General features: G+C 73.3%; 111 protein-coding genes, 3 tRNA genes and 1 riboswitch (1 of these 115 running past the window's edge). Of the genes, 45 read left to right on the plus strand and 69 right to left on the minus strand.

The genetic code is table 11. The features are described 5' to 3' along the window. Positions 1-69: 69 nt before the first annotated feature. From Q6350_RS01355 to Q6350_RS01385, 7 genes are all read right to left on the minus strand, one after another. The gene (locus Q6350_RS01355) at positions 70-1,482 is read right to left on the minus strand and encodes a Tat pathway signal sequence domain protein (protein ID WP_305064796.1); all 1,413 of its coding nucleotides are present in this window, start codon (positions 1,480-1,482) and stop codon (positions 70-72) included. A gap of 118 nt (positions 1,483-1,600) precedes the next feature. Next, on the minus strand, positions 1,601-2,026 hold the full coding sequence (locus Q6350_RS01360; protein ID WP_171247886.1) for a MaoC family dehydratase: 426 nt from the start codon (positions 2,024-2,026) through the stop codon (positions 1,601-1,603). Then, complete coding sequence (locus Q6350_RS01365; protein ID WP_304606761.1) at positions 2,026-2,487, minus strand: MaoC family dehydratase N-terminal domain-containing protein; 462 nt, start codon at positions 2,485-2,487, stop codon at positions 2,026-2,028. The genes Q6350_RS01360 and Q6350_RS01365 overlap by 1 nt, the downstream gene beginning before the upstream one ends. A 26-nt stretch (positions 2,488-2,513) precedes the next feature. Then, positions 2,514-2,684: a 50S ribosomal protein L33 gene (rpmG, locus tag Q6350_RS01370; RefSeq protein WP_171247884.1), complete on the minus strand. Its 171-nt coding sequence runs from the start codon at positions 2,682-2,684 to the stop codon at positions 2,514-2,516. An 86-nt stretch (positions 2,685-2,770) separates the two neighbouring features. Next, a tRNA-Met gene (locus Q6350_RS01375) sits at positions 2,771-2,847 on the minus strand. 64 nt (positions 2,848-2,911) lie between these two features. Beyond that, a tRNA-Thr gene (locus Q6350_RS01380) sits at positions 2,912-2,984 on the minus strand. Positions 2,985-3,101: 117 nt separating this feature from the next. Beyond that, positions 3,102-3,183 (minus strand) — tRNA-Tyr (locus tag Q6350_RS01385). A gap of 125 nt (positions 3,184-3,308) precedes the next feature. Here Q6350_RS01385 and rarD point away from each other — a divergent pair. Genes rarD through Q6350_RS01400 form a run of 3 tightly spaced genes read left to right on the plus strand, consistent with a single transcriptional unit; the run spans position 3,309 to position 5,653 of the window. Further along, complete coding sequence (gene rarD / locus Q6350_RS01390) at positions 3,309-4,247, plus strand: EamA family transporter RarD (protein WP_370375352.1); 939 nt, start codon at positions 3,309-3,311, stop codon at positions 4,245-4,247. A 24-nt stretch (positions 4,248-4,271) separates the two neighbouring features. Then, positions 4,272-4,766 (plus strand): YajQ family cyclic di-GMP-binding protein, encoded by a 495-nt coding sequence (locus tag Q6350_RS01395; RefSeq protein ID WP_171247882.1) that lies wholly within the window; start codon positions 4,272-4,274, stop codon positions 4,764-4,766. Next, entirely contained in the window at positions 4,763-5,653 is an 891-nt protein-coding gene (locus tag Q6350_RS01400; protein WP_304606760.1) for an HAD family hydrolase, read from the plus strand. Before Q6350_RS01395 ends, Q6350_RS01400 begins: the two co-directional genes overlap by 4 nt. 2 nt (positions 5,654-5,655) lie before the next feature. On the opposite strand, the gene Q6350_RS01405 is transcribed toward Q6350_RS01400, so the two are convergent. From Q6350_RS01405 to Q6350_RS01415, 3 genes are all read right to left on the minus strand, one after another. Then, positions 5,656-6,483, minus strand: a complete 828-nt coding sequence (locus tag Q6350_RS01405) for a potassium channel family protein (protein ID WP_304602537.1) — start codon at positions 6,481-6,483, stop codon at positions 5,656-5,658. A 57-nt stretch (positions 6,484-6,540) separates the two neighbouring features. Then, complete coding sequence (htpX, locus tag Q6350_RS01410; RefSeq protein WP_304602538.1) at positions 6,541-7,431, minus strand: zinc metalloprotease HtpX; 891 nt, start codon at positions 7,429-7,431, stop codon at positions 6,541-6,543. 121 nt (positions 7,432-7,552) lie between these two features. Continuing rightward, the gene (locus tag Q6350_RS01415; protein ID WP_304602539.1) at positions 7,553-8,962 is read right to left on the minus strand and encodes an FAD-dependent oxidoreductase; all 1,410 of its coding nucleotides are present in this window, start codon (positions 8,960-8,962) and stop codon (positions 7,553-7,555) included. Positions 8,963-9,156: 194 nt separating this feature from the next. On the opposite strand from Q6350_RS01415, the gene Q6350_RS01420 reads away from it, so the two are divergent. Beyond that, positions 9,157-9,735 (plus strand): A24 family peptidase, encoded by a 579-nt coding sequence (locus Q6350_RS01420; RefSeq protein WP_304606759.1) that lies wholly within the window; start codon positions 9,157-9,159, stop codon positions 9,733-9,735. Between the two features lie 48 nt (positions 9,736-9,783). Here Q6350_RS01420 and Q6350_RS01425 read toward each other — a convergent pair whose 3' ends face one another. From Q6350_RS01425 to Q6350_RS01500, 16 genes are all read right to left on the minus strand, one after another. Beyond that, positions 9,784-10,827, minus strand: a complete 1,044-nt coding sequence (locus tag Q6350_RS01425) for a polyprenyl synthetase family protein (RefSeq protein ID WP_304606758.1) — start codon at positions 10,825-10,827, stop codon at positions 9,784-9,786. Positions 10,828-10,870: 43 nt separating this feature from the next. Continuing rightward, a complete protein-coding gene (gene nuoN, locus Q6350_RS01430) occupies positions 10,871-12,622 on the minus strand; it encodes an NADH-quinone oxidoreductase subunit NuoN (RefSeq protein ID WP_305064805.1) in 1,752 nt (583 codons plus the stop codon). Then, a complete protein-coding gene (locus Q6350_RS01435; RefSeq protein WP_304602543.1) occupies positions 12,619-14,226 on the minus strand; it encodes an NADH-quinone oxidoreductase subunit M in 1,608 nt (535 codons plus the stop codon). Before Q6350_RS01435 ends, nuoN begins: the two co-directional genes overlap by 4 nt. Positions 14,227-14,244: 18 nt before the next feature. After that, complete coding sequence (gene nuoL / locus Q6350_RS01440) at positions 14,245-16,167, minus strand: NADH-quinone oxidoreductase subunit L (protein WP_305064808.1); 1,923 nt, start codon at positions 16,165-16,167, stop codon at positions 14,245-14,247. A 16-nt stretch (positions 16,168-16,183) separates the two neighbouring features. After that, complete coding sequence (nuoK, locus tag Q6350_RS01445; RefSeq protein WP_171245992.1) at positions 16,184-16,483, minus strand: NADH-quinone oxidoreductase subunit NuoK; 300 nt, start codon at positions 16,481-16,483, stop codon at positions 16,184-16,186. Continuing rightward, positions 16,483-17,307, minus strand: a complete 825-nt coding sequence (locus tag Q6350_RS01450; protein WP_171245993.1) for an NADH-quinone oxidoreductase subunit J — start codon at positions 17,305-17,307, stop codon at positions 16,483-16,485. Before Q6350_RS01450 ends, nuoK begins: the two co-directional genes overlap by 1 nt. After that, positions 17,304-18,086, minus strand: a complete 783-nt coding sequence (gene nuoI / locus Q6350_RS01455; RefSeq protein WP_304602544.1) for an NADH-quinone oxidoreductase subunit NuoI — start codon at positions 18,084-18,086, stop codon at positions 17,304-17,306. Before nuoI ends, Q6350_RS01450 begins: the two co-directional genes overlap by 4 nt. After that, a complete protein-coding gene (gene nuoH / locus Q6350_RS01460; RefSeq protein WP_171245995.1) occupies positions 18,083-19,411 on the minus strand; it encodes an NADH-quinone oxidoreductase subunit NuoH in 1,329 nt (442 codons plus the stop codon). Before nuoH ends, nuoI begins: the two co-directional genes overlap by 4 nt. Then, positions 19,408-21,993, minus strand: a complete 2,586-nt coding sequence (locus Q6350_RS01465; protein ID WP_305064811.1) for an NADH-quinone oxidoreductase subunit G — start codon at positions 21,991-21,993, stop codon at positions 19,408-19,410. Before Q6350_RS01465 ends, nuoH begins: the two co-directional genes overlap by 4 nt. Next, complete coding sequence (gene nuoF, locus Q6350_RS01470; protein WP_305064813.1) at positions 21,993-23,330, minus strand: NADH-quinone oxidoreductase subunit NuoF; 1,338 nt, start codon at positions 23,328-23,330, stop codon at positions 21,993-21,995. The genes Q6350_RS01465 and nuoF overlap by 1 nt, the downstream gene beginning before the upstream one ends. Further along, complete coding sequence (gene nuoE / locus Q6350_RS01475; RefSeq protein WP_304602548.1) at positions 23,323-24,159, minus strand: NADH-quinone oxidoreductase subunit NuoE; 837 nt, start codon at positions 24,157-24,159, stop codon at positions 23,323-23,325. The genes nuoF and nuoE overlap by 8 nt, the downstream gene beginning before the upstream one ends. After that, the gene (locus Q6350_RS01480) at positions 24,156-25,517 is read right to left on the minus strand and encodes an NADH-quinone oxidoreductase subunit D (RefSeq protein WP_304602549.1); all 1,362 of its coding nucleotides are present in this window, start codon (positions 25,515-25,517) and stop codon (positions 24,156-24,158) included. The genes nuoE and Q6350_RS01480 overlap by 4 nt, the downstream gene beginning before the upstream one ends. Further along, positions 25,514-26,260 (minus strand): NADH-quinone oxidoreductase subunit C, encoded by a 747-nt coding sequence (locus tag Q6350_RS01485; protein WP_304606755.1) that lies wholly within the window; start codon positions 26,258-26,260, stop codon positions 25,514-25,516. Before Q6350_RS01485 ends, Q6350_RS01480 begins: the two co-directional genes overlap by 4 nt. Next, positions 26,257-26,808, minus strand: coding sequence for an NADH-quinone oxidoreductase subunit B family protein (locus Q6350_RS01490; protein ID WP_171246001.1), 552 nt, complete (start codon positions 26,806-26,808; stop codon positions 26,257-26,259). Before Q6350_RS01490 ends, Q6350_RS01485 begins: the two co-directional genes overlap by 4 nt. A gap of 61 nt (positions 26,809-26,869) precedes the next feature. Then, positions 26,870-27,232: an NADH-quinone oxidoreductase subunit A gene (locus Q6350_RS01495; protein WP_171246002.1), complete on the minus strand. Its 363-nt coding sequence runs from the start codon at positions 27,230-27,232 to the stop codon at positions 26,870-26,872. Between the two features lie 138 nt (positions 27,233-27,370). Further along, the gene (locus Q6350_RS01500) at positions 27,371-28,684 is read right to left on the minus strand and encodes a geranylgeranyl reductase family protein (protein ID WP_171246003.1); all 1,314 of its coding nucleotides are present in this window, start codon (positions 28,682-28,684) and stop codon (positions 27,371-27,373) included. Positions 28,685-28,948: 264 nt separating this feature from the next. On the opposite strand from Q6350_RS01500, the gene Q6350_RS01505 reads away from it, so the two are divergent. Beyond that, positions 28,949-29,110 (plus strand): hypothetical protein, encoded by a 162-nt coding sequence (locus Q6350_RS01505; protein WP_171246004.1) that lies wholly within the window; start codon positions 28,949-28,951, stop codon positions 29,108-29,110. A gap of 29 nt (positions 29,111-29,139) precedes the next feature. On the opposite strand, the gene Q6350_RS01510 is transcribed toward Q6350_RS01505, so the two are convergent. After that, a complete protein-coding gene (locus tag Q6350_RS01510; RefSeq protein ID WP_305064819.1) occupies positions 29,140-29,838 on the minus strand; it encodes a demethylmenaquinone methyltransferase in 699 nt (232 codons plus the stop codon). Between the two features lie 59 nt (positions 29,839-29,897). Between Q6350_RS01510 and Q6350_RS01515 the strand changes: the two genes are divergently transcribed. Further along, positions 29,898-31,268 (plus strand): isochorismate synthase MenF, encoded by a 1,371-nt coding sequence (locus Q6350_RS01515; RefSeq protein ID WP_304602552.1) that lies wholly within the window; start codon positions 29,898-29,900, stop codon positions 31,266-31,268. Between the two features lie 95 nt (positions 31,269-31,363). Here Q6350_RS01515 and Q6350_RS01520 read toward each other — a convergent pair whose 3' ends face one another. The 4 genes from Q6350_RS01520 to Q6350_RS01535 all read right to left on the minus strand — a co-directional run bounded on the left by Q6350_RS01520 (position 31,364) and on the right by Q6350_RS01535 (position 36,084). Then, positions 31,364-32,890 carry a S1C family serine protease gene (locus tag Q6350_RS01520; RefSeq protein ID WP_305064821.1) on the minus strand — a complete coding sequence of 509 codons (1,527 nt, stop codon included), beginning with the start codon at positions 32,888-32,890 and terminating at the stop codon, positions 31,364-31,366. Between the two features lie 120 nt (positions 32,891-33,010). Beyond that, a complete protein-coding gene (gene menD / locus Q6350_RS01525) occupies positions 33,011-34,831 on the minus strand; it encodes a 2-succinyl-5-enolpyruvyl-6-hydroxy-3-cyclohexene-1-carboxylic-acid synthase (RefSeq protein WP_304606752.1) in 1,821 nt (606 codons plus the stop codon). Then, the gene (locus tag Q6350_RS01530; protein ID WP_304606751.1) at positions 34,828-35,844 is read right to left on the minus strand and encodes an o-succinylbenzoate synthase; all 1,017 of its coding nucleotides are present in this window, start codon (positions 35,842-35,844) and stop codon (positions 34,828-34,830) included. The genes menD and Q6350_RS01530 overlap by 4 nt, the downstream gene beginning before the upstream one ends. A 57-nt stretch (positions 35,845-35,901) precedes the next feature. Continuing rightward, positions 35,902-36,084, minus strand: a complete 183-nt coding sequence (locus tag Q6350_RS01535; protein ID WP_171246009.1) for a hypothetical protein — start codon at positions 36,082-36,084, stop codon at positions 35,902-35,904. A 92-nt stretch (positions 36,085-36,176) separates the two neighbouring features. Between Q6350_RS01535 and Q6350_RS01540 the strand changes: the two genes are divergently transcribed. Further along, entirely contained in the window at positions 36,177-37,175 is a 999-nt protein-coding gene (locus Q6350_RS01540) for a 1,4-dihydroxy-2-naphthoyl-CoA synthase (protein WP_304602556.1), read from the plus strand. Positions 37,176-37,196: 21 nt separating this feature from the next. On the opposite strand, the gene Q6350_RS01545 is transcribed toward Q6350_RS01540, so the two are convergent. After that, entirely contained in the window at positions 37,197-38,270 is a 1,074-nt protein-coding gene (locus Q6350_RS01545; RefSeq protein ID WP_304602557.1) for a DUF3048 domain-containing protein, read from the minus strand. 72 nt (positions 38,271-38,342) lie between these two features. On the opposite strand from Q6350_RS01545, the gene Q6350_RS01550 reads away from it, so the two are divergent. Next, a complete protein-coding gene (locus tag Q6350_RS01550) occupies positions 38,343-39,500 on the plus strand; it encodes an AMP-binding protein (protein WP_305064824.1) in 1,158 nt (385 codons plus the stop codon). A gap of 11 nt (positions 39,501-39,511) precedes the next feature. Then, positions 39,512-40,381: a 1,4-dihydroxy-2-naphthoate polyprenyltransferase gene (locus Q6350_RS01555; RefSeq protein WP_305064826.1), complete on the plus strand. Its 870-nt coding sequence runs from the start codon at positions 39,512-39,514 to the stop codon at positions 40,379-40,381. 19 nt (positions 40,382-40,400) lie between these two features. On the opposite strand, the gene Q6350_RS01560 is transcribed toward Q6350_RS01555, so the two are convergent. Next, positions 40,401-40,721, minus strand: coding sequence for a DUF4229 domain-containing protein (locus Q6350_RS01560; RefSeq protein ID WP_171246012.1), 321 nt, complete (start codon positions 40,719-40,721; stop codon positions 40,401-40,403). 70 nt (positions 40,722-40,791) lie between these two features. Here Q6350_RS01560 and Q6350_RS01565 point away from each other — a divergent pair, with 70 nt between their 5' ends. Then, positions 40,792-41,145: a PLDc N-terminal domain-containing protein gene (locus Q6350_RS01565; protein ID WP_304602560.1), complete on the plus strand. Its 354-nt coding sequence runs from the start codon at positions 40,792-40,794 to the stop codon at positions 41,143-41,145. Between the two features lie 463 nt (positions 41,146-41,608). On the opposite strand, the gene ccsB is transcribed toward Q6350_RS01565, so the two are convergent. The 5 genes from ccsB to Q6350_RS01590 are packed head-to-tail and all read right to left on the minus strand — an operon-like array spanning position 41,609 to position 46,402. Continuing rightward, the gene (gene ccsB, locus Q6350_RS01570) at positions 41,609-42,589 is read right to left on the minus strand and encodes a c-type cytochrome biogenesis protein CcsB (RefSeq protein ID WP_304606748.1); all 981 of its coding nucleotides are present in this window, start codon (positions 42,587-42,589) and stop codon (positions 41,609-41,611) included. 1 nt (position 42,590) lies between these two features. Continuing rightward, positions 42,591-44,381 (minus strand): cytochrome c biogenesis protein ResB, encoded by a 1,791-nt coding sequence (locus tag Q6350_RS01575; protein WP_304602562.1) that lies wholly within the window; start codon positions 44,379-44,381, stop codon positions 42,591-42,593. Continuing rightward, positions 44,381-45,175: a cytochrome c biogenesis CcdA family protein gene (locus Q6350_RS01580; protein ID WP_305065739.1), complete on the minus strand. Its 795-nt coding sequence runs from the start codon at positions 45,173-45,175 to the stop codon at positions 44,381-44,383. The genes Q6350_RS01575 and Q6350_RS01580 overlap by 1 nt, the downstream gene beginning before the upstream one ends. 1 nt (position 45,176) lies before the next feature. After that, complete coding sequence (locus Q6350_RS01585) at positions 45,177-45,758, minus strand: TlpA disulfide reductase family protein (protein WP_304602563.1); 582 nt, start codon at positions 45,756-45,758, stop codon at positions 45,177-45,179. Then, on the minus strand, positions 45,758-46,402 hold the full coding sequence (locus Q6350_RS01590) for a histidine phosphatase family protein (protein ID WP_304602564.1): 645 nt from the start codon (positions 46,400-46,402) through the stop codon (positions 45,758-45,760). The genes Q6350_RS01585 and Q6350_RS01590 overlap by 1 nt, the downstream gene beginning before the upstream one ends. 207 nt (positions 46,403-46,609) lie before the next feature. Between Q6350_RS01590 and Q6350_RS01595 the strand changes: the two genes are divergently transcribed. After that, entirely contained in the window at positions 46,610-47,161 is a 552-nt protein-coding gene (locus Q6350_RS01595) for a YceI family protein (protein ID WP_171246017.1), read from the plus strand. A gap of 206 nt (positions 47,162-47,367) precedes the next feature. Here Q6350_RS01595 and Q6350_RS01600 read toward each other — a convergent pair whose 3' ends face one another. Together Q6350_RS01600 and Q6350_RS01605 are read right to left on the minus strand one after the other, a co-directional pair. Beyond that, positions 47,368-48,072 (minus strand): redox-sensing transcriptional repressor Rex, encoded by a 705-nt coding sequence (locus Q6350_RS01600; RefSeq protein ID WP_171246018.1) that lies wholly within the window; start codon positions 48,070-48,072, stop codon positions 47,368-47,370. Continuing rightward, positions 48,069-48,311 (minus strand): glutaredoxin family protein, encoded by a 243-nt coding sequence (locus Q6350_RS01605; RefSeq protein WP_171246070.1) that lies wholly within the window; start codon positions 48,309-48,311, stop codon positions 48,069-48,071. Before Q6350_RS01605 ends, Q6350_RS01600 begins: the two co-directional genes overlap by 4 nt. An 80-nt stretch (positions 48,312-48,391) precedes the next feature. Here Q6350_RS01605 and Q6350_RS01610 point away from each other — a divergent pair, with 80 nt between their 5' ends. Further along, a complete protein-coding gene (locus Q6350_RS01610; protein ID WP_304602566.1) occupies positions 48,392-49,207 on the plus strand; it encodes an HAD family phosphatase in 816 nt (271 codons plus the stop codon). 93 nt (positions 49,208-49,300) lie between these two features. On the opposite strand, the gene Q6350_RS01615 is transcribed toward Q6350_RS01610, so the two are convergent. Beyond that, entirely contained in the window at positions 49,301-49,399 is a 99-nt protein-coding gene (locus Q6350_RS01615; RefSeq protein WP_012085056.1) for a 30S ribosomal protein bS22, read from the minus strand. Between the two features lie 172 nt (positions 49,400-49,571). Further along, positions 49,572-50,747 carry an acetoin utilization protein AcuC gene (locus tag Q6350_RS01620; protein ID WP_304602567.1) on the minus strand — a complete coding sequence of 392 codons (1,176 nt, stop codon included), beginning with the start codon at positions 50,745-50,747 and terminating at the stop codon, positions 49,572-49,574. A gap of 101 nt (positions 50,748-50,848) precedes the next feature. Here Q6350_RS01620 and Q6350_RS01625 point away from each other — a divergent pair, with 101 nt between their 5' ends. The 6 genes from Q6350_RS01625 to Q6350_RS01650 all read left to right on the plus strand — a co-directional run bounded on the left by Q6350_RS01625 (position 50,849) and on the right by Q6350_RS01650 (position 56,269). Further along, entirely contained in the window at positions 50,849-52,213 is a 1,365-nt protein-coding gene (locus tag Q6350_RS01625; protein ID WP_171246071.1) for a TrkH family potassium uptake protein, read from the plus strand. A 62-nt stretch (positions 52,214-52,275) separates the two neighbouring features. Beyond that, positions 52,276-52,944, plus strand: coding sequence for a TrkA family potassium uptake protein (locus tag Q6350_RS01630; protein ID WP_304602568.1), 669 nt, complete (start codon positions 52,276-52,278; stop codon positions 52,942-52,944). After that, entirely contained in the window at positions 52,941-53,465 is a 525-nt protein-coding gene (locus Q6350_RS01635) for an ATP-binding protein (RefSeq protein ID WP_304602569.1), read from the plus strand. Before Q6350_RS01630 ends, Q6350_RS01635 begins: the two co-directional genes overlap by 4 nt. Before the next feature lie 64 nt (positions 53,466-53,529). After that, positions 53,530-54,579 carry an ABC transporter permease gene (locus tag Q6350_RS01640; RefSeq protein ID WP_305065740.1) on the plus strand — a complete coding sequence of 350 codons (1,050 nt, stop codon included), beginning with the start codon at positions 53,530-53,532 and terminating at the stop codon, positions 54,577-54,579. After that, complete coding sequence (locus Q6350_RS01645) at positions 54,579-55,394, plus strand: ABC transporter ATP-binding protein (RefSeq protein ID WP_304606743.1); 816 nt, start codon at positions 54,579-54,581, stop codon at positions 55,392-55,394. Before Q6350_RS01640 ends, Q6350_RS01645 begins: the two co-directional genes overlap by 1 nt. After that, positions 55,391-56,269, plus strand: a complete 879-nt coding sequence (locus Q6350_RS01650; RefSeq protein WP_304602571.1) for an ABC transporter ATP-binding protein — start codon at positions 55,391-55,393, stop codon at positions 56,267-56,269. The genes Q6350_RS01645 and Q6350_RS01650 overlap by 4 nt, the downstream gene beginning before the upstream one ends. Here Q6350_RS01650 and Q6350_RS01655 read toward each other — a convergent pair. From Q6350_RS01655 to Q6350_RS01665, 3 genes are read right to left on the minus strand one after another with little or no spacing between them, the layout of a single operon-like run. Further along, entirely contained in the window at positions 56,232-56,846 is a 615-nt protein-coding gene (locus Q6350_RS01655; RefSeq protein ID WP_304602572.1) for a TetR family transcriptional regulator, read from the minus strand. The two genes, Q6350_RS01650 and Q6350_RS01655, sit on opposite strands and share 38 nt — an antisense overlap. Positions 56,847-56,852: 6 nt before the next feature. Then, positions 56,853-57,680 carry a pyrroline-5-carboxylate reductase gene (proC, locus tag Q6350_RS01660; protein ID WP_304602573.1) on the minus strand — a complete coding sequence of 276 codons (828 nt, stop codon included), beginning with the start codon at positions 57,678-57,680 and terminating at the stop codon, positions 56,853-56,855. Between the two features lie 11 nt (positions 57,681-57,691). Next, positions 57,692-58,354, minus strand: coding sequence for a hypothetical protein (locus Q6350_RS01665; RefSeq protein ID WP_304606740.1), 663 nt, complete (start codon positions 58,352-58,354; stop codon positions 57,692-57,694). 104 nt (positions 58,355-58,458) lie between these two features. On the opposite strand from Q6350_RS01665, the gene radA reads away from it, so the two are divergent. Both radA and disA read left to right on the plus strand, forming a co-directional pair. Further along, on the plus strand, positions 58,459-59,886 hold the full coding sequence (gene radA / locus Q6350_RS01670; RefSeq protein ID WP_171246026.1) for a DNA repair protein RadA: 1,428 nt from the start codon (positions 58,459-58,461) through the stop codon (positions 59,884-59,886). A 31-nt stretch (positions 59,887-59,917) separates the two neighbouring features. Further along, positions 59,918-61,003, plus strand: coding sequence for a DNA integrity scanning diadenylate cyclase DisA (gene disA, locus Q6350_RS01675; protein ID WP_171246027.1), 1,086 nt, complete (start codon positions 59,918-59,920; stop codon positions 61,001-61,003). Positions 61,004-61,008: 5 nt separating this feature from the next. Here disA and Q6350_RS01680 read toward each other — a convergent pair whose 3' ends face one another. Then, positions 61,009-61,857, minus strand: a complete 849-nt coding sequence (locus tag Q6350_RS01680) for a hypothetical protein (RefSeq protein WP_304602576.1) — start codon at positions 61,855-61,857, stop codon at positions 61,009-61,011. Between the two features lie 582 nt (positions 61,858-62,439). Between Q6350_RS01680 and Q6350_RS01685 the strand changes: the two genes are divergently transcribed. Next, a complete protein-coding gene (locus Q6350_RS01685) occupies positions 62,440-63,309 on the plus strand; it encodes an A/G-specific adenine glycosylase (RefSeq protein ID WP_304606739.1) in 870 nt (289 codons plus the stop codon). 21 nt (positions 63,310-63,330) lie between these two features. Here the strand turns inward: Q6350_RS01685 and Q6350_RS01690 are convergent, their stop codons facing one another. Together Q6350_RS01690 and Q6350_RS01695 are read right to left on the minus strand one after the other, a co-directional pair. Next, positions 63,331-63,843: an amino-acid N-acetyltransferase gene (locus tag Q6350_RS01690; RefSeq protein ID WP_171246076.1), complete on the minus strand. Its 513-nt coding sequence runs from the start codon at positions 63,841-63,843 to the stop codon at positions 63,331-63,333. A gap of 64 nt (positions 63,844-63,907) precedes the next feature. Then, positions 63,908-64,861 (minus strand): sugar-binding transcriptional regulator, encoded by a 954-nt coding sequence (locus Q6350_RS01695; RefSeq protein WP_171246029.1) that lies wholly within the window; start codon positions 64,859-64,861, stop codon positions 63,908-63,910. 111 nt (positions 64,862-64,972) lie between these two features. Here Q6350_RS01695 and Q6350_RS01700 point away from each other — a divergent pair, with 111 nt between their 5' ends. The 5 genes from Q6350_RS01700 (at position 64,973) to Q6350_RS01720 (ending at position 72,024) form a co-directional block, all read left to right on the plus strand. Then, positions 64,973-66,715: a glycerol-3-phosphate dehydrogenase/oxidase gene (locus Q6350_RS01700; RefSeq protein WP_304602578.1), complete on the plus strand. Its 1,743-nt coding sequence runs from the start codon at positions 64,973-64,975 to the stop codon at positions 66,713-66,715. A gap of 118 nt (positions 66,716-66,833) precedes the next feature. Then, positions 66,834-67,568, plus strand: a complete 735-nt coding sequence (locus Q6350_RS01705) for an MIP/aquaporin family protein (protein WP_304602579.1) — start codon at positions 66,834-66,836, stop codon at positions 67,566-67,568. Between the two features lie 60 nt (positions 67,569-67,628). Beyond that, a complete protein-coding gene (gene glpK / locus Q6350_RS01710) occupies positions 67,629-69,143 on the plus strand; it encodes a glycerol kinase GlpK (RefSeq protein ID WP_304602580.1) in 1,515 nt (504 codons plus the stop codon). Between the two features lie 154 nt (positions 69,144-69,297). Next, entirely contained in the window at positions 69,298-70,614 is a 1,317-nt protein-coding gene (locus Q6350_RS01715; protein WP_304606738.1) for an alpha/beta fold hydrolase, read from the plus strand. Positions 70,615-70,719: 105 nt separating this feature from the next. Then, positions 70,720-72,024, plus strand: a complete 1,305-nt coding sequence (locus tag Q6350_RS01720; protein ID WP_171246033.1) for a hemolysin family protein — start codon at positions 70,720-70,722, stop codon at positions 72,022-72,024. 25 nt (positions 72,025-72,049) lie between these two features. Here the strand turns inward: Q6350_RS01720 and Q6350_RS01725 are convergent, their stop codons facing one another. Beyond that, positions 72,050-73,534 (minus strand): XRE family transcriptional regulator, encoded by a 1,485-nt coding sequence (locus Q6350_RS01725; protein ID WP_305064839.1) that lies wholly within the window; start codon positions 73,532-73,534, stop codon positions 72,050-72,052. A gap of 128 nt (positions 73,535-73,662) precedes the next feature. Here Q6350_RS01725 and Q6350_RS01730 point away from each other — a divergent pair, with 128 nt between their 5' ends. Next, positions 73,663-75,579: a phosphoenolpyruvate carboxykinase (GTP) gene (locus Q6350_RS01730; RefSeq protein WP_304606736.1), complete on the plus strand. Its 1,917-nt coding sequence runs from the start codon at positions 73,663-73,665 to the stop codon at positions 75,577-75,579. A gap of 124 nt (positions 75,580-75,703) precedes the next feature. Continuing rightward, positions 75,704-76,978 (plus strand): cation:proton antiporter, encoded by a 1,275-nt coding sequence (locus tag Q6350_RS01735; RefSeq protein ID WP_304606735.1) that lies wholly within the window; start codon positions 75,704-75,706, stop codon positions 76,976-76,978. Positions 76,979-76,996: 18 nt separating this feature from the next. On the opposite strand, the gene Q6350_RS01740 is transcribed toward Q6350_RS01735, so the two are convergent. Genes Q6350_RS01740 through Q6350_RS01750 form a run of 3 tightly spaced genes read right to left on the minus strand, consistent with a single transcriptional unit; the run spans position 76,997 to position 80,182 of the window. Continuing rightward, positions 76,997-78,055, minus strand: a complete 1,059-nt coding sequence (locus tag Q6350_RS01740) for a proline racemase family protein (RefSeq protein ID WP_305064840.1) — start codon at positions 78,053-78,055, stop codon at positions 76,997-76,999. Continuing rightward, on the minus strand, positions 78,045-79,154 hold the full coding sequence (locus Q6350_RS01745; protein WP_305064842.1) for an alcohol dehydrogenase family protein: 1,110 nt from the start codon (positions 79,152-79,154) through the stop codon (positions 78,045-78,047). The genes Q6350_RS01740 and Q6350_RS01745 overlap by 11 nt, the downstream gene beginning before the upstream one ends. A gap of 47 nt (positions 79,155-79,201) precedes the next feature. Then, the gene (locus Q6350_RS01750) at positions 79,202-80,182 is read right to left on the minus strand and encodes an oxidoreductase (RefSeq protein ID WP_305064844.1); all 981 of its coding nucleotides are present in this window, start codon (positions 80,180-80,182) and stop codon (positions 79,202-79,204) included. A 53-nt stretch (positions 80,183-80,235) separates the two neighbouring features. Between Q6350_RS01750 and Q6350_RS01755 the strand changes: the two genes are divergently transcribed. The 3 genes from Q6350_RS01755 to Q6350_RS01765 all read left to right on the plus strand — a co-directional run bounded on the left by Q6350_RS01755 (position 80,236) and on the right by Q6350_RS01765 (position 81,921). After that, complete coding sequence (locus Q6350_RS01755) at positions 80,236-80,640, plus strand: MerR family transcriptional regulator (RefSeq protein WP_304603083.1); 405 nt, start codon at positions 80,236-80,238, stop codon at positions 80,638-80,640. A gap of 53 nt (positions 80,641-80,693) precedes the next feature. Next, positions 80,694-81,179 (plus strand): tRNA (cytidine(34)-2'-O)-methyltransferase, encoded by a 486-nt coding sequence (locus Q6350_RS01760; RefSeq protein ID WP_304602589.1) that lies wholly within the window; start codon positions 80,694-80,696, stop codon positions 81,177-81,179. Between the two features lie 67 nt (positions 81,180-81,246). Next, on the plus strand, positions 81,247-81,921 hold the full coding sequence (locus tag Q6350_RS01765; RefSeq protein ID WP_304602590.1) for an AIM24 family protein: 675 nt from the start codon (positions 81,247-81,249) through the stop codon (positions 81,919-81,921). Between the two features lie 13 nt (positions 81,922-81,934). Here the strand turns inward: Q6350_RS01765 and Q6350_RS01770 are convergent, their stop codons facing one another. The 10 genes from Q6350_RS01770 to pdhA are packed head-to-tail and all read right to left on the minus strand — an operon-like array spanning position 81,935 to position 93,200. Further along, positions 81,935-82,651 (minus strand): ThuA domain-containing protein, encoded by a 717-nt coding sequence (locus Q6350_RS01770; protein ID WP_304602591.1) that lies wholly within the window; start codon positions 82,649-82,651, stop codon positions 81,935-81,937. 13 nt (positions 82,652-82,664) lie between these two features. Then, entirely contained in the window at positions 82,665-83,264 is a 600-nt protein-coding gene (locus Q6350_RS01775) for a thymidine kinase (protein WP_304602592.1), read from the minus strand. Between the two features lie 51 nt (positions 83,265-83,315). Further along, a complete protein-coding gene (locus tag Q6350_RS01780) occupies positions 83,316-84,173 on the minus strand; it encodes a CoA ester lyase (protein ID WP_305064848.1) in 858 nt (285 codons plus the stop codon). After that, the gene (locus tag Q6350_RS01785; RefSeq protein WP_304606728.1) at positions 84,170-84,664 is read right to left on the minus strand and encodes a MaoC family dehydratase; all 495 of its coding nucleotides are present in this window, start codon (positions 84,662-84,664) and stop codon (positions 84,170-84,172) included. Before Q6350_RS01785 ends, Q6350_RS01780 begins: the two co-directional genes overlap by 4 nt. A gap of 27 nt (positions 84,665-84,691) precedes the next feature. Then, positions 84,692-85,861 carry an acyl-CoA dehydrogenase family protein gene (locus Q6350_RS01790; RefSeq protein WP_304606727.1) on the minus strand — a complete coding sequence of 390 codons (1,170 nt, stop codon included), beginning with the start codon at positions 85,859-85,861 and terminating at the stop codon, positions 84,692-84,694. Beyond that, on the minus strand, positions 85,858-87,930 hold the full coding sequence (locus Q6350_RS01795) for a biotin carboxylase N-terminal domain-containing protein (protein ID WP_305064852.1): 2,073 nt from the start codon (positions 87,928-87,930) through the stop codon (positions 85,858-85,860). The genes Q6350_RS01790 and Q6350_RS01795 overlap by 4 nt, the downstream gene beginning before the upstream one ends. Before the next feature lie 5 nt (positions 87,931-87,935). Further along, positions 87,936-89,543 (minus strand): carboxyl transferase domain-containing protein, encoded by a 1,608-nt coding sequence (locus Q6350_RS01800; RefSeq protein ID WP_305064854.1) that lies wholly within the window; start codon positions 89,541-89,543, stop codon positions 87,936-87,938. Next, positions 89,540-90,934 (minus strand): dihydrolipoamide acetyltransferase family protein, encoded by a 1,395-nt coding sequence (locus Q6350_RS01805; RefSeq protein WP_305064855.1) that lies wholly within the window; start codon positions 90,932-90,934, stop codon positions 89,540-89,542. Before Q6350_RS01805 ends, Q6350_RS01800 begins: the two co-directional genes overlap by 4 nt. Further along, positions 90,931-91,959 (minus strand): alpha-ketoacid dehydrogenase subunit beta, encoded by a 1,029-nt coding sequence (locus Q6350_RS01810; RefSeq protein WP_305064857.1) that lies wholly within the window; start codon positions 91,957-91,959, stop codon positions 90,931-90,933. The genes Q6350_RS01805 and Q6350_RS01810 overlap by 4 nt, the downstream gene beginning before the upstream one ends. Next, positions 91,956-93,200, minus strand: coding sequence for a pyruvate dehydrogenase (acetyl-transferring) E1 component subunit alpha (gene pdhA, locus Q6350_RS01815; RefSeq protein ID WP_305064859.1), 1,245 nt, complete (start codon positions 93,198-93,200; stop codon positions 91,956-91,958). Before pdhA ends, Q6350_RS01810 begins: the two co-directional genes overlap by 4 nt. 361 nt (positions 93,201-93,561) lie before the next feature. On the opposite strand from pdhA, the gene Q6350_RS01820 reads away from it, so the two are divergent. Further along, the gene (locus Q6350_RS01820; protein ID WP_171246050.1) at positions 93,562-94,035 is read left to right on the plus strand and encodes an Lrp/AsnC family transcriptional regulator; all 474 of its coding nucleotides are present in this window, start codon (positions 93,562-93,564) and stop codon (positions 94,033-94,035) included. A gap of 44 nt (positions 94,036-94,079) precedes the next feature. Further along, positions 94,080-95,684 (plus strand): MFS transporter, encoded by a 1,605-nt coding sequence (locus Q6350_RS01825; RefSeq protein WP_369810800.1) that lies wholly within the window; start codon positions 94,080-94,082, stop codon positions 95,682-95,684. 7 nt (positions 95,685-95,691) lie between these two features. On the opposite strand, the gene Q6350_RS01830 is transcribed toward Q6350_RS01825, so the two are convergent. Continuing rightward, on the minus strand, positions 95,692-96,321 hold the full coding sequence (locus Q6350_RS01830; RefSeq protein WP_305064862.1) for a nucleoside/nucleotide kinase family protein: 630 nt from the start codon (positions 96,319-96,321) through the stop codon (positions 95,692-95,694). Then, entirely contained in the window at positions 96,318-97,199 is an 882-nt protein-coding gene (locus Q6350_RS01835) for a PfkB family carbohydrate kinase (RefSeq protein WP_304606723.1), read from the minus strand. The genes Q6350_RS01830 and Q6350_RS01835 overlap by 4 nt, the downstream gene beginning before the upstream one ends. Before the next feature lie 132 nt (positions 97,200-97,331). Here Q6350_RS01835 and Q6350_RS01840 point away from each other — a divergent pair, with 132 nt between their 5' ends. Beyond that, positions 97,332-97,616, plus strand: a complete 285-nt coding sequence (locus Q6350_RS01840) for a hypothetical protein (protein WP_304602604.1) — start codon at positions 97,332-97,334, stop codon at positions 97,614-97,616. Between the two features lie 36 nt (positions 97,617-97,652). Here the strand turns inward: Q6350_RS01840 and Q6350_RS01845 are convergent, their stop codons facing one another. The 3 genes from Q6350_RS01845 to Q6350_RS01855 all read right to left on the minus strand — a co-directional run bounded on the left by Q6350_RS01845 (position 97,653) and on the right by Q6350_RS01855 (position 100,339). Then, positions 97,653-98,555, minus strand: coding sequence for an LLM class flavin-dependent oxidoreductase (locus Q6350_RS01845; RefSeq protein WP_370375353.1), 903 nt, complete (start codon positions 98,553-98,555; stop codon positions 97,653-97,655). Between the two features lie 37 nt (positions 98,556-98,592). Further along, positions 98,593-99,618, minus strand: a complete 1,026-nt coding sequence (locus tag Q6350_RS01850; protein WP_304602605.1) for a beta-ketoacyl-ACP synthase III — start codon at positions 99,616-99,618, stop codon at positions 98,593-98,595. Positions 99,619-99,682: 64 nt separating this feature from the next. After that, on the minus strand, positions 99,683-100,339 hold the full coding sequence (locus tag Q6350_RS01855) for a GAP family protein (RefSeq protein WP_305064864.1): 657 nt from the start codon (positions 100,337-100,339) through the stop codon (positions 99,683-99,685). A gap of 172 nt (positions 100,340-100,511) precedes the next feature. On the opposite strand from Q6350_RS01855, the gene Q6350_RS01860 reads away from it, so the two are divergent. Further along, entirely contained in the window at positions 100,512-101,732 is a 1,221-nt protein-coding gene (locus Q6350_RS01860) for an AGE family epimerase/isomerase (RefSeq protein WP_305064866.1), read from the plus strand. Here the strand turns inward: Q6350_RS01860 and Q6350_RS01865 are convergent. Continuing rightward, positions 101,729-102,445, minus strand: a complete 717-nt coding sequence (locus tag Q6350_RS01865; protein ID WP_304602608.1) for a FadR/GntR family transcriptional regulator — start codon at positions 102,443-102,445, stop codon at positions 101,729-101,731. The genes Q6350_RS01860 and Q6350_RS01865 overlap by 4 nt on opposite strands. Before the next feature lie 77 nt (positions 102,446-102,522). Between Q6350_RS01865 and Q6350_RS01870 the strand changes: the two genes are divergently transcribed. From Q6350_RS01870 to Q6350_RS01880, 3 genes are read left to right on the plus strand one after another with little or no spacing between them, the layout of a single operon-like run. Then, entirely contained in the window at positions 102,523-103,320 is a 798-nt protein-coding gene (locus tag Q6350_RS01870; protein WP_305064869.1) for a (Fe-S)-binding protein, read from the plus strand. Then, positions 103,317-104,867, plus strand: a complete 1,551-nt coding sequence (locus Q6350_RS01875; protein ID WP_305064872.1) for a LutB/LldF family L-lactate oxidation iron-sulfur protein — start codon at positions 103,317-103,319, stop codon at positions 104,865-104,867. The genes Q6350_RS01870 and Q6350_RS01875 overlap by 4 nt, the downstream gene beginning before the upstream one ends. Beyond that, positions 104,864-105,559, plus strand: coding sequence for a lactate utilization protein C (locus tag Q6350_RS01880; RefSeq protein ID WP_305064874.1), 696 nt, complete (start codon positions 104,864-104,866; stop codon positions 105,557-105,559). Before Q6350_RS01875 ends, Q6350_RS01880 begins: the two co-directional genes overlap by 4 nt. A gap of 64 nt (positions 105,560-105,623) precedes the next feature. On the opposite strand, the gene Q6350_RS01885 is transcribed toward Q6350_RS01880, so the two are convergent. Continuing rightward, positions 105,624-106,781 carry an endo-1,4-beta-xylanase gene (locus tag Q6350_RS01885; protein WP_305064876.1) on the minus strand — a complete coding sequence of 386 codons (1,158 nt, stop codon included), beginning with the start codon at positions 106,779-106,781 and terminating at the stop codon, positions 105,624-105,626. A 144-nt stretch (positions 106,782-106,925) separates the two neighbouring features. On the opposite strand from Q6350_RS01885, the gene Q6350_RS01890 reads away from it, so the two are divergent. From Q6350_RS01890 to Q6350_RS01920, 7 genes are all read left to right on the plus strand, one after another. Beyond that, entirely contained in the window at positions 106,926-107,579 is a 654-nt protein-coding gene (locus Q6350_RS01890) for a uridine kinase (protein ID WP_304602613.1), read from the plus strand. A 176-nt stretch (positions 107,580-107,755) separates the two neighbouring features. Beyond that, on the plus strand, positions 107,756-108,991 hold the full coding sequence (locus Q6350_RS01895) for a glycosyltransferase (RefSeq protein WP_305064878.1): 1,236 nt from the start codon (positions 107,756-107,758) through the stop codon (positions 108,989-108,991). Positions 108,992-109,102: 111 nt separating this feature from the next. Continuing rightward, positions 109,103-109,714, plus strand: coding sequence for a GNAT family N-acetyltransferase (locus tag Q6350_RS01900; RefSeq protein ID WP_305064880.1), 612 nt, complete (start codon positions 109,103-109,105; stop codon positions 109,712-109,714). A 101-nt stretch (positions 109,715-109,815) separates the two neighbouring features. Further along, a riboswitch (guanidine-III (ykkC-III) riboswitch) is annotated at positions 109,816-109,881 on the plus strand. Positions 109,882-109,897: 16 nt separating this feature from the next. Further along, the gene (locus Q6350_RS01905; RefSeq protein ID WP_305064881.1) at positions 109,898-110,212 is read left to right on the plus strand and encodes a multidrug efflux SMR transporter; all 315 of its coding nucleotides are present in this window, start codon (positions 109,898-109,900) and stop codon (positions 110,210-110,212) included. A 2-nt stretch (positions 110,213-110,214) separates the two neighbouring features. Next, positions 110,215-110,571, plus strand: coding sequence for a multidrug efflux SMR transporter (locus tag Q6350_RS01910; RefSeq protein WP_305064883.1), 357 nt, complete (start codon positions 110,215-110,217; stop codon positions 110,569-110,571). A gap of 185 nt (positions 110,572-110,756) precedes the next feature. Beyond that, entirely contained in the window at positions 110,757-111,278 is a 522-nt protein-coding gene (locus tag Q6350_RS01915; protein WP_305064885.1) for a hypothetical protein, read from the plus strand. A 162-nt stretch (positions 111,279-111,440) separates the two neighbouring features. Further along, positions 111,441-111,735, plus strand: partial view of an ABC transporter ATP-binding protein gene (locus Q6350_RS01920; protein ID WP_304606714.1) — the beginning only. Its footprint extends 485 nt past the window's final position; 295 of the gene's 780 nt are visible here — the first part of the coding sequence; its start codon is at positions 111,441-111,443; its stop codon lies off the right edge, out of view.

The raw sequence follows: 111,735 nt of genomic DNA on the forward strand, positions 1-111,735 counted from the left end.
CGGCCCTCCATCGATGGAGGGCCGCCGATTCCATGCCCACAGCGGAAGGGGCGGGGTGCGGGGGTGCGGTCAGACCCCCAGGCCGCCCACCTGCAGCGGGTTCACGCCCTCCGCCGCCATGACGTACCAGGAGGTCGCGCCGGTGTGCTGGATCTGGAAGTAGCCGAACCCGAAGCCGGTGTCGATGAGGCTCGAGGCCGCCACGACGCCACCGCGGTCGGGCAGCGGGTCGCCGCCGACGGTCTGGCCGGCGCCGACCAGGTTCTGCGCGACCCGGATCTCGTCCAGCAGGTCGTCCGCCCGCCCCGAGTCCCGGGTCCCGCGGCCACGGTCGGCCATGGCGCAGGCGAGCTGGCCCGTGCCCTCGAGCCACACACCCTGCTGGTGCACGGGGAGCCCGTTGTACGACGCCGTGGACACCAGGCTCGCGCTGGAGAACGTCACACCGGAGATCGTGACGTCGCCCGGCAGCTGGGAGTTGCCCTCGCCCGCGACGTCGCGGGTGGCGAGGTCGTCGGCGGCCCAGTCCACGGAGCGGGCGTACCGCTCGGCCTGCAGCGCCAGCCATCCCCAGGTCGCCGGGTCGAGCGGCAGCGGGTCGCGGTTGATCTCCACGCCGTCGTTCGTGCCCGTGTAGAAGAAGCCGCCCTGGCGGTCCCACATGATGTCGACGAACGCGCGGGCGTGCTCCTGCGCACGGCGCCAGCGGTCGCCGCCCTCGAGGGCCTCGAGCTGGCGGAAGAACGCGACGCAGTCGATGTTGTGCTCCGTCGACCCGTTGGGGATCGGGTTGTTGCCGCCGTCGACGCCGAAGGAGAAGCCGCCGAGCGGACGCTCGGACCACGTGTTGTCGAGGATCCACTCACCGATGCGGACCGCACCGTCGAGGTACCGGCCGTCACCGGTGGCGCTGTAGGTGTGCAGCAGGGCGATGCCCGGCCAGGCCATGTCGCCCACGGCGGTGCCGAGGAACCCGAACTGCCAGCCGATGTTGGCGGTGCCGTCGGGGAGCTCGAGCCCGTAGGGCTGCGGCGTGCCGTCGTAGAAGGTGTACGGGCCGGTGTTGTAGCCCTGGCGCAGGCGGCCGTCGTCGTAGGTGGGGTCGTTCTGCTGGGCGAAGAGCAGGCCGTCGGCCAGGGTGGTGGCACGGCCCACGTGGCCGCCGGCCAGCGAGGCGCAGATCGTCAGCGCGACGTCGTACACGAACGCCGTGGAGAACAGACCGAGCTGGTCGGCGTAGGACTGGGCCATGCGCGGCCCGCTGTTGACCTCGGGGTAGGCGTCGGTCATCGCGCCGAGGAACGCGTGCGCCCGCTCGAGGGAGTCGGCGCTCGACATCGAGCCCGCGACCCCGCCGCGAGTCGCGGGGGACGCCCAGGCCTGCATCCCGGCGGCCAGGGTTGCCGCACCGGCCGCACCGGCGATGAGGACGCCGCGGCGGGACACCGCCGCGGTGAGGGGTGACGTGCTGGGACCAGGCATGAGCATCTCCTTCGACGAAAGCCCCCGACGTTGGGAGCGCTACCAAGCGTAGATTACTCGTGTCACTTTCGGCTGGGAAGGGTTGTGATCACGCCGTGATCTGCCGACCCGGGTCGGCTCAGGAGAGGCGGACGACGACCTGCGTGCGACCGAGGACCTTGACGCCCTCGTGCGTGACCGTCAGGTCGATCCGGGCGGTGCCGGCGTCCGCGTCGGTCGCGCCGACCGTGGCGACGACCTCCACGGCGGCTGCCCCGCGGGCCGGCACCGGGACGGGCTTGGTGAAGCGGGTGCCGTAGCGCACGATCGCGCCGGGGTCGCCGGCCCAGTCGGTCACCACGTCGACCACGGTGCCCATCGTGCACATGCCGTGCGCGATGACGCCGGGCAGCCCCACCTCGGTGGCGAACTGCTCGTCCCAGTGGATCGGGTTGAAGTCCCCGCTGGCACCGGCGTAGCGGACCAGGGCGGCGCGGTCGATCTCGACCGTGCGGGTGGCGACGACGTCGCCGACCGTGAGGTCCGCGAGCTGCGGGCGGGTCATCAGGAGTCCTCCCCGCGCACGACGAGGCTGGAGGTGACGGTCGCGACGTGCTCGCCGGGTGCGCCCTCGTCGGCGGCGGCGAACAGCTCGCACCGCGTGGTCACCATGGAGATGCCGGCGCGCTGCGTGACGGAGTCGACGTGCAGGACGGCCGCGATCTCGTCCCCCGCCACGATCGGGCGGTCGTAGGTGAAGGTCTCGTCCGCGTGCACGACGCGGGAGAAGTCGATGCCGGCCTCGGGGTCGGCGACGTACTGCTGCTCGGCCCGCTGGGCGACCACGACGGCGAACGTCGGGGGCGCGACCAGGTCCGGATAGCCGAGACCCCGCGCCGCCACGAGGTCGTGGTGCGCGGGGTGGGAGGCTCCGACGGCGACGGCGAACTCGCGGATCTTCTCGCGGCCGACCGAGTACGGCTCGGTGGCCGGGTACTCACGGCCTGCGAAGTCCGGGTTCGCCACGTCGGGACGTCTCTCTCGAGACGGGTTCAGCGGGTCTCGCGGTGCGCGGTGTGCTTGCCGCAGCGCGGGCAGAACTTCGCCATCTCGAGGCGGTCCGGGTTGTTCCGGCGGTTCTTCTTCGTGATGTAGTTCCGCTCCTTGCAGTCCACGCAGGCCAGCGTGATCTTCGGGCGGACGTCAGCGCTCTTGGCAGCCATGGGTCTTCACCTCTCGCGCCCCCGGAAGGCGCTACGTGCGTCAAGGATGTGGTCCGACGCCGGCCGTCGGACCGCGTGTTGTGTGTTGGTAGCGAGGGCGGGGCTCGAACCCGCGACCTCACGATTATGAGTCGTGCGCTCTGACCAGCTGAGCTACCCCGCCGCGCGTGACCACGCGGGACCGTCGGACCGATGGTTCGGACGACGATCCCGCGCTCGTCACACAGAGCCCCGAAAGGGAATCGAACCCTTGACCTTCTCCTTACCATGGAGATGCTCTACCGACTGAGCTATCGGGGCGCGGGGAAGACTCTACACGGCTCCGTGGGCCCGGACGAAATCCGGTCCGCGGTACCGCACGGGCGTCTCCCCCGAGCGATGGAAGAACCTCACCAGGGGTGAGGTCGATCCTCGCGGTGGCAGGTGAGGGATTCGAACCCCCGAAGTCGATGACGGCTGATTTACAGTCAGCTCCCTTTGGCCGCTCGGGCAACCTGCCGGGCGAGTTCGCGGACGAACTCGCGGAGACAACCATAGCGGTCCGACGGCCCGGGTGGAAATCCGCTCGACGTGGCCCTGGTCACCCTGCGGGCCAGGCCCGTCACGGCGGTCTACTCTCGGGTGGTGACACCTCCTGCCGCGCAGGATCGCTGGGGGCTCCCGCTCGGGTTCTCCGCCTTCCTGATCTGGGGCGCGATGCCCCTGTTCTTCCCCCTGCTCGAGCCGGCCGGCCCGCTCGAGATCATCGCGCACCGGATCGTCTGGTCGCTCGTCTTCTGCATCGTGCTGCTCGCCGCGACCCGGTCCCTGCACTCGTTCGTCGACGTCCTGCACCGGCCTCGCACGATGGCCCTCCTCGCCCTCGCGTCGGTGCTGATCATCGTCAACTGGACCACCTACGTCTACGCGGTCCTGACCCAGCACGTCCTGGACGCGGCACTCGGCTACTTCATCAACCCCCTGCTCACGGTCGCGCTCGGCGTCGTCGTCCTGCGCGAGCGGCTGCGCGTCGCGCAGTGGGTCGCGCTCGGGCTCGGCGCGGTCGCGGTGGTCGTGCTGTCGACCGGCGTCGGCGGCATCCCCTGGATCTCGCTGGTCCTGGCCGGCGCCTTCGGCCTGTACTCGCTGGTGAAGAACCGTGTGGGCCGCGGGGTCGGAGCCCTGCCGGGACTGGCCGCGGAGACCGCCGTCGCCACGCCGTTCGCCCTCGCGTACCTGTTCTGGCTGGCGGCGATCGGCGCCGGGACCTTCAGCACCCAGGGCGTCGGCCACGCGCTGCTGCTCGCCTCGTGCGGCGTGGTGACGGGCCTGCCCCTGCTGCTCTTCTCCGCGGCCGCCCGGCGGCTGCCCCTGTCCGTGGTCGGGATGCTGCAGTACCTGACGCCGTTCCTGCAGTTCCTGCTGGGCCTGCTGCTCTTCGGCGAGCAGATGCCGCCCACGCGCTGGGCGGGCTTCGTGCTCGTCTGGGTGGCCCTGGTGGTGCTCACCGTGGACGGCCTGCGGCAGTCCCGTGCGACCCGCCTGGCCGCCGCCGCACCGGCTACCGTGGACACCGAACCCTGACCCACGCACGCAAGGAGCACACCCGTGGCCGACTCGTCCTTCGACATCGTCTCCAAGGTGGACCGCCAGGAGGTCGACAACGCCCTCAACCAGGCGGCCAAGGAGATCAACCAGCGCTACGACTTCCGCGGGGTCGGCGCCTCCATCGCCTGGAGCGGTGAGTCGATCGTCATCACGGCCAACAGCGCCGAGCGGGTCAACGCGGCCCTGGACGTGTTCCAGACCAAGCTCATCAAGCGCGGCGTCTCGCTGAAGGCGATCGACACCGGCGAGGGCGAGCCGCAGGCCTCCGGCAAGGAGTACCGCCTCGTCGCCTCCCTCAAGGAGGGGCTGAGCAGCGAGAACGCGAAGAAGATCACGAAGCTGATCCGGGACGAGGGCCCCAAGGGCGTCAAGACGCAGATCACCGGCGACGAGGTGCGCGTGACCTCCAAGAAGCGCGACGACCTGCAGGACGTCATCGCGATGCTCAAGTCCGCCGACCTCGACGTCGCGCTGCAGTTCACGAACTACCGGTGACCACCACGGCGCCGCTCCCCCGCCTGGTCGCCACCGACCTGGACGGCACCCTCCTGCGCCCGGACGGCACCGTCTCGGAGCGCACGCGGGCGGCCCTGCGGGCCGTCGAGGACGCCGGTGTCGAGGTGCTCTTCGTCACCGCACGTCCGCCGCGCTGGCTGGACGGGCTCGCCGACTGCGTGGGCGGGCACGGCCGGGTCGTGTGCCTGGGCGGGGCCGCCGTGTGGGACCTGGCCACGGGGACGGCGGAGGAGGTCCACGGGTTCGAGGACGACACGCTGCGCACGATCGTCGGCGACCTGCGCGACGCCGTCCAGGACGTCGCGCTCGCCCTCGAACGCCACGACGGACCGACGTTCGACCCCTGGTTCCCCCGCGGCGAGCCCGGGCTGCCCGACGCCGTGCGCGCCGTCCCCGTCGAGCGAACGCTGGACCCCGCCGCGGTGCGGACCGGTCGTCCGGCACCGGTGGGCAAGCTGCTCGCCGTCCGGCCCGGTCCGGGGCGTTCCACCCGACCTGGCGACGTGCAGCGTGGTGACGTGGGCGACGCGGACCAGGAGGAGTTCTTCGCCACGGTCCGGTCCGTCGTCGGGCAGCGCGCGCACCTCGCCTTCTCCGGCGCGGCCGGGCTCGCCGAGCTGCTGGCCCCGGAGGTGACCAAGGACGGCGCGCTGGCGCGCTGGTGCGCCCGGCTCGGCATCGACGCCGAGGACGTGTGGGCCTTCGGCGACATGCCGAACGACCTGGCGATGCTGCGCTGGGCGGGGCGCGGGCACGCCGTCGCCGACGCGCACCCGGACCTGCTGGCGGGCGCGGACGTCGTCGTGGGCAGCGCCGAGGACGACGGCGTCGCCGCCACGCTCGAGGCGGCCCTCCGCTCCGTGTGACGTCAGCCCGATCGCGTCCCCACCCCGGCGCCGTCGGCCCGGAGCCGGGAGACCTCCTCGCGCAGTGCCCGGACCTCGGTGACCAGGCTCTCGACGTCCCCGCGGCGCGCCCAGAGGTCGTCGGTGGCGTCCCGGGGCTCGGTCCGGCTCTCCTCGGTGTCCGCCTCGACGTTCTGCACGAGCCACGAGGAGAGGGTCGCCGTGACCACGCCGAGCACCGCGATCCCGCCGAGCATCATGCCCACCGCCACGAAACGGCCCGTGACCGTGACCGGGTAGGTGTCGCCGTACCCCACGGTGGCCATCGTCACCAGGGCCCACCAGAACCCGTCCCCGACGTTCTGGATCGTGCTGCCCTCGGCGCCGCGCTCGGCCTCCGTCACAGCCAGGGACCCGGCCAGGACCAGCAGCGCGGATCCGGCGGCCGCGTAGAGCACCACGCGACCGCGCATCGCGCTGGCGCCGGCCCGGTTGAGCCGTTTGATCGCCTTGACGAGCAGCAGCAGCCGTAGGGGGCGCAGCACGGGGACGGCGACGATCGCCAGGTCGAGCAGGTTACGCCGGACGAACCGCCACCGCCGACGCGCGAGCAGCAGGCGACCGACGTAGTCGACGACGAACACGAACCAGGCCCCGAAGACCACGACGGAGCAGAGCTCGTGGACCGCGGCCGGCACGCCGGGCCAGACGATCGGGATGGCGTAGGCGACGAGGAACAGGCCGGCAGCCGCGATCAGCGGCCACTCCGTGCGCTGCTCCCAGGCAACGACACGGGGGTCCTCGTCGTGCTCGGGGGCCAGGGGGCGGGGCGGTGGGACGTCGGCGCTCATCGTCCGCCAGCGTAGCGAAGGCACCCAGGAGTCTCCTGGAGGCCAGGACCGCCCGGGTCAGTACCGCGTGATGCCGCCCGGGCCGAAGCCGTCGCCGGCCATCTTCTCCAGCCGGGCGATGCGCTCGTCCATCGGGGGGTGGGTGGCGAAGAGCTTCGCCATGCCGCCGCCGCGGAACGGGTTCGCGAGCATCAGGTGCGAGACGTTCTCCAGGGACTGCGTCTGCGGCAGCGGGGCTGCCTTGGTGCCCTGCTCGAGCTTGCGCAGCGCCGAGGCGAGCGCGAGCGGGTCACCGGTGAGCTTGGCACCGTCCTCGTCGGCGTCGTACTCGCGGGTGCGCGAGATCGCCATCTGGATCAGCATCGCGGCGAACGGGGCGAGGATGGCCAGCGCCAGCGCGGCCAGCGGGTTGCCGCCCTCGCGCCGGTCTCCCCCGCCGAAGATCAGCAGGAACTGCGCCAGGGAGGTGATGACACCGGCCAGCGCCGAGGCGACCGAGGAGGTGAGGATGTCGCGGTTGTAGACGTGCATGAGCTCGTGGCCGAGCACGCCGCGCAGCTCGCGCTCGTCGAGGATGCGCAGGATCCCCTCGGTGCAGCACACGGCGGCGTTCTTCGGGTTGCGCCCGGTGGCGAACGCGTTGGGCGCCTGGGTGGGCGAGATGTACAGCCGGGGCATCGGCTGGCGGGCCACCGTGGACAGCTCGCGCACGATCCGGTACATCTCGGGGGCCTCGAGCTCGGTGACCGGGTAGGCGTGCATCGCCTTGATGGCGATCTTGTCCGAGTTCCAGTACCCGATGAACGTGCCGATGAGGCCGAACGCCATGAACAGGAACAGCATCCCCTGGCTGCCACGGAAGAACACCGCCCACAGGCCGAGCAGCACCGCCCACAGCACACCGAAGAGCAGCACGGTCTTCAGACCGTTGAAGTGGCGATGGCCCACCAGGTGACTCCTTCCTCCGACCGGCCGCACGGGTGCTGCGGCAGGATCCCACCGGGGCAACGCGCGAGGCCCGGCAGCGGTTCCCACCGCTGCCGGGCCTCGTGCGTCGATCAGGTGCCGCTCAGGAGTGGCGGCCCTTCGCGATGTCGATCATCTCCTCGCGGGGCACGACCTTGACGCGCTCCCGGCCGGCCGTCTCCCCGAGGGACAGCTCGTGGGCGTCCAGCAGGGAGAACTCGTCCCAGGTGATGACGTCCACGCCGCGCTCGGCCAGGAAGTCGACGATCTGCTGCGGCTCGCCGTGCGGTGCGGTGCGACCACCCTCCGGCGATCCCTCGGTCACGTCGCCGCCGTCGCCGACGCCGGTGACGTCCTCGACCAGGTGGCGGATCGTCTCCGAGGCGTCGGACTTGGTGTGGCCGATGAGGCCGACCGGTCCGCGCTTGATCCAACCGGTTGTGTACACGCCGGGCAGGTGCTCGCCGTCGAGGTCGACGACGCGCCCCTCGCGGTTGGAGATGACGCCCTTGAGGTCGTCGAAGGGGATCTCCGGCAGCGGGGACCCGAAGTAGCCGACGGCCCGGTAGACGGCCTGCACGGGCCAGTCGTGGAACTCGCCGGTCCCCTTGACCGTGCCGTCGCCCTGCAGCGCGGTGCGCTCGGTGCGCAGCCCGGTGACCTTGCCGTCCTCGCCGAGGACCTCGGCCGGGGAGTGCAGGAAGTGCAGGTGGATGCGCCGCGAGGCGGTCTGCTGGGACGGCTCGACCAGGGTCCAGTCGGTGAGCGTCTTGACGACCTGCTTGGTCTGGTTCGTCGCCTCGATGGCCTGCATCGAGCCCTCGTCGAAATCGAAGTCCTCCGGGTAGACGACGATGTCGACGTCCGGCACGTGGCCGAGCTCGCGCAGCTCCAGCGGCGAGAACTTCACCTGGGCGGGTCCACGCCGGGCGAAGACGTGCACGTCCGTGACCGGCGAGGCCTCCAGACCGGCCTGCACGTTCGCCGGGATCTCGGTGGACATCAGGTCCTTCGGGTGCTTGGCCAGGATCCGCGAGACATCCAGGGCCACGTTGCCGGCGCCGAGGACCGCCACGTGCTGGGCCTCCAGCGGCCAGGTGCGCGGCACGTCGGGGTGGCCGTCGAACCAGGAGACGAAGTCGGCGGCGCCGTAGGAGCCGTCGAGGTCGATCCCGGGGATCGGCAGGGCGGCGTCCTTGATGGCGCCGGTGGAGAACACGACGGCGTCGTAGTACTGACGCAGGTCCTCCAGCTTGAGGTCGACGCCGTAGTTCACGTTGGCGAGCAGGCGCACGTCACCCTTGCTCAGCACCTTGTGCAGGGCGTTGATGATGCCCTTGATCCGCGGGTGGTCGGGGGCGACGCCGTAGCGCACGAGTCCGAACGGGGCGGGCAGCCGCTCGAAGAGGTCGATGCTGACGTCGAGGTCGGTCTTGGACAGGATGTCCGCGGCGTAGATGCCGGCGGGGCCTGCACCGACGATCGCGACGCGCAGAGGTCGGGTGCTGCTCACTGCGAGGTACGCCTTCCGGATCGGGGCTTGCGTGGAGTTCGATTCTAGGAGGTTCTGCCTCGGCAGAGATGAGGTCTACCTCACTGCCAGGGTCTCAACGGGATCCCAGGATGCCACACCCGTCTCGGGGGATGAACAGGCCGTCTTGCTTGGCGGACAAACCGTCTCGCGACGCCGTGGCCTAGCATCCGGCCATGCCGACGATGATGCAGCGCACGCGCAGCGAGGTCGCCCCCGTGCGGCGGACCGTCGTGTCGGGCGCCCTGCCCGTGATCGCCTGGGCCGTGTGGGTCAGCGGGCCGGGCTGGGCGACCCCGGCCGTCGCGGTCGCCGCCGTCGCCGGCCTCGCCCTGTTCGCCGTCGACGTCCGCACCCACCGGCTCCCTGACGCCCTCACCTACCCCACGACGGCCCTCGTGACCGGCCTGCTGGCCGTCGCCGGTGCCGTCACGGGGGCCTGGGCCGTGGTGGCGAGGGGCCTGCTCGGCGCGGCCGTCCTCGGTGGCGGGTACCTGGTGCTGCACCTGCTGCACCGGAGCGGCCTGGGGCTGGGGGACGTGAAGCTCGCCGTGCCGCTCGGGCTCGTCACCGCCTGGTTCGGCTGGCCGGTCCTCGCGGCCACCGCCGTGCTGCCGTTCCTGCTCGGCGGCACGGCCGCCCTGGTGCTGCTCGCGACCCGGCGGGCCACGCGGTCCACCGCCATCGCCTTCGGGCCGTTCATGCTCGGCGGAGCCGCGGTCGCCCTGACGGCGCACCGCCTGCTCGCGGGCTGACGGCGACCGGCGTCGGCTCCGGCGCACGTCCGGAACGGGCAGCGGATCTCAGACGGTGCGGTCCGCCAGCGCGGTGGCGAGGTCGGTCAGGGCCGCCTTGACCGGCCCCTCCGGCAGCGGCTCGAGCTCGGCGGCCGCCTCGCGGGCCCGGCCCACGGCCCGCCGCCGCGTCTCGGCGAGCACGTCGTGCTCCCGCAGGTCCGCGACGACGGCCGCCAGCACGGCGTCGTCCGACAGGTCCCCGTCCAGGCGCGCCAGCAGCTCGGCGTCCGCCGCGGTGCCCTCCCCGCGCGCGACGCGCTGGCGCAGCAGCAGGACCGGCATCGTCGGCACGTGCTCGCGCAGGTCCGTCCCGGGGGTCTTGCCGGACTCCGCGCCGGAGGAGGCGACGTCCAGCACGTCGTCGGCGAGCTGGAAGGCCAGGCCGACCTTCTCGCCGTAGGCCGCCACGGCCTCGACGACATCGTCCGGGCAGCCGCCGAACATCGCGCCCAGCCGGGCCGCGGTGGACAGCAGGGAGGCCGTCTTGTCGCTGAGCACCTGCAGGTAGTGCTCGACCGGGTCGTCCCCCTCGCCGGGACCGGTGGTCTCGTGGAGCTGGCCCAGGCACATCCGCTCGAACGTGTTCGCCTGCAGCACCACGGCCTCGGGCCCGAGACCCGCCACGAGGGCGGACGCGCGGGCGAACAGCAGATCGCCGACGAGGATCGCCACCGTGTTGCCCCACACGGTGTGCGCGGCCGGGGCCCCGCGGCGCACGGGCGCGGAGTCCATGACGTCGTCGTGGTAGAGCGAGGCGACCTGCGTCAGCTCGACGACGACCGCGGCCTCGACGAGCTCCGGCGCGGACCCGTCGCCGAGCTCGCCGGCGAGCAGGGTCAGCAGCGGCCGGAACCGCTTGCCGCCGGCCGCCACCAGGTGGCGACCGGCGTCGTCGGCGAGTGCGTCGGTCGAGGCCACCGCGTCGTCGAGCATCGTGTCGACCTGCGCCAGCCGCTGCGCGATCCGGTCGGCCAACGCGGAGTCCGTCAGCGGGATGCCGGTCGGCAGGGTCGAAGCAGCGCCCGCAGGCGCGTCAGAAGCACGGGTCACGATCCGAACCTATCTTCCCGACGCGCCCGGAGCCGAACGGAGCTCACGGGCCGAAGGGTCGGAACGCCGCCGCCTGCGTCGTCCAGTCCAGCACCGCTGCCGGGACGATGCCGAGCAGCACCACGCCGACGGCGCAGACCGTGATCGCCACGGCGGTCGGCCCCTGGGAGGCGACCACGACCACGGCGGCGCGCCCGGCGAGGGCCCGCGCCGCCGTGAGCGTCCCGGTGCGGGCCGGCTCCGGCCCGTCCTCGACGCCCTCGCCGTCCCGGAACCCGTCGTCCGGGGTCCCGTCGCCCGCGACGGCACCGGCGGGGGCGACGCCGTCGTCGGCGGTCTCCTCCACCGGCGGCGTGAGCACCATCAGGACGATGAGCCGGACGTAGAAGAACACCGCGACGATCGAGGCGAGCACACCGATGACGGCCAGCGGCCAGGCGCCGGCCTCGACCGCTGCCGAGAACGCACCGAACTTCGCGAGGAACCCGGCCGTCAGCGGGATCCCCGCCATCGACAGCAGGAACAGCGAGAACGCCGTCGCCAGCAGCGGCGAACGCCGCCCGAGGCCCGCCCACTGGGACAGGTGCGTCGCCTCGCCGAGCACGACGCCGTCGGCGTCCTGCTCGCGCACGAGCGTCACGACGGCGAAGGCGCCGAGCGTGGCCAGCCCGTAGGCCAGGACGTAGAACAGCACGGCCTGCGCGCCGACCTCGTCGAGTCCCACCATCGCCACCAGCAGGAACCCGGCGTGGGCGATGGAGGAGTAGGCCAGCATCCGCTTGACGTCGGTCTGCACGGCTCCGGCGGCCGTGCCGACGAGCATCGTCAGGATCGCGACGACCCACAGGCCCGTCTCCAGGTCCCGACGCAGGGGCTCGTCCAGACCTGCGGCCAGCGTGAACAGCACCCGCACCATCGCGCCGATGGCGGCCGCCTTGACGCAGGCGGCCATGAACGCGGTGATCGGGGTCGGCGCACCCTGGTACACGTCCGGGGTCCAGGTGTGGAACGGCGCCGCACCGATCTTGAACAGCAGGCCGACGGAGATCAGCAGCACGGCGGCGATCACGAGGTCCGGCATCATCGTCAGGACCGGGCTGTCCGGGTTCGCCAACCTGGACACGGCCAGCTCGAGGCTGACCGTCGCGGTGGCGCCGTACACCAGGGCGATGCCGAACAGCATCAGCGCGCTGGCGAACGACCCCAGCAGGAAGTACTTGAACGCGGCCTCCTGGCTGAGCAGCCGGCGGCGGCGGGCCGTCGCGCAGAGCACGTACAGCGGCAGGGACAGCACCTCGAGGGCGATGAACAGCACGATGAGGTTGTCCGTGGCCGGGAACAGCAGCATGCCGCCCGTGGCGAACAGCATGAGCGGGTAGATCTCCGTCTGCTGCAGCCCGGCCTGGCGAGCGGCGTCCTCGTAGGCGGTGCCCGGCACCGCCGCGGCCGTCGGGGCGAAGGCGTCCTGCCCGGTGCTGGTGCGGTCGGCGACGACCAGCACCCCGAGCAGGGCCAGCAGCGCCACCACGGCCTGGATACCCAGCGTGAACGGGGTGAGGAGCACCGTGCCGTCCACGACGAAGGCGAGACCGTCGGTGAGCACCCGGTCCCAGAGCAGCGCCACGGCCACCAGGGACCCCGCCAGGGCGCCGAGCGTCAGCACGAGCTGGACCACGCGGCGGGCCCGCGCGGGCACGAAGGCCTCGACCAGCACACCGACCACCCCGGCGGCCAGGACCACCAGGACCGGCGACAGGACCGCCCAGTCGATCTCCGGTGCGACGAACTCGTTCACTGCTCGCTCCCCTCTGCAGCACCGAGCACGGGCTGCGGATCGGTGGCGCCGACGAGCTCGACGGAGACCTCCGCCGGCTCACGGACGTAGTCGAGCGCCGGCCCGGGCACCAGGCCCAGCACGACCAGCGCGGCCACCAGCACCCCGGCGACGGTCTTCTCCCGGCCGCCCAGGTCCTTGGCCCCGGCGACCTCCGCGCCGACCGGGCCGGTGAACATGCGCTGGTAGGTCAGCAGCACGTAGGTCGCGGCCAGCACGACGGCGGGGACGGCGACCAGCACCGCCGCGGGCCACCGGCCGTAGGCACCCAGGAAGACCATGATCTCCGAGACGAACGTCGCCAGACCCGGCAGCGCGAGGGCCGACAGCCCCGCGACGAGGAAGGTGCCGCCCAGGACCGGGGCGACCGTGCGCATCCCGCCGTAGTCCGACACCAGCTGGCTGTGCCGGGGGTGCCGGGCGATCGCGAAGCCCGCGAGGAGAAACAGCGCCCCGGTGGAGATGCCGTGGTTGAGCATCATGAAGCTCGACCCGGAGACCCCCACCGAGGTGAAGGTGAAGATGCCCAGGATGATGAACCCGAAGTGCGACACCGAGGTGTAGCCGATCAGGCGCAGCACGTCCGACTGGCCGATCGCCAGGATCGCGCCGTACAGGATCGAGATCACGGCCAGCACCACCACGAAGGGCGCGGCCCACCGGCTCGCCTCCGGGAACAGCGGCAGGCAGAGGGTCAGCATCCCGAAGGTGCCGACCTTGTCCAGCACGCAGATGAGCAGCGTCGAGGTGCCCGGCGTGGCGTTCTGGGTGACGTCCGGCAGCCAGGTGTGCACCGGGAACATCGGTGCCTTGATCGCGAAGGCCAGGAAGAACGCGGCGAACATCAGCCGCTCGGCCATCGGGTCGAGGGCGAGCCCGGTGAGGTTGTCGGTGAGGAACGCGTCCTGCGGCCGCAGCCCGGTGGCGGCGTCGACCGGCACCTGCAGGTACAGGGCGACGACGGCGGCCAGCATGATGAGCCCGCCGCCGAGGGAGAACATCAGGAACTTCACCGCGGCGTACCGGCGCTGCGCACCCTGCCCGAACCCGCCGATGAGGAAGTACGCGGGGATCAGCATGGCCTCGAAGACCACGTAGAACAGGAACACGTCCCGCGCGGTGAAGACCAGGACCATGAAGCTCAGCAGCACCAGCACCGTGGCCAGGTAGCGGCGCAGCCGGACGGCGTCACCGCCCTGCTCGTGCCACGCGGCGAGGATCACCAGCGGCACCAGACCTGCGGACAGGGCGACCAGCAGCAGCGCCACCCCGTCGACGCCGACCGCGTAGCTGGCGCCGAACGCCGGGATCCACGGGTAGGTCTCGGTGAGCTGGTGGGTACCAGCCGCACCCGTGTCGAAGGCGAGGAACGCCCCCACCACCAGGGCGACCTCCACCAGCGCACCGACGAGGGCCACCGTCCGGGCGGTGCCTGCGCTGAACGCGCCGCCGCCCGAGGCCGCGCCGGCAGCAGGCCGCCCGCGGCCCACACCGGTCAGTGCGGTGGCCAGCGCAGCCACCAGCGGCCAGGCGACGAGCACCGTCAGCCAGGGAAATGTCGACATCGTCATCCCTTCCACGCCTCAGCCCGCCGTCGTCGCCACGAGCCAGATCACGAGCACGATCACACCGAGGCCGCCCAGGGTGATCGCGGCGTACTGCCGCGCGTACCCCGACTGCCAGCCCCGCAACCAGCTCCCGAGCCGGCCGACACCTCCGGCCAGCCCCAGCCAGCCGGCGTCCACCGCGGTCCGGTCGGCGAAGACCATCGACCGCGTCAGGTACTGCCCCGGACGCATCACGAGGGTCTCGTTCACGTCGTCCTGGTGGAGGTCCACCCGGGCCGCCCGGACCAGGGCCGGCGCGGGCGGCGCCGTCGTCGGCACCGCGCGGGTGGCGTACTGCACCCAGGCCAGGGCCGCACCCACCACGACCAGGGTGAGCGTCAGCCCGATGATGACCGGCACCGCGAGCACGGGTTCGTCGTGCTCGGCGTGCCCCGTGACCGGTTCGAGCCAGTGGACGAACCCGTCACCGGCGGCGAGCACCCAGCCGAGCCCCACCGAACCGAGCGCCAGGACGACCATGGGCACCGTCATCAGCAGCGGCGACTCGTGCGGGTGCCGCTCGACCGTGCCGTCCGCACCGTCCGCGCTCCAGCGCCGACGTCCCGCGAACGTCATGAAGAACAGCCGCGACATGTAGTAGGCCGTGATGCCGGCGCCGACGAGCGCCACCGTGCCGAACACCCAGGGACGCCAGCCCTCGCCGACGAACGCGGCCTCGATGATCTTGTCCTTGGACCAGAACCCCGAGAACGGCGGGACGCCGAGGATCGCCAGCCAGCCGAAGCCCATCGTGATCCACGTGACCGGCAGCAGGCGCCAGAGCCCGCCGAAGCGGCGCATGTCGACGTCGTCGTCCATGCCGTGCATCACCGAGCCCGCGCCCAGGAACAGCCCGGCCTTGAAGAAGCCGTGGGTGACCAGGTGGAAGATCGCGAACGCGTACCCGATCGGGCCGAGCCCGGCCGCCAGCATCATGTAGCCGATCTGGGACATCGTCGACGCGGCGAGCGCCTTCTTGATGTCGTCCTTGGCGCAACCGACGACCGCACCGAACAGCAGCGTCAGCGCACCGACGATCGCGATGACGAGCTGGGCGTCGGGCGCCGCCTCGAGCAGCGGGCCGGAGCGCACCAGCAGGTAGACGCCGGCGGTGACCATCGTGGCCGCGTGGATGAGTGCCGAGACCGGGGTCGGACCGGCCATCGCGTCCCCGAGCCAGGCCTGCAGCGGCAGCTGTGCCGACTTGCCGCAGGCCGCCAGCAGCAGCATCAGCCCGATCGCGGTGTTCAGCGCCTGGTCGGCGGCGTCGGCCGAACCCAGCACCGTGCCGAAGTCGAGGGCACCGAACGTGGCCAGCATGAGCATCATCGCCACGATGAGGCCCATGTCGCCGACCCGGTTCATGAGGAACGCCTTCTTGCCGGCCACCGCGTTGGGCAGGTGGTGGTCCCAGAACCCGATGAGCAGGTACGAGGCCAGGCCCACGCCCTCCCAGCCGACGAACAGCAGCAGGTAGTTGTCCGCGAGCACCAGCAGCAGCATCGCCGCGACGAACAGGTTGAGGTAGGCGAAGAACCGCCGCCGGTCGTGGTCGTGCGACATGTAGGCCACGGAGTAGACGTGGATCAGCGTGCCCACGAACGTCACCAGCATCACGAACGTCATGGACAGCGGGTCGAGCTGGAACCCGAGGTCGACCGTCAGGGGCCCGGCGTCGATCCAGGTACCGACCGAGGAGGTCGCCACCCGCTGCTCGGCGTCGACGCCGAGCATGTCGAGCAGGATGACCAGGCCGATCACGAACGTCGCCGTCGAGGCCAGCACACCGAGCCAGTGACCCCACCGGTCGCCGCGGCGCCCGATCAGGAGCAGCAGCGCCGCGCCGATCAAGGGGGTCGCGACCAGCCACGGGGCGAGGGAGAGCGTCTGCGTCGTCATCGAAGTCGTGGCCTTCCTAGCTCTTGAGCAGGTTGACGTCGTCGACCGAGGCCGACCGGCGGGCACGGAAGATCGTCACGATGATCGCCAGCCCGACCACGACCTCGGCGGCGGCGACGACCATGACGAAGAAGGCCAGGACCTGGCCGGTGACGTCGCCGTGCATCCGCGCGAAGGTGACCAGCGCGAGGTTCGTGGCGTTGAGCATGAGCTCGATCCCCATGAACACCACGATCGTGTTGCGGCGCAGCAGCACCGTCGTCGCGCCGAGCGCGAAGAGCACGACCGACAGGTAGAGGTAGTTCGTCAGCTCCATCAGCGGGTCTCCCCCTCGCTGCTGTCCGGTCCGACGCTCGGCACCGGGTCGTCGGGGACGTCCAGCTCGCGGTGCACCAGCGTCTCCTCGGCGGTGAGGAGCTCGGCGGCCTCGCGCTGCTGACCGCGGATGCGCAGCACCCGCGGCACCGAGTGCTCCAGCGGCCGGCCGGTGTGGTCGAGAGCCGGGGTGTCCATCGCGTTGTTCTGCGCGTACACGCCGGGCGCCGGCAGCGGGCTCAGGTGGCGGCCGGTGGGCAGCGCCGCGATCTTGGCCTCGGCCAGCGCGCGCTGCGTCGGCTTCGCTCCCAGGCGGCGGCGGTGGGTCAGCACCAGTCCGGCGACGGCCGCGGTGACGAGCAGGATGCCGACGACCTCCATGGCCACGACGTAGTGCTCCATCACGACGCGGGCGAGCGCGACCGGGTTGGTCACCCCGCCGGTCTCCGCCAGGCCCCGCGGCGGCGGGAACGTCGACCGGGCGATGACGCCGCCGAGCACGGACGCCAGCCCCAGTCCGAGCAGCAGGCCGACCCAGCGCTGACCCCGGATGGTCTCGGTCAGCGAGTCGGCCGCGTCCACCCCGACGAGCATCAGCACGAAGAGGAACAGCATCATCACCGCGCCGGTGTACACCACGACCTGGACGACGCCGAGGAACGGCGCCTCCTGGGCCACGTAGAGCACGGCCAGGGAGATCATGACGAACACGACGCACACGGCCGCGTGCACGGCCCGCCGCACGACCAGCAGCCCGGAGGCCGCGAGCACCATGAGCGGGGCCAGCACCCAGAACAGGACGGTCTCGCCGCCGGACACGGTCATGGCCGGGCCTCCTCGGTCTGCACGGGGCGGTGGTCCAGGCTGGACTGCGTCGCCGCGGCACGGGTCGCCTCGGCACGGTCCTGGTCGGGCCGCAGGTGGTGGGTGTCCGGGACCGGGGGCGGGGCGTCGCCGGCCACGACGGCGGACGCGGCGTCCAGCGTCGGGTCGTCCGGGCGGTGCTCGCGCACCCAGTCCACCTGCTCCGCGGTCGGTGCGGTGACCTCGCCGCGGTAGTACTCGGTGTCCGTGGTGCCCTCCGCCATCGGGTGCGGGGCGGCGAGCATCCCCTCGGCCAGCGGTGCCAGCAGGTCCTGCTTCTCGTAGATCAGGCCCTCCCGCGTCGGCCCGGCGAGCTCGTAGTCGGGGCCCATCGTCAGCGCCCGCGTCGGGCACGCCTCGATGCACAACCCGCAGAAGATGCAGCGCAGGTAGTTGATCTGGTAGACGCGGCCGTACCGCTCACCCGGGCTCATGTGCGCCTCGGGGGCACCGTCCACCGCGTCGGCGTTGTCCGCGCCCTCGACGTAGATCGCGTCGGCGGGGCACGCCCAGGCGCACAGCTCGCAGCCGATGCACTTCTCGAGCCCGTCCGCGTACCGGTTGAGCTGGTGGCGCCCGTGGTACCGCGTCTGCGGCGGCGTCTTCTTGCGGGGGTACTGCTCGGTGACGGTCGGCTTGAACATCGACGAGAACGTCACGCCGAAGCCGGCCACGGGAGCGAACAGCTCACCGAGGGGTCCCTTCTTCGGGCGCAACGGCTCGTAGGGCTGGTCGCTCATCGCGTCTCCTCGTCGTCGACAGCGGTCGCGGTGCGGGTCTCGGCGTCCTCGGCGGGCGGCACCGTGCGCCGCGCCCGCGGTGAGGGCGGCAGGGTCTGGCCGGGGACGGGCGGGACGGGGTAGCCGCCGGCGAAGGCGTCGAACCCGCCCTCGCCGTCGGTCGTCGCCTCGGCGCCGGTCGGCTTCTTCTCGGGCCACAGCCACAGCACCGCCATCACGACGGCGAGGGCCACGAGGATCCCGACGATCATCTGGGTCTGCGTCACACCGGCCAGGCCCGCCCACTGGAAGACCCCGAGGATCACGACCCAGGCCAGCGCGAACGGGATGAGGACCTTCCAGCCGAAGACCATGAACTGGTCGTAGCGCAGCCGCAGCAGCGTGCCGCGCACCCAGACGAAGAGGAACATCAGCAGCCACACCTTGGCCAGGAACCACAACAGGGGCCACCAGCCGGTGTTGAGCACCCCGTCACCCACCAGCGATAGCGGCCACGGGGCGCGCCACCCGCCGAGGAACAGCGTCGTGGCGACCGCGGAGACGTTGAGCATCGCGATGTACTCCGCGAGGAAGAACCACGCGAACTTCATCGAGGAGTACTCGGTCATGTACCCGCCGACGAGCTCGCCCTCGGCCTCCGGCAGGTCGAACGGCAGCCGGTTGGTCTCGCCCACCATCGAGATGAGGAAGATGACGAACGCGGGGGCCAGCGGGATGAACCACCACAGGCTCGTCTGGGACTCCACGATGGACGACGTCGACATCGAGCCGGCCATGATGAACACGCTGACCAGGCTCAGCCCCATCGCCAGCTCGTAGCTGATCACCTGGGCGGTGGAGCGCACCGACCCCAGCAGCGGGTACGTCGAGCCCGACGACCAGCCGCCCAGCACGATGCCGTACACGCCGATCGAGGCACAGGCCAGGATGTACAGCACGGCCACCGGGAAGTCGGTGAGCTGGGCGGGGGTGGTGAAGTCCGTGAACGGGATGGTCACCGACGGGCCGAACGGGATCACGGCGAAGACGAGCAGCGAGCAGAACACCGAGATCATCGGGGCCAGCAGGTAGACGCGGCGGTCGGCGTTGGTGACCGTCACGTCCTCCTTGAGCAGCAGCTTCATCGCGTCCGCGAGCGACTGCAGCAGACCGAACGGACCGTGCCAGTTCGGGCCCGGCCGCAGCTGCATCCGGGCCACGAGCTTGCGCTCGAACCAGATCGCGAACAGCACGCTGGTCAGCAGGAAGACGACGATGAGCACGGCCTTGACGACCGAGACCCAGATCGTGTCGGCACTGAAGTCGGCGGCGACGCCGGGGATCATGCCTGGACTCCCTTCTCGGCCGGGGCGACCCGGACCTGGCGGCCCGGGGAGACCCCGAGGGTGTCGTGCACACGGCAGCCGCGGGACGCCAGGGGCAGCCACACCACGTGGTCGACCATGTCGGTGATCGCCACCGGCACGGTGATCGCCCCGCGTTCCGTGGAGACCGTGACCTGGTCGCCGTCGAAGACGTCGACCCCGGCCGCGGTCGCGGCGCTCATCCGGGCCACCGGCGTCTTGGCGGTGCCGGCCAGGAACTCCTCGCCGTCCTGCATCGAGCCGTCGTCCAGGAGCAGCCGCCAGCTCGCGAGCACCGCGGACCCCGGCGGGACGCCGGGCGGGTCGTCGGTGGCGTGCTGCGGCGGGTGCGCCCGCGGTCCGTCCCAGGAGCGCAGCGCGGCGATCGAACGGTGGGCCCGCACCGGCTCGGCCGACTGCAGGTCGTGGTCGAGCAGCGTCGCGAGCTCGTGCAGCACCCGGTGGTCCGGCATCGCCGTGGACTCCAGGGCCTGGCCGAAGGACCGGACGCGGCCCTCCCAGTTCCAGTAGGACCCGCCGCGTTCGACCGGCGGGGCCACCGGCAGCACGACGTCGGCCAGCTCGGTGGCCTCGCTGCGGCGCACCTCGAGGGAGACCACGAACCCGGCGGTGGCCAGGGCACGGCGGGCGTGCTCCGGGTCGGGCAGGTCGGCGATCTCGACACCGCCGACCAGGGCCCCGGCGAGCTGCCCCACGCTCAGGGCGTCGAGGATCCCGGCGGTGTCCAGACCGCGGGTGGCGGGCAGGTCGTCCACGGAGACGCCCCAGGTGGCGGCGACCTCGGCGCGGGCCGTGCGGTCCTCCAGCGGCCGTCCGCCGGGCAGCAGGCCCGGCAGCAGACCGGCCTCCACGCCACCGCGCTCCCCGGCGCGGCGCGGGATCCAGGCCAGCCGTGCACCCGTGGTCTCCGCCAGCTCCAGGGCGGCGGCGTAGGCACCGGGCGACCCGGCCAGGCGCTCGCCGACCAGGAGCACCGCGCCCGGTCGGGCCAGCGCCTCGGCGGCCTCCAGGACGCGCGTGTCGTCGGAGTCGGCCCGGCTGGTGCTCCCGGAGGCCTGCCGGGCGACGGCGCCGAGCCACTCGGCCTCCGTGCCCGGGGCGGCCGGCAGCAGCGTGCCGTCGAGCCGGGACAGGCCCCGGCTCGTGAAGGGCGCGACCGAGAACACGCGGGTCCCCTTCCTGACGCCCTTGCGCAGCCGCAGGAACGTGACGCCGGCCTCCTCCTCGGCCTCCAGCCCGGCGAGCAGCACCGCCGGTGCCGCCTCCAGGTCACCGAAGGTCACGCCGACGCCGGTGCCGGCCACGGCGTGGGCGAGGAAGTCCGCCTCCTCCACCGAGTGCACGCGGACGCGCTGGTCGACGTCGTCCGTGCGCAGCACCGTGCGCGCGAAACGGGACCAGGCGAAGGCGTCCTCCACGGTGAGACGGCCGCCCGGCAGCACGCCGACCCCGCCGTCGTCGCGGGCCGCGGCCAGTCCCCGGGCGGCGACCTCGAGGGCCTCCACCCACGAGGCGGGGCGCAGCGCGCCGTCCTCGCGGACCAGCGGGGTGGTCAGACGGTCCGGCGCGTCCTGCCAGGTGAACGCGAACCGGTCCTTGTCCGTGATCCACTCCTCGTTGACCGCCGGGTCGTCGCCGGCCAGCCGGCGCATCACCGAGCCGCGGCGGTGGTCGACGCGGATCGCCGAGCCGCAGGCGTCGTGCTCGGCGATGCCGGGGGTGGACACGAGGTCGAAGGGACGCGACCGGAACCGGTACCGCGCCCCCGTGAGGGCACCCACCGGGCAGATCTGTACCGTGTTGCCGGAGAAGTAGGAGGCGAACGGCTGCCCCGAGGCGTCGGGCAGGGCGACACCCTGCGGGACGTCCACGGCGGTCTCGGCCCGGTGCTGGCCGCACGGCGGGGCGAAGTCGAGCACGTCCTCGTCGAAGCGCCCGATCTGCTGGTGGGCGCCGCGCTCCTGCAGGTCGATGAAGACGTCGCCGGCGATCTCCTCGCTGAACCGCGTGCACCGCTGGCAGAGCACGCAGCGCTCCCGGTCGAGCAAGATCTGCGTGGACACCTGGATCGGCTTGGGGAAGGTCCGCTTGACGTCGGTGAAGCGCGAGTCCGCCCGGCCGTGGCTCATCGCCTGGTTCTGCAGCGGGCACTCACCGCCCTTGTCGCACACGGGGCAGTCCAGCGGGTGGTTCATGAGCAGCAGCTCCATGACCCCCTGCTGGGCCTTGTCCGCGACCGCGGACGTGCGCTGGGTGCGCACCACCATGCCCGGCACGACCGTCATCGTGCACGAGGCCTGCGGCTTGGGCATCGGCCGCAGGTTGCCCTCGCGGTCGGGCATCTCCACCTCGACCAGGCACTGCCGGCAGGCCCCCGCGGGCTCCAGCAGCGGATGGTCGCAGAACCGGGGGATCTCGATGCCGACCTGCTCGGCGGCGCGGATCACCAGCGTGCCCTTGGGCACGGTGACCTCGACCTCGTCGATCGTGCAGGTCACCGTCTCCACCGGCTGGTCGGTGTGCCGGTCCGTGGTCGCGGTCATCAGTGGCCTCCTGCACCCGCGAGCGCCGGCGGCGCCTGGGGCGTGTCGTCGAACAGCGTGGAGCGGGCGGGGTCGAACGGGCACCCGCGCCCGTCGAGGTGCGCCTCGTACTCGTCGCGGAAGTACTCGATGGACGAGGTGATCGGCGAGGTCGCTCCGTCGCCCAGGGCGCAGAACGCCCGGCCGAGGATGTTGTCGCACAGGTCCAGCAGCACCTCGATGTCCCCGGCCTCCCCCGCGCCGGCCTCGATGCGGTGCAGGATCTGCTTGAGCCAGTACGTGCCCTCGCGGCACGGGGTGCACTTGCCGCAGGACTCGTGGGCGTAGAAGTCGGTCCAGCGGCTCACCGCCCGCACCACGCAGGTCGTCTCGTCGAAGATCTGCAGCGCGCGGGTGCCGAGCATCGACCCGGCGGCCCCCACGGACTCGTAGTCCAGCGGGACGTCCAGGTGCTCGGCGGTGAACAGCGGCGTCGAGGACCCGCCCGGCGTCCAGAACTTCAGCTCGTGGCCCTCGCGGACCCCGCCGGCCAGGTCGAGCAGCTCGCGCAGGGTGATGCCCAGCGGTGCCTCGAACTGCCCGGGCCGGGTCACGTGGCCCGACAGGGAGAACAGCCCGTGCCCGGTCGACTTCTCGGTGCCCATCGACGAGAACCAGTCGGCTCCGTGGGCGACGATGCCCGGGACGGAGGCGATGGACTCGACGTTGTTCACCACGGTGGGCCGGGCGTACAGCCCCGCGACGGCGGGGAACGGCGGCTTGAGCCGCGGCTGACCGCGACGGCCCTCGAGCGAGTCCAGCAGCGCCGTCTCCTCGCCGCAGATGTAGGCCCCGGCCCCGGCGTGCACGGTCACCTCGAGGTCGAAGCCGGACCCGTGGATGTTCTTCCCCAGGTGGCCGGCGTCGTAGGCCTCGCGCACGGCAGCGAGCAGCCGGCGGTACACGTGCAGCACCTCGCCGCGCACGTAGATGAAGGCGTGGTGGCAGCCGATCGCGTAGCTGGTGATCGCCACCCCCTCGACCAGGTGCTGCGGGCTGGCCAGCATGAGCGGGATGTCCTTGCAGGTGCCCGGCTCCGACTCGTCGGCGTTGACCACCAGGTAGCGGGGGCCGCCGTCGGGCGGGGGCAGGAACCCCCACTTCATCCCGGCGGGGAACCCGGCGCCGCCACGACCGCGCAGCCCGGAGTCCTTGACGAGCTGGACGAGGTCCGCGGGGTCCCGGGCCAGCGCCGTGCGCAGCCCCGTGTAGCCGCCCGCCGCCTCGTAGGTGGCGAGCTTCCACGAGCCCTCCGCGTCCCAGGTGTCGGTCAGGACCGGCGTCAACGTGTCAGTCATCGTCACCCTCCTTCGCGTCGGCCGGCCCGGCGGGACCCGTGTCGTCCGACGGCGTCGTCGGCTTGCGCTCGGCGCTGGACTGTCCGGTGCCGGTCTCCGGCGGCACCTCGGCACGCGGCGTGCCGGAGATCTCGCGCTGGTCGGTGCCCGGTGCGGTCCAGCCGCGCTCGCGGGCGATCCGCAGGCCCTCGAGGGTCGGGCCGCCGGCGCCGACGCCCTCGTCGGCGCGGCCGTCGTCGAAGCCGGCCAGGACCCGGCTCATCTTCTTGAAGGAGCAGACCGAGTCCGCCCCGCGCGTCGGGGTGACCTGCTCGCCGGCGCGCAGCCGGTCGGTCAGCTCGGCGGCCGACTCCGGGGTCTGGTTGTCGAAGAACTCCCAGTTGACCATCACCACGGGGGCGTAGTCGCAGGCGGCGTTGCACTCGACGCGCTCCAGCGTGACGGAGCCGTCCGGCGTCGTCTCGTCGTGCCCGACGTCCAGGTGCTGGCTGAGCCGGTCGAAGATCGCGTCCCCGCCCATCACGGCGCACAGCGTGTTCGTGCACACCCCGACGGTGTACTCGCCGTTGGGGCGGCGCTTGTACTGGGTGTAGAAGGTCGCCACCGCCGAGACCTCGGCCGCGGTCATGCCGAGCTGCTCGGCGCAGAAGACGATGCCGTCGCGGCTGACGTAGCCGTCGACGGACTGCACCAGGTGCAGCAGCGGCAACAGTCCGGACCGCGGGTCCGGGTAGCGGGCCTTGATCGTCTCCGCGTCGGCCTCGAGCGCGGCCAGCGTCTCGGCGTCGTACCCCGTGCGCGAGCGTGCGCCCACCGGTTCGGCCGTCATCGGTCCACCCCTCCCAGCACCGGGTCCAGGGACGCGACGGCGACGACGACGTCGGCCACCTGGCCGCCCTCGCACATCACCGACACGGCCTGGAGGTTGTTGAACGACGGGTCGCGGAAGTGCGCCCGGTAGGGGCGCGTGCCGCCGTCGGACACCACGTGGACGCCGAGCTCGCCGCGCGGGTGCTCGACCGTCTGCCACGCCTGCCCGGCCGGCACCCCGAAGCCCTCGGTCACCAGCTTGAAGTGGTGGATGAGGGCCTCCATGGAGGTGCCCATGATCTTGCGGATGTGGTCCAGGGAGTTGCCCTGGCCGTCGGAGCCGACGGCCAGCTGGGCGGGCCAGGCGATCTTCTTGTCCGCCACCATCACCGGTGCCCCGGCGGTGTCGTCGAGCCGTGCCAGGCACTGCTCGACGATCTTCAGCGACTGGTAGCACTCCTCGATCCGCAGCACGACGCGGGCGTAGCAGTCGGCGGCCGTGTCCGTGGGGACGTCGAAGTCGTAGTCCTCGTACCCGCTGTACGGGAACGCCTTGCGCACGTCGTACGGGTGCCCGGCCGACCGCAGGACCGGGCCGGTGACGCCGAGGGCGAAGGCACCGGACAGGTTCAGCACGCCCACGCCCTGCAGCCGGGACTTGAAGATCGGGTTCGCGAGCATCAGGTCGCCCAGCATCCCGATGTACTTGCGCAGGCTCGGCAGCAGGGAGCGGACGTTCTCGGTGAAGTCCTCGGGCACGTCCTGGGCGACGCCGCCGGGCCGGATGTACGCGTGGTTCATCCGCAGGCCGGTGACCGCCTCGAACAGGCGCAGGATCTCCTCCCGGGCGGTGAACCCGAGGGTCATGATCGTCGTGGCGCCCATCTCGTTGCCGCCCGTGCCCAGGCAGACCAGGTGGGAGGCGACCCGGTTGAGCTCCATCATCAGCACGCGGATCACGCTGGCCCGCTCGGGCACGTCGTCGGTGATGCCGAGCAGCCGTTCGGTCCCCAGGCAGTAGGCCGCCTCCTGGAAGAGCGGCGCCAGGTAGTCCATCCGGGTGCAGAACGTGGTGCCCTGCGTCCAGGTGCGGTACTCCATGTTCTTCTCGATGCCGGTGTGCAGGTAGCCGATCCCGCACCGGGCCTCGGTCACCGTCTCGCCGTCGATCTCCAGCATCAGGCGCAGCACGCCGTGCGTGGAGGGGTGCTGGGGACCCATGTTGACGACGATGCGTTCCTCGCCGATCGCCTCGCGGGCGATCTCGTCCCAGTCGCCGCCCGAGGCCTCGAAACCGGCGACACCGGGTCCGTAGTCCTCGGCCGCGGGTCCGGTCGAGTGCACCGAGTGCGGCACGTCGTGCGCCGGGGCCGTCATGAGTACTCCCTCCGGACGTTCGGCGGTGGCACCGTGGCGCCCTTGTACTCCACGGGGATGCCGCCGAGCGGGTAGTCCTTGCGCTGCGGGTGACCCGGCCAGTCGTCGGGCATCTCGATCCGGGCCAGCGCGGGGTGGCCCTCGAAGACGATCCCGAAGAAGTCCCACGTCTCGCGCTCGTGCCAGTCGTTGGCCGGGTAGACCGTCGTCGTCGACGGCAGGTGCGGGTCGTCGTCGGGGCAGGTGACCTCCAGCCGCAGGCGCCGGCCGTGCGTCACGGAGGTGAGGTGGTAGACGGCGTGCAGCTCGCGGCCGACGTCATCCGGGTAGTGGACGCCCGAGACGCCCAGGGACAGCTCGAAGCGCAGGTCCTGGTCGTCGCGCAGCGCCCGGCAGACCGCCATCAGGTGCTCGCGGGCGACGTACAGCGTCATCTCGGCGTCCCGGCTCGGGCCCTCTCCCTCGGCGGTCCGCCGCGGGTCGGTGATCACCACCCGTTCGACCGCGTCGGCGAAGGGCACGTCCGCCTCGCCGAGCACCTCGGCCAGCACGTCCACGACCTCGTCGAACCACCCGCCGTACGGGCGCGACGCCGCGGCCGGCATCGTCACCGTGCGGGTCAGCCCGCCGTAGCCGGACGTGTCCCCGGTGCCCTGCACCCCGAACATGCCGGTGGTCTCGCGGACGACCTCGGCCGTCGGTCCCTGCTGCCGGCGCTCGACCTCGCCGGAGTGCTCGCTCATCGCAGCAGTCCCGGCATCTGGGAGGTCGGCGTCGCCTCGAGGGCCGCGGCCTCGGCGGCCTTCGCCGCCTCGACGCGGTTGACGCCCATCGGGGAGTCCTGGATCTGCTGGTGCAGCGCGAGGATCGCGTTGATGAGCATCTCCGGGCGGGGCGGGCAGCCGGGCAGGTAGATGTCCACGGGGAGCACGTGGTCGACGCCCTGCACGATCGCGTAGTTGTTGAACATGCCGCCGCTGGAGGCGCACACGCCCATGGAGAGCACCCACTTGGGCTCGCTCATCTGGTCGTAGACCTGCCGCACGACGGGCGCCATCTTCTGGCTGACACGGCCCGCCACGATCATCAGGTCCGCCTGGCGCGGCGAGGCCCGGAAGACCTCCATGCCGAACCGCGACAGGTCGAACCGCGAGGCGCCGGCCGCCATCATCTCGATGGCGCAGCACGCCAGGCCGAACGTCACCGGCCACACCGACGCCTTGCGCAGGTAGCCGGCGAGATCCTCGATCGTCGTCAGCAGGAACCCCGAGGGGGACTCCTCCAGACCCATGACTCCTCCTTCGCGGAGATCTCGGTGCCGGCGACCGCCGGCACCCTTGCCGAACTGCCCGTCAGACCCAGTCGAACCCGCCGCGCCGCCACTCGTAGACGAACGGCACGGTGATCAGGGCCAGGAACACGAGCATCGCCGCCAGCCCGAAGCCGGCCAGCACCGTGAAGTCGACCGCCCACGGGTAGAGGAAGACGACCTCGATGTCGAAGACGATGAACGTCATCGCCACCAGGTAGTACTTGATCGGGAGCCGACCGCCCCCGGTGGCGTGCGGGGTGGGCTCGATCCCGCACTCGTAGGCGTCGAGCTTGGCCCGGTTGTACTTGCGGGGTCCGATCACCGCGCTCGCACCGACCCCGCCGAGGGCCAGCACGGCGGCGATCCCCATGAGGACCAGCACCGGGACGTACGGGTTGCTCATCGGTTCTCCTCACCCATGCCTGTGTCACTTCCTCGTGCCACGACGCGCCTCATGCCAGGTCGCTCCCGCACGAACGGTGCGGTGCCCCGCTCCGGCACGTCTCGTTCCTCGCCGTCCCTGCGCGAGGGCTCCTCGCGCTCATGACGCCGGGACCACCCTGGTCAGTCCGGCGATGACCCGGTCGATCCAGTCGCCGCCGCGGGGCTCGTAGCAGTCCGAGAGCAGCTTGAGCACGAACTGCATGACCACCGGTCGCGGCAGCCCGTACTTCACGCACGCCCGCATCACCGCGGGGTGCTCGATGAGCTGCACGAACCAGCGGCCCAGCGTGTAGTAGCCGCCCAGGTCGTCGCGCATGCGGTCGGTGTAGGTGGCCAGGGTGCGCTCGCGGGCGTCGTCGGTCAGCCGCGTGCGGGCCTGCGCGATCGCGTCGGCGGCGACGCGGCCGGCCTGCAGGGCGTAGGCGATGCCCTCGCCGTTGAACGGGCTGACCATCCCGGCGGCGTCGCCGACCAGGACGGTGCCGTCGCGGTACATCGGGCTGCGGTTGAACCCCATCGGCAGCGCGGCGCCCCGGACGGGCCCGATCTGGTTCTCGGGGGTGAACCCCCACTCCGGCGGGGTGTTGGCGGTCCAGGCCTTCATCATGGCCCGGTAGTCGTGCCCCTGGGCGGACTGGCGCGCCGGGGTGGAGCTCACGGAACCCAGCCCGACGTTCGCGGTGCCGTCGCCGAGGGCGAAGATCCAGCCGTAGCCGGGCAGCAGGTTCGACGCGCCCGGGGTGCCGTCCCACAGCTCGAGGTGCGACTCCATGAAGCGGTCCGCGTGCCGGGGCGTGCCCTCGGTGCGGTAGTAGGTCCGCACCGCCGTCCCCATCGGCCGGTCGTCCCGCCGGGTCAGCCCGAGCGCGGTCGCGAACCGGGAGGAGACGCCGTCGGCCGCCACCACGACCGGCGCCCGGTAGGTGCGGGGGGCGCCGTCGGCGCGTCCGCGGGCGTCCAGCGGCTGCGCCTGCACCCCGACCACGCGGCCCGTGCGCTCGTCGGTCTCCGGGCCGGTGACCTTGGTGCGCTCGAGGAGCTTGGCGCCCGAGGCCTGCGCGTGCTGGACGAGTCCGTGGTCGAGCGTCATGCGGGAGCGGGCGAGCCCGTACCCCGGGTAGGTGGTCAGCTCCGGCCAGGCCAGCTCCCAGGAGCGGCCGCCCGCGACGACGCGCAGCCCCTCGTTGCGGATCCAGCCGTCCTCGGCGCGGGTGTCGACGCCCATGCGGGCGAGCTCGGCCACGGCGCGCGGCGTCAGGCCGTCACCGCAGATCTTGTCGCGCGGGAAGGCGGACTTCTCCAGGAGCAGCACGTCCAGGCCGGCGACGGCGCACCAGTGCGCGGCCGCGGCCCCGGCGGGACCTGCACCGACGACGATCACGTCCGCGTCGTCACGATCTACCGCTCGCACTGCTCACCTCCCGCCGCAGGAGACCTCGGCACCCTCGCCGAGGCCACTTGTGAACCCGCTCACAACGTTCTGCGTGCACTCTAACCACGTTCAGCGACCGATGTGTAGGAAGGCAACCCTTCGTTGACGCCGGGGCGGTCACGGGGTGGCCCGGGAGGGCGCCACGACGAGCAGGAACGGTGGCGGCACGACGGGTCACGGCATACGGTCGTGAGCGCATCGCCCCGATCGTCCAGCCACAGGAGGCACCTGAAGATGAAGGCCGTGACCGCACTCGCCGTCGGCGTCGCCGTGGGGTACTACCTCGGCACCGAGCAGGGCAGGGAGAAGCTCGAGCAGGCCAGGAAGCTGGCCGTCGACACCTGGAACGACCCCCGGGTGCAGGAGAAGGTCGCCGGAGCCCAGACGCGGGCCTCCGGCAACTGAGCGACCCCGGCCCGACCTCCCGGCGATCGTCAGTCGGCGGGTCGGGTCGCCCGGTGCAGGGCCACGATGCCGCCGGTGAGGTTCCGGTAGGCCACGCGGCTCCACCTGGCCCCCAGCATCAGCCGGCCGAGCCCGTCCTGGTCCGGCCAGGCGCGGATCGACTCGGCCAGGTACTCGTACGACCCCTTGTCCCGCGTGACCGCCCCGGCCACCGCCGGCAGCGCACGCATCAGGTACTCCAGGTAGACCTGACGGAACGGCGCCCACACGGGGTGCGAGAACTCGCAGATCACCACCCGCCCGCCCGGGCGCGTCACCCGCAGCATCTCGCGCAGCGCGGCCGAGGTGTCCACGACGTTGCGCAGACCGAAGCTGATCGTCACGGCGTCGAAGGTCGCGTCCGCGAACGGCAGCCGCGTCGCGTCGCCGGCCACGAAGGGCAGGTCCGCCCGACGCTGCTTGCCGACCTGGAGCATCCCCATCGAGAAGTCGGACGGGACGACGACGGCACCGGCGTCCGCGAACGGCTCGCTCGAGGTCCCCGTCCCGGCGGCGAGATCGAGCACCCGCTCCCCCGGGCCGGCCCCGACCGCGGCCACCGTCGCCCGCCGCCAGGAGCGGTCCTGGCCCAGGGAGACGATGTCGTTGGTGAGGTCATAGCGCTCGGCGATCCCGTCGAACATCGAGGCGACCTCGACGGGCTTCTTCTCCAGGCTGGCGCGCGACATGGCCACATCGTCCCACGGCCGACGGTCGACGGTCCCCACGCGGCGTACCCTGGACCCTGATGTCCGCCACGCCCCACCCGGCGCCGGTCCCGCCGTCGGGCGCGTCCGCCGGCACCCCCGTCCCCGCACCCGAGCCGCCGCGGCTCGTGGTCCGCACCACACGGCTGGACCCCCTGCCGGGCGAGCTCACCGCGCTGGTCGACCTGCTCCCGGACGAACGCCCGCTGACCTGGGTCCGCCGCGGTGACGGCATCGTCGGCTGGGGCGAGGCCCTGCGCCTGGACACCTACGGCCCGGGGCGATTCGCCGACGCCGACGCCGCCTGGCGCGCCGCCCTCGCCCGCGCCGTCGTGCGCGACGAGGTCCGTCTGCCCGGCAGCGGCCCGGTGGCCTTCGGCACGTTCGCGTTCGACGACGGCGGGACCGGCGAGGCCTTCGACGGGTCCTCGCCGCAGGGGTCGCTCGTCGTGCCGCGGGTCGTCGTCGGGCGCCGGGGCGACGTGACGTGGATGACCACGATCGCCGTCGACGGGACGCTCGAGGCCCCCGGGGACGCCGGCCTGGCCGCCACGGCACGCACCCCGGTCCACGACCCCGGCCGGGTGACGCTCACCGACGGGGCGGTCGGCGCCCGCGACTGGCCTGCGGTCGTGGCCGAGGGGGTCGCCCGCATCCAGGCCGGCGAGCTGGAGAAGGTCGTGCTGGCCCGCGACGTCGTCGCCACCACCGAACGTCCCGTGGACCCGCGCTGGCTGCTGCGCCGGCTGGCGGCGCGCTACGAGTCCTGCTGGACGTTCTCCGTGGCCGGGATGATCGGCGCCACCCCCGAGCTGCTGCTGCGCAGCGAGAAGGGTCTGGTCACCTCCCGCGTCCTGGCGGGCACCATCCGCCGTGAACCCGGGATGAGCGACGACGACGCGCTGCTGCACGCCGCGCACCTGGCTCGTTCGTCGAAGGACCTGGAGGAGCACGAGTTCGCCGTGGCCTCGGTCGCGCGCTCCCTGGCGCCGTTCTGCTCGTCGATGAACGTCCCGGACACGCCGTTCGTGCTGCACCTGCCGAACGTCATGCACCTGGCCTCCGACGTCACCGCGGTGCTGGACCCCGGCACGCCGTCGAGCTCCCTGTCGCTCGCCGCGGCGCTGCACCCCTCGGCGGCCGTGTGCGGCACACCGACGGTGGCCGCGCGCGACCTCATCCGCGAGATCGAGGGGATGGACCGGTCGCGGTACGCCGGGCCGGTGGGCTGGGTCGGCGCCGACGGCGACGGCGAGTGGGGCATCGCGCTGCGGTCCGCGGAGCTCGCCGACGACCCGCACCACCTCCGCCTGTTCGCCGGCTGCGGGATCGTCGCGGCCTCCGACCCGGAGGCGGAGCTCGCCGAGTCGGAGGCGAAGCTCGTGCCCATGCGCTGGGCCCTCGGCGTCTGAGCGACGTCCCGTCCGCACGGACGGAGCGGGTCCGGTCGACAGCTCGACCGGACCCGCTCCGCGCGACCGCACCGGTGTGACCGGGAGGGGACCGGTCAGTCGCCGAACAGCTCGCGCAGCCAGTTCGGGACGTTGTCCGGCGCCGTCGGGTCGGACGACCCGTCCTGACCCTCCTGCTGCTGGTCCTGGTCCCGCTGCTGGTCCTGGTCCTGCTGCTGGTCGCGCTGCTGGTCCTGTCCGCCCTGGCCGGACCCGACGGTCTCCTCGCGGACCGCGAAGGAGACGTCGACCGAGGCCGCCCGGCCGTCACGCACGTAGGTGACGGACGCCGACTCGCCCGCGGTGCGCTCGCGCACGTAGGCGGTCAGCGACTCGGCACCGCTGACCGAGTCGTCGTCGATGGCGACGACGACGTCACCGGCCTGCAGGCCGGCCTCCGCGGCGGGTGAACCGCCGACGACCTCGACGACCTCGGCACCCCGGCGCGTGACGCCGTCGGCGGTCGCCGTCGCGTCCCGCAGGGACACGCCCAGGAACGCGTGCTCGGCGGTGCCGTCCTCGACGAGCTGGTCGGAGACGTTCGTGGCCAGGTTCACCGGGATCGCGAACCCGAGACCGATCGACCCGGAGGCGCCGCCCGCCCCGCCGGACATCGTCGCGATGGACGAGGTGATCCCGACGACCCGGCCCTGCGCGTCGAACAGCGGTCCCCCGGAGTTGCCCGGGTTGACGGCCGCGTCGATCTGGATCGCGTTGGTCACCACGACGTCGCCACCGCCCCTGCCGGACGCCGCCACGGGGCGGTCCAGCGCCGAGACGATGCCGGTGGTCGCCGTGTTGGCCAGGCCGAGCGGGTTGCCGACGGCCAGGACGGAGTCACCGACCTGGACGGCGTCCGAGTCGCCGAACGTCGCGGGCTGCAGGTCGTCCGGGGGGTCGACCAGCTGGACCACGGCGAGGTCGGTCGTGGGGTCGGTGCCCACGATCGTGGCCTCGTACAGGCGCCCGTCCGACAGGGTGACCTGGACGGTGCCGTCCGCGGCGCCGGCGACCACGTGGTTGTTGGTCAGGACGTGCCCGGCCTCGTCGACGACGACACCCGACCCCTCGGACCCGCCGGACTGGCTGCTCACCTGGATCGCCACGACGGACGGCGCGACGGCCGAGGTGACGGCCTGCCAGTCCGGGTTCTCGCTGGTCGAGCTGGCCACGGGGGCCGCCTGCGAGGTCGTGGACGCGCCCACCTCGGCGAGCGAGGACTCGCTCGTGCCGTCGTCGAGCAGGGACACCGCGCCGACCGTCGCCACGCTCGCGAGCACGGCGGCGCCGGCGGCCGCGGCGACGACCGGCACCCACGGGGTGCGACGCCGCTCGGCGCCCGCCGCCGGCGGGTACGTCGGCGCGCCCCCGGACCATCCGGTCTGGTAGGACGGGCCGTAGGCCGGGCCGGGCTGGTGCGACGGCGCCGCGCCGACGGGCTGCGGCGCGGCCTGCCGGTCGGGTGCCGGAGCCTGCGTCGCGGCGCCCTCGTGGCGTGCGGCCGGCAGCGGGTGCGTCGGCTGCTCGACGGGGTGCTCCTGGCCCGACGGCTGCTGCGGTGCGGGGGTGTGCTCGGTGCTCATGTGCCCTCCTCGATGTCTGCCCCTACACCACACCATCAGCCTTGGCCGAGCCTTGGGCGGACCTGAGAGTTTCCTGTCAACCGCCGTCCCCTCGTGCCGAGGACACCCGTCGTCCCCTGGTCAGCGCGTGGCGGACCGGACGGCCGTGGCGATCCGGGCGGCGAGGTCCCGGGACTCCGCGAGCCGGTCGGCCCGCGGCACGCGCACCTCCACCACGCTCACCCCGGCCGGTGGCCGCGCGAGCGCGCCGGTCAGGGAGGTCAGGTCGTCGACCCGCCGGTGGGCCACGCCGTACCCGGCGCACAGCGCGGCCAGGTCCGCACCGTGCGACGTGCCGAAGACCCGCTCGAAGGTCGCGGCAGCCTCCGGACCCTCCTGGGCCAGGGTCCCGTGCTCGAGCGTGGCGAAGATCGACCCGCCGTCGTCGTTCACGACGACGACCTGCAGGTCGGCACGGTCCTCCGCGGGGCCGCGCAGCAGGCCGTTGAGGTCGTGCAGGAAGGTCAGGTCGCCCACGAGGGCCCGGGTGCGCACCCCCTGGCGGCCGGCGGCCAGGGCCACTCCCGAGGCCGTCGCGACGGTCCCGTCGATACCGGCCAGCCCGCGGTTCGCCAGGATCCGGGCCGGCGGGGCGTCCGGCGCCGCGTCGAGACCGAGGACGAGGTCGACGTCCCGCACCGGGTTGGAGGCGCCCACGACCAGCACGTCACCGGCCCCGGTCGCGGCGACCACGGCCCGCGCCACGACCAGGGCCGCGTGCGGGGCCGTCACGAGGTCGGCGTCGACGGCGTCGGTCCGGGTGACGGCGTCGACCTCGGCGGCGGCCGCGCGGCTCGCCGCCTGCCACCGCGCGGCGAACGCCCCGCCGTCGGCGGGCTCGCCGGGTGCGAACCAGCGGTCGGCGAGGCGGTCGACGACCCGTGCGGCGTGCCGGGCCGGGTCCGGCCACGGCCCGCCCCCCGGCGCGACCACGGTGACGTGCACGTCGGGGCGGGCGAGCAGGCGCTGCACGGGGCGCGACAGCGTGGGCCGGCCCAGGACGACGACGTGCTCCACGTCGTCGGCGAGCCCGTCGGCGCCGAGCACCGAACGGTACGCGGCCACGGCCCGCGGGCCGCCGCCGGCGCCGGAGGTCGGCTCGGCGAGCAGGGGCCAGCCGCGGGCCTCGGCGAGCCGGCGCGCGTCCGGACCGGCACCGTCCCCCGCCACGACGAGGGTGCGGGTCGGGTCCCCCGGCAGCGCCGGGTCGGCCCCCGGCCCCGCCGCCGGCGGCACGACCTCGACACCCCGGCCGGGCTGCGCGGGCGCGGTGGCCGCGTCGTCGTCCGCGCCACCGACGGGGTGCAGCGGGTCCCGGAAGGCGAGGTTGAGCTGGACCGGGCCGGGATGCCGGTCGCGCAGACCCCGGGCGGCGGCCACCGCCCGCCGGGCGGCGGACAGCAGGTCGCGCACCTCGCCGTCCCGTCCGTCGGGCGCGGGCACGTCGAGGGTGTAGCGGACGGCGGCGCCGAAGAGCCCGACCTGGTCGGTGGTCTGGGAGGCGCCGGTGCCACGCAGCTCGTGCGGCCGGTCGGCCGTCAGGACGACGAGCGGCACACGACTGTGCGAGGCCTCCAGGACGGCGGGGTGCAGGTTCGCCACCGCGGTGCCCGAGGTGGTCACCACGGCGACCGGGGCCGGTACCGCTGCCTCCGCGGCACCGGCCGCCGACCCCCGGGAGAGTCCGAGCGCGAGGAAGCCCGCCGAGCGTTCGTCGATGCGCACGTGCAGCCTGACCAGGCCGACGGCGTCCGCCTCGGCCAGCGCGTAGGCCAGCGGGGCGGACCGCGACCCGGGTGCCAGCACGACGTCGTGCACGCCCTGCGCGGCCAGGTCCGCGACCAGCGCGCGGGCTGCCGTGACCGCGGGGGCGGCCGTGCCGCCGTCGGGCGCGGGGCTCACGCGTCGGCCCCGTCGAGGAGCGCGGCGAGCCGGTCGTGCCGGTCGAGCCAGCGCTGCTCCAGCTCCGGCGGGGCGGCGACGGCGGCGAGCGCCCCCGCGTCCGGGCCGACCCGGCGCACCGGCAGCGTCCCGTCCACCGGGCGCAGCGGTTCGTCGGTGACGTCCCGCGTGAGCAGCTGGGAGGTGGCCAGCCCGCACGCGTGCGGCAGCTCGGGCAGGGCGGCCGCGAGCGCCACCCCGGCCGCCAGCCCGACCGACGACTCCAGGGCCGAGGAGACCACGACCGGCAGGCCGACCTGCTCGGCCAGGTCGAGACAGGCCCGCACCCCGCCGAGCGGCTGGACCTTGAGCACGACGACGTCGGCCGCCTCGGCGCGCACCACCCGCAGGGGGTCCTCGGCACGGCGGATCGACTCGTCGGCCGCGACCGGCACGTCGACGGCACGGCGGACGGCCGCCAGCTCCTCCACCGTCGCGCAGGGCTGCTCGACGTACTCCAGCCCCCCGGCGGCGCGGTCCAGCAACGGGATGCGGCGGCGGGCCGCGTCGACGTCCCAGGTGCCGTTGACGTCGACGCGGATCCGGCCGACGGCCGGTCCGTGCAGCGTGTCGAGCACGGCCCGGACCGCCTCGACCCGGCGGAGCTCGGCCTCGACGGGCTCGACCGAGCCGTCGGGGAGCCGCTGGCCCACCTTGACCTTCGCCGTCCGGCACCCGCCGGAGGCCAGCACGATCTCGCGGGCGCGTTCCGGGTCGACGGCGGGCACCGTCACGTTGACCGGGACGGCGTCACGCACGGGTGGCGGGAAGTCGAGGTCCGCCGCCTCGCGCGCGGCCCGCAGCCAGGTGGCGGACTCGGCGTCGTCGTACTCGCAGAAGGGGCTCAGCTCGCCCCACCCGGCCTCGCCGGCCAGGAGCAGACCGTCCCGGCTGGTCAGTCCCCGGAACGGGGTGCGCAGCGGAGCGGACCAGACGTAGCGGCGCCGGGGCGTCGCGGGCAGGGAGACGGGCACGTCCTCAGGGTAGGAGGTCGTCCGCGGCTCGGCAGCACGCGGGGGGACCGGGCACCGTCAGTCGGTGAACTCCTCCGGCGGCATGTGCCGCAGGATGCCGGGAGTGCCGACCGTGGCGACGGGCACGCTCTGGGTGGTGACGGTGGCGCGCCGGACCTCGGCGGCGTCGTAGGCGATCAGCTCGTCCACGACCTCGTCCGGGTCGGCGACCTCGGCGCTGTGGGATCGCGTCTTGTCCATGCCCCCATGGTGCAACTGCAGTTGTGCAGATTCCACGGATGACGCGCACATCTCGCGTGATCGGCGTGTCGAGCCGCGACTACCCTGAGGCCGTGAGCCACTCCGACAGCACTCCTCCGGTCCCCCCGCAGGTCTCGCAGACGTTCGACCCGACCCGATGGCGCCCCGTCACGGGCTTCGACGGGCTGACCGACCTCACCTACCACCGGGGTGTGGAGCGGTCCACGGCGGCCGACGGCACCGAGCAGGTCCGCGACCTGCCGGTGGTCCGGGTCGCGTTCGACCGCCCCGAGGTCCGCAACGCCTTCCGACCGCACACCGTCGACGAGCTGTACCGGGTGCTGGACCACGCCCGCATGACCTCCGACGTGGGCACCGTGCTGCTCACCGGCAACGGCCCGAGCCCCAAGGACGGCGGCTGGGCGTTCTGCTCGGGCGGGGACCAGCGCATCCGCGGACGGTCCGGCTACCAGTACACGACGGCGCCCGACGGCGGCGGCGAGGTCCACACGGCCGACGCCGTCGACCCCGCCCGCGCCGGGCGCCTGCACATCCTCGAGGTGCAGCGGCTGATCCGCACCATGCCGAAGGTCGTCGTCGCCGTCGTGGACGGCTGGGCCGCCGGCGGCGGGCACTCCCTGCACGTGGTCGCCGACCTGTCGATCGCGTGCCGGCAGCACGGGCGGTTCAAGCAGACCGACGCCGACGTCGGCTCGTTCGACGGCGGCTACGGCTCGGCCTACCTGGCGCGCCAGGTCGGGCAGAAGCGCGCACGGGAGATCTTCTTCCTGGCCCGCGAGTACTCCGCCGACGACGCCGAGCGCTGGGGCGGCGTCAACGAGGTCGCCGAGCACGAGGACCTGGAGGCCCTCGGCCTGGAGTACGCCCTGACGATCGCGGGCAAGTCGCCGCAGGCGATCCGCATGCTGAAGTACGCGTTCAACCTGGCCGACGACGGCCTGATGGGCCAGCAGGTGTTCGCCGGGGAGGCGACGCGGCTCGCCTACCTCACCGACGAGGCGGTCGAGGGCCGCGACGCGTTCCTCGGCAAGCGGGAGCCCGACTGGAGCCGGTTCCCCTACGCGTACTGACCGGCCGCGCCGGGCCTGCGGTCAGGAGACCGACCAGGACCCGTCGCGGCGCGGCACCAGCTCGACCCACGTCCGGCCCGGGGCCAGCAGCACCTCGTCGCCGTTCGGCCGGGTCAGCCGCAGCGGCTTGCCGCGCCCCTTCTTGGTCCACTCCACGTCGACCGCCCGGCCGCCGCTGAGCACCGTCCCGGTGCCGGAGCCGACCAGCTCCGTCTTGGGCACCTTGGCGCCCGAGGCGTCGCGGTGGGAGGTGTTGGTGACCTTCATCCGCAGCAGCACCACGTTGCGCGCCGTGACGCGCCGGCCCGAGGAGATCGAGGGGACGCCGTTGTCGCTGCGCCGGTAGGCGCGGTCGCCCGCGTTCCAGGTCCAGGTGCTGCGCTGCGCCCGGGACAGGCGGACGTCGGCGACGCGGCCCCGCCGCCCGTCCGACCGCGCCGTCGACCCCTTCCAGCCGCGGGCGTAGGTGAACTGGGCGGGCGGCGGTTCCGCCCGTCGCCGGTCCGCCTGGCGGGCGAAGGTCCCGACGTCGCCGTACACGTTGTGCGGCATGTACCGGCGCGACGACCGCCAGAACCCCGGGTCGCCGTCGTCGTTGATCACGAGCTGGGTGCCGGACCGTTCCACGGCGCGCAGGAAGGCCGGAATCCCGCCGGAGGCGGCGAGGATCCCGTCCATCGGGGCGACGGTGGCCGGGTCCATGGGCCGCACCGACCGGATCGGGCCGACGGCGTCCGGGTAGCTCGAGTGGTACACGGCCACGAAACGCGTGATGCCGCCCTCGACGACCTGCTCCCACACGATGTCGGCCCGGTGCAGCCCGGAGTGCGGCCTGGCCGCCGGGGAGTTCTCGATCTTCACGGCCACCGCGGGCCGCTCGGGCACCTTGTCCGTGCGCTTGCCCGTCAACGGCCAGCGCGGCGGCTCGGGCGTCGGGGACGGCTCGGGCTCGGCGGGGGCCGGCGGGCCGATCTTCGCGCGCGACACGTCCGGGGCCACCGTGACCGGGGCCGGGGCCTCGGGCGGCTCGGCGGAGCATCCCGCGAGCATGAGCATCGCCAGGACGAGCGCGAGCGCCGTCGGACGTCGTGCCACCACTTCCTCCTCGTGCAGGGTGGCAACAGGCTACGGCCCGCCACGCCCGAGCGGCGCACTATCGTGACCTGCGTGCTGCCCCCCGACGTGTCCGCCCTCGTCGACCGGACGCGCCGCGCGCTCGACGGCGGCCCGCCGGTCGTCCCGCTCCCCCGCCTCGGCGACGCCGCCCCGCCGCCCGGGACCGCTGCCGTCGTGCGCACCTCCGGGTCCACCGGGACACCCCGCGAGGTGGCCCTCAGCGGCGCCGCGCTGCGCGCCTCGGCCGCCGCCACGGCGGACCGGCTGGGTGCGCCCGGCCGCTGGGTGCTGGCCCTGCCCGCGACGCACGTCGCGGGGCTGCAGGTGGTGGCCCGGTCGGTCCTGGCCGGCACGCCGCTGGTCGCGGCCGCACCGGACGAACCGTTCACGCCGTCCCGTCTCGCGGACCTGCTGGCCGAGGCGCTCGCGGGCGACGATCCCGTCCACGTCTCGCTCGTGCCCACCCAGCTGCACCGTGTCGTGCAGGCGGCCGACGACGGGGCGCCCCGGGCGCTGGACGCGCTGGCACGCTGCGGGGCGGTGCTGCTCGGCGGCGCCGCCGCCCCGCCGGTGCTGGTCCGTCGCGCCCGGGAGGCCGGGGTGCGGGTCGTGCGGACCTACGGCATGTCCGAGACGTCGGGCGGGTGCGTGTACGACGGCGTGCCGCTGGCGGGCGTCCGGGTGCGGATCGACGCGGACCCGGGCGCGCCGGGGGTCGTGGAGCTCTCCGGCCCGGTGCTCGCCTCCGGCTACCTCGGGGACGAGACGGCCACCGCGGCCGCCTTCCACGACGGTCCTGACGGCCGCTGGTTCCGCACCAGCGACCTCGGGACCCTCCGGGACGGGGTGCTGCGCGTTCTCGGCCGGGCGGACGACGTCGTCGTCACCGGTGGGGAGAACGTGGCGCCGGTGGCGGTCGAGGCGGTCCTCGGCGAGCTGTTCGACGGGGAGGTGTGCGTGGTCGGCGTGCCGGACCCCGAGTGGGGGCAGGCCGTCGTCGCCGTCGTCACCGGACCGCCCGGGACGCCGGCCGGCTGGCTGCCCGACGCCGCGCTGGCGCCCGTGCGGTCGGCGGTCGCCGCTAGGCTGGGGCGGCCCGCGGCGCCGCGGCGGATCCTCGAGGTCGCCGGGCTCCCGCGGCGTGGTCCGGGCAAGGTCGACCGCGCCGCCGTCGTGGATCTCGTGCGTCACCACGACGCACACCGCTGAGAGGAGAACCCATGGCCACCGCCGCTGAGTGGCTCGCCGGCGCGCGCCCCCGCACGCTGCCGGCCGCCGCGGCCCCTGTCGCGATCGGCACCGGCGCGGCGGCGCAGCTCGACGCCTTCGCCTGGCTGCCCGCCGTGCTCGCGCTCGGCGTGGCCCTGGCGCTGCAGGTCGGCGTCAACTACGCCAACGACTACTCCGACGGCGTGCGCGGCACCGACGTGGACCGGGTCGGGCCGCTGCGGCTCACCGCGTCCGCCGCCGCGCGGCCCGGTCAGGTCAAGGGGGCGGCGTTCACGGCGTTCGGCGTCGCCGCCGTGCTGGGGCTCGCCCTGTGCGCCGTCTCCGGGCACTGGTGGCTGATCGCCGTCGGCGCCCTGAGCATGCTGGCCGCCTGGTACTACACCGGTGGCGAGCGCCCCTACGGCTACGCCGGGCTCGGCGAGGTCGGCGTCTTCGTCTTCTTCGGGCTGGTGGCCACGCTCGGCACCACGTACACCCAGGCCGACCGGATCTCGTGGCCCGCGGTGCTGGGCGCCGTCGGCGTCGGGCTCATCGCCTGCGCGCTGCTGATGATCAACAACCTGCGCGACATCCCCACCGACGTGCTGGCGGGCAAGCGCACGCTCGCGGTCCGGGTGGGCGACCACCGTGCTCGCCGGCTGTACGCGCTGTGGCTCGTCGTGCCCGTGCTGCTCGGGCTCGTCTGCGCGATCTGGAACCCGTGGGCCTTCCTGGTGGCGCTGCTCCTGCTGCCCACGGTCCTGCTCGTGCTGCCGGTGCTGGCCGGGGCGCAGGGACGCGCCCTGGTGCCCGTCCTGGCCGGGACCGGCCTCTTCGAGCTCGCCTACGGGATCCTGCTGGGGCTCGGCCTGGCCCTGTGACCGGCCGCCGCGTCGGGTCTCAGGAACGCTGCTGCGGGCCGTCGGCCGCGGTGCCGTCGGCGTGCTCCGACCGGTCGGCGTCGAGGACCGCGTCCTCGGCGGCGGCGTCCTCGTCGATCCGCGTGTCGCCGCGCGTGCGCTCCTTGCGGCGCCGGTCGCGCTCCGCGAGCCAGGCCGCGGCGTCGTCCCGCTGCCGACGCAGCGCGAGGTAGGAGACGGCGAACGCGACGACGAGCGCCACGAGCGGCAGCAGCCACCCGCCGAGACCGACGAGGTATCCGAGCACGAGCGCGGCCACGAAGACGAGGAGGCGCAGCGCGGAGTAGATGAGCAGTGGCACGTCACCAGGGTAAGGCCGTGCCGACAGCCCCGGATGCGGTGCACCCTCGCGGTCGTTCTAGGCTGGAGGCATGTTGCGCGTCGTGGTGATCCTCCTCGTGATCGGCCTGATGGTCTACACCCTCGCCGACCTGGCCGGGTCGGAGGAGGAGGATCGCGGCGGCCTGCCCACCTGGCTCTGGCTGATCATCATCGTGTTCCTGCCGGTCTTCGGGCCGATCTCGTGGCTCGTGACCAAGCGGACCCGGCGCCGTGGGTCCGGCGGCGGGCGTACCGGCCGCCCGGGGCGCGGACCGCGACGCCCCTCCGGACCGGTCGCGCCCGACGACGACCCGGACTTCCTGTGGCGGATCGAGCAGGAGAAGCGGCGTGAGGAACGTCGCAGGAAGCGTGACGAGGAGGGGCCCGACGCGCCGTCGGCCTGATCGCCGCGGCCGGACCCTTCCCGGCCGCACGGGCGGCCCCGCGAGTCAGGGCGATCCCCCGCGAGTCAGGGCGATCCCCCGCGAGTCAGGGCGATCCCCCGCGAGTCAGGGCAGTGCTCCGCGAGTCAGGGTCATCCACCGCGAGTCAGGGCAGCGCTCCGCGAGTCAGGAGAACGCCCGGGTGCCTGGGTCGGCACAGGTTCGTCCCCGAGCGAGCATCCCGGCACCGCCGGCACGACGCCCTGACTCGGGGGCGAAGAGCCCTGACCCGCGCAGGATCGTCCTGACTCAGGGCAGGATCGTCCTGACCCGCGGCGTCGAGCCCTGACCCGCGCAGGATCGTCCTGACCCGCGGCGTCGAGTCCTGACTCGCACAGGAGTGCCCTGACTCGGGGCGAGGAGCCCTGACCCGCGCAGGATCGTCCTGACCCGCGCGGGTCGAGGTGGCCCGCGCGGGTCAGGGTCAGCTGATGCCCGAGTACGAGTGCTTGCCGTTGAAGATCAGGTTCACGCCCGTGAAGTTGAACAGCACGCAGGCGTAGCCGACGACGACGAACCAGGCGGCTCGCCGGCCGGACCAGCCCCGTGTCGTGCGGGCGTGCAGGTAGGCCGCGTAGACGACCCAGATGATGAAGCTCCAGACCTCCTTGGGGTCCCAGCCCCAGTACCGGCCCCAGGCGTCCTCGGCCCAGATGGCTCCGCCGATGATCGTGAACGTCCACATCACGAAGCCGACGGCGTTCAGGCGGAAGGACATCGACTCCAGCGCGGCCGGGGCCGGCATGCGGTCGAGCCAGCGGAATCCCGGGCGCGTGAGGAACGGGGACCCGGTCTCCCGCGCGTCGCGCAGCAGCTGCAGGACGGACAGCACGAACGCGACCGTGAAGATCCCGGTCGCCGTGATCGCGACGCCCACGTGGATGACCAGCCAGTAGTTCTGCAGCGCCGGCTGCACGCCGGTCGCCGCGACGTGGAACGAGTTGAGTCCCACGACGACGAACAGCGTGACCAGCCCGGTGACGAAGGCGCCGAGGAACCGCACGTCGCGGCGCAGGTTCCACACGAGGAACACCACCATCGCCACGAAGGACCCCACGAGCGTGAACTCGTACATGTTGGCCCACGGCGTGCGCCCGGCGGCGAGGCCCCGCAGCAGGATCGCCACGCCGAGCATCGCGGTGCCGAGCCAGGACGTGGACAGGCCGATCCCGGCGGCACGCCGTCGGGCCGGACCGCCGTGGCCGACGTCCGCAGCCGGTCCTGCGCCGTCCGGCGCCGCGACCGCGCCTGGCGCACCGGCACCGACCGTCGCCCGCGCCTCGGTCCGCGCCTCGAGGCGTTCGTCGGTCCGACGTCCCAGGTCGATCGCGAAGGCGATCATCGCCACGGCGAACGTCGTCGCCGCCGCCCACACGAGCAGATCGCTCAGCTCGGCGATCTCCATCTCAGTCCTCCTCGCTCCCGGTCGCTCGACCGTCCGTCGTCCCGGCACCGGACCCACCGGTCCGTCCGGCGCCGTCCGGTCCGTCGCGCTCGACGTCCGGCAGCGCTCCGAAGGCCTTGTCGACCTCGGTCTCCAGCCCGGCGTCGTCCCCACGGGCCAGCCCGGCGACCTCGACTCGCGTGACGCCGCCGGACGTCCATGATCGCACCCACACGCGGCGTCGCGGCAGGAAGAGCGATCCCGTCAGCCCCAGCAGCGCCAGGAGCGCGAACGTCAGCACCCACGCCAACGAGGGGTCGTGCCGCAGGTCCAGGGCGACGAACCGGGGGACGTCCTCGCCGAGCGCGACCGTGCCCAGCCCGTCGGGCAGCTCGACCGAGTCGCCCGGCTCGAGCAGCAGGGTGACCCGTCCGCCGTCGTCGTCGAGGGACGGCGTGAGGTTCGCGGTGTCCAGGCGGTAGACGTTCTGCGGGACGCCGGCGTCGAGCCCGAGATCGCCGCGGTACACCTCCAGGACGAGCAGCGGGTCCTCCGGCAGCGGGAACACCGACTCGGCGGTGCCGTCCTCGTTGATGACGGCCGTCGGCAGGAAGTACCCGATCAGCCCGATCTGGTCGAGCCCCGGCGACACGTCCGGCACCTTGACGACGCCTCGTGAGGTGTACACCTGGTCCTCCGGCAGGAACGGCACCCGCCCGCTGAACGCGGTGGCACCCTCCGCGTCGGTCACCGTGATCTCGGGGGCGTACCCGTTGCCCTGCAGGTAGATCTTGGAACCGTCGACCTCGAGAGGGTGGTTGACCCGGATGGTCTCGGCCCGCGAGGAGCCGTCCGGCTCGGTGACCGTGACGTCGGCGGTGAAGTCGCGGGACTGGGCGAACGCGACGGTGTCCGTGGCGAACTCGGACTCGAAGGAGTCCAGCGTCATCGAGAACGGCACGAGCGACTCCGGGGCGAACCACGCGCCGGACTCGAACGTGTCGTAGTCGACCACCGCGTTCGCGAAACCGCGCCCCTCGGTGATGATCGCCTGCCCGCGGTAGTGCATGAGCTGGCCCACGGCGACGGCGATCACGAGGCCCACCAGGGCCAGGTGGAACAGCAGGTTGCCGCTCTCGCGCAGATACCCTCGCTCGGCGGCGACGGTCCGCGCAGCAGGCCGCCCGGGCAGCGCGCCGCGGGCGGCCCGGGCGTCCTCGGCCCCGGTCTCGACCCGGAAGGTCGGCAGGCGTCGCCACCGGCCGCGCAGGTGGGTCGACGCCGCGTCGGCCACCTCGTCCGGCGTCGCGGACGTCGTCCCCGTCACGTGCACCGGGAAGCGCTCGAACCGGGCGGGGGTCCGCGGCGGGCGGGCCCGCAGCGCCCGGGCGTGCGCGATCGTGCGCGGCACGATGCAGCCGACCAGCGACACCAGCAGCAGCAGGTAGATGGCCGAGAACCAGACGGACGTGTAGACGTCGAAGAACCCGAACCGGTCCAGCCACTCGCCGGCGGTCGGGTGGTCACCCAGGTACTCGACGACCGCCGCGGGGTCCTGGTCGCGCTGCGGCAGGATCGAGCCGGGCAGCGCCGCGACGGCGAGCAGCATGAGGAGCATGAGCGCCACGCGCATGCTGGTCAGCTGCCGCCACGTCCAGCGCAGCATCCCCCGCCAGCCGAGCTGGGGGGCCTGCGGGCCCCGCGGGGACGACGGCGCCCCGGACGGCTCCGGTCGGGCGTCCGCCGCGGACGTCGGCTCACCGGTGGTGAAGTCGTCCGCGATGCCCTCGGGACGGTAGGTCCGCTCGCTCATCACACCACCGTCGTGTATCCGCTGATCCAGCTCTGCAGCAGGCTGGTGGTCACGCCCCACAGACCGGTCACCATCGCCAGGCCGATGACGATGAGCAGCCCACCACCGACCCGCATGATCGTCAGCCGGTGCCGTCGCAGGAAGCTCAGCATCCGCTCGGAGGACTGCAGGCCCAGGGCCACCAGCAGGAAGGGCACGCCGAGGCCGACGCAGTAGGCGATCCCGAGCAGGACGCCCCGGGTGGCCGACGCCTCGTCCAGCGCGAGGGACTGGACGGCGGCCAGGGTCGGGCCCATGCAGGGGGTCCACCCGATGCCGAACACGACGCCGAGCAGCGGTGCGCTCCACAGGCCGGCCCGCGGTGTCACGTGCAGTCGGCGCTCCCGCTGCAGGAAGCCGATCCCGCCGAGGAAGGCGACGCCCATGAGGACGACGACGACGCCGAGCACGCGCGTGAGGACGTCCTCGTAGCGCACCAGATAGGCACCGGCGGCCCCGGCCGCCGCCATCAGGGCGACGAACACGGCGGTGAAGCCGAGGACGAAGAGCCCGACCCCGGCCACGACCCGGCCACGGGCCGGCGCGGCCGGCGGGGCCGCCGTCGTCGTCCCGCCCCGGGACGTCTCGACCGGGCCGGCGTTCGCGGCGGCCATGCCGCCCACGTACCCCACGTAGCCGGGGACCAGGGGCAGCACGCACGGCGAGGCGAAGGAGACCAGACCGGCCAGCAGCGCGACGGGGACGGCGAGCAGCATCGATCCGCTCACCGCCGTCGTCGCGAACAGCTCTCCCATCTCAGGCACCCGCCATCGCGTCGTCGATCAGGCTGTTGAGGGTGCTCTCGGACACCTCGCCGACGACGCGGGCGGCCACGCGACCCTCGGCGTCGAGCACGACGGTGGACGGGACCGCCTGCAACGGCACGACGCCCGACAGCCCGGCCACGACCTGGCCGCTGCGGTCCTCGATCGACGGGTAGGGCACCTCGAAGGTGCGCTGGAAGGCGAGCGCGGCACCGGCCTCGTCCTCGGTGTTGATGCCCAGCAGGTGCACCCCCTCGTCGGCGCGGTCCGTCGCGATCGAGACCAGGGCCGGAGCCTCGGCGCGGCAGGGCGCGCAGCCTGCGTACCAGGTGTTGAGCACGACGACGTCCCCGCGCCAGTCGGCGGTGGAGACCTCGTCCCCCTCGAAGCTGGTGCCCTCGACGACCACCGGCTCGGTCCGGTCGGCCGGCTCCCACTGCTGCACGGTGCCGTCGCCGGAGACGAACCCCTGGCCGACGACGTCGCCCGCGCCGGAGTCGGCGGCGCCGCACCCGGCCAGCGCGAGGGCCGTCCCGAGGGCGAGCACGACGCCCGCCGCGTGGCGGCGCGCCATCAGGCGCCCGCCTGCGGCTCGGCGCCGACGAGCAGGTCCCCGGCGGGTTCGGCGTAGTGCAGTCCGGCGAAGTGGTCGTCGGTGAACGTCAGCGACGTCAGCGAGGCCAGCGCGCACTGGCGACGCCGCGGGTCGTGGGCCAGGCGCCTGCCCTCGAAGGCCAGCCGGGTCAGCCAGACGGGGAGCTGGTGGCTCACCAGGACGACCTCGCGCCCCGCGTGGGCACGTCGGGCGTCGTCGACGGCGGCCCGCATGCGCACGACCTGGTCGGCGTAGGCCTCGCCCCAGGACGGCCGCAGCGGGTTCCACAGCAGCTTCCAGTACCGGGGGTGGGCGAGCTGGGCGGGGTTCGTGCCGATCGTCGAGCCCTCGAGCAGGTTGCCGGCCTCGATCAGCCGGTCGTCGGTGGCCAGCTCCAGGCCGAACGCGGCGGCGACGGGCGCGGCGGTCTCCTGGGCGCGCTGCAGCGGGCTCGCGACGACGGCGGCGACGTCCCGGCCGGTGTCGGTGAGGTGGTCCGCGACGCGTCGCGCCATCTGCTGACCGCGGTCGGACAACCGGTAGCCCGGGATGCGTCCGTACAGGACGCCCTCCGGGTTGTGGACCTCGCCGTGCCGCATCAGGTGGACGGTGGTGGTGGCCATGCGCCTTAGTGTCCCAGATCCCGGGGGTGGACCGGTCGGCGCGACGGGCGTCGTGAGCCGCGTCACGATCGGGCCGCGGACGGGTCTCCGAACTCGTCCGGACGGCGCGGGAATACTGCGCCGGGGTGCCCTGTTCATGCATTTCGATGGAATGATCCGGACGCGATCGCATCACGTCCAGCAACCGATCTGACAAGGAGCCACCCCATGGCCACCCCCCTGCCCCCGGCCCTGACCACCGGCACCTACGCCGTCGACGCCGGCCACTCCACGGCGTCGTTCTCCGTCCGCCACGCCGGCATCTCCAAGGTCCGCGGGACCGTCGGCATCTCCGCCGGGACGATCACCGTGGGCGAGGACCTCGAGTCCTCCTCCGTCGCGGTGACGCTCGACGCGAGCGCCGTGAGCACCGGTGACGAGAACCGCGACCAGCACCTCAAGAGCGCGGACTTCTGGCACGCCGAGGAGCGCCCCACCTGGACCTTCACCTCGACCTCGGTCACCGCCGACGACGACGCCTACATCGTCACCGGCGACCTGACCATCAACGGCGTGACCCGGTCGGTGGACCTGCCGGTCGCCTTCGAGGGTGCCGCGACCGACCCGTTCGGCAACAAGCGCGCCGGGTTCGAGTCCGAGATCGTCATCAACCGCAAGGACTTCGACCTGACCTGGAACGCCGCGCTCGAGACCGGCGGCATCCTGGTCGGCGAGAAGGTCAAGATCGCTCTCGACGTCTCGGCGATCGAGCAGAACTGATCCCACCACGCCGGTGAACCGGCGCCTGTCGGCGTCGTGCCCGCCGCACCTCGCCGTCGCCGGTCAGCGCACGGGAACCGCGTCCGCGCGGATCCCGTGCGCTGACTCGTGCAGCGGGGGCCTGACTCGTCACGGGCCGTCCTGACTCGTCACGGGCCGTCCTGACCCGCGGCGAGACGGCCCGGCCCGCAGGATGGTGCGCGGGCTCAGGCGGAGGGCTGGACCCCGGCCACCGCGGGGTCACCGTCGACACCCACGGCGTCCCCGGACTGCGCGTGCCGCGCCGCGGCGTGGAACGCGAGGATCTGCAGCTCACCCGCGACGTCGACGCTGCGCACCACGACGTCGTCGGGCAGCTGCAGCGCCACCGGCGAGAACGACAGGATCTCGCGCACCCCGCAGGCCACGATCCGCTCGGCCACCGCCTGCGCCGCCGCACCCGGCGTCGCCAGGATCACCATCGACACCCCCCGGGCGGCGAGGATCTCCTCGAGACGGTCGGAGTGCTCGACCTCGAGGCCGGCGGCGCTGCGACCCACCACGTCCGGGTCGGCGTCGATCAGGGCCACCAGCCGGAACCCGCGGGCCGCGTAGCCCGAGTAGTTCGCCAAGGCGTTGCCGAGGTTGCCCACGCCGACGATGGCGAGCCGGTGCTCCGACCCGAGCCCGAGCGCGGCGCTGATCGAGGACGCCAGCGTCTCCACGTCGTACCCGACCCCGCGGGTCCCGAAGGACCCCAGGTAGGACAGGTCCTTGCGCAGCTGGGCCGAGCCCACGCCGGACCGCTCCGCCAGCCCGGAGGACGACGTCGTGGTGACGCCGTCGCTCAACAGGTCGCGCAGGGCACGCAGGTAGAACGGAAGCCGCGCCACCGTCGCCGCGGGCACCGTCACCTCACCGATCTCGATCACGTCCGCTTCCCTCCCGGGGGGACCGCCAGACGGCGCGCCAACCTCACCGCGTCCACCCGCCAGAACCCCTGCTGCACGCCGTCCACCTCGACGACGGGCACGTAGTCGCCGTACCGCTCGGTCAGCGCGGCATCGGCCTCGATGTCGATCTCCCGCCACGCGGCGCCCGCCTGGTCGCACACCGAGGAGACCACCTGCCTGGCGTCGTCGCACAGATGGCAGCCGGGTCGGGTGTACATCACCACCCGTGCCGTCTCCTCAGGGGTCGTCGGGGTGCCGCTCACGAGGACAGCGTATCCGCGCGGCTACAGTGGACCGCATGCCGTCTCACGCCGACCCCCCGGTCAGCCCGCCGGCGGCAGCGTTCTTCGACGTGGACAACACGATCATCCGCGGCGCCAGCTCGTTCCACCTGGCCCGGGCGCTGTACCGGCGCGAGTTCTTCGGGACCGCCGACCTGCTGCGGTTCGGGCTGATCCAGGCCAAGTACCTGCTCTTCGGCGAGTCGCGCACCCAGATCGAGACCGTGCGCAGCCGGGCGCTGTCCCTCATCGCCGGCCGCTCGGTCGCCGAGATCACCGCCGTGGGCGACGAGGTCTACGACACCGTCCTGGAGCTGCGGATCTTCCCCGGCACGAAGCGACTCCTGGACGAGCACCTGGCGGCCGGGGACCAGGTCTGGCTGGTCACCGCGACGCCGGTCGAGATCGGCGGCCTCATCGCACGCCGGCTCGGCGCGACCGGCTGCCTCGGCACCATCGCGGAGCACGAGCGGGGGTACTACACCGGCGCGCTGGTGGGCGACCTCATGCACGGCGAGGCCAAGGCTGCGGCCGTGCGGGAGCTCGCGGAGCGCGAGGGGCTCGACCTGGACCACTCGTACGCCTACGGGGACTCGCTGAACGACCTGCCGATGATGCGGTCCGTCGGCCACCCCTGCCCGATCAACCCCGACGTGCGTCTGCGTCGGCACGCCAAGGAGGTCGGCTGGCCGATCCGCGAGTTCCGCGGTCGCGGTCAGCGGGTGGCGCACCGCGGCGTGCGGACCGCGTCGTGGGCAGGCGCGGCCTGGGTCGCGGGCCTCGTGCTCCGGGCCGCGCAGCGTGCCATGCGCCGACGCGTCCGGGGCCGCTGACCGGGGACGCCCCTCCCCACGGACGCAGCGAGCCCGGCACCCCTAGGGTTACCGGGCTCGCTCAGCACGACCCGCCGGACGGCGGGCGGTGCCTCACTTCTTGTTGCGACGCTGGTGGCGCGTCCTGCGCAGCAGCTTGCGGTGCTTCTTCTTCGCCATGCGCTTGCGGCGCTTCTTGATGACGGAGCCCATGAGGTCCTCACAATGCTGATCGGTGGTCGGACGGCGTTGGCACCGGCGCCCGTGAGCCCGGGCGCAGCCGACCAACGCGAGAAAAGTCCGTCTATCAGAATACCCGATCACGGCCGGTGCCTCGGGCCACGGCGGCGTGCGCCGGGTCACCCCGGCCGCGGGACCGGCCCGGTCAGTCCAGGAAGGGGTCGAGGCCGAACTCGGGGAAGACGTGGCGGCGCGTGGCGAGCACGGCCCGGTCCGTCGGGTCCGACGGGTCGTAGCCGGCCGACCACGGTTGCCAGGTGACCGGTCCGCGGCCCAGCGTCCTGGCCGCGGGCAGCCCGGACATCTCCTCCGCCGCCTCCCGCCACGCTGCCGGCAGCGGCATCCCCGTCTCCAGCGGGACGTGCGCCGCCTCGGCCACCAGCGCCGCCCACACCAGCGGCACCACGTCGACGACGGCGTACCCTCCGCCGCCGAGGGCCACCCAGCGACCCTCGCAGAGCTCGTGCGCCAGCTCGTGCAGCCAGCGGGCCGCGGTCTTCTGCGCGTGCACACCGACGGAGAGGTCGGCGAGCGGGTCGTTGCCGTGGGCATCGGCTCCGTGCTGGGACACGATGGCGTCGGGGGCGAACTCCCGCAGCACGGTCGGCAGCACCGCGTCGACGGCGCGCAGCCATCCGGCGGAGTCCGTCCGCGGCGGGAGCGCGACGTTGACCGCGGTGCAGTGGTTCAGCCCGGCACCGGTGTCCGCCGGGTCGCCCGTGCCGGGAAACAGCGTCCGGCCGTCCTGGTGGACGGAGAAGGTCAGCACCCGCGGCTCGTCCCAGAAGATCGCCTCGACGCCGTCGCCGTGGTGGGCGTCGAGGTCGACGTACGCGACCCGCTCCGCCCCGCTGTCCAGCAGCCGCTGCACGGCGGCGGCGGCGTCGTTGTAGACGCAGAAGCCCGACGCCGCGTCCCGGCGGGCGTGGTGCATGCCGCCGGCGATGTTGATCCCGTGCTGCGCCCGTCCCGACCAGACGGCGTCCGCGGCGGCGACCGAGGCCCCCACGAGCCGGGCCGCGGCCTCGTGCATGGCGGGGAACACGGGGTCGTCCTCCGTCCCGAGCCCCCGGGCGACGTCGGGCTCCCCCGTGGTCGCCGCGCGGCGCACCGCGGCGACGTAGTCGGCGTCGTGCACGGTCTCGAGGAGCTCGTCCGGTGCGCAGACCGGGTCGACCACCTCCAGCCCGGGTTCGCCGAGCAGTCCGAGCTCGGTGATCAGGCGCATCGTCAGGGCGAGCCGCGCCGGCGCCATGGGATGCCCGAGCCCGAAGTCGTAGCGCAGCAGCTCGGGACTCCACAGCAGCTGGGCGACCGACATCCCGCCACGGTAGCCCAAGCCGTGGCAGGCTGGGCGGCGACCAGTGCGGACGACGAGGGAGGGCGCGGCCGGTGGCCCGATCGGTGCAGGACCGCGCCTCGATGCTGCGCGAGTGGGTGGACCGCACGGCCCGGGAGTACCCGGCCCGGCTGGCGATGACGGTGTTCGCCGCCGTCATCACGCTGTTCACGCTCCTGCTGCTGCCGCCCTGGGCGACGGCCACGGACACGGGCGCCCGGTTCGTCGACGCCCTGTTCACCGCGACGTCCGCCGTGTGCATCACCGGCCTGGTCGTCGTCGACACGGCCGAGTACTGGTCGGAGTACGGCCGCGCGGTCATCCTGCTCGGCATCAAGGTCGGCGGGCTGGGCGTCATGACGATCGCGTCCCTCCTGGGGATCGCCGTCTCCCGGCGCATCGGACTGACCCAGAAGCTGCTCACCGCCTCGGAGACGAAGACCGGGACGACGCGGCTGGGCGAGGTCGGCTCCCTGATCCGGCTGATCATCGTGGTCTCCACCTCGATCGAGCTGACGATCGCCCTCATCCTCCTCCCCCGGTTCCTCGCGCTCGACGAGAGTCTCGGGCTGGCGCTGTGGCACTCGACCTTCTACGGCATCTCGGCGTTCAACAACGCCGGGTTCGTGCCCACCGTGGACGGGCTGCTGCCGTACGCCTCGGACTGGCTGGTCATCATCCCCGTCGTCCTGGGCGTGTTCATCGGCGCCCTGGGCTTCCCCGTGATGCTGAACCTGCTGCAGGCGCGCCGGCACGGGCGCCGGTTCCTGCGGCACCTCTCGCTGCACACCAAGCTGACGATCACGACCAGCGTCGCGCTGCTCGTGGCGGGTCTGGTGATCATCGGCGCGATGGAGTGGGCGAACCCGGAGACGCTCGGCGGCCAGGACCTGAGCACGAAGTTCCTCTCGGCCCTCATGGCCTCCGTCATGCCACGGTCCGGCGGGTTCAACACGTTCGACGTCGGCGCCATGCGGGCGGAGTCCTGGCTCGTCACCGACGCCCTGATGTTCGTCGGCGGCGGGTCGGCCTCCACCGCCGGCGGCATCAAGGTCACCACGTTGGCCGTCATGCTGCTCGCGATCGTCGCGGAGGCACGCGGTGACCGGGACGTCGACGTGTTCGGCCGGCGCATCCCCCGGGACACGCTGCGGCTGTCGATCGCCGTGGTCTTCATCGGCGCCACGATGGTGCTGGTCTCCTGCATCGCCCTGGTCCGGATCACCGACTTCTCCCTGTCGCAGATCCTGTTCGAGGTCATCTCCGCGTTCGCGACGGTGGGGCTCTCGACGGGGATCACCGGCGACCTGCCCGACGGCGGGAAGTACTGGTTGAGCGCCCTGATGTACCTGGGGCGCGTCGGCACCATCTCCGTGCTCGGCGCCCTGGCCCTGCGGGACCGGCGCCGCGTCATACGCTTCCCCGAGGAGCGCCCCATCATCGGCTGACGACCCGCGCGCCAGACGGCAGCGGCGCGTCGCCGACACCACCGACCGACCGGAGGAGAACCGTGGCAGAGAAGAAGGACGACCGGGACGCCGGCGTGCTCGTCATCGGCCTGGGCCGGTTCGGGTCGTCCCTGGCGGAGACGCTGGACCGGCTCGGCCAGGACGTGCTCGCGGTCGAGACCGACGACCGCCTCGTCAACCAGTGGTCCGGCCGCCTGCCGCTGGTCCAGGCGGACGCGTCCAACCCGGAGGCCCTGGAGCAGCTCGGCGCCCAGGAGTTCGGCGTGGCGGTGGTGGGGGTGGGGACCGAGCTCGAGGCCTCGGTGCTCATCACGGGCAACCTCGTCGACCTCGGCACCCCCCAGATCTGGGCCAAGGCGATCTCGGCCGAGCACGGGCGCATCCTGACGCGGATCGGCGCCCACCACGTCGTGTACCCCGAGTCCGACGCCGGCTCGCGGGTCGCCCACCTCGTCAGCGGCAAGATGCTGGACTACATCGAGGTCGAGGACGGCTTCACGATCGTCAAGATGCGCCCCCCGCGCGAGATGCAGGGGTTCACGCTCGCCCAGTCGGACATCCGCAAGAAGTACGGCATCACCGTGATCGGCGTGAAGTCGCCCGGCATCGAGTTCACCTACGCCACTCCCGAGACCCGCGTCAGCGCGAACGACCTGCTGGTCTGCTCGGGACACGCGGACCTGCTGGAGCGCTTCTCGGCGAGGCCGTGAGCACGGACCGGGGGCGCACCGCGGCACCGTCGTCGCCGTCGGTGGTCCTCGTCTGCGGTCCGGCCGGCGCAGGCAAGTCGACGCATGCCCGGCGCCTGGCGGACGACGGCTACACGGTGCTGTCGTTCGACGCCGAGGCCTGGCGGCGCGGGCTGCGCGATCACCCGGTGGACGCCGAGGACGCGGCCGCCGTCCACGCCCACCTGCAGCGCGAGCTGCTGCGGCACGTCGCCGCCGGGGACCGCGTCGTCGTGGACACGTCGTTCTGGTCCCGGTCGTCCCGGGACGCGTACCGCGACCTGCTGCGCCCGCACGGCGTCGAGCCGGTGGTGCACCTGCTGGACACCCCGCGGGACGTCGTGCTGGAGCGGCTGGCCGCACGCCGGCACCGCGGACCCGACGACGTCGCCGTCCCCCGGGCGCGCGCGGAGGCCTACCTCGACGGTTTCCAGGTCCCCACCCCGGACGAGGGGCCCCTCGTCGTGCTCGACGGACGTGACCGCGGAGGCGTCGTGGAGTAGGCTCCCGGATAATTCCTCATCCGAGGAATTATGATCACGGACCGAGGGAGCCGCCGTGCGCGCCATGATCGTCAAGGAGTTCCGCGAGCTGCGGCGCGACCACCGCACCGTCGCGATGCTCGTCGCCCTGCCCCTGCTGATGCTGGTCATCTTCGGGTACGCCGCGAACTTCACCGTCGACGAGCTGAAGGTCGCCGTCGTCGGCGACCAGGCGGACCAGGTGCAGCAGCTCGTCGCGCAGGCGCCGCAGGACGCACCGACCACCCTCGACCTCACCGACGTCGACGCGGAGGCGGGGTCCGGCCAGGCACGCGACATGCTCCGCGACGACGAGGTCGACGTCGCGATCCTCAGCGGGGACGCCTCGGACGCCGACGGCGGCCGCCCGACCGTCCTCGTCGACGGCTCCAACCTCTTCGCCGCCCAGAGCGCCTCGGTCCTCGTGGCCCAGCTCGGCGACCGCGTCGACTCGGAGATCCTCTACAACCCGGACCTCGAGACCTCCTGGGTGATGGTCCCGGCGATCATCGGCCTGATCCTGACCTTCATCGGCACGATCATCACCAGCATCGGGCTGGTCCGTGAACGCGAGGCCGGCACGCTCGAGCAGCTCGCCGTCATGCCGCTGTCCCCCACGTCGGTCGTGCTGGGGAAGATCTCCCCGTACTTCCTCCTCGCGTGCTTCGACATGGTGCTCGTGACCCTGCTCGGTGTGTGGCTGTTCGGCGTCCCGTTCCGGGGGTCCGCGCTGCTCTTCGGCATCGGCGCGGCGATCTTCCTGTTCGCCGTCCTCGGGATCGGGGTGCTCATCTCGACCGTCTCCCAGACCACCGGGCAGGCCGTCCAGGTCGCGCTGATGACGATGCTGCCGCAGATCCTGCTGTCCGGGATGATCTTCCCGCTGGACGCCATGGCCGCCGGCGTCCGCTGGATCGGCTACCTGCTGCCGCTGACGTGGTTCGTCAAGCTCTCCCAGGGCGTCATGCTGCGCGGGGCCGGATGGGAGTCGATGTGGCTGCCGGTCGTCGTCCTGACCGGGATGGCGGTCCTCGTCTTCGGCGTCGCCGTGGTCCGGCTGCGCCGGGACATCGCACCGGCCCGCGGGGTCCGCTGATGTACGGCGCACGCGACCTCACCGTGGAGCTCGGCGGCGCGACCGCGCTGTCCGAGGTGAGCGTCGCCGTCCCGTCCGGCGAGGTGACCGCCGTCGTCGGCGGGGACGGGGCCGGCAAGACGACCCTGCTGCGGGCCCTGCTCGGACGCGTCGCCGCCGTGCGCGGCACCGTGGACGTCCCGCCCGCCCCGCGCATCGGCCACGAACCCTCCACGTCCGGGGTGTGGCCGACCCTGACCGTCCGCGAGAACGTCGAGTTCGTCGGCTCGGCGTACGGGATGTCCGCCGCCGGGATCCGGACCCGCGCCGCCGACCTGCTGGCGACCGCGGGCCTCGACGACGTCCGGGACCGGCTCGGACGCGACCTGTCCGGGGGCATGCGGCAGAAGCTCGGGTTCTGCCTGGCGATGCTGCACACCCCCGACCTGCTGCTGCTCGACGAGCCCTCGACCGGTGTCGACCCCGTCAGCCGGGTCGAGCTGTGGCGGCTCATCACCCAGGCGGCCCGGAGCGGCGCCGCCGTGCTGATGACGACGACCTACCTCGACGAGGCCGAGCGGGCCGCGACGGTCGTCGCCCTGCAGGACGGGCAGGTGCTCGCCACCGGCAGCCCGGCGGACGTGGTCGGCACCGTGCCGGGGACGGTGTCCGTCGGCGACGACCCACCCGGCGGCCACGACCGGACGTGGCGCCGCGGTCGGTCGTTCCACACCTGGACGCCCGACGGCGCGACGGCCCCGGGCCGCCCGGTCCCGCCCGACCTCGAGGACACCCTGATCGCCCTCACGCTCGCCCGCCAGGAGGAGACCCGATGACCACCCTGGTCCACGCCGACGGCGTCACCAAGCGGTTCGGCGCGTTCGCCGCCGTCGAGGACATGTCCCTCGACGTGCACGCCGGGGAGATCGTGGGCCTGCTCGGCTCCAACGGGGCCGGCAAGACGACGCTGCTGCGCGTGCTGCTCGGGCTCGAGGCGGCGGACGCCGGCCACGTCGAGGTGTTCGGCGACCCGCCCGCCGACGCCGACCGCCAAGCGCTCGGGTACGTGCCCCAGGGGCTTGGCCTGTCCCAGGCGCTCAGCGTCCGGCAGAACGTCGACTTCGTCGCCGCGGCCTTCTCCGTGCGTCACGCCCCGGCGCTGCCGACCACGCTGGCCGCCGTCGCCGACCAGCCCGTGGGGCGCATCGGGCTGGGCCGCCAGCGCCAGCTCGCCTTCTACTGCGCCCTGCTGCACTCCCCCCGCCTGCTCGTCCTCGACGAACCGACGTCCGGCGTCGACCCTCTCGCCCGGGCACGGCTGTGGGACACGATCCACGCGCAGGCCGAGGCCGGTGCCGGTGTGCTCGTCACGACGCACTACATGCAGGAGGCCGAGCAGTGCGACCGCCTGGTGATCATGTCGCGGGGCCGCGGCGTGGCCCGTGGGGCGGTCGGGGACATCACCGCGACCTCGCGCACCGCCGTCGTGCGCACCGAGGAGTGGTCCGCGGCCTTCGCCGCCCTGGACGAGGCGGGTCTGCCGGTGACCCTCGCCGGCCGCACCAGCCGCGTCGCCGGGACGGCGCCCGAGCGCGTGCGCGCGGCCCTCGACGCCGCCGGCGTGCCGGCCGACGTCGCGGAAGAGGCCGCCACGCTGGAGGAGACGATGGTGCTCATCGAGCAGTCGTCACGTCACCCAGGTCCCCGGTGAGGTAGCGCTGCAGGGTCGGGCCCACCAGCGTGGCGAGATCGTCCGCCGAGGCCGAGGCCAGCGGTTCGACCCCGACCACGTAGCGGATCATCATCAGGCCGGCCACCTGGGAACCGGCCAGGGACGCGCGCAGCTCCGCGTCGGCGACACCCAGCCGCTGCACGAGGGGGCCGAGGACCTCCACCCCCAGGAAGCGCTGCAGGAGGTTCCGCAGACCCGGGTCGGCCATGATGGCCGGGACGACGACACGGACCGTCGCGCCGCCGTCCGCGTCCCACGTCCGCACGACCGCCCGCACGAGCCGCTCCCCCATGTCCTCGACGGGGCCGTCGGCGGCGGACCGGGTGACAGCCGACGGGTCGATGTCGGTCAGGCCCAGCGTGGCGGCGAGCAGCTCGGTCTTGCCGGCGAACCAGTGCCGCACGGTGCCCGGGTCGACACCGGCCCGTCGGGCCACGCCCCGCAGGGACACGGCCTCGTAGCCCCGCTCGTCGAACTCCGCCCGGGCGGCCTCCAGCACCGCCCCGCGCGTGCTCTGGCCCGCTGGGCGGCGTCCTCGACGCGACGGGTCGGACATCTGCGATCAGCCGAGCTCGCGGCCGAGCTCCGCCGACCGGTCGCGCGCCGCCTCCATCGCGGCGACGAAGGACGCCCGCACACCGGCGTCGTCGAGCCGCCGCAGGGCCTGGATCGTGGTGCCACCGGGTGAGGAGACCTTCTCGCGCAGGACCACGGGGTGCTCCCCCGTCCGCGCGAGCAGCGTCCCCGCGCCGAGCACCGTCTGCACGGCCAGCCGGCGGGCGACGGCCCGCGTCAGGCCCATCAGCACCCCGGCCTCGGCCATGGCGTCGACGACGTAGAACACGTAGGCGGGGCCGGAGCCGGCGAGCGCCCCGAACGCGTCGATCTCCTTCTCGGTGATGCGCAGGGTCTCCCCGGTGCCGGCCAGCAGCGCCTCGACGAGGGCGACGTCGTCCTCGTCCGTCGTCGGTCCGGGGACGACGGCGGTCACCCCGGCGCCGACCTGGGCGGGGGTGTTCGGCATGGTCCGCACGACGGGCTGGTCCGCGGGCAGGTGGCGGGCGTAGAACGACAGCGGCAGGCCGACGGCGACGCTGACGACGACGGCGTCGGCGGGCAGCGCGGGACCGATCTCGTCGAGCACGGCGGCGACGTCCTTCGGCTTGACGCCGACGACGACGAGGCGGGCGTCGGACACAGCGGCGGCGTTGTCCGTCGTCGTGGCGACCCCGTAGGTCTCGGCCAGCTCGGCGCCCCGGTCCTCGCGACGCACGGTGGCGACGACGTCGGCCGGGTCGAGCCCGGACGACAGGGCACCGGCCAGGACGGCCTCGGCCATCGTGCCGGTCCCGACGAAGGCCACCCGGGTCCCGGCGATCTGCGTGCTCACGTGGTCTCTCCTCACATCGGGAACGTCTCGTAGAAGTCCTGGACGAGCTGCTCCGGCCCGGTGGCCTGGAAGACGGCCGTGTCGTTGCGCCAGGTGACCACCGACTCCCCGGCGGTCGCACCGGGGGTGACGGCGTAGTCGCCGACGGTCTCGCCGCCGACGGTGACGTCCCCCTCGGCCTCGGGGTCGCCGGCGGCCTGCAGCAGCGTCGCGTACACCTCGGCCGCGGCGTCACCGTCCGACCACTGACCGGCGACGAGGTCGACCCGCGCTCCGTCCGCCGACCCGTCGGCGTAGACGACGTCCCACGCCTCGACGGCGTCGGCCTCGTCGATCCACGCGCCCTCCGTGACGTCGAGGCGGACGAGCTGCAGGGCGGAGTCCGGCATCGCCGACTGGAAGTCGGTGGCGTCCTCGGGCAGCGGACTCGGCTCGGCGGTCGGCGTCGGCGGCGCCGCGGTGACCGTGACCTCGGGCAGCGGGTCGGGCTCCTCCTGGGCGAAGCCGGGCCAGAAGAACGCGGTGACGACCGCGATCCCTGCCACGACGACGAGCACCACCGCCAGGACGATGCGGCGGCGACGGACCTGTGCCGCCCGCGAGCTCTTCTGGTGCACCTTCTCCCCCGGGGTCCGGAATCCCGGGGTCAGGTACCCCGGCTTGCGGTCGGCCATCGACGTCCTCCTGGTCTGGTGCCGGTGCGCCGACGACGGCGTCGCCGTGCAGCCTACGACGTCCGGCGGCCCTGGTGTCGGTGCCGACGCCTACCGTGTCGAGCGTGAGCACCACGACCACCTCGCGCGCAGGCCGCGCCAAGAGCTCCCGCCCCGGTTTCCGCTGCACCGAGTGCGGCTGGACGACGGTGAAGTGGGTGGGCCGCTGCGGCGAGTGCCAGGCGTGGGGCACGGTCGCCGAGGACGGCCCGGCGGCGGGACCGCGCACCACGGCGGTGCAGCCGGTGCGCTCGGCCGCCCGTCCCATCGCCGAGATCGACGTCGACTCCGCGCGCGCCACCCCGACGGGCGTCGACGAGCTGGACCGCGTGCTGGGCGGCGGCCTCGTCCCCGGAGCCGTCGTGCTCCTGGCGGGCGAACCGGGGGTCGGCAAGTCGACGCTGCTGCTGTCCGTGGCCTCCAACGCGGCCCGCGGCACCGGCGGCCAGGACGCGCGCACGGTGCTGTACGTGACCGGCGAGGAGTCCGCGGGACAGGTCCGGCTGCGGGCCGAGCGGATCGGCGCCCTCGCACCGACCCTGCTGCTCGCGGCGGAGACGGACCTGGCCACGGTGCTCGGCCATCTCGACGCGGCGGACCCGGCGCTGCTGGTGGTGGACTCGGTCCAGACGATCGCCTCCGCGGAGGTCGACGGCGTCCCCGGCGGGGTGAGCCAGGTCCGTGAGGTCGCGGGCGCCCTCATCGCCGCGGCGAAGGAGCGTCAGGTCCCGGTGCTGCTGGTCGGCCACGTGACCAAGGACGGCGCGGTCGCCGGACCACGGACCCTCGAGCACCTGGTGGACGTCGTCTGCCAGTTCGAGGGCGACCGGCACTCGAGGCTCCGCATGGTGCGCGCGGTGAAGAACCGGTTCGGCCCCACGGACGAGGTGGGGTGCTTCGACCTGTCCGAGTCCGGCATCGAGGGCCTGAGCGACCCCAGCGGGCTGTTCCTGTCCCACCTCGGAGCGGGGGTGCCGGGCACCTGCGTGACCGTCACGCTCGAGGGACGCCGGCCGCTCGCCCTGGAGATCCAGTCCCTCGTGGCCCCGTCACCCCTGGCCAACCCTCGCCGGGCCACCAGCGGGGTCGAGTCGCAACGGCTGGCGATGATCCTCGCGGTGCTGCACCGGCACGCCGGCCTGCGGCTCGCCGACGCGGACGTGTACGCCTCGACGATCGGTGGTGCGCGGGTCACCGAGCCGGCCGCGGACCTCGCCACCGCGCTGGCGATCGTCTCGGCCCGGAGCGGCGAGGCCCTGCCGTCGGGCACGATCGCCGTCGGGGAGGTCGGCCTCGCCGGGGACATCCGGCCCGTGACGGGTCTGGAGCGGCGTCTGAGCGAGGCCGCCCGTCTCGGGTTCACCCGCGCCGTCGTGCCGGCGGGGGCCGCGGTCCGGGCGCCGGCCGGGTTGCAGGTGGCCGAGGCGCACCATCTCGCGGAGGCCGTGGAGCTGGCCTCGGCCCCGACCGGCGACGCGTCCCGCAGCCGCTGAACGAAACGCCTCCAGGACGTAGAATGCCCAGGTGGCCCCCAACATCGCGCAACCCGACGCCCTGCTGCGGGACACCCTTGCCGCCGTCGCCCCCGGCACCGAGCTCCGCGACGGCCTGGAGCGCATCCTGCGAGGGCGGACCGGTGCCCTGATCGTCCTCGGTCTCGACAAGACGGTCGAGGAGATCTGCTCGGGCGGCTTCGAGCTCGACGTCGAGTTCTCGGCCACGCGGCTGCGCGAGCTGTCCAAGATGGACGGCGCCGTCGTCCTCGACCGGGACGCCACCCGGATCCGCCGCGCCGCCGTCCAGCTCCTGCCGGACCCCTCGATCGAGACGAGCGAGTCGGGCACCCGGCACCGGACGGCCGAGCGCGTCGCGAAGCAGACCGGCTTCCCGATCGTCTCCGTGAGCCAGTCGATGCGGATCGTCGCGATCTACACGGGCTCGGTGCGGCACGTGCTGGAGGACTCCGACACGATCCTGGGCCGCGCCAACCAGGCGCTGGCGACCCTGGAGCGCTACCGCTCGCGACTGGACGAGGTCTCCGGCACCCTGTCGGCCCTCGAGATCGAGGACCTGGTCACCGTGCGGGACGTCTGCGCGGTGGTCCAGCGCCTGGAGATGGTGCGGCGCATCTCCGACGAGATCGACGGGTACGTGGTCGAGCTCGGCACCGACGGCCGGCTGCTCGCCCTCCAGCTCGACGAGCTCCTCGGCGGGATCGGCTCGGACCGCGACCTCGTCGTGCGCGACTACGTCGACGTCGAGCGCTCGGGCCGCAGCCTCGCGGCCGTCCACGCCGACCTGGCCCGGCTCGACTCGTCCCAGCTGCTCGACCTGTCGGAGATCGGGCGCGTCCTGCGACTGCCGGGTGCCGGGGTGGCACTCGACGCGGCCGTGGCGCCGCACGGCTACCGGCTGCTGTCGAAGGTCCCCCGCCTGCCGAGCACGATCGTCGAGCGACTGGTCCAGCAGTTCGGGGGCCTGCAGAAGCTGCTCGCCGCGAGCGTCGACGACCTCATGAGCGTCGAGGGCGTGGGCGACCACCGGGCACGCGCCGTGCGCGAGGGGCTGTCCCGCCTGGCGGAGTCCAGCATCCTCGAGCGGTACGTGTAGGGGGTTCAGCCCTCGGTCCCGGCGTCACCGCCGGGCTTCTTGCCGTTCCCGGAGTCCGACCGGCCGCCCGACCTCTCGGAGGCCTTGTCGCCGGACCGGCCCTCCTCGGAGGGGTCGGCATCCTCCTCGGCGGTGGTGCCGTCGTCCGTGGACGCGTCCTGCGCGGAACCCTCGGCGTCCTCGGCGTCCGCCGAGGGTTCCGGCGCGGGCGCCGCCTCGACGGTGACGTCCCAGGGCTCACCCTCGGCACCGGGGACGTCGTCCAGCAGGACCGTCGCGGTGTACTCGCCGGGAGGCACGTCACCCTGGGCGTCGCAGCCGGGCGTCGACCCGCTCCCGGACCAGCGGGCGGTGAGCTCCCAGCGCTCGTCGGTCCCGAGCAGGACGAGCTCCTCGCCCGCGCCGATGCAGTCCGCGGACGACCAGACGCGTTCGCCGCCGTCGGCCCCGGAGACGACCACCTGCATGCTCGACCGGTGCGCGTCGAGCAGGCACGGCATCCGCCCCTCGTTGGTCACGCGCACCGTCATCGACACCGCTTCGCCGAGCACCAGGGTGTCGCGGTCGCCGGAGAGCTCGGCGCGGACCGCCGAGGGGGTGCACGTCTCCGCCACCCCGGCGGGGTCGATCGCCTCCGGCGGGGCCTGCTTCTCGGCGACGAGCTCGAGCCGCGGCTCGGGCCAGGCGTCCCGCGCCCAGTCGACGGCGCGACCGATCCCGTACCCGGTCGCCGTGCCGGCGCCGACGAGCAGGCCGAGCACCAGGAGCACGATCGCGGGACCGCGGTGGGCGGTGCGGCTCCTCGCCGGGGCCGGTCGGCGCGACCGGGGCCGCGGCGTGCTGCCAGGAGCCACCAGGCCGTTCGTCGCCACCGACCGGCGACCTCCGCGGGCGGACCCCCGACCCCCGGTGGACCGGGACGCGGAACCCGCCGACCGGCTCCTCGACGAGGTCGCCCGGCCGGCGGTGGCCCCCGTCCTGCGACGCGTCGACCCCGCGGCACCCGTGGCGGCGCCTCGAGAGGTCGTGCGTCGGGTGCTCTCGGCCCGAGAGCTCGTCGCGCTGGACTTCTTCGGGGCGGACGTCCTGGTGGTGGACTTCTGCGGGGCCGCCTTCTTCGGCGCGGCCTTCTGCGGGGCCGCCTTCTTCGCCGCACCGCCCGACGTGGTCGACCGGCCCGCCGACGATCCCCTCGCCGCGGAGCCGGAACGGGAGGAGCCCCGGGACGACGTGGCGCGCGAGGACGGCGTGCGTCCCCCGGACGCCTGGCGCCCCCGCGCGGCACCTCCTCGCCCACGGTCCTTCGCTGCCGCCACCGTTCCCCCGCATCTCGACGAACACCTCTGCGCAGACCACGCTACGTGGTGCGGACCGACCGACGGAGGCGCCGCGCCGCCGTCCCGGGAAGCCGCTCCGGCCAGGCACAATGGGCGACCGTGGATGCACTGGTCGAACGGGTCACGGCGTGGTTCGCCCACGCCGCACGCGATCTCCCCTGGCGCGCCGCGGACCGGACCCCGTGGGGCGTCCTGGTCAGCGAGGTCATGCTCCAGCAGACCCCGGTCGTCCGGGTCGAGCCCGTGTGGCGCGAGTGGATGGAGCGGTGGCCCACCCCGGCGGCGCTGGCCGACGCCCCGACGTCCGAGGTGCTCCGCGCCTGGGGCCGGCTCGGCTATCCGCGCCGGGCGCTGCGGCTCGCGGACTGCGCGCGGGTGATCGTGGCCCGGCACGACGGGGAAGTCCCGTCCGGGGAGGAGGCCCTGCGTGCGCTGCCCGGCATCGGGGAGTACACCGCGGGGGCCGTCCGCGCCTTCGCCTTCGGCCGCCGCGCCGTCGTCGTGGACACGAACGTGCGGCGGGTCCAGGCCCGCGCCGTCACCGGCGTCGCGCTGCCGGCGCCGTCGTACACGGCGGCGGAGCGGCGGCTGGCCGTCTCCCTGGTGCCCGACGGCGACGAGGACGCCGCGACGTGGGCGGCCGCGTCCATGGAGCTGGGGGCGCTGGTCTGCACCGCTCGGACCCCGCGGTGCGACCGGTGCCCGGTCCAGGACCTGTGCGCCTGGCGCCTGGCCGGGTTCCCGCCGGACGAGCACGCGCACCGGCGGCGGACCCAGTCCTGGGACGGCACCGACCGGCAGGTGCGGGGCCGGGTCATGGCCGCGCTGCGCACCGCCGAAGGCCCCGTGCACCGTGCTCTGCTGGCCCACGCCGGTCCGGAGTCCCAGCTCGACCGGTGCCTGGCCGGGCTGGTGGAGGACGGGCTGGCCGAGACCGACGAGGCCGGCCGGTTCATGCTCCCGGCGTGACTCTCCGGCCGCCGTCGCTGCTCAGAGGTCCAGCAGCATGCGCGAGTTGCCGAGGGTGTTCGGCTTGACCCGCGCGAGGTCGAGGAACTCGGCCACCCCGTCGTCGTGCGACCGCAGCAGCTCGGCGTAGACCTCACCGGTCACCGGGGTCCCGTCGATCTCGCGGAAACCGTGCGCGGCGAAGAAGTCGACCTCGAAGGTGAGGCAGAACAGGCGCTTGAGTCCCATCTCCCGCGCCCGCAGGATCAGCTCCTCGACGAGAGCGTGCCCCAGCCCGCGCCCCCTCCAGGCCGGGTCGACGGCGAGCGTGCGGATCTCGGCGAGGTCGGCCCACATCACGTGCAGCGCGCCGCACCCGACCAGGCCCGCCTCCGGCCCGGCGTCGGCCACGAGGAACTCCTGCACCGACTCGTAGTAGCCGACGAGCTCCTTGGCCAGCAGGATGCGGTCCGTCGCGTACGGGGCGACGAGGTCGCGCACGCCGCGGACGTCCGCGGGCAGGGCGGGCCGGATGCGGAACGGTGCGTTCGACAGGTCGGGCACGTCAGCACCCTACGCGCGACGCCGGCACGCGGCCCGCACAGCGGCCGCGGACGGATCAGTCGGCCTCGACGAGCCCCGCGGCCGTGATCTCGTCGACGACGAGGTCCGTGACCACCCCGGCGGCCAGCGCGGCGCGCAACGGGGCGATCTTGTTGTCGCCCGCGGCGGCGCACAGCCGTCGCGGGAACCGCCGGAGCTGGTCCGGGGTGGGCCCCGTGGCCCGAGCGTTGATGGCGATGTCGCGGAACGACCCGTCAGGACGCAGGAAGACCGTGCAGACGTCGCCGACCACACCCGCGCCCTCGAGCGCCGCCACGTCCTCGGGTTCCAGGTACCCGGCCGAGTAGACGTGCGACGGGACACCGCCGGTGAGCGCACCCACGGAGAACACCGCGAGATCCGTCCTGGCCTGCACGTCGAGGACGCGGCGCACCGACCGCTCCCGCCACATGGCGTCCCGGGTCTCGGCGAAGTCGAAGAAGGCCGGCACGGGAAACGGGTGGGCGTGGGCCTCGAAGGTGGCCGCGATACGGTCCAGGAGGTCCCCGGCGTAGGCGACGCCGGAGGTCCGGTTGTTCGCCGCGCCGTTGAGCTGCACGACGGCGGAGCCCCGGGTGGGCTTGTCCATGAGGTGGCCCGCCACGGCGGCCAGCGTGGTCCCCCAGGCGATGCCGAGCACCATGTCGGAGTCGAACCAGCGCGTCACCAGACGGGCGGTGGTGCGGGCCACCTGACCGAGCCGTTGCGCGTCGTCGGCGGCGTCCGGCACCGGCACGACGTAGGTGTCGATGTCGTACTGCGCCGCGAGCCGCTGGCCGAGACCGGGTGCACGAGTGTGCGTGGGCCGCAGCGTGATCTCCACGACACCGGTCTCCCGCGCCCTCTTGAGCAGGCGCGACACGGTCGACCGCGACGTGCGCAGGTGCCGCGCGATCGTCTCCATCTTCATGTCCTGCAGGTAGTACATGGTCGCGGCCATGACCACGTCGCGTTCCCGGGGAGTCGTCACGGAACCAGGGTGCCGCAGCATGGCGGCAGATGCACGTTCGTGCATCTGGCTTGCGAGAATGTTCGACCGATGGTGCTCTGAGTTCCAGTCCGACCGAGAGGAGCACCCCCGATGGCCTCCCGACTCACTGCCGAGTCACGAACCCGCGCCCTGGCTGCGCTCGAGAGCTCGCAGGACTCCGCCTCCGAGCTCGACGTCCTCGTCATCGGCGGCGGGGTCACCGGCGCCGGCATCGCTCTCGACTCCGTCACGCGCGGGCTGTCCACCGCGATCGTCGAGTCCCAGGACTGGTCCGCAGGCACCTCCAGCTGGTCCAGCAAGCTGGTCCACGGCGGCCTGCGCTACCTGCAGATGCTCGACTTCTCCCTCGTGCACGAGGCGCTCACCGAACGCGACCTGCTCCTCAAGGAGCTCGCCCCGCACCTCGTCAAGCCCGTCCCCTTCCTGTACCCCCTCGAGCACCGGGTGTGGGAACGGGCCTACGTCGGGGCCGGCATCGCGCTGTACGACACCCTGGCCTCGGTCGCCCCGGGGAAGCGCGCGATGCCGCTGCACCGGCACCTGACCCGTCGGCAGATCAGCCGGAAGTTCCCGGACCTCGCGCACGAGGCCGCGATCGGCGCCGTGCAGTACTGGGACGCCTCCGTCGACGACTCACGCCTCGTCGCCACGCTGGTCCGCACCGCGGTCGACTACGGCGCGCACGCCGCCACCCGCACCCAGGTCGTCGAGCTCACCAAGAGCAGCACCGGCACGGTCAACGGGGCCGTCGTCGTCGACCTGGAGACCGGTCGCGAGATCACGGTCCGCGCCCGGCACGTCATCAACGCCACCGGCGTGTGGACCGAGGACACCGAGGCCCTGGCCGGGGACGAGGGCGGCCTGCACGTGCTGGCCTCCAAGGGCATCCACGTCGTCGTCCCCCGGGAGCGCATCAAGGGGCAGGTCGGCCTGATCCTGCAGACCGAGAAGTCGGTGCTGTTCATCATCCCCTGGTCCCGGTACTGGATCATCGGCACCACGGACACCCCGTGGGAGCTGGACCCGGTCCACCCGGTGGCCACCGCGGCCGACATCGACTACGTGCTCGACCACGCCAACGCGGTGCTGGCCCACCCGCTCACGCGCGAGGACGTCATCGGCACCTACGCCGGCCTGCGTCCGCTGCTGCAGCCGGGCACCAAGGAGGGCACGAGCTCGGCGAAGGTCTCGCGCGAGCACACCGTCGCCTCCCCCGCCCCGGGCCTGACCGTCATCGCCGGCGGGAAGCTGACCACCTATCGCGTGATGGCCAAGGACGCCGTCGACTTCGCGATCGGCCAGCGGGCGCACGCGCTGCCGTCGGTGACCCACCAGATCCCGCTCATCGGCGCGGTCGGCCTGTCCGCCGCCCGTCGCCAGGCCCGCACCTGGGCGCAGCGGTACGGCTGGAGCCCGGCGATGGTCGACCACCTCCTGCACCGCTACGGCTCGGCGCTGCGCGAGCTCGTGACCCTGTGCGAGGAGGACCCGGGGCTCGCCGAACCGCTGGAGCACGCCCCCGCCTACCTGCGGGCCGAGATCCACTACGCGGTCAGCCACGAGGGCGCGCTGCACCTGGAGGACCTGCTGGTGCGACGTACCCGGCTCGTCTACGAGGTGGCCGACAAGGGGCGTGCCGCCCTCGAGGAGATCGCCGGGATCGCCGCACCCCTGCTCGGCTGGGACGACGAGACCAGGAAGCGGGAGATCGAGAGCTACCGGGCCCGGGCGGACGCCGAGGACGCGGCGGCCCAGGCCCCCGACGACGAGGCGGCCGCCGAGGCCCGGGGCAACGCCGGCGACCTGACGACGCTGCGGCCTCTGCGCACCTGACAGGACCCCCGGTCGCGCCGTCGCAGCATCGGCGGCGCGGCCGGTTCGCCGCGGCGACGAGGTCGTGGCACGACGCTCCGGGCACGGGCCCGGACCGAGAAGAGAAAGCGAGACGACGATGTCAACAGGCGAACTCTTCGTCAGCGAGATGCTGGGAACCGGGATGCTGCTGCTCCTCGGTGCCGGTGTCGTGGCGAACGTCATCCTGCCGAAGAACAAGGGGTTCAACGGCGGATGGCTTCTCATCAACTTCGGATGGGGCCTGGGTGTGTTCTCCGGTGTGTACGTCGCGTTCGCCAGCGGCGCCCACATCAACCCGGCCGTGACGTTCGGCATCTGGGCCAGCGGCGCCGAGGAGTTCGGTCCGGGCATCCCCGTCACCCTGGCGAACGGTGCGATCTACATCTCCGCCCAGATCGTCGGTGCCGCGCTCGGTTCCGCGATCGCCTTCCTCGCCTACAAGAAGCACTTCGACGAGGAGGCGCCGGCGCCGATCAAGCTCGCGGTGTTCTCCACCGGACCCGAGATCCGCTCCTACGGGTGGAACTTCGTCACCGAGGTCATCGGCACCTTCGTGCTGGTGTTCGTGGTGCTGAACTTCGGCAACTGGCCGGGTGACATCGGCCCGCTCGCCGTCGCCCTCCTGGTGGTCGGGATCGGTGCGAGCCTCGGTGGCCCCACCGGCTACGCCATCAACCCGGCCCGTGACCTCGGCCCCCGCATCGCGCACGCGCTGCTGCCGATCAAGGGCAAGGGTTCCAGCGACTGGGGCTACTCCTGGGTGCCGGTCCTCGGCCCCATCGTCGGCGGCGTCCTCGCCGGCCTGTTCGCTCCTCTGGTCGCCTTCGGCTGAGCCCGGCCCGGCGACCACCCATCCGTACCGCAATGACGCAACGACACGAAGGACATACCCATGGCTGACTACGTCCTCGCCATCGACCAGGGCACCACGAGCTCGCGTGCCATCGTCTTCGACCACTCCGGCCGCATCGTCTCGACCGGCCAGCTCGAGCACGACCAGATCTTCCCGAAGGCGGGCTGGGTCGAGCACAACCCCGAGCAGATCTGGAACAACACCCGCGAGGTCGTCGGCCTCGCCCTCACCCGCGGCAACCTCTCGCACGAGGACGTCGCCGCCGTCGGCATCACGAACCAGCGTGAGACCACGGTCGTGTGGGACAAGAACACCGGCAAGCCCGTCTACAACGCCATCGTCTGGCAGGACACCCGCACCCAGGCGATCGTGGACGAGCTGGGCGGCTCCGAGGGCCCCGAGAAGTACAAGTCGATCGTCGGGCTGCCGCTCGCGACCTACTTCTCCGGCCCGAAGATCAAGTGGATCCTCGACAACGTCGAGGGCGCCCGGGAGGCCGCGGACCGCGGCGACCTGCTGTTCGGCAACACCGACAGCTGGGTCCTGTGGAACATGACCGGCGGGACGGACGGCGGCGTGCACGTCACCGACGTCACCAACGCCTCGCGCACCATGCTCATGGACCTCGACACCCTCTCCTGGCGGGAGGACATCGCCGCGGACATGGGCATCCCGCTGTCGATGCTCCCCGAGATCCGGTCCTCGTCCGAGATCTACGGTCACGGACGCCCCCGCGGCATGGTCCCCGGTGTCCCGATCGCGGGCATCCTCGGCGACCAGCAGGCCGCCACCTTCGGCCAGGCGTGCTTCGAGGTCGGGACCGCGAAGAACACCTACGGCACCGGTAACTTCATGCTGCTCAACACCGGTACCGAGAAGGTGGCCAGCGAGAACGGTCTGCTCACCACGGTCTGCTACAAGATCGGGGACGCCGACGCCGTCTACGCCCTCGAGGGTGCCATCGCCGTCACCGGCTCGCTGGTCCAGTGGCTGCGGGACAACCTGGGGCTGTTCGACGACGCCCCGGACATCGAGTACCTGGCCGGCAAGGTCGACGACAACGGCGGCGCCTACTTCGTGCCGGCGTTCTCCGGCCTGTTCGCCCCGTACTGGCGGTCGGACGCCCGCGGTGCGCTCGTGGGCCTGACGCGGTACGTCAACCGCAACCACATCGCCCGCGCGGCCCTGGAGGCGGTCGCCTTCCAGACGCGCGAGGTCATGGACGCCATGCGGGCCGACTCCGGTGTGGACCTGACCGAGCTGAAGGTCGACGGCGGCATGGTCGCCAACAACCTGCTCATGCAGTTCCAGGCGGACCAGCTCGGCGTCGACGTCGTGCGGCCCGAGGTCGCCGAGACCACGGCCCTCGGTGCGGCGTACGCCGCCGGCATCGCCGTCGGCTTCTGGTCGGGCGAGCAGGACGTCCGCGACAACTGGATCGAGGGCCAGCGGTGGACGCCGTCGCTGCCCGAGGACGAGCGCGAGCGGCTGTACCGCCAGTGGAAGAAGGCGGTGACCAAGACCTTCGACTGGGTCGACGAAGACACCAAGTAGTTGTGCCGCCGAGGGGACGGCACGACCCGCACGACCGTGTTCACGCGCCCTGGGGGGCGCTCCACTTCGGGAACATCGACGGTCGCACGGGTCGTGCCGTCCCCTCGGCTCGTCCGCGCCGTGCGGTGCGGGGCGAGGCTCGTAGGCTGGCGTCGTGAAGAGCACCGTCACGAGCGAGTCCGCGTACACGATCCCCGGCGTCCACGTCACCGACCGCACCCTGACGGTGCCGCTGGACTGGTCCGCCCCCGCCGACGACCGCACGCTCAGCGTGTTCGTGCGTGAGCTGGTGGATCCGACGAAACGGTCCGAGGACCTGCCGCTGCTGGTGTTCCTGCAGGGTGGCCCCGGCGGCAAGGGTCCCCGCCCCACGGGTCCCGACGGCTGGGTCGGCGAGGCGCTGAAGCGGTTCCGGGTCGTGCTGCTCGACCAGCGCGGCACCGGGCGTTCGACGGCGGTGCGGGCCCGTGCGCTCGCCGCCCTCGGCTCCCCCGAGGTCCAGGCCGAGTACCTGTCGCACCTGCGTGCCGACTCCATCGTCCGCGACGCCGAGCACGTGCGGAAGTCCATCTACGGCGGCCGTCGCTGGTCGACGCTCGGACAGTCCTACGGCGGGTTCGTCACCCTGACCTACCTGTCGCTCGCCCCCGAGGGCCTGGCGGCGTCCTACGTGACCGGGGGCCTGGCCGGCCTCGACGCCGGGCCCGAGGAGGTCTACCGGCGCACGCAGGCGCGGGTCGCGACGAAGAACGCGCAGTACCGCGGCCGGTACCCCGACGACGTGCCCCGGATCGCCCGGATCGCGGACCGGATCGCCGACGGCGACGTGCGGCTGCCCGGTGGAGACCTGCTGAGCATCGAGCGCTTCCAGTCGCTGGGGATGGCCTTCGGCATGGGCCCCGGGTTCGAGCGCGTGCACTGGATCGTCGACGAGGCCTTCGACGCCGGGGCACCGGACGAGCTCACCGACACCTTCCTCGCGGACGTCGAGGCCGCCACGGGGTTCGCCACCAACCCGATGTACGCCGTGCTGCACGAGTCGATCTACGCCCAGGCGGGCACCGGGCCGACGGCGTGGGCCGCGCAGCAGGTGCGCGAGAGCGACCCGAAGTTCGCCGCGGGCGCGCGCCCGCTGCTGTTCACCGGCGAGATGATCTACCCCTGGATGTTCGACCAGGTCGCCGCGCTGCGCCCGTTCCGCGACGCGGCGCAGGCCCTGGCCGCCCGCCGTGACTGGGGCGACCTGTACGACACCGCGGTGCTGGCCGCCAACGAGGTGCCGATGGAGGCGGCGGTCTACTTCGACGACATGTTCGTCGACGCCGCGCTCTCCCTGGACACCGCCTCCCGGGTCGGGAACGCCCGGGCATGGGTCACCAACCAGTTCGAGCACGACGGGCTGCGCGCCGGCGACGTGTTCACGACGCTGCTCGACCGCCTCGACGGGCGGGGCGGTCCGGTGCGCGACTGAACCGTCCGGCGCGCCCCAGGGCGCTGACGCGCGAACAGCGCCGACCTGCGGAAGTCTCGTGACCAGCGGTAGCGCCGCCCCGGCGGCCCGAACCCGGAGGGAGCCGTGGACGCGGAGACCTGGCGGAACATCGCCCTGGTGCTGGGGTTCGTGCTGCTCGGCGGGGTGTTCGCCGGGACCGAGTTCGCCCTCGTCTCGCTGCGCGAGGGGCAGATCGCCGAGCTGGAGCGCCACGGGTCGCGCGGGCGCCGGGTCGCCGCCGTCGCCCGCGACCCCAACAGGTTCCTCGCCGCCGTGCAGATCGGCGTCACGGTGGCCGGGTTCTTCTCCGCCGCCTACGGCGCGTCGACGCTCGCCCCCGACCTCGCGCCGGTGCTGGAGTCGCTCGGCCTCTCGCCGGGTGCGGCGTCGACCGCCGCCCTGGTCACGCTGACGCTGCTCGTCGCCTACGCCTCCCTGGTGCTGGGCGAGCTCGTCCCGAAGCGGCTGGCCCTGCAACGCTCGGTCCAGGTGTCCCTCGTCGTCGGACCGCCCCTGGACCGGTTCTCGCGGATCATCCGACCCGTCATCTGGCTGCTGTCCCGCTCCACCGACGCGGTGGTCCGGCTGCTGGGCGGCAACCCGGACGTCCGGGCACCGCAGATGACCGGGGAGGAGCTGCGCCGGGCGGTCAGCGAGCACCCCGGTTTCTCCCCCGAGGAGCGCGAGATCGTGACCGACGTCTTCACGGCCTCCGAGCGGACGCTGGCCGAGGTCATGCGCCCGCGCCCCGACGTCACCTTCCTGCCGGCGGACCTCGCCGTCGACGAGGCGGTCGACGCCGTGGGGGACGAGCCCTCCACTCGGTTCCCCGTCGTGGACGACGGCGTGGACGACGTCGTCGGGTTCGTGCACCTGCGCGACCTGGTCCGCGAGCTGCGCACCCCGGCCCGACGACGGCGGACCCTGCGGGAGATCGTCCGCCCGGCCCTGGAGATGCCCGGCACCAACCGGCTGCTGCCCGCCCTGACCACGATGCGCCAGGAGGGCATCCACCTGGCCGTCGTGCGCGACGAGTACGGCGGCACCGACGGCATCGCCACCCTCGAGGACCTCGTCGAGGAGCTCGTGCGGGACATCCGCGCCGAACCGGACCCGCGCAGCCCGGAGCTCGGCACCGACGAGGTCGACGCCGGTCTCACGCTCGAGGACTTCGCCCGGGAGACCGGGATCGAGCTGCCCGAGGGGCCGTACGAGACCGCGGCGGGATTCGTGCTGGCCGCCCTGGGGCGGATCGCCGTCCCCGGCGACGTCGTCCGCGTCGCCGGGACGACGCTGACGGTGACCGCCGTGGACCGGCAGCGGATCCGGGCGCTGCACGTGGGTCCGGGACGCGGCCCGCACGACCCGGGAGGACCGGGCCCGCACTGAGGTGCGGGCCCGGTGCCGACCCGGCTCAGGGGGACGGGTCGGCGTCCTGGTCGGGGTCGGGGGCGTGCCGTTCGAGGAACCGGTACACGTCGGTGTCGTCCACGCCCGGGAACACCCCACGGGGCAGTGCGGCGAGGACCTGCTGGTGCATGCGCGCGCTCGGCCACGACGCGCGCTCCCACCGCTGCGCCAGGTCCTCGGGGGGCCGCCGGCAGCACGCCGGGTCCGGGCAGGTCGACGTGCGCCGCACCCGCGTGTCCCGGCCGCGGAACCACTTGGCGTGGGCGTACGGCACCCCGACCGTGATGGAGAACTGGCTTCCGTCGGCCGCCGTCCCGGTCTGCACCGAGTCCCAGAAGGTCCCCGCCGGGGTGTCCGTGTACTGGTAGGACTCGGTCGCCCGGTCGCGCCGCGTGAACGCCTCCCGCGCGGGCCAGCGCCGGCAGACGAGCTGCCCCTCGATCGCGCCGGTCACGTCCTGCGGCAGCGGCAGCCCGTCGTTCTGGTAGCCACGGAACAGGGCGCCGTCGTCCCCGACGCGCAGGAAGTGCAGGGGGATGCCGAGATGCACCGTGGCGAGGTTGGTCAGCCGCATCGCGGCAGCCTCGTGGGTGACGCCGAACGAGTCCCGGAAGTCCTCCACCGCCAGGTCCTTGGCCCGCTTGTGCTGCTCCAGGAAGCTGACGGCCGTCGTCTCCGGCATGAGGCACGCCGCGGCGAAGTAGGTGATCTCGACACGCTGGCGCAGGAAGTCCGCGTACGAGCGCGGCCGTTCGTGGCCCAGCACACGGTGAGCGATGGCCTGCAGGGCCAGGGAGCGCAGCCCGTGCCCACCGGGGATCGACGCCGGCGGCAGGTAGATGCGTCCGTTCTTCCAGTCGGTCACCGACCGGGCCGAGCGGGGCAGGTCGTCCACGTGCAGGATGGTCAGCCCCAGCTCGCCCGCCATCTGGGCGACGGTGCGGTGCGTCAGCGCACCGCCGCCGTAGCCGGCCCGGCGGGTCATGTCCTCGGCCAGGGCCTCGATCTCGGGCAGGTGGTTGTCGCGGTCCTGACGCTCCCGACGCAGGACGGTGTTGGCCCGCCGCGCCTCCTCCGGCGTCGCGATCGCCTCCTCCTCGCGGCGCGCCAGCTCGTCGTGCAGCCCCACGAGGTGCTCGAGGACCGGCACGGGCAGCCGCTGGCTCGGTTTCACGGCCGGGAGCCCGAGCGCGCCGAACAGCGGCCCGCGCTGCGCACGCTCGAGCGCGATCTCCAGCGCGGCGCGACGCGACGGCGGCTCGTCGGCGAGCAGGTCCGTCAACGGCACCTCGAGGGCCTCGGCGATCGCCCGCAGCAGGGACAGCCGGGGTTCGCGCCGCCCGTTCTCGACGAGCGAGAGCAGGCTCGGGGCGGACGCCACCTGACGCCCCAGGGCCTCGAGCGTGAGCCCGCGGGACGTCCGGGCGTGGCGGATGCGGCGCCCCAGGGTGATCAGGTCCGGGGCCTCCGACGTCGGTTCGACGGTCATCTCTTCACGCTACGTGAAGATCGGCCGATCTTCATAGCGTCCACGGCGCCAAAGACCGCCTGACCAGGAGGAGACTGTGAAGCAGGAGCTCGTCGTCCCGGCGGGCACACCCGACGGACGGAGCAGCCATGACCTTCACCGCGAACCCCCGCCGGACACGGCTGGCCCTCGCCGAGCTCACCCCGGACGTCCTCGACCGCACCGACGGCTTCGGCCTCACCGCGACCGACACGGGATCGGCAGGCCGGACGTCGCCGCGGGACGTGCGCGCGTGGGTCGACGAGATCGCCGCGCTCACGCAGCCCGACGAGATCGTGTGGTGCGACGGCTCCGCCGCGGAGAAGCAGCGTCTGATCGACGAGATGGTCGAGACGGGCACCCTCGTGAAGCTCGCCGAGGACAAGCGCCCGAACTCCTACCTCGCCCGGTCGAACCCGTCCGACGTGGCCCGGGTCGAGTCCCGGACCTTCATCTGCTCCGAGCGCGAGGAGGACGCCGGCCCCACCAACAACTGGTGCGACCCGGCCACGATGCGCGACGAGCTCGACGGGGTCTTCGAGGGCTCGATGCGGGGCCGCACGATGTACGTCGTGCCGTTCTCCATGGGCCCCGTGGGCGGCCCGATCTCCCAGGTCGGCGTCGAGATCACCGACTCGCCCTACGTCGTCGTCTCCATGCACGTGATGACGCGCGTCTCCCCCCGGGTCGTCGACCTGATCGACGCCGGTCAGCAGTGGGTGCCGGCCGTGCACTCGGTGGGCGCACCCCTGGCCGAGGGCGAGGAGGACGTCGCCTGGCCGTGCAACGACACCAAGTACATCGTCCACTACCCCGAGAGCCGGGAGATCTGGTCCTACGGCTCCGGCTACGGCGGCAACGCGCTGCTCGGCAAGAAGTGCTTCGCGCTGCGCATCGCCTCCGCGATGGCGCGCGACGAGGGCTGGCTGGCCGAGCACATGCTGCTCATCCGGGTCACCTCCCCCGAGCAGCGGCAGTACCACCTCGCCGCCGCGTTCCCCAGCGCCTGCGGCAAGACCAACCTCGCGATGCTGCAGCCGACGATCCCCGGCTGGACGGTCGAGACCCTCGGCGACGACATCGTGTGGATGCGTCCCGGGCCGGACGGCACGCTGCGCGCGATCAACCCCGAGGCGGGCTTCTTCGGGGTCGCGCCCGGCACCGGTGTGGACACGAACCCGACCGCGATCGAGACGCTGACGCACGACGTCATCTTCACGAACGTGGCCCTGACCGACGACGGCGACGTGTGGTGGGAAGGCCTGACCGCCGAACCCCCGGCGCACCTGATCGACTGGCAGGGCAACGACTGGACGCCGGACTCCGACCACCCGGCGGCCCACCCGAACTCCCGGTTCACCGTCGCGGCCGCGCAGTGCCCGACGATCGCCGACGGCTGGGAGGACCCGGCCGGGGTCCCCGTCGACGCCATCATCTTCGGCGGCCGTCGTGCGTCGAACGTGCCGCTGGTCACCCAGGCCACGAGCTGGGACCACGGCGTGTTCATGGGTGCCACCATCAGCTCGGAGCGGACCGCCGCGGCCGAGGGGGCCGTCGGCGAGCTGCGCCGCGACCCGTTCGCCATGCTGCCGTTCTGCGGCTACAACATGGCCGACCACTGGGGGCACTGGCTCGAGGTCGGCGCCGGACTGGCTGCGGAGCACCGTCCGAAGATCTTCCAGGTCAACTGGTTCCGCAAGGACGCCGACGGCCGGTTCATCTGGCCCGGGTTCGGCGAGAACTCCCGCGTCATCAAGTGGATCGCCGGCCAGATCGACCGGTCCCGCCGCGTGCGGACCGACAGCGGGGCGGTCACGTCGCCGCTGGGGCTGCTCCCGGCGCCCGGTGCGCTCGACACGAACGGCCTGGACCTGAGCGACGAGGAGATGGCGGCCCTGTTCGACGTCCCCACCGAGGCGTGGCTCGCCGAGACCGACCTCACCGAGGAGTTCTTCGCCCGCTTCGGGGACCACCTGCCGGAGGAGATGACGACGCAGCTCGAGCGCCTGCGCGGCCGCCTGCGCTGACCCCGGAGAGACCAACGAGCGTGCTCACTTCGTACGCCATCCGTCACGATGGCGTAGGAGGTGAGCACGATCGTTGCCGTACGTCGGACGGCGGACCGGCGGCGCTCCTGCCACGATCGATCCCATGGGAATCGAGGTACTCGCCCCCTTCGCCGTCCTGGTGCTCGCCTGGGCGCTCGTCTCGGGCGCCCTGCAGCGCCGGGAGGTGACCGGGCCGCTCGTCTTCGTCGCCGCCGGGGCCCTGCTGGCCAACGACGCCTGGGGGCCGTTCCCGGTGAACATCGAGACGGCGTCGGTCCACACCCTCGCCGAGATCACGCTGGCCCTCGTGCTGTTCGCCGACGCCGCCCGCATCAACCTGCGCAACCTGCGGCGCAACGCGACGTTGCCGCTGCGGCTGCTCCTCGTCGGGTTCCCGCTCACGCTGCTGCTCGGGTTCGGGGCCGCGGTACTGATCCTGGCCGACCTGCCGTGGGAGCTGGCGCTGCTCGTCGCGGCGGCGCTGGCTCCGACCGACGCCGCGCTCAGCGCCCAGGTGATCGGCGACCGGCGGGTGCCCGGTCGCCTGCGCGTCGCCGTCAACGTCGAGTCCGGACTCAACGACGGCGTGGTCACCCCCGTGGTGACGCTCGCGATCGCCCTGGCAGGCATCACGCTGGGCGTGGGATCGCTGGAACGCACGGGAGTGGCCGGTGCACTGCTGGAGCTCGGCCTGGGAGTCTCCGTCGGCGGGGGCATCGGTCTGCTCGGCGCCTGGGGCGTGACCCTGTCCGCCCGGCGCGGGTGGGCCGAACCCGGTGCGCTGCCGATCGGGACCCTGGCCACCGGGGTCGGGGCCTTCGCCGTGTCGCTCTCCGTCTCCGGCAACGGGTTCGTGGCCGCCTTCGTCGGCGGACTGGTCTTCGGTCTGGTCGTCGACCGCGAGCAGGGCGACGAGCACGAGCTCACCGAGCTGACCGAGCTGGGCGGGGAGCTCATGACCTTCGTGGTGTGGTTCCTGTTCGGCGCGGCGCTGGTGCCGATCGCGATCGAGCAGCTGAGCGTCGCCACGGTCGGCTACGCGCTGCTGAGCCTCACCGTCGTGCGGATGCTCCCGGTGGTGCTGGCGATGACGGGCACCGGCCTGGCCTCCCGGGACGTGCTGTTCCTCGGCTGGTTCGGCCCGCGGGGGCTCGCCTCGGTGGTGTTCGCCCTCCTGGCGGTCGAGAGTCTCGGCGAGTCCGAACCCGTGCTGTCGGCCGTCGCGACCATCACCACGACCGTGATGCTCTCCGTCCTGCTCCACGGCGCCTCGGCCGGCCCCGTCGCCGCCCGGTACGGGATGCTGGACGAGATGCACGTGCGCGGGCGGTCGAGCAAGCTCGGACCCCCGCGCGGTCGGGTCGGCCACGGACGCTGACGTTGCAGCGGCGTCCCGTCAGTAGGCCTCCGGCGGCACGGGTGCCTGGGCGACCAGCACGTGCTCCAGGTCGGACGCGTCCACCAGCGGGTCGTCGAGGTCGACGGTGATCTGCGAGTGCGCCAGCAGCTTGGCCCCGCCGGTGATCGTCGAGTGCAGAGCCCCGAACTCACCGACCTGGGTGTCCTCCAGCACGGTACCGACGAACCGGTTCCCGCGCGGCGAGATCGTCTCGAGCGACTCGCCCTCCGCGATCTGCCCGCGACGGGCCATCAGTGCCAGGCGCGCCGAGGTGCCGGTCCCCGTCGGGCTGCGGCAGAGCACGCCGGGGTGCACGTAGGTGGCCGACGGCGACTCGTACCGCCCCTCGCCGATCTGCCGGACGGGCCCCATGAAGTGGGCGAAGGGCAGCGGCCCGACGTGGCCCAGCTCCGGGTGCTCCTCACGCAGGCCCGGGCGTGCCGCGCGCACGAAGGCGTCCCCGAACGCCGTCAGCGCGATCTGGCTCTCGCGGTCGATCGTGAACCCGTACCGAGCGGCGTCGATGAGGGCGTAGTACGCCCCGGACCACACGAGGTCGAACTCGACGCGGCCGTAGCGCGGGACGTCGACCGACAGGCCCTCGTCGGCCACGTACGCCGGTTCACCCTGCGTCGTGATCGACCGGACCCGGCCGCCCTCGTTGCGTGCCGTCACCCGGGCGAGCCCCGCCGGCGACTCCAGCACGACGCTCTGGGTGCCCTCGACCATCGGGATCATGCCGCTGCTCAGCAGCGCCGTCGCCGTGCAGATCGTGTTGGACCCCGAGTAGAGGGGGTACCCCATCGCCTCCATGATGATGTAGCCGGCCTGCGCCTCGGGGTGGCTCGGCTCGACGATGAGGTCCACCGACATCGCCGGGTCCCCGTACGGCTCGGACAGCAGCAGCCGCCGCAACCCGTCCCCCTCACGCTGCAGGTAGCGGGCCTTCTCCAGCACGGTCGTGCCCTGCAGGGGTTCGACGCCGGCGGTCACGATCCGGCTGACGTCGCCGCCGGACTGGGTGTCGATCAGGTGCAGCGTGCGTTCACGGTGCATGGGGAGCTCCCACGTCCTCCCAGTGCCGGTCCGGGACCACGACCAGCTTGCCGATGTAGGTCTTGTTCATGAAGGTGCGCTGCGCCTCGTGGAAGTCGGACAGCCGGAACGTCCGGTCCAGCAGCGGCCTGATGTCGCCGTCCTCGATGTAGCGCCGCAGGCGGCGGAAGGCCGTGCGCGTGCCCTGCGAGGAGCCGTGCAGCTCGAGCTGCTTGAGGTACATGGTGCGCAGGTCCAGGTTCACCACCGGCCCGCCGATCGCCCCGGCCGTCGTGTACCGGCCCTCCGGCCGCAGGATGCGCAGCAGGTCGTTGAACATCGCCCCGCCCACCAGGTCCGCGACGACGTCGACCGGCCCGTCCACGACGCGGGCGACCTCGCTGACCAGGTCGTCGCCGTCCCGCAGGACGACGTCCTCGGCACCGATCCCGCGCAGGGCCTCCTCCTTGCCGCTGCTCGTCACCGCGTAGGGGACGGCGCCGCGGACCCGGGCGAGCTGCACGATCGCGGACCCGACCCCGCCGGAGGCCCCGGTGACCAGGATGCGCTCGCCCTCGGCGAGCCGGGCCCGGTCCAGCATCTGCTCGGCGGTGAGGTAGGCGCAGCAGAAGGTGGCGAGCCCGGCGTCGCTGATGTCGCGGGTGATCTCGTACGCGTTCTCGGCCGGCACCGTCTGGTACTCGGCGTACCCGCCGTCGCGGCCGTGCCCGATGTAGTCGATGTCGGCCAGGGAGTCGTCGCCCTCGGGGCGGTTGTAGATCGAGAAGTCGACCATGACGCGTTCGCCCACACGGTCCGCGGGGACCCCGTCGCCGACCGCGACGATCCTGCCCACGGTGTCCGTGCCCTGGATGCGGGGGAACCGGAGCGTGGAGCGTCCTCGCCGCCAGGTGGAGACCTCGGCGGGGTCGGTCTCGCTGCCGTAGGCGCCCTCGCGCACCCACACGTCGGTGTTGTTCATCCCGCAGGCGTGGACGTCGAGGAGGACCTCGCCGGGCCCCGGGCTCGGCGTGGGCACGTCGTCCCGGTAGACGAGCTGGTCGAGCCCGCCGTGCCCCACGAGCTGAACGGCCTTCATCCGGTCCGGGATCGGCTCCATCCATCGACACTAGGTCATCCGGTCCCGACCGTCCTGGTGGGCCGGGGTCAGGCCGCGAACGGCTCCACGCCGGTCGCCTCGACCGACAACGCCCAGAGCCGGTCGGCGGCTGCGGGGTCGACCGCCCAGTGCTTGACGCCACCGGCCCGGACGTCCGTGGTGTCGTCGGCGACGAGGGCGGCCACGTCGCAGTCCTCGCAGTACACGCCGCCCCGTGACTCCAGCTCGGGGGCGGTCGCCGCCCACAACGCGGTCGCCGCGCCCTGCGCCGGTGTCTTGAACAGCGGGTTCGGGTTGCCGTCGGCGTCGATCCAGCCGCGTGCCGTCTTCTCCTCCGTGGACATGTGCCGCTGCAGCTCGGTCATGATGCCGCCCGGGTGGACCGAGTACGCGTGCACCCCCGCGTCGGCCCGCGCGTCGAGCCCGACGGCGAAGAGGGCGTTGGCCGACTTGGACTGCCCGTAGGCGACCCACGGGTCGTACTCCTCCTCGGCGAAACCGAGGTCGTCGAACCGCACGGGCGACCGGAAGTGACCGATCGAGGAGTACGACACGACGCGGGCGCCCGGCGTCAGCAGCGGGGCGACGCCCCCGACGAGGGCGAAGTGACCGAGGTGGTTCGTGCCGAACTGCGTCTCCCAGCCCTGGGCGGTGCGGCCCTCGGGCGTGGCCATGACGGCGGCCGCGTTGATCAGGAGGTCGACCGGTCTGCCGTCCTCGCGCAGGGTTCGGGCGAACGCCGCCACGGAGTCGAGGTCGGACAGGTCCAGGGGGTGCACCTCGACGCCGTCGACGTCCGCGAGCGCCTCGGCCGCGGCCGCGGGACGGCGGGCGGGGACGACGGCGGTGGCACCACGGGCGGTGAGCGCACGGACGGTCTCGATGCCGAGTCCGGAGTACCCACCGGTGACGACGGCTCGCCGCCCGGTGAGGTCGTGCTCCGCCAGCACGTCGTCGGCGGAGGATCGGTAGCCGAAGGGCGTGCCCAGCGGCTCCTGGCGTGCGGTGTGCGGGGTGGAGTCGGTCATACGACCGAACATAGACTTGAGAGTTCGCTCGAAGTCAAGGAGGTCTGGTGAAGATGTCGACGGCCCCGTCGCCCGAGGGCTACAGCATCGGCGAGCTCGCGCGCGCCGTGGGCATGTCCACGCACACGCTGCGCTGGTACGAGTCCCGCGGGCTGTTCCCCCGGGAGATCCCCCGGACCGAGTCGGGACGACGCCGCTACGAACCCGAGACGGTGGAGTGGCTGCGGCTGCTCGCCCGCCTGCGCGCGTCGGGGATGCCCGTGGCCCGCATGGCCGAGTACGCACGGCTGGTCCGGGGTGGGGAGGGCAACGAGGACGAGCGCATCGCGCTCATGGAGGCGCACTCCCGGGCCCTGACCGAGCAGATCGACACCCTCGTCGAGTGCCGCGAGGTGATCGACGGCAAGGTCGCCGCCTACCGCCGCCGTCTGGCCGAGCGTCCGCCCGGGGCGCCGTAGCGCTCCCCGCAGGGGTGGGAGGACCGGCGGCGAGCGGTGGGAGAATCGTCGTCGTGCCCGCACCGGACCAGCCCCCGTTCGCCCACGTCGTCTACTTCGAGCCACGCATCCCCGGGAACACCGGGTCCGCGATCCGGCTCGCCGCGGTGACCGGCGCCCGTCTGCACCTCGTCGAGCCGCTCGGGTTCGACCTGTCCGAGGCGAAGCTCAAGCGCGCCGGCCTGGACTACCACGACCTGGCCGTGATGGACGTGCACCCGAGTCTGGACGCCGTCCTGGACGCGCTGCCGGACGCCCGCGTGTTCGCGTTCTCCACGCGCGGGACGACGTCGTACACGGACGTGGCGTACGAGACCGGCGACGTGCTGCTCTTCGGCCCCGAGCCGACGGGCCTGCCCGAGGAGGTGCTGGCGCACCCGCGGATCACCGACCAGCTCAAGATCCCGATGCTGCCGGGCCGACGCTCGCTCAACCTGACGAACTCGGCCTCGATCGCCGTCTACGAGGCGTGGCGCCAGCGGGGGTTCGACGGAGCCTGACCGGCACGTCGGGCGCGTACCGCGCGCCCACCCCGCGAACGGCGGCACGAGCCGCCACGATGGGGTCATGCGCTCCCACCTGTTCCAGCACACCGAACCCGAGGGCGAGCCCGGCTCGTTCCAGCTCGCCAACCCGCGGATGCTCAAGGTCGACCTCGCCGGCTCCGGCGGGTTCTTCTACGCCAAGCAGGGATCGATGGTCGCCTACCAGGGCGACGTCGACTTCGCCTACGAGGGCAGCGGATCCGTGAGCAAGCTCTTCAAGAAGGCCTTCACCGGTGAGGGCATGTCCCTCATGAAGGTCTCCGGCCGCGGCGACGTCTTCCTCGCCCAGGACGCGGACGAGGTCTTCGTCCTGTTCCTGGAGAACGAGTCCGTCACTGTCTCCGGGGACAACATCCTGGCGTTCGAGTCCTCGCTGACCTGGGACATCAACCGTGTCCAGGGGGCCTCGATGCTCACCGGCGGGCTGTTCAACACGACGTTCACGGGCTCCGGCGCGCTGGCCGTGACGGCGTACGGCACACCGATCGTGCTGAACGTGGACGAGCCGACCTTCGTGGACATGCAGTCCGCCGTGCTCTGGTCGACCTCCCTGACCAGCTCGGTGCGCAAGACCGCGAAGATGGGTGCCGTCATCGGCCGCGGCTCCGGGGAGGCCTACCAGCTCGGGCTGTCCGGGCAGGGGTTCGTCGTCGTGCAGGCGTCCGAGGGCCACCCGCTGCCGAACCAGAACGGCTGAGCGCCGGCGTCCGTCAGGACAGCAGCCAGGTGGCCGCGCGCTGCAGCAGGCGCAGGTACGACGGCGAGTCGTAGGCCCGCACGTCGTGCCCCAGCCCGCTGTACACCGTGCGTCCCCCGTGCTCCTCGGTCGCCCAGACCACCGGTTGCATCTCGCCGTCGTCGTCGGGGACCCAGCCCAGCACCTGCGTCGACGGGGCCACCCGCAGCCCGAAGTACCGCTCGTCCTGCAGCTCGACGGTCTCCGCGGCACCGGCCACGATCGGGTGCCCGCCGGTGGCCAGCCGGACCGCCGCCGGGCCGAACGGCGGGTGGTAGGACTCCCCCGGGATCCACCGGCCGCCCAGCAGGTCGCGCCAGTCCTCGGAGTCGGCGAAGGTGTTCGCCGCCTGGTGCACGGCCAGGATGCGCCCGCCGTCGCGCGCCCACTCCGCGAGCCGCCGGTGGAAGGGCCGCCACGCCTCGTCGTCGGGCCCGATGCCCGCCTCGAGGAACCCCGGCCAGGACGTTCCCGAGTTGACGACCAGCAGGTCGACCTCGTCCAGGTCGTCGAGCGCGTCCGGGAAGGTCGACCGCACGACCACGGAGGTCGAGCGGTCGTGCACGGTGAGGTCCTCCAGCACCTCGGCCAGGCGATGGCTCGTGGCGGCGTGGTCGTGCCACGGGTCCTCGTAGCGGCCGCGGCCGGCGAGGATCAGGACCTGGTGGGTGCTGGTGTCACGCGTGCTCACGGTCCCGATCGTGTCATGAACGCGTCGGGCGCGGCACGGTGGAACCGGTGATGATCGCCGTCTCGGGCAGCACGAAGCAGCGCCGGCACAGCGCCTCGTAGGTGAAGGTGCCGTCGTCCGGCAGGGGCTCGGAGGCCCCCAGCGGCTCGAGGAACGGCACGCCGTTGCGCAGCACCTGGGTGAACGCGGCGTGCAGGTCCTGGCAGCGGTCACATACCGCCCGCCGGTAGCGCACGTCGGTGGGCCCGAGCTCCAGCAGGGCCCGGATCGTCGCGAACAGCTCGCCCCGGTGGTCCAGGTCGATGCCGCACGCCAGCACGCGGGTGCCGCGCAGCACGAGCTCCTCGACGACGCGGACGTCCGCCGGGGTGAACATGTGGACCTCGTCGATCGCGACGACGTCCTCGGTGCTGTGCAGCAGCGGCTCGAGGGTGTCGAGCTTGATCGTCGGCACCGACGCCCCCGTGCGCGACACGATCTTGTCGTCGCGCACGTGCCGCGACGACTGCACCACCGCACAGCTGAGCCGCGAGTACGCCAGCGGTGCCATCTGCGCGATGAGGTCGAGCGACTTGCCGGACTTCATCGGCCCGAGCACCAGCGACAGCTCCACCGAGGCACCTCCCGTCCTGGACGGCGGGCCGGGTCCCCGCCGCACAGCACCCTAACGGTCGTCGAGGACGGGCTCGGCCGCACGGGCCAGCACCGCCTCGGCGTGCCGCAGCAGCGGGGCGTCGATCATCTGCCCGTCGAACCGCGCCGCGCCGCTGCCGGTCGACCCCGGTCCGGCGGCGGCCGCGAGGACGGCCCGTGCGTGCTCCACCTGCTCCGGGGTGGGCGCGTACGCCTTCCGGACCACGGCGGCGTGGGACGGGTGGATGCACAGCGTCGCGGAGAAGCCGACGGCGACGGCGTCGACGGCCTCGTCCCGCACGCCGTCCAGGTCCTCCAGGTCGAGGTGGACGGCGTCGATCGCGGCCTTGCCGGCGGCCCCGGCGGCCAGCAGCACCGCGGACCGGGCGTACCGGGCCACGTCCCGGTAGGTGCCGTCGTCGCGACGGCTGGCGGTGCCGCCGAGGGACGCGACGAGGTCCTCGGCACCCCACGCCAGCGCGACGACGTCGGGACGGGCGGCGAGGGCCGGTGCGGCGAGCACCCCGGCCGCCGTCTCGCACAGCGCCACGATGGCGTACGGAGACCCGTCGTGCCGCAGCAGCGGACCGACGTACCGGCCGTCGGCCTTGGGGAGCATCAGCACGGTGTAGTCGGTGTCGGCCAGCGCGTCGAGGTCACGCTGGTGGTCCTCCGTCCCGACCGGGTTGACCCGCACGATGGTGCGGGCCGGGTCGAGCGGCGTGCCGCGCACGGCCCGGCGCGCCTCGGCGCGGGCCGCCGGGTCGACGCCGTCCTCCAGGTCGAGGATGACGGCGTCGGCCCGGTCGGCGGCCTTGGCGAACCGGTCGGGGCGGTCGGCCGGGCAGAACAGCAGCGCCGGCCCGAGGGTGAACGGCCGGGGAGTCACGATCCCTCCCGGGCGAGGTCGGCGTGGCCGTCCTTGGTCCACATGAGCACCGACCGGGTGGCGACCGCGACGACGACGTCGTCCTGGTTCCGCCCGGTGTGCTCCAGCGTGACGATGCCCTGGCCCGGGCGCGACGACGAGAGGCGCCGTCCCGTCATCACGGTCTCGCCGTACAGCGTGTCCCCGTGGAACATCGGCGCCGGGAACCGGATGTCGCTGAACCCGAGGTTCGCGACGATCGTGCCCCGGGTCAGGTGCGCCACGGACAGCCCGACGAGCGTGGCCAGGGTCAGCATCGAGTTGACCAACGGCTTCCCGAACGGCTGCGTGGCGGCCCACGCGGCGTCGAGGTGGAGAGCCTGCGGATTCATCGTCGCCGAGGTGAACAGCACGTCGTCGGCCTCGGTCATGGTGCGTCCGGGCCGGTGGACGTAGCGGACGTCCTCCTCGAGCTCGTCGTAGTAGAACCCGCGCTGGGTCTCCTCACGCATCGTTCCTCCTCGACTCCCGTGCCGCGGTCAGGCCGTGAAGCCGAGGTCGCGGGCGATGATCATCAGCTGCACCTCGGTGGTGCCCTCGCCGACCTCCAGCACCTTGGCGTCGCGGTAGTGCCGCGCGACCGGGTTCTCGTTGAGGAACCCGTAGCCGCCGAAGATCTGGGAGGCGTCGCGGGCGTTCGCCATCGCCGCCTCGCCGGAGGTCAGCTTGGCCACGGAGGCCTCGGCCTTGAACGGCTTGCCGTGGATCATCTTCTGCGCGGCGTCGAGCCAGCACAGCCGGGCGGCCTGCACGCGGGCCTGCATCCGGGCGATGGTGAACGCGACGTGCTGGTGCCGGCCGATGGAGTGGCCGAACACCTGGCGCTCCTTCGCATAGCGGACGGCCTCCTCGAGGCAGCCCTGGGCGGCACCGGTGGCGAGCGCGGCGAACGCGATGCGGCCCTCGTCGAGCGCCCGCAGGAAGTTCGCGTACCCGCGCCCGCGCTCGCCGAGCAGGTTGGTCCTCGGCACCCGCACGCCCTCGAGCGTCAGGGGGTGGGTGTCGGAGGTGTGCCAGCCGACCTTGTCGTAGCTCTCCCCGACCGTCAGCCCGGGCGTGCCGGAGGGGACGAGGATCGTGGACAGCTCGGGGCTGCCGTCCTCGTACCGGTCGGTGACCGCCGTGATGGTGATCAGGCTCGTGATCGGCGTGCCGGAGTTCGTGATGAACTGCTTGGACCCGTCGATGACCCACTCGTCGCCGTCGAGCCGGGCCGTGGTGCGGGTCGCCCCCGCGTCGGACCCGGCGCCGGCCTCGGTCAGGCCGAAGGCGCCCAGGGTCCTGCCGGAGACGAGGTCGGGCAGCCACTCCTCGCGCTGGGCGTCGGTGCCGTGCCGGAAGATCGGCATGATGCCGAGCCCGACGCCGGCCTCGAGGGTCACCGCGATGGACTGGTCGACCCGGGCGAGCGCCTCGACGGCGAGGCACAGGGAGACGTAGTCCTCGCCCTGCCCGCCGACCTCGGTGGGGAACGGCAGCCCGAACAGACCCATCTCACCCATCTGGTGGATGATCTCGATCGGCAGACGGCGCTCGGTGTCGTACTGGTACGCCGCCGGAGCGACGACCTCGTCGGCGAACTCGCGGACGGTCTGGCTGAGCTTGCGCTGACGGTCGGTCAGTGCGGTGGACGAGGTCTCGTGGATCATGACGCTCCTTCGCGTTCGACGACGGCGACCACCTGGTCGAGGCGGACCTGGTCGCCCGTGTTCACCAGGACGCGCAGGGTCCCTGCGGCCGGTGCGGTGAGGGGGTGTTCCATCTTCATGGCCTCGACGACGACGACGGGTGCGCCGGCGTCGACGGGGCCTGCGGGGTGGGTGGCCGTGACGGTGCCGGGCATCTGCGCCCGGAGCTCGACCGGCCCCACCGCGGCGGGGGCGCCGGCCGCGGCTGCCGCCGCGGCCCGCTCCTGGCGGCGCGACGACGCCCGCGAGGAGCGGTCGACCACCGTGTAGAGCGCGGTGTCGCCGTCGACGGACACCCAGACGACGGTGTCGTCGCCGGCGGGGGTCACCACGGCCGACACCGGCCGGGTCCGTCCGTCCGTGGTCAGCAGCCAGCGGTGCGACGAGCCACCGGCGGGTCGCAGCGCGGCCGCGACGGGCTCGCCGCCGACGGGCACGACCGTCGCGGCGTGCCGGCCGCCGGTGACGTCGAGGTCCGCCTCCGTGCCGCCGGGTCCGCGCAGGCCGACCCGGCGGGGTGCCGGCGCGGCGTTGAGGCGCCAGCCGTCGGCCGCCCACGGGTCCGTGGGACTGCCGGCGGGCTGCGGCGACGTGCCGGTGAGCAGCGCCGTGACCACGGCCCCGGCGTCCGGCGGGCCGTCCGCCGCGGCGGCGGACCGCTCGGCGAGACCGGCGGTGAACCGGTCCACGAGCCCCGTGTCCATCCGACCGGCCCGGACGTCGGGGTCGGCCAGCAGGTCGCGCAGGAACCCGGTGTTGGTCTCGACGCCGAGAACGGTCAGCCGGGACAGCAGCCCGTCCAGGCGGGACAGCGCCTCGTCCCGGTCGGTCCCGTGGGCGACGGCCTTGGCGATCATCGGGTCGAAGTACCCGGTGACGGCGTCCCCGGTCTCGACGCCGGCGTCCAGGCGCAGCGGGAACGCGGTGGGCCCGGGTGCCGCCCCGGCGTCGTCGAGCAGGAGCACGTCCCCGACCGAGGGCAGGAAGTCGCGTGCCGGGGACTCGGCGTAGATCCGCGCCTCGATCGCGTGCCCGGTCAGGTGCACGTCGTCCTGGGCGAACCACAGCTTCTCCCCCGCGGCGACGCGGAGCTGGGCCTCGACGAGGTCGTGGCCGGTGACCATCTCCGTCACCGGGTGCTCCACCTGCAGACGCGTGTTCATCTCGATGAACGAGAAGTCGTCCGGCGCCTCGGCCGGCACCAGGAACTCCACGGTGCCGACGCCCACGTACCCGACCGAGCGGGCCACCTCGCAGGCGGCCTGCCCCATCCGGTCGCGGGCGGCGTCGTCCAGCGCCGGTGACGGCGCTTCCTCGACGATCTTCTGGTGGCGGCGCTGCAGGGTGCACTCGCGCTCGCCGAGGTGCACGACGGTGCCCGCGGTGTCCGCGAGCACCTGCACCTCGACGTGTCGCGGGGTGTCCACGAGCCGTTCGAGCAGCAGGCCGTCGTCGCCGAACGCGGACCTCGCCACGCGCCGGGCCGAGGCCAGCGCGTCGGGCAGCGCGGCGGCGTCGCGCACCACGACCATGCCCTTGCCCCCACCACCGGCGACGGGCTTCACGAGCAGCGGGAACCCGACGTCCTCGGCCGCGGCGACGAGGGCGTCGTCGGGCAGCGAGGAGTCGAGGGTGCCGGGGAGCACCGGTACCTCGTGCTGGGCGACGAGACGCTTGGCGGCGACCTTGTCCGCCATGGTCTCGATCGCGCGCACGGGCGGTCCGACGAAGACGATCCCGGCGGCGTCGCAGGCACGCGCCAGCGCCGGGTTCTCCGACAGGAAGCCGTACCCGGGATGGATCGCCTCGGCGCCGGACACGACGGCGGCCGCCACCACGGCGTCGGCGTCGAGGTAGCCGCCGGGCCCGTCCCCGGCCAGCAGCACCGCCTCGTCGGCCTCGCGCACGTGCCGTGCGTCGGCGTCGACGGGGGTGTGCACGGCCACGGAGCGGATGCCGAGCCGGCGCAGGGTGGCGATGACGCGGCAGGCGATCTCGCCGCGGTTGGCCACGAGCACTCTGGTGAACACGGGCCTCACATCCGGAAGAGCCCGAAGGAGGGCTCGGGCAGCGGGGTGCGCGCGCAGGTCGCGAGCGCCATGCCGAGCACCCGGCGGGTGTCGGTCGGGTCGATGATGCCGTCGTCCCACAGCCGGGACGTGGCGTGGTACGGGTCGCCGGCGGCCTCGTAGGTGTCGCGGATGCCGCGCCGGAACGCGGCCTCCTCCTCGGCGTCCCAGTCCTCGCCGCGGCCGGCGAGCTGGTCGCGCTTGACGGTGGCCAGCACCGCCGAGGCCTGCTCGCCGCCCATGACGGACACGCGGGCGTTGGGCCAGGTCCACAGGAACCGCGGGGAGTAGGCACGGCCGCACATCGCGTAGTTGCCGGCCCCGAAGGAGCCGCCGACGACGACGGTGAGCTTCGGCACGCGCGTGGTGGCCACGGCGGTGACCATCTTGGCGCCGTCCTTGGCGATGCCGCCGGCCTCGGCGTCGGGGCCGACCATGAACCCGGAGATGTTCTGCAGGAACACCAGGGGGATGCCGCGCTGGTCGCACAGCTCGACGAAGTGCGCGCCCTTGAGCGCGGACTCGCTGAGCAGCACGCCGTGGTTGGCGACGACGCCGACGGGGTGCCCGTGGATGCGGGCGAACCCGCACACCAGCGTCGTGCCGTACTCCGGCTTGAACTCGGTGAGCTCGCTGCCGTCCACGATCCGGGAGATCACCTCGCGCGGGTCGTACGGCTGCTGGACGTCCACCGGCACGGCGGCGTACAGGTCGGCCGGGTCCCCGACGGGTTCCACGGTCGGCCCGACCTCCCAGACGGGCTCCGGGTCGGGCGGCAGCGTGGCCACGATGTCCCGCAGCATGTCCAGGGCGTGCTCGTCGTCGTCGGCCAGGTGGTCGACCACGCCGGAGCGGCGGGCGTGCAGCTCGCCGCCACCGAGCTCCTCGGCGGTCACCTCGGCGCCGATGGCCGCCTTCACCAGCGGCGGACCGCCGAGGAAGATCGTGCCCTGGTCGCGCACGATGACCGTCTCGTCGCTCATCGCCGGCACGTAGGCGCCACCGGCGGTGCAGGAGCCGAGCACGGCGGACAGCTGCGGGATCCCCGCCGCCGACAGCCGGGCCTGGTGGTAGAAGATCCGCCCGAAGTGGTCCCGGTCGGGGAACACCTCGTCCTGGCGGGGCAGGAACGCCCCGCCGGAGTCCACGAGGTAGACGCAGGGGAGGCGGTTCTCCAGCGCGATCTCCTGGGCGCGCAGGTGCTTCTTCACCGTCAGCGGGTGGTACGTGCCGCCCTTGACGGTGGGGTCGTTGGCCACGACCATCACCTGCCGCCCGGCGACCCGGCCGATGCCGCCGATCACCCCGGCGCCCGGCCAGGCGCCGTCGTCCTGGTCGTACGCCGCCAGCGGGGAGATCTCCAGGAACGCGCTGCCCGGGTCGAGCAGCCGCTCGACCCGTTCGCGCGGCAGCAGCTTGCCCCGCCCGACGTGCTTCTCCCGGGCGTGCTCGGGACCGCCGCGCGCGGCCGCGGCCGTGCGCTCCCGCAGGGTGTCGGCCAGGGCGCGCTGCGCGTCGGCGTTGGCCCGGGCGGCCTCGGCCGCCGGGTCCACGGCGGACGTCAGCACGGTCATACGGTCACCGCCTGGCGGGACGAGGCCGCGCCGTTGCGTCCCGCCGCGCCGTCGTCCTGCTCCGCCTCGTCCTGCTCCGGCTCGTCACGTCCGCCGAGCAGCACCGCCAGCGCCGGGTCGGTGAGCAGCCCGCCCAGGTCCGCGAGGAACCGGGCGCCCTGCTCGCCGTCGACGACGCGGTGGTCGAAGGTGAGGCTGAAGGTCACGACGTCGCGCAGCGCGATCTGGCCCTCGTGCTCCCACGGCCGGCGGGCGACCTGCCCGATGCCGAGGATCGCCGACTCGCCCGGGTTGAGCAGCGGGCTGCCCGCGTCGACGCCGAAGACCCCGACGTTGGTCAGCGTCATCGTGCCGCCGGTCAGGCGGTCCGGACGGGTGCGGCCCGAGCGGGCGGTGGTGGCGAGCTCGCGCAGGGCGCGGGCCATCCCCAGCATCGACAGCTCGTCGGCGTGCGGGATGTGCGGGACCACGAGTCCGCGGTCGGTCGCGACCGCGATGCCGAGGTTCACGTGCGGCGACCGCACGAGCTCGGCCTGGCCGCCGTCCTTCTCCTCCCAGCGGGTGACGATCGCCGGGTGCTGCGGGACGAGCCCGCAGACCGCACGGGCGATGACCGTGAGCAGCCCGACCTTGGTGTGCCGGGTGCGAGGGTGCTCGCGCAGCCGAGCGACCAGGGCGAGCGTCTCCGTCACGTCGCAGGTGAGGTGGACCGTCGCCTGCGGCACCCGGGCGCTGGCGACCATCGCGGCCGCGGTGTGCTTGCGCACGCTGCGCACCTTCACGCGATGCTCGGCCGTCCGGGCGGCCGCCGGGGCGGCCGCCGGCCCGGCGTTGCGCACCGGCGCGGGCGGGGCGTCGACGGGCTTGCGGGGCCGGCGCGTCGGCTTGCCCTTGCGGGCGGCACGGGTGCCGTAGCCGACGAGGTTCGCCCCGGAGGACTCCTCGACGGAGCCGTTCGTCGACGCCGACGACGCCGACCGCTCCGCCGCGGTGCTCGTGGTGGCGCTCGCCGCGGGAGCGGGCTCCACCGTCGTCGCGGGAACCGTGGGCTCGGGTGCCGTCGACTCGGGCGCCGGCTCCGGTGCGGACGCGACGCCCTCGGCCGACGCCTCGGCGGGAGCGTCGTCGCCCGCGCCGTCCCCGCCGGTGCCGTCGCCGAAGGTGACCAGCGGCTCGCCGACCTCGACGATGTCGCCCTCCTCGGCGTGCAGCGCGGCCACCGTCCCGGCGAACGGCGACGGGATCTCCACCATCGCCTTAGCCGTCTCGACCTCGGCGAGCGCCTGGTTGAGCGTCACCGTGTCGCCCACGGACACCTTCCACTCGACGATCTCGGACTCGGTGAGTCCCTCGCCGAGGTCCGGCAGTCGGAAGATCTCCTGGGTGCTCATGCGGCCACCTCCGTGGACGTCGCGGGGGTGAAGGTCTCGAACGGGACGCGTCCGAGTGCCTGGTCGATGCCGTAGCACACGCGGTCCATGTCGGGCACGTAGTGGCCCTCGACCTTCGCCGGCGGGTACGGCACGTCGTGGCCGGTCACGCGCACGGGCGGCATCGCCAGGTCGGCGAAGCACCGCTCGGTGACGACGGAGCAGATGTCCGCCCCGACCCCGCCCTGGCGGGGGCCCTCGTGCACGACGACGACCCGCCCGGTGCGGCGCACCGACTCGACGACGGTCTCGGAGTCCCAGGGAGACAGGGAGCGCAGGTCGACGACCTCGACGGAGACGCCGTCGTCCTTCATCGCCTCGGCGGCGTCCAGCGCGCCCGCCACGTGCGAGCCCCAGGTCACGACGGTGACGTCGTGGCCGGGACGGACGACCCGGGCGCGGGACATGGGCAGAGCGCTCTCCAGCGGCTCCACCTCGACCGGGCCCTTGACGTGGTAGAGCCGCTTGGGCTCGAAGAAGATGACCGGGTCGTCGCTCGCGATCGACTGGCGCAGCACGGTGCAGGCGTCCTGCGGGTTCGACACCGACACGACGCGCAGCCCGGCGGTGTGCACGAAGTACGCCTCCGGCGACTCCGAGTGGTGCTCGGCGGCGCCGATGCCGCCCGCCACCGGGATGCGCACGGTGATCGGCATCGTGACGCGCCCGACCGTGCGGGCGTGCATCTTGGCGACCTGGTTGACGATCTGGTCCCAGGCCGGCTGGACGAAGCCGTCGAACTGGATCTCCACCACGGGTCGGAACCCGCGCCACGCCATCCCGATGGCCGTGCCGAGGATCCCGGACTCGGCCAGCGGGGTGTCGATCACGCGGTTGGGGCCGAACTCGCGCTGGAGCTTGTCGGTCACGCGGAACACGCCGCCGAGGGAGCCGATGTCCTCACCGAGGAGCACGACCTTGTCGTCGTCGGCCAGGGACTGCCGCAACCCGGTGTTGAGGCCCTGGCCCAGGGTCATGTCGCTCATCGGGCGGCCTCCTGGGTGTCGTTGTCGGCGAAGCCGGCGAGGTAGCGCCCGTAGGCGTCCCGCTCGGCGTCGAGCACGGCGTGCGGCTCGGCGTAGACGTGGTCGAACACGGTCGACCAGTCGGGGTCGGCGACCGCGTAGACGCCGGCGCGCATCGTGGCGGCGACCTCGTCGGCGGTCTGCTGGACGGCCGCCTCGGCGTCGTCGTCGAGGACGCCGCGGTCGCGCAGGTGCGCGGCCAGCCGGGCGATCGGGTCCCGGCCGGACCATTCCTCGAGGTCGCTCCGGTCGCGGTAGCGCGTCGGGTCGTCGGCCGTCGTGTGCGGGCCCATCCGGTAGGTGACCGCCTCGATGAAGGTCGGTCCGAGGCCGGCGCGGGCGCGTTGCAGCGCCTCGCGGGTCACGGCCAGGACGGCCAGGACGTCGTTGCCGTCGACCCGGACGCCGGGCATGCCGTAGCCGCGGGCCCGTTCGACCAGCGGCACCTTGGACTGCAGGTCCACGGGCTCGGAGATCGCCCACTGGTTGTTCTGGCAGAAGAAGACCGTCGGGGCGGACCACGTGGAGGCGAAGGTCATCGCCTCGTGCACGTCACCCTGGCTGGTCGCGCCGTCACCGAAGTACGAGATGGTGGCGGAGGTCCGTTCGGGGGCGTCCGGTCCGTCGTTCTCCGGGCGGGAGATGCCGATCCCGCCGTGGGCACCGGTGCCGGCCGTGGCGGTCTCGAGGAGCAGGCCGACGGCGTAGCCGACGGCGTGCAGCGTCTGGGCGCCGATGATGACCTGCATCGGGGCCATCCGGTACTCGTAGGGGTCCCAGCCGGACGGGGCCGCACCGCGCCACACGCGCAGCAGGTCGGTCGGGGCGATGCCGCGCACGTACGCCACACCCTGCTCGCGGTAGCTGGAGAACACGAAGTCGTCCTCGCGCAGCGCGCGGCTGGACCCGATCTGCGCAGCCTCCTGGCCGAGCATCGGGGGCCACAGGCCGAGCTGGCCCTGGCGCTGCAGGGCGGTGGCCTCGGTGTCGATCCGGCGGGCGGCGACCATGTCGGTGTACAGCCCCAGCATCGCGGCGTCGTCGACGTCGTCGAGCCAACGGTCCAGCTCGGGGACCTCGTGCCGGGTGCCGTCCGGGTCGATCAGACGGACGGGGGTGTGGTCGACGCCGCCGTCGTCCAGGGTTGCGTCCAGGTGCCGCGCGCCGTTCTCCGTGTCGCGCTGCACCCAACCGGCCGGCACGTGGTCACGTGCGCCGCCGTGGGCAGTGTCCGCCGAGGATGCCGACTCACCCGCTTGTGACAGGTCGTCCTTCGTCCTCGGATCCGTGGTGCTGGGCATGGGTGAGCCTCACCTCGCATCGGGTCGTCGCTCGTCGTCGAGCGCCGTTGTGGCGAAGGTAACGCTGCTCCGTCACACCGCACCACCAGCCCTCGGCCGACTGAGCAGAGTGCTTCATCCACCACCACGTCGCCGGACGTTCTGCGCAACAAGGAGATGACCGTGCGCCATCTCGCGTCGCGAGGGCCATTCCGGGCAGATCCGACGAGCACGACCTGCCGGGCCGTCACCTCCGGCCCCGAGCGACGTTAGGCTGGCGCGCGTGCACAGCATCGATGCCGTGGACCTGGATCTGCTGCGGGCGCTCGCCGACGACCCCCGCGCGACGACGGTCGCACTCGCCCAGCGCCTGAGGATCTCCCGCAACACCGTGGCCGCCCGGCTGGCGCGCCTGGAGGGTGCCGGCGCGTTCCTCCACTTCGACCGGCGCATCGACCCGGCCGTGCTGGGCCACCCGCTGCTGGCCTTCATCGAGATCACCGTGCACCAGCGCGACCTGGTGCGGATCGTCGAGCACCTGGCCCGCATCCCGGAGATCGTGCAGGCGTACGGTCACAGCGGCACCGCCGACCTGCGGGTGCACGTGGTCTGCCGGGACACCGACCACCTGTTCCGCATCGACGCCGCGATCCTGCAGATCGAGGGGGTCGAGCGCACCGAGACCTCGCTGGCGATGGGCGAGCTCATCCCCTACCGGGTGCAGCCGCTGGTGGAGAAGCTCCGCCGCGAGCTCTGAGTCCCGCTCGTCACGGCGGAGGAGTACAGTCGCCAATACTCAGCATGCTGTGTATTGGAGGACCCGTGGCAGACCGCCGCCGTTGGCTCGCGCTGGTGACCGTCTCGGTCGCCGTCTCGCTCATCATCGTCGACTCGACGATCGTCAACGTGGCGATCCCGTCGATCGTGGCCGACCTGGGGATCGACTCGACCCAGGTGCAGTGGGTCCAGGAGTCCTACACGCTCGTGTTCGCCTCCCTCCTGCTGGTGCTCGGCGTCCTCGCCGACCGGTGGGGCCGCCGCCGCATGATGATGGCGGGTGTCGCGGTCTTCGCCGCGTCGTCGTTGCTGGCGGCCACCGCACCCACCGGCGGCGTGCTCATCGGCGCCCGGCTGGTCCAGGGCCTCGGCGGTGCGATGATCCTGCCCACGACCCTGTCGATCATCAACGCGACCTTCCGCGGCCGCGAGCGCGGCATCGCCTTCGCCGTCTGGGGCTCGACCATCGGCGGCATGGCCGCCGTCGGGCCCCTGCTGGGCGGCTGGCTCACCACCGACTACTCGTGGCGCTGGGCGTTCGGCATCAACATCCCCCTGGGCGTCCTCATCCTGGTCGCCGCGGCCCTCGTGGTCACGGAGTCCCGGGCCGACGAGCAGCGCGGCACCGACCTCGTGGCTGCCCTGCTGTCCGTGCTGACCTTCGGCGGGATCGTCTTCGGGCTCATCGAGGGACGATCGCTGGGCTGGTGGACGACGCTCGACGCCGCCGCCGAGTGGTGGCCGCTCGGACTGTCCCCGGTGCCGGTCGCGCTCACCGTGGGCGTCGCCGCCGGCGTCCTGTTCGTCCGGCGCGGTCTGCGTCGGGCCCGCCACGGCCTGCCGACCCTGATCCCGCTGGACCTGTTCGGCATCGCCTCGTTCCGCAACGGCAACGTCGCCGCCCTCGTCGTCTCGCTCGGGGAGTTCGGGATCCTGCTGTCGCTGCCGATCTGGCTGCAGAACGTCCTCGGCTACGACGCCCTGGCGACCGGCTGGATCCTGGTGGGCCTCGCGGGCGGATCGTTCCTGGCCAGCGGGGCGGCGCAGGCCCTCACCGTCCGGTTCGGTGCCGTGCCGGTGGTGCGCCTCGGCATCGCCGCCGAGATCGTCGGCGTCGTGGGTCTGGGGGCCGTCGCCCGTCCCGACTCCACCTGGGTCACCGTCGTCCCGTTCCTCGTCGTCTACGGCTTCGGGGTCGGGCTGGCGACCGCGCAGCTCACGGGCGTCGTCCTCGCCGACGTCCCCGTGCGCGTCTCCGGTGCCGCCTCCGGGACCCAGAGCACCGCACGTCAGGTGGGGTCAGCGCTCGGCATCGCCATCCTCGGCACGATCCTGTTCACGACCACCGCGGCCGACCTGGACGCCCGGCTCGCGGACCGTGGCGTCCCGGACGCCGCCCGGGAAGCCACCGTGACGGCCGTGGTGGACAGCGCGGGTGGCGCCATCGCCGGCCTGGAGCAGGACCCGGCCACGGCGTCCGCCGCCGACGACGCGCGGGCTGCCCTCACGCAGGGGACCCGCTGGTCCGCCTGGGTGGCGGGCGGCTTCCTCCTGCTGGGACTGGGCGCCACGCTGACGCTGGAGCGCCGGCCCCGCGAGACGGTCGCGGTCGCCGAGGACCGCACCTGACGGGGGATCACCCGAGCTCGACCACCAGGTCCGCCGCACCCCGTGTCCGGGCGATCAGCTCCGCGTTGACCTGGTCCGACCCGCGGGCCCAGACGGCGGCGTCGGCCGGGCTCTTGCCGAACACGCGGTGCCGCTCCTCGAGCCGGGCCAGCCGCAGGTCCTCGGCCACCTCGAGGTACCAGACCTCGCTCATGCGGGCCCGGGCGGCCGGCCAGGCCCCGGTGCCGGCCAGCAGGTAGTTGCCCTCGGTGACCACGAGCGGGATCTCGGCGGGCACCTCGACGCCCGCGGCGACCGGCTCCTCGATCTCGCGCCGGAACACCGGCGCGTAGATCGGCCGGTCGCCGGGACGGGCGTCCGCGAGCCGCGCGACCAGGGCGGCGTACCCGGCGTCGTCGAAGGTGTCGATCGCACCCTTCCGCTCCCGGCTGCCGTGCGCGGCCAGGACCGCGTCCGACAGGTGGAACCCGTCCATCCCGACGCCCACGGCCGCGTGCGGACCGAGCGCCTCGACGAGCCGCTGAGCGAGGGTCGACTTGCCGGACCCGGGTGCCCCGACGATCCCCAGGATCGCCCGCTCCCCCGGCACGACGAGTGCCCGGGCCCGTTCCACGAGCTCCGCCGTCGTGCACCTCATCGCCGGACCTCGGCCAGCCAGGACCGCGGGCCGACGTGCCGCACCCGCGTCCCGGCGACCTCGACCGCCGTCACGCAGGCCTCGGGCAGCGCGGCACCGCCGGCGAGCGCCACGGCGAGGGCTCCGTGGAACGCGTCACCGGCCCCGAGGGTGTCCCGGGCCTCGACCGCCGGGACGGGGACGGTGCCGGTCTCGTCGCCCGAGGACCACTCGACCGGGCCGTCGCCGTGGGTGACCACCACCCCGCGCGCCCCGAGATCGTGCGCCCCGGCGGTCACGTCGTCGTGCCCGGGGACCGCGAACCGCGCGGACACCGCCGCCACGTCGGCCACGGGCAGCAGCTCGGCGAACAGGGGCCGCCAGCGCCCGGCGTCGAGGACGACGAGGGGCCGCGGGGCGCGGTTCTCCAGGTGCCCGACGGCGGCACCCGCGATCACGGGGTGGTGACCGTCGAACAGGACGACGTCCGCGTGCGGGAGGTCGCCGAGGAATCTCGGCGGCGGGGCCTCCGCGAGCGCCGCGTCCGCCGAGACGACCGACCGCTCCCCCGTGGCCTCGTCGACCAGCACCGCGGACACGGCGAGCGGGAAGTCCTGGCCCGGCGCGACGACGTCGTGCACCTCGACCCCGTGGGTCTCCAGGTCGGCGCGGGCGGCACGGGCCACCGGGCTGTCGCCGAGCGCGGTGACCAGCACGGCGCGCGCCCCGAGCGCGGCCGCCGTCACGGCGGCGTTGGCGGCCGGACCGCCCGCCGCGACGTCCTGCCGCGAGGCCGTGACCTTCTCGTCCCGGTCCGGGCGGCCGGCGGCCCGGTGCACGACGTCGAGCGTCGTCAGCCCGACGAACCAGCAGGTGCCCGTGTGGTCGGCGAGAGGCATGGCCTCATCCTGGCACGCACCAGCCCCGTGGGCGGGAGCACCCGGCGCGTAGGATCGACGCACGAGCAGGATCGAGATCACCGCGCCGGACCGGCCGGGTTCCTGCGGGCAGCAGGCAGTCGGGGAGGCGCGATGCACGACGACGGACCCGCCCGCGCGCACGCACCCCGCGCCGTGGAGTGGTCGCTCGCGCTGGGGATCGCCGGCCTGCCCTGCGCCCTGGTCCCGGTCGTCGGGGACTGGCTGGCGGCACCCCTGGGACTGGCGGCCCTCACGCTCGGATCGATCGGCAGCCACGTCGCCGACCGCGACGGGCACCCGGGCGTGGGACGCGGGCTGGCGGGCGCGCTGCTCGGTCTCGGCGTCCTCGCAGCCGTGCTGTTCTCCGCCGTCGTGGGTGCCGTCGGCCCGGCCTGACCCGCCGTCGCGGACGGTCCCGCCGGTCCGGAGCCGTCAGGCGGTGCCGGTCGTCCGTTCCCGGGCCACCAGCTCGCGGAGCGCGGGCGCGATCTCCTCGCCGAGCACCTCGAGCATGCTCGGGTCGTCGGTCGCCACGACGAACGTGCCGACGCCGTGGGTCAGGGCCAGACCGGCCAGCTCCTCGACCCACTGGTCGACCGGACCCTTCAGGAACCCACGCCGGTCGGCGGTGACCTCGCCGCCGACGTTGAGCAGCCGCCGGATCTCGGCCGGGTGCCGACCGACCTCCTCGGCGGTCTCGTCGATGATCGTGTTGCCGCGGGCCAGGCCGTCGTCCTGCAGGTAGCCGTACGAGGGCAGCCAGCCGTCGGCCTGCCGGGCGACCAGACGCAGCATGCGCGGCTTGGTGGCACCGACCCAGATGGGCACGTCGTGCGCGGGCGTCGGGCCCCGCTTGGCCCCGGTGACCCGGTGGTGCTCCCCCTCGACGCGCAGGGGCGTCCGCTCACCGGCGTCCCAGATGCCCCGGACGATCTCGATCGCCTCGCTCAGCGCGGTCACGGACTCCCCGGGGGTGAGCCGCGCCCCGCCCATCGCCGCGATCGCGTCCCAGAACCCGCCGGCGCCGAGGGCCAGGTCGACGCGCCCGCCGCTGAGCAGGTCCAGGCTCGCCACGGACCGGGCGAGCACAGCGGGCTGGCGCAGCGGCAGGTTGAGGACGTTGCCGGCCAGGTGGATCCGTTCCGTGACGGCCGCGGCGTAGGAGATCAGCGTCCAGGTGTCGAGGAACCGCGGCTGGTAGGGGTGGTCCTGGAAGGTGACGAGGTCCAGCCCGGCGGACTCGGCGGTCCGGGCGAGGCGGACCGGGCCCTGCGGATCGGCGTTCGACGGCGTGATGAACGCCCCGACGACGATCTCGTGTCCGTAGTCCGTCATGCCGAGCCTCCGGGGTGCCGCGTCTCTCCTGGCGGGTTCACCGCTGCGGGGTGGTCACCACCTGGCCGGCCCAGGTGAACCCGCCGCCGAACCCGAACAGCAGCGCGGGCACGCCCGCCGGGATCCGGCCGTCGTGCCACCACTTGGACAGCCCCAGCGGGATCGACGCCGCCGAGGTGTTGCCGGACTCGGTGATGTCGCTGACCACGACCCGGTCCTCGAGTCCGAGGGACTTGGCCAGCGGCTCGATGATGCGCAGGTTGGCCTGGTGGGCGACCAGGACCTCGACGTCGTCCAGCGTCAGCCCCGACGCCTCCACGACGCGGCGGGCCCGCTCGGCGGCCCGGGTGATGGCCCACTTGAACACCGCACGGCCGTCCTGGGCGAACCGCTCCGCCGGTGCCTCGATGCGCACCGCCGGCGTGATCTCCGGCTCGGACCCCCACACGACCTGCCCGACACCCGGGGAGTCCGCGGCCTGGAGCACGGCGGCCCCGGCCCCGTCGGCGGTGAGGATGCAGGTCGACCGGTCCGACCAGTCGGTGACCGCGGTCAGCTTCTCCGACCCGACCACGACGGCGGTCCGGGCGCTGCCCGTGCGGATGGCCTGGTCGGCCAGACCCACGGCGTAGGCGAAACCCGAGCAGGCGGTGTTGACGTCGATGACGCCCGGCCCGACGACGCCCCGCAGGTCCGGCTCCTCCTCGCCCTCGGGCGTGCTCGCCCCGGGCTGGACACCGGTGCGCAAGGCGTAGGCCACGCGGCCGGCAGTGTTCGGCGACCGGTCCATCGCGGTCGTCGTGGCCACGATCACCAGGTCGACGTCGTCGTTCGCGACCCCCGCGTCGGCGAGTGCGTGCTCCGCCGCGGCGGTGGCCATGTCCGCGACCGTGACGTCGTCGGCGGCGACGTGGCGGGTGATGATGCCGGTGCGCGAGCGGATCCACTCGTCGTTCGTCTCGACGAGCTCGGCGACGTCGTCGTTGGTCATCACCCGGGCGGGCTGGTGGTGACCGAGGCCGACGATCCGGGAGCCGGCTGCGCCGGCAGGCAGCGAGAGCATGACACCGATCATGGCATGCCGGACCCGGCCCTCCGCCCGGGGGCCGGAGTGCGAGACGTCGGGCTCAGCCGCCGAGAACGTGGACGAGGCCACGTCCGACGAGGAACAGCCCGAGCCCCGCCACCAGGACGACCGTCAGCTGTGCGCCCCGCTTCGCGACGAAGTCCGCCAGGGCCTTCAGCCCCCGGCCGGCGGGCCCGGGCGCCACCAGCGTCAGGACGAGGGGCAACCAGGCCGGCAGGGACACCACCACGACCACGACGAGGATCGCCACGACACGACCGACGACCTCGAGATCACCGGCGGCGATCTCCTTGGCGGCCGGGACGAGGACAGCCATGGTCGTGAAGTTCGTCGCCATGGAGAACACGCCGAAACCGAAGGCGGCGCCGGGACCCAGTGCGCGGCTCCGGGGCTCCGTCGGTCGGTGCCGGCGACGGCGGATCTCGAGGGCGACGGCGAGGAGCACCAGCAGCGAGCCGAGGACGATGTCGAGCGAGGCGCTCAGGGTCGGCTCCTTCGGCAGTGCGAGCGAACGGCCGAAGAGCACCAGTGCGGACAGGATGACCAGCAGCGTCAGGACGACGCCCAGGGCGTAGCGCGCAGCGACCCGCCGTCCGTCCCGGCCGGAGAGGAGGAAGGTCTGCTCGCTCAGCATCATCGGGCTGACGGCGCCGACCAGCGCGAGCGGGACGACCACCGCGAGCACCTTGAGCAGCACGGCCCCATCCTGCCAGCAGCCGGCCACCTGCCGCCCGGCGCCCGGCGGTTCGGTCCGGCCGGTCGGCAGGGCGCCGCACGCGCTGGGCGTGGGCGGCCCGGTGGCCGGTGTCCTAGGTTGGGGACAGCGAGCCGCCGCCGCGGCGGCACGGACCGACCGAGAGGACCGACCCGTGACCGACGACGCCGCACCCGCCGATCGCGTCGACGCCCCGGACGGACGCCCGTGGCGGGCCGCCGAGGTGCGGCGCCTGCTCGCCTTCGGCGCCGCCTCCCTCCCCGACGGTTCCGGTGCCCGCTGGCTCGACGCCCGCGGACGTCCCGACCCCTCACGACCGGCACAGACGTGGATCACCGCGCGGATGGCCCACACCTACGCGCTGGGCGAGCTGCTCGGCGCCCCCGGCTGCGGGACCCTCGCCGACCGCGCGCTCGGCGGGCTGTCCGGCCCGCTCCACGACGCCGAGCACGGGGGCTGGTTCGCCTCCGTCGGGCCCGGGGACGCCCTGGACGGCACCAAGGCCGCCTATGCCCACGCGTTCGTCGTCCTCGCCGCCTCCTCCGCGGTCCAGGCCGGCCGCCCGGGAGCCGCCGCGCTGCTCGACGACGCGCTCGACGTGCTGGACCGCCGCTTCTGGGACGACGGCGCCGGGCTGCTCGTGGACGAGTGGGACCGGAGCTGGACGGTGCTGTCGACCTACCGGGGCATCAACGCGAACATGCACGGCGTCGAGGCGATGCTCGCAGCCGCCGACGCGACCGAGGACCCCCGGTGGCTGGAGCGGGCGGTGCGTGTCACCGACCGGGTCGCCGCGTGGGCCGAGGCGACCCGGTGGCGCATCCCCGAGCACTTCACCGCCGACTGGACCCCCGACCTCGAGCTCAACGCCGACCGCCCGCGCGACCCCTTCAAGCCCTACGGCTCCACCCCGGGCCACGGTTTCGAGTGGGCCCGCCTGATGCTGCAGCTCGACATCGCCGCCGGGCACCCCGGACGACGCACGGAGGTCGCCCTCCAGCTCTTCGACCGGGCCCTGGCGGACGGCTTCGACGGACGCGGGTTCGTCTACACGGTCGACTGGTCCGGGACGCCCGTCGAGCGCCGGCGGTTCCACTGGGTGGCGGCGGAGGCCGTCGCCGCCGCGGAGGTGCTGGCCATGGTGACCGGTGAGTCCCGCTACGGCGAGCTCGCCGCGAGCTGGTGGGGCCTGCTGCGCCGGCGGTTCGTCGACACCGACCGCGGGTCGTGGCACCACGAGCTGGACGCCCACGACCAGCCGTCGGCGACGGTCTGGGACGGCAAGCCGGACATCTACCACGCCGTCCAGGCGCTGCTGGTGCCGGACCTCCCGCTGAGCGGGTCGTTCGCGGAGTCCGCCCGCCTCGAGTCCTAGGAGGCGGAGGCGTCGCCGGCGAGCCCCGTCTCCCGGTAGAAGCCCCAGATGTGCTCACGCGTCTCGCGCTCGGCACGGTCGACGTCCCCGGCGACCACCGCGTCGAGGATCTCCCGGTGCTCGCCGCAGAGGCGGTCAGCCGTGGCGGGCCAGGCCGGCAGCTGCTGCACGCCGCGGGCCACGTACGACGCGACGGCGCTGCGCAGCCCCGCCAGGATCGCCTCGACGAGCTGGTTGCCGGCGAGCCGCACGAGGACGAGGTGGAAGTCCTGGTCGAGCCGGACGAACTCGTCCACGCCCAGGCCCGGCACCTCCATGGCCTCGAGGAGCCGCGTCGCCTCCGCCGCCCAGCCGTCGTCGGTGTCACCGCTGCGGGCGGCCGCCTCGCGCACCGCCCAGGTCTCCAACGTCGCGCGGGTGGCGACGACGTCGTGCACCGGCAGGGTCCCGGAGGCCACGTGCAGGCGGACCGCCGCACCGAGCCCGGCGGCGGGCCGGTCGATGACGGTCGCCCCGGCGTCCGGCCCGGAACCGACGGCGGTGCGGATCATGCCCATGGCCTCGAGGATCCGGATCGCCTCGCGCACCGAGGGGCGGGAGACCTGCAGCTCCTCGGCGAGCGCCCGCTCGGCCGGGAGCCGCTCGCCGAGCGCCCAGCGTCCGGCGGCCAGGTCGGACTCGATGCGGGCCAGGACCTTCTCGTGGGTGCGCACGTCCCGATCCTAGTCGCTGGTCTGACCACACCTGGCATCATGGTGTGCACCTGCCAGCCCGCCGAAGGAGCCGGATCGTGCGCATCGCCCTGGCCGCGACCTGCCTCGCGGACACCCTGTTCCCCGGCGCCCCTCGCGCCACCGTGCGCCTGCTCGAACGGCTCGGCCACGACGTCGTCTTCCCCCGCGGCCAGGCGTGCTGCGGCCAGATGCACATCAACACCGGCTACGTCGAGGAGGCCGTCCCCGTCGTGCGCAACCACGTCGAGACCTTCGCGCCGGTGGCCGACGGCGCGTGGGACGCCGTCGTCATCCCCTCCGGCTCCTGCACCGGGTCCGTGCGTCACCAGCAAGCGATGGTCTGCCGCCGGGCCGGGCTCGACGACCTCGCCGCCACCGCCGAGGCGGTGGCCACGCGGACCTACGAGCTGTCCGAGCTGCTGGTCGACGTGCTCGGGGTCACCGACGTCGGCGCCTGGTTCCCGCACCGCGTCACCTACCACCCGACCTGCCACTCGCTGCGCATGCTCCGCGTCGGCGACCGGCCGCTGCGCCTGCTGCGCGCCGTCGGGGGCATCGACCTCGTCGAGCTGCCCGAGGCCGAGTCGTGCTGCGGGTTCGGCGGCACGTTCGCGCTGAAGAACGCCGACACCTCGGCCGCGATGCTGGCGGACAAGACCGCGAACGTCCGCGGCACGGGGGCCGCCGTCGTCACCGCCGGGGACACGTCCTGCCTGATGCACATCGGCGGCGGGCTCTCCCGGCAGCGTGCCGGCATCGGGACGCTGCACCTCGCGGAGATCCTCGCCTCCACCCGGGAGGAACCGACCCCGCTGCCCCGCGTCCGCGCGGGCGCCACGGAGGTCACCCGATGAGCACGTTCCTCGGCATCCCGGGCATCCGGCGCCGGTCCGACGACGCGGCGCCCGAGGGCTCCGACCCGTTCGGCCCGGTCCCGCACCCCGACGAGCCGCTGCGCTGGGGCGAACCCTTCCCCGCGGCGGCGAAGCAGACGCTGCAGGACGACCAGCTCCGCCGCAACCTCGGCCACGCCACCCGGACCATCCGCGCCAAGCGGGCCGCGGTCGTCGGCGAGGTCCCGGACTGGGAGCCGCTGCGTGACACCGGCTCGGCGATCAAGGAGCAGGTGATGGCGAACCTGCCCGACCTGCTGGCCCGGCTCGAGGAGAGCGTCACCGCACGCGGCGGCGTCGTGCACTGGGCGCGGGACGCCGCCGAGGCCAACCGCATCGTCACCGAGATCGCGCGGGCCCAGGGGGCCGACGAGGTCGTCAAGGTCAAGTCGATGGCCACCCAGGAGATCGGCCTCAACGAGCACCTGGCGGCCGAGGGCATCGCCGCGATCGAGACGGACCTCGCCGAGCTCATCGTCCAGCTCGCCGACGACATGCCCTCGCACATCCTCGTGCCGGCGATCCACCGCAACCGGGCCGAGATCCGCGACATCTTCCGCCGGCGCATGGGCGACGCCCCCGAGGACCTGTCCGACGTGCCGCACGAGCTCGCGATGGCGGCCCGGGCGCACCTGCGGCGCAAGTTCCTCTCGGCCAAGGTCGCCGTGAGCGGCGCGAACTTCGGCGTCGCGGAGACCGGCACCCTCGCCGTCGTCGAGTCCGAGGGCAACGGGCGCATGTGCCTCACGCTGCCCGAGACCCTCGTGACGGTGATGGGCATCGAGAAGCTGATCCCGCGGTACGAGGATCTCGAGGTGTTCCTGCAGCTCCTGCCGCGGTCCTCCACCGGCGAGCGCATGAACCCGTACACCTCCCTGTGGACGGGCGTCACCCCGGGGGACGGGCCGCAGGAGTTCCACCTGGTGCTTCTCGACAACGGCCGCACCGACGTGCTGGCCGACGAGGTGGGCCGCTCCGCCCTGCACTGCATCCGCTGCTCGGCGTGCCTCAACGTGTGCCCGGTGTACGAACGGGTCGGCGGGCACGCCTACGGCTCGGTCTACCCCGGCCCGATCGGCGCGATCCTCACCCCGCAGCTCACGGCGTCGTCCGGCGGCATGTCCGGCACCGACGACGTCAACGCCGCACTCCCCTACGCCTCGACCTTGTGCGGCGCCTGCTCCGACGTGTGCCCGGTGAAGATCGACATCCCCTCGATCCTCGTGGACCTACGGGCCCGCGAGGTCGACGCCGACCGCGGCCGCGCCGTCGACCCGTGGCGCGCCGCGATGAAGGCGGCCTCCTGGGTGATGTCCGACGGCGACCGGTTCGGCCTCACGGGTCGCGCCGCCACGCTCGGGCACGTGGTGGGCGGACGGGACGGCGTTCTCTCGACGGCGCCGCCACCGGCGTCCGCGTGGACCCGGTCACGGGACCTGCCCGCGCCGCCGCGGCAGACGTTCCGGCAGTGGATGGCCGAGCACGAGAAGGACGGGGGCGAGCGATGAGCGCGCGCGATGACGTGCTGCGCCGGATCCGGGCCGCGCTCGGCGAGGCCGGAACAGGCACGACGCCGGCCGGGCGCGTCGGCACGGCGCCCGCCGCCGTGGACGTGCCGCAGGAGTACCGGACCGCCGGGGCCGACGCACCCGGGTCGCGGGCCGCCGTCGAGCAGCTCGTCGACCGGCTGGAGGACTACCGGGCCCACGTGCACCAGGTCACGGCGGACGAGCTGCCCGCGGAGGTGGCGCGCCTGGTCGGCGACCTCGGTGGCGCGCCGTCCGTCGTCGTGCCGCCCGGACTCGACGACCGGTGGCTCGAGGCCCTTCCGCGCGACATCAGCGTGCACCGGGACTCCCCCGACGCACCGATGACCGCGCTCGACCTCGACGAGGTCGCCGCTGTGCTCACCGCCGCCCGGGTCGCCTGCTCCGAGACCGGCACCGTCGTGCTCGACGCCGAGGCCGACCAGGGCCGTCGGGCGATCTCCCTCGTGCCCGACGTCCACCTCTGCGTCGTGCGGGCCGACCAGGTCGTCCAGACCGTGCCCGAGATGGTCCGCCGGCTCGCCAAGCATCCCGAACGGCCGCAGACCTGGATCTCGGGCCCCAGCGCCACCAGCGACATCGAGCTCGACCGCGTCGAAGGGGTGCACGGACCGCGCACGCTGCACGTGCTTCTCGTGTCGCCGTCCCCCTGAACGCACGGGCACCGGGGGGCGCAGCAACCGTGCTGCGCCCCCGGTGCCCCTCGGCGGTCCGTCCTTACTTGTTCAGACCCGGCGGGGTCCGCGGGGACTTCCCGGGGGTGGCCTCGGTGAGGCTGTCGAGCAGCACGTCGTACGCGGGCTTCTTCTCGTAGTCCTCGGTCATGATGGTCGCGTACCCCTCGGGGAAGACGCCCGGGACCCAGGACCGGCCGTCGTCGAAGCCCCAGACCGTGAAGCTGGTGCAGGAGGCGACGTTCAGGCAGGCCTGCAGCATCTTGTCGTAGCGCTCGGCCTGGAGGGCGATCTGCTCGGCGGTCGGTTCGCCGTCCTCGCCGAGCGGCATGCGGACGTCGGCCTCGGTGATCGCCACCTTGAGACCGAGGTCGGCGAACCGCTCGAAGTTCGCCTGGATGGACTCGTCGAAACCGTACTGCAGGCTCAGGTGGCCCTGGGCTCCGAAGCCCTGCAGCGGCACGCCGTCGGCGAGCAGCTCCTGGGCCAGCGCGTAGTAGGCGTCGGTCTTGGCGTTGATGCCTTCCGCGTTGTAGTCGTTGAGGAACAGCACGGACTCCGGGTCCTCCTCGTGCGTCCACCGGAAGACGTCACCGATGAGGCCGACCGGGTCCTCGGAGCAGGCCTTGAGGAACGGGTTGGCCTCGGTGCGCAGCTGCACACCGCCCGCGTCCCACTCGTCCTGGATGAGCTCGTTGGCCACGTCCCACTCGTAGATGTCACCGGCGTAGCGGCCCACCACGGTGCGGACGTGGTCCTCGAGGACGTCACGCGCCTCGTCGCAGGTCCAGGTCTCGCTCGCCTCGGTCACCCAGTCCGGGTTCTGGCTGTGCCACAGCAGGGTGTGCCCCCGGACCTCCTGGCCGTTGGCCCGCGGGAAGGCCATGAGGGCGTCCGCACCGGAGAAGTCGTAGACGTCCGGCTCGGGGTGGATCTCGGCCCACTTCATGTCGTTCTCGGCGGTGAGCGAGTCGAACTCCGAGGCGAGGATCTGCTGGAACTCGGTCGGGTTCTGGGGGTCGGCATCGAGGAGGTCGCGCTGGGCCCAGACGGCGCTGCCGATCTTGAGGTCCTGGGGCGCCTCGGCGCGCAGGGTCGCCTCCGGCGGGGAGGCCTGGACCGCGGTGCCGGTGAGGGCGAGAGCGGTGAGCGTCGAGGCCGCGACGGCGACCGCACGCTTCGTGCTCGAGGGATGGGACATCGTTGTTCCTTCCTTGGAGGGAGCCCGGCGGCTCACCTGTCCACCGGACAACGCGAAGATATCGTTATCGATAACGGTTTCGCAATGGTCCGCGCGACGGCGCGCCGATCAACCGTCCGGGCCCGACCGGCACAATGGGGTTCCGTGACCGACAGCGATCTGCCTGCTTCCGCACGCGCGTCCGACGCCCTCTTCGACGTCCCCGCCGAGGCCCGCCGCCCGATCACCCGGATCGTGCTGCTCACCGGGGCCTCGGGCAGCGGCAAGTCCGCCCTGACGCGCCGGCTCGGGCTGCCCGTCGTCATGCTGGACGACTTCTACCGCGACCACGACCACCCCGGGATGCCGCGGGCCTTCGGCATCGTCGACTGGGACGACCCGGCGAGCTGGGACCACGACGCCGCCCTGGAGGCGCTGCGCACGCTCGCCGCCACGGGCCGGACCGAGGTGCCGGTCTACGACATCCCGACGTCGCGACGCACCGGCGACGCGGTGGTCGACGCGCACGGCGAGAAGGTCGTGCTCGCCGAGGGCGTCTTCGCCGCCGAGCTCGTGGCCGACCTGCGCGCCGAGGGCATCCTCGCCGACGCGATCTGCCTGGCGCGGCCCCGCCTCGTGACGTTCTGGTTCCGGCTGCTGCGCGACCTGGCGGAGTCGCGCAAACCCCCGTTCACGCTGCTGCGACGCGGCTGGGGTCTGATGCGCGCCGAGCCCGAGCTCGTGCGCCGGTGGACGGAGCTCGGCTGCCGACCTCTCACCCCCAGCGTCGCCGAGCAGGAGATCCGTTCCGTGGCCTAACCTGTGCCTGATCGTCGTGCTCCCCGCGCCGAACCTCCTCCGTGCTGCCGCCCTCCTGACCTGTCGAAGCCAGACGCACCGCACGCCGTCGCGCGACCCCGCACCGGGGTTGCCTCAGGCAGCGCCCTCTGAAGTGTCATGAAGACTTAACACGACGGTCATCCCTGCCACATCACGTGGCTTCACCGTGGTCCCAGGAGGTGGTCGAGGTGTTCGAACACAGTTCACTGCGTGTCCTGTCCCTCTACGAGGGTTTCTTCTCCGGTGGCGCCCGCGTGCTGCACTCGACAGTGGTGTCGGGTCTCCACGCGCACGGCCACCAGCAGCACTCGGCGCTCAGCCTGTACAGCGCCGTGCGCCGCGAGACCATGCTGCAGCGGATGGAGGACGACCCCCGGTTCCTCGCGCTGCGCGCCGCGGGCGTCCGCATCTCGACGCTGGGCCGGTCGACGGACGACGACGACGACCCGCGCGTCTTCACCGACACCGAGATGGAGATCGCCCGCCGCGAGGCGACGGGGGCCGACGTCGTCCTGTCGCTCAAGGAGCAGCCGCTGCGCCTGGCGAACGCGGCCGGGTTCCCGGACCGTCCGGTGGTGGCGTGCCTGCACCGCTCCGACCCGGAGAACTCCGGCGCGGCCCTGGACGACCTGCGCACCGCCGCCGAGAGCGGCCTGCTCGCGGCAGCGGTGTGCTGCGCCGAGTCGACCCGGGACGCCTACGCCGCGGCCGGCGTCCCGGAGCACCTGCTCAAGGTGGTCCCCAACGGCATCGACCTCACGCGGTTCCACCCGCGGCGCCGCGTGCGCCGGCTGGCGCTGCGGGGATCGGCCGGTATCCCGGCCGACGCGACCCTCGTCGCCTACGCGGCCCGCTACGACGCGATGAAGAACCCGAGGCTCTTCGTCGCCGCCGCACGCCAGTTCCTGGAGCGCGACGACTCCGGCCACGTCATGATGTGCGGCGCCGGCATGACGCGGGACAACACCGGACTGGCGGAGCTGCTCGACCGGTCGTTCGGGGACCGCCCCGACCTGCTCGCCCGGGTCCACACCCTCGGCGTGCGCCGCGACATGGAGAACGTCTACGCGATGGCCGACGTCGTCGCTCTCACCTCGGCCTACGGCGAGGCCGCGCCGCTGTGCCTCATCGAGGGCGCCATGAGCGGCGCGGTCCCCGTGACCACGCCCGTCGGCGACAGCGCGCGGCTGGTCGAGCGCATCGGGTTCGTGACGGGCTTCGACGCCGCCGAGATCGCCGAGACGTGGATCGAGGCCGCCGCCCGGCGCGGGGAGCTGCGCGGGGCGCTCACCGCGGCCCGGCAGCGGTTCAGCCACGTGCGGATGCTGTCCGGCTACGCCCAGGTGCTCGAGCAGGCCGTGCGGGGCACCGGTCTGCAGGTCGCCGCCTGACGACCGGGCGACGGGACGCCCGCTCCGGCGTCCCGTTGCCGGGCCCGGCGGGACCCGCTAGGACTGGAGGCGTCCGGAGCGCTCCGGGCGACACGTCCGGGAGGTGAGTGGATGCCGGTCCCCGACCCCGCCGCACCGACGCCGGCGGACGTCGACGTGCGCCCCGCGACCGTCTTCGAGGACGTCGCCGCGATCGTCGGACCGCGGCGTCCCGACGCGACCGTCTGCTTCTGCCTGAGCTACCGGATCGGCTCGACGGAGAGCCGGCGCCTGCGTGGGCCGGCCCGCGGCGAGCGCGTCCGCGAGCTCTGCGCGCAGGATCCCCCTCCCGGCGTCGTCGCCTACCTGGACGGCGAGCCCGTCGCCTGGGCCGCGATCCACCCCCGCGCCGACACGTCGTTCGCGACGAACCGCCGCATCCCGCACGTCGACGACGTCGACGCGTGGTCCCTGTGGTGCCTGCGCGTGCGGCCCGGGTACCGCCGGACCGGGCTGACCGCCCCGTTGATCGAAGGGGCGGTCCGGTTCGCCCGCGACCGTGGCGCACCGGCGGTCGAGGCCTACCCGCTGGACAACCAGGGCGAGCGCATCGACACCACCATGGCCTACGTCGGCACCCGGGAGATGTTCGAGCAGGCGGGTTTCACGGTCGTCGCCGCGACGTCGTCGACGCTCGACGGGTTCCCGCGCGTGCTGATGCGCCGGGCGCTCGACGAGTCCTGACGGCTGGGCCTCGCTCGGCACGCCACGGGCCGGTCTCGCGCGACAGACCCGGGTGACGCGTCTGACATCGACTCCGGTGCACCGGGTGTGTACCGTGATGAGCGGAGCCCGACAGTGGGTTCGCGGACGAGGGAGCAGTACCCGCCACACGACAAGACTGCCGCGAAAGAGGTACGTCTCGTCATGGCCTGGATCGTCCTGATCGTCTCGGGTGTGCTGGAGGCCGTGTGGGCCACCGCGCTCGCCGCCTCCGGAGGCTTCCGCAAGCCGAAGCCCACCCTCCTTTTCGTCGTCGCGCTCGCCGCCAGCATGGCCGGCCTCGCGTGGGCGATGACCGACCTTCCCACCGGCACCGCGTACGCCGTCTGGGTGGGCATCGGCGCCACCCTCACCGTCGTGTGGGGGTTCCTCACCGGGCAGGACCGCGTCAACGTCGCGCGTGTCCTCCTGCTGACCCTTCTCGTCGGCTCCGTCGTGGGCCTCAAGGCGGTGAGCTAGCCATGCCGTGGCTGATCCTGCTGCTGAGCGCCGTCGCCGAGGCCGTGTGGGCCACTGCGCTCGGCGAGTCCGAGGGCTTCTCCGTCCTCGGCCCCACCATCGTGTTCTTCGTGTTCCTCGCCATCTCCATGGCCGGCCTCGGCTGGGCCGTGCGCCGCATCCCGCTGGGCACCGCCTACGCGGTGTGGGTGGGTCTCGGCGCCGCCCTGACGGTGTCCTACGCCATGGCCACCGGCGGCGAGTCCGTCTCCGCCCTCAAGGTGGTGTTCCTCCTCGGGATCGTCGGGGCCGTCATCGGCCTCAAGCTGGTCCCGCACGACGCCCCCGCGGTGGAGCGGGACGTCGACGTCCGCGACTGACCGTCGCGGTCGGTCTCTCTCAGGCGCCCCGGCGCCCACGTCCTGAGGGCGTGGACGCCGGGGCGAGCGGCTGTCGCACCGGCGTCACCGACGGCGTCGCCAGCAACAGCGACGTCCCACGACTAGGCTCGACGACCAGGAGCCGCTCCGGGCCGGAGCACCGATCCGTTCCGGAGAGGACTGCCGTGGAACAAGCGTCGAACATCGTCCTGGTGCTGATCCTGGCTCTGCTCGTTCGCGAGCTGCGGGTCGGACGAGAGGTGGTCCGGTCCGACCCGAGCCTCGACCTGCGCTCCAACGAACGCTTCCGGACCCTGCGGATGCAGCTGCTCGAACCCTTGGTGGCCTTCGTCGTCGTCGGCGCCCTGCTGGCCGCCGATCTGCAGCACCACCCCGTGCACCTCGTCCTCGTGCTCGTCGGCGGGGCTCTCGGCTACGCGTTCGGCGCCTACCGGGCACGCACGACGTACGTGGCCGCGGTTCCGCGGCATCGTGGGCTGGTGCTGCGCTACACCGTCGAGTCGTTCGTGGCGCTGGGGGTCCTCGTCGTGATCAAGGTCGTCGCCGAGCAGGACCTCCTGCCCGACGGCGACGTCTTCCGCGCCGTCATCGCCGCCATGCTGGGCATCCTCGTCGTCGAGTCGTTCGCCCGCGTGCTGAAGCTGCTCCGCTACTACCAGCGTGACCGAGCCACGCCTCAGGGGTAGTCCTCCAGGGCCGGGCTCCGACCCTCGGAGCATCTCGGACCGGCAAGCCCGCCCACGGTCCGGACGCGGGAACCGCCTGCGGCCTCCGTTCGTCGTACCGTGTGGCCCGCCGGAACCCTTTCCTCCGGCGGGCCACCACTTCCCTGCACCCCGAAGGTCCCAATGAGCTCGAACACCACCCCGATCCTGCGCGCCACCGGCCTCTCGGCCGGCTACGGCGGCCCCGACGTCGTGCGCGACATCGACCTCGAGCTCACGACCGGCTCCGCTCCCGTCGGTATCGTCGGGCCGTCCGGGGCCGGCAAGTCCACGATCGTGCGCGCGCTGGTCGGCCGTGTCCGGCCCACCAGCGGTCATGCCACCTGGCACGGCCGCACCGTGAGCCGCATCGGGCTGCGCGACAAGAAGGCCTTCCGCACCCAGGTCCGCCGCGTCACCCAGGAGGGCATCGCCGACG

This window comes from Isoptericola sp. b515 (assembly GCF_030588125.1).
GTDB classification, from domain to species: domain Bacteria; phylum Actinomycetota; class Actinomycetes; order Actinomycetales; family Cellulomonadaceae; genus Isoptericola; species Isoptericola sediminis.

Excerpts from the sequence above, each read along its gene's own strand:
- Q6350_RS01355 (WP_305064796.1), bottom strand. The coding sequence starts at position 1,482 with ATGCCTGGTCCCAGCACGTCACCCCTCACCGCGGCGGTGTCCCGCCGC.
- Q6350_RS01360 (WP_171247886.1), bottom strand. The coding sequence starts at position 2,026 with ATGACCCGCCCGCAGCTCGCGGACCTCACGGTCGGCGACGTCGTCGCC.
- rpmG (WP_171247884.1), bottom strand. The coding sequence starts at position 2,684 with ATGGCTGCCAAGAGCGCTGACGTCCGCCCGAAGATCACGCTGGCCTGC.
- Q6350_RS01405 (WP_304602537.1), bottom strand. The coding sequence starts at position 6,483 with ATGAGCGCCGACGTCCCACCGCCCCGCCCCCTGGCCCCCGAGCACGAC.
- Q6350_RS01420 (WP_304606759.1), top strand. The coding sequence starts at position 9,157 with ATGCCGACGATGATGCAGCGCACGCGCAGCGAGGTCGCCCCCGTGCGG.
- Q6350_RS01435 (WP_304602543.1), bottom strand. The coding sequence starts at position 14,226 with ATGTCGACATTTCCCTGGCTGACGGTGCTCGTCGCCTGGCCGCTGGTG.
- nuoL (WP_305064808.1), bottom strand. The coding sequence starts at position 16,167 with ATGACGACGCAGACGCTCTCCCTCGCCCCGTGGCTGGTCGCGACCCCC.
- nuoK (WP_171245992.1), bottom strand. The coding sequence starts at position 16,483 with ATGGAGCTGACGAACTACCTCTACCTGTCGGTCGTGCTCTTCGCGCTC.
- Q6350_RS01450 (WP_171245993.1), bottom strand. The coding sequence starts at position 17,307 with ATGACCGTGTCCGGCGGCGAGACCGTCCTGTTCTGGGTGCTGGCCCCG.
- nuoI (WP_304602544.1), bottom strand. The coding sequence starts at position 18,086 with ATGAGCGACCAGCCCTACGAGCCGTTGCGCCCGAAGAAGGGACCCCTC.
- nuoH (WP_171245995.1), bottom strand. The coding sequence starts at position 19,411 with ATGATCCCCGGCGTCGCCGCCGACTTCAGTGCCGACACGATCTGGGTC.
- Q6350_RS01465 (WP_305064811.1), bottom strand. The coding sequence starts at position 21,993 with ATGACCGCGACCACGGACCGGCACACCGACCAGCCGGTGGAGACGGTG.
- nuoF (WP_305064813.1), bottom strand. The coding sequence starts at position 23,330 with ATGACTGACACGTTGACGCCGGTCCTGACCGACACCTGGGACGCGGAG.
- nuoE (WP_304602548.1), bottom strand. The coding sequence starts at position 24,159 with ATGACGGCCGAACCGGTGGGCGCACGCTCGCGCACGGGGTACGACGCC.
- Q6350_RS01480 (WP_304602549.1), bottom strand. The coding sequence starts at position 25,517 with ATGACGGCCCCGGCGCACGACGTGCCGCACTCGGTGCACTCGACCGGA.
- Q6350_RS01485 (WP_304606755.1), bottom strand. The coding sequence starts at position 26,260 with ATGAGCGAGCACTCCGGCGAGGTCGAGCGCCGGCAGCAGGGACCGACG.
- Q6350_RS01490 (WP_171246001.1), bottom strand. The coding sequence starts at position 26,808 with ATGGGTCTGGAGGAGTCCCCCTCGGGGTTCCTGCTGACGACGATCGAG.
- Q6350_RS01495 (WP_171246002.1), bottom strand. The coding sequence starts at position 27,232 with ATGAGCAACCCGTACGTCCCGGTGCTGGTCCTCATGGGGATCGCCGCC.
- Q6350_RS01510 (WP_305064819.1), bottom strand. The coding sequence starts at position 29,838 with ATGTCGCGCGCCAGCCTGGAGAAGAAGCCCGTCGAGGTCGCCTCGATG.
- Q6350_RS01515 (WP_304602552.1), top strand. The coding sequence starts at position 29,898 with ATGTCCGCCACGCCCCACCCGGCGCCGGTCCCGCCGTCGGGCGCGTCC.
- Q6350_RS01520 (WP_305064821.1), bottom strand. The coding sequence starts at position 32,890 with ATGAGCACCGAGCACACCCCCGCACCGCAGCAGCCGTCGGGCCAGGAG.
- Q6350_RS01535 (WP_171246009.1), bottom strand. The coding sequence starts at position 36,084 with ATGGACAAGACGCGATCCCACAGCGCCGAGGTCGCCGACCCGGACGAG.
- Q6350_RS01555 (WP_305064826.1), top strand. The coding sequence starts at position 39,512 with ATGGCCACCGCCGCTGAGTGGCTCGCCGGCGCGCGCCCCCGCACGCTG.
- Q6350_RS01565 (WP_304602560.1), top strand. The coding sequence starts at position 40,792 with ATGTTGCGCGTCGTGGTGATCCTCCTCGTGATCGGCCTGATGGTCTAC.
- ccsB (WP_304606748.1), bottom strand. The coding sequence starts at position 42,589 with ATGGAGATCGCCGAGCTGAGCGATCTGCTCGTGTGGGCGGCGGCGACG.
- Q6350_RS01575 (WP_304602562.1), bottom strand. The coding sequence starts at position 44,381 with ATGAGCGAGCGGACCTACCGTCCCGAGGGCATCGCGGACGACTTCACC.
- Q6350_RS01580 (WP_305065739.1), bottom strand. The coding sequence starts at position 45,175 with ATGGGAGAGCTGTTCGCGACGACGGCGGTGAGCGGATCGATGCTGCTC.
- Q6350_RS01585 (WP_304602563.1), bottom strand. The coding sequence starts at position 45,758 with ATGGCGCGCCGCCACGCGGCGGGCGTCGTGCTCGCCCTCGGGACGGCC.
- Q6350_RS01590 (WP_304602564.1), bottom strand. The coding sequence starts at position 46,402 with ATGGCCACCACCACCGTCCACCTGATGCGGCACGGCGAGGTCCACAAC.
- Q6350_RS01595 (WP_171246017.1), top strand. The coding sequence starts at position 46,610 with ATGGCCACCCCCCTGCCCCCGGCCCTGACCACCGGCACCTACGCCGTC.
- Q6350_RS01605 (WP_171246070.1), bottom strand. The coding sequence starts at position 48,311 with ATGTACACCCGACCCGGCTGCCATCTGTGCGACGACGCCAGGCAGGTG.
- Q6350_RS01610 (WP_304602566.1), top strand. The coding sequence starts at position 48,392 with ATGCCGTCTCACGCCGACCCCCCGGTCAGCCCGCCGGCGGCAGCGTTC.
- Q6350_RS01615 (WP_012085056.1), bottom strand. The coding sequence starts at position 49,399 with ATGGGCTCCGTCATCAAGAAGCGCCGCAAGCGCATGGCGAAGAAGAAG.
- Q6350_RS01620 (WP_304602567.1), bottom strand. The coding sequence starts at position 50,747 with ATGTCGGTCGCCCAGCTGCTGTGGAGTCCCGAGCTGCTGCGCTACGAC.
- Q6350_RS01625 (WP_171246071.1), top strand. The coding sequence starts at position 50,849 with ATGCTGCGCGAGTGGGTGGACCGCACGGCCCGGGAGTACCCGGCCCGG.
- Q6350_RS01640 (WP_305065740.1), top strand. The coding sequence starts at position 53,530 with ATGATCGTCAAGGAGTTCCGCGAGCTGCGGCGCGACCACCGCACCGTC.
- Q6350_RS01645 (WP_304606743.1), top strand. The coding sequence starts at position 54,579 with ATGTACGGCGCACGCGACCTCACCGTGGAGCTCGGCGGCGCGACCGCG.
- Q6350_RS01650 (WP_304602571.1), top strand. The coding sequence starts at position 55,391 with ATGACCACCCTGGTCCACGCCGACGGCGTCACCAAGCGGTTCGGCGCG.
- Q6350_RS01655 (WP_304602572.1), bottom strand. The coding sequence starts at position 56,846 with ATGTCCGACCCGTCGCGTCGAGGACGCCGCCCAGCGGGCCAGAGCACG.
- Q6350_RS01665 (WP_304606740.1), bottom strand. The coding sequence starts at position 58,354 with ATGGCCGACCGCAAGCCGGGGTACCTGACCCCGGGATTCCGGACCCCG.
- Q6350_RS01700 (WP_304602578.1), top strand. The coding sequence starts at position 64,973 with ATGGCCTCCCGACTCACTGCCGAGTCACGAACCCGCGCCCTGGCTGCG.
- Q6350_RS01705 (WP_304602579.1), top strand. The coding sequence starts at position 66,834 with ATGTCAACAGGCGAACTCTTCGTCAGCGAGATGCTGGGAACCGGGATG.
- glpK (WP_304602580.1), top strand. The coding sequence starts at position 67,629 with ATGGCTGACTACGTCCTCGCCATCGACCAGGGCACCACGAGCTCGCGT.
- Q6350_RS01725 (WP_305064839.1), bottom strand. The coding sequence starts at position 73,534 with ATGACCGTCGAACCGACGTCGGAGGCCCCGGACCTGATCACCCTGGGG.
- Q6350_RS01730 (WP_304606736.1), top strand. The coding sequence starts at position 73,663 with ATGACCTTCACCGCGAACCCCCGCCGGACACGGCTGGCCCTCGCCGAG.
- Q6350_RS01735 (WP_304606735.1), top strand. The coding sequence starts at position 75,704 with ATGGGAATCGAGGTACTCGCCCCCTTCGCCGTCCTGGTGCTCGCCTGG.
- Q6350_RS01740 (WP_305064840.1), bottom strand. The coding sequence starts at position 78,055 with ATGCACCGTGAACGCACGCTGCACCTGATCGACACCCAGTCCGGCGGC.
- Q6350_RS01745 (WP_305064842.1), bottom strand. The coding sequence starts at position 79,154 with ATGGAGCCGATCCCGGACCGGATGAAGGCCGTTCAGCTCGTGGGGCAC.
- Q6350_RS01750 (WP_305064844.1), bottom strand. The coding sequence starts at position 80,182 with ATGACCGACTCCACCCCGCACACCGCACGCCAGGAGCCGCTGGGCACG.
- Q6350_RS01755 (WP_304603083.1), top strand. The coding sequence starts at position 80,236 with ATGTCGACGGCCCCGTCGCCCGAGGGCTACAGCATCGGCGAGCTCGCG.
- Q6350_RS01765 (WP_304602590.1), top strand. The coding sequence starts at position 81,247 with ATGCGCTCCCACCTGTTCCAGCACACCGAACCCGAGGGCGAGCCCGGC.
- Q6350_RS01785 (WP_304606728.1), bottom strand. The coding sequence starts at position 84,664 with ATGCGTGAGGAGACCCAGCGCGGGTTCTACTACGACGAGCTCGAGGAG.
- Q6350_RS01790 (WP_304606727.1), bottom strand. The coding sequence starts at position 85,861 with ATGATCCACGAGACCTCGTCCACCGCACTGACCGACCGTCAGCGCAAG.
- Q6350_RS01800 (WP_305064854.1), bottom strand. The coding sequence starts at position 89,543 with ATGACCGTGCTGACGTCCGCCGTGGACCCGGCGGCCGAGGCCGCCCGG.
- Q6350_RS01805 (WP_305064855.1), bottom strand. The coding sequence starts at position 90,934 with ATGAGCACCCAGGAGATCTTCCGACTGCCGGACCTCGGCGAGGGACTC.
- Q6350_RS01810 (WP_305064857.1), bottom strand. The coding sequence starts at position 91,959 with ATGAGCGACATGACCCTGGGCCAGGGCCTCAACACCGGGTTGCGGCAG.
- Q6350_RS01825 (WP_369810800.1), top strand. The coding sequence starts at position 94,080 with ATGCTGTGTATTGGAGGACCCGTGGCAGACCGCCGCCGTTGGCTCGCG.
- Q6350_RS01830 (WP_305064862.1), bottom strand. The coding sequence starts at position 96,321 with ATGAGGTGCACGACGGCGGAGCTCGTGGAACGGGCCCGGGCACTCGTC.
- Q6350_RS01835 (WP_304606723.1), bottom strand. The coding sequence starts at position 97,199 with ATGCCTCTCGCCGACCACACGGGCACCTGCTGGTTCGTCGGGCTGACG.
- Q6350_RS01840 (WP_304602604.1), top strand. The coding sequence starts at position 97,332 with ATGCACGACGACGGACCCGCCCGCGCGCACGCACCCCGCGCCGTGGAG.
- Q6350_RS01845 (WP_370375353.1), bottom strand. The coding sequence starts at position 98,555 with ATGACGGACTACGGACACGAGATCGTCGTCGGGGCGTTCATCACGCCG.
- Q6350_RS01850 (WP_304602605.1), bottom strand. The coding sequence starts at position 99,618 with ATGCTCTCGCTGCCTGCCGGCGCAGCCGGCTCCCGGATCGTCGGCCTC.
- Q6350_RS01875 (WP_305064872.1), top strand. The coding sequence starts at position 103,317 with ATGAGCACGTTCCTCGGCATCCCGGGCATCCGGCGCCGGTCCGACGAC.
- Q6350_RS01880 (WP_305064874.1), top strand. The coding sequence starts at position 104,864 with ATGAGCGCGCGCGATGACGTGCTGCGCCGGATCCGGGCCGCGCTCGGC.
- Q6350_RS01885 (WP_305064876.1), bottom strand. The coding sequence starts at position 106,781 with ATGTCCCATCCCTCGAGCACGAAGCGTGCGGTCGCCGTCGCGGCCTCG.
- Q6350_RS01900 (WP_305064880.1), top strand. The coding sequence starts at position 109,103 with ATGCCGGTCCCCGACCCCGCCGCACCGACGCCGGCGGACGTCGACGTG.
- Q6350_RS01905 (WP_305064881.1), top strand. The coding sequence starts at position 109,898 with ATGGCCTGGATCGTCCTGATCGTCTCGGGTGTGCTGGAGGCCGTGTGG.
- Q6350_RS01910 (WP_305064883.1), top strand. The coding sequence starts at position 110,215 with ATGCCGTGGCTGATCCTGCTGCTGAGCGCCGTCGCCGAGGCCGTGTGG.